General features: G+C 59.4%; 82 protein-coding genes, 1 tRNA gene and 7 pseudogenes. 41 read left to right on the forward strand and 49 right to left on the reverse strand.

Annotated features, from left to right (window positions below; translation table 11 throughout):
- Positions 1-312 precede the first annotated feature (312 nt).
- From JFT44_RS21580 to JFT44_RS21615, 8 genes are all read right to left on the reverse strand, one after another.
- Complete coding sequence (locus JFT44_RS21580; protein WP_057959835.1) at positions 313-1,953, reverse strand: BatD family protein; 1,641 nt, start codon at positions 1,951-1,953, stop codon at positions 313-315.
- On the reverse strand, positions 1,950-3,686 hold the full coding sequence (locus tag JFT44_RS21585) for a tetratricopeptide repeat protein (RefSeq protein ID WP_057959834.1): 1,737 nt from the start codon (positions 3,684-3,686) through the stop codon (positions 1,950-1,952). Before JFT44_RS21585 ends, JFT44_RS21580 begins: the two co-directional genes overlap by 4 nt.
- On the reverse strand, positions 3,683-4,771 hold the full coding sequence (locus JFT44_RS21590) for a VWA domain-containing protein (protein WP_057959833.1): 1,089 nt from the start codon (positions 4,769-4,771) through the stop codon (positions 3,683-3,685). The genes JFT44_RS21585 and JFT44_RS21590 overlap by 4 nt, the downstream gene beginning before the upstream one ends.
- Positions 4,764-5,258: a DUF4381 domain-containing protein gene (locus tag JFT44_RS21595; RefSeq protein WP_057438644.1), complete on the reverse strand. Its 495-nt coding sequence runs from the start codon at positions 5,256-5,258 to the stop codon at positions 4,764-4,766. The genes JFT44_RS21590 and JFT44_RS21595 overlap by 8 nt, the downstream gene beginning before the upstream one ends.
- A complete protein-coding gene (locus JFT44_RS21600; RefSeq protein WP_057438643.1) occupies positions 5,255-6,187 on the reverse strand; it encodes a DUF58 domain-containing protein in 933 nt (310 codons plus the stop codon). Before JFT44_RS21600 ends, JFT44_RS21595 begins: the two co-directional genes overlap by 4 nt.
- A gap of 5 nt (positions 6,188-6,192) precedes the next feature.
- Positions 6,193-7,152: a MoxR family ATPase gene (locus JFT44_RS21605; RefSeq protein ID WP_057959832.1), complete on the reverse strand. Its 960-nt coding sequence runs from the start codon at positions 7,150-7,152 to the stop codon at positions 6,193-6,195.
- 187 nt (positions 7,153-7,339) lie between these two features.
- Positions 7,340-7,693 carry a hypothetical protein gene (locus tag JFT44_RS21610; RefSeq protein WP_057959831.1) on the reverse strand — a complete coding sequence of 118 codons (354 nt, stop codon included), beginning with the start codon at positions 7,691-7,693 and terminating at the stop codon, positions 7,340-7,342.
- A 94-nt stretch (positions 7,694-7,787) separates the two neighbouring features.
- Positions 7,788-9,392, reverse strand: a complete 1,605-nt coding sequence (locus tag JFT44_RS21615) for a dermonecrotic toxin domain-containing protein (RefSeq protein ID WP_130898231.1) — start codon at positions 9,390-9,392, stop codon at positions 7,788-7,790.
- Between the two features lie 527 nt (positions 9,393-9,919).
- Here JFT44_RS21615 and JFT44_RS21620 point away from each other — a divergent pair.
- Positions 9,920-14,779: an NAD-glutamate dehydrogenase gene (locus tag JFT44_RS21620; protein WP_057959829.1), complete on the forward strand. Its 4,860-nt coding sequence runs from the start codon at positions 9,920-9,922 to the stop codon at positions 14,777-14,779.
- Between the two features lie 1,441 nt (positions 14,780-16,220).
- Here JFT44_RS21620 and JFT44_RS21625 read toward each other — a convergent pair.
- From JFT44_RS21625 to JFT44_RS21635, 3 genes are all read right to left on the reverse strand, one after another.
- Positions 16,221-16,898, reverse strand: a complete 678-nt coding sequence (locus JFT44_RS21625) for a GntR family transcriptional regulator (RefSeq protein WP_128593614.1) — start codon at positions 16,896-16,898, stop codon at positions 16,221-16,223.
- A 15-nt stretch (positions 16,899-16,913) separates the two neighbouring features.
- Complete coding sequence (locus JFT44_RS21630) at positions 16,914-17,615, reverse strand: FadR/GntR family transcriptional regulator (RefSeq protein WP_057439669.1); 702 nt, start codon at positions 17,613-17,615, stop codon at positions 16,914-16,916.
- Positions 17,616-17,705: 90 nt separating this feature from the next.
- Positions 17,706-19,016, reverse strand: coding sequence for a C4-dicarboxylate transporter DctA (locus JFT44_RS21635; protein ID WP_057439668.1), 1,311 nt, complete (start codon positions 19,014-19,016; stop codon positions 17,706-17,708).
- Between the two features lie 232 nt (positions 19,017-19,248).
- Here JFT44_RS21635 and JFT44_RS21640 point away from each other — a divergent pair, with 232 nt between their 5' ends.
- Positions 19,249-19,878: a DNA-3-methyladenine glycosylase I gene (locus JFT44_RS21640; RefSeq protein ID WP_186625859.1), complete on the forward strand. Its 630-nt coding sequence runs from the start codon at positions 19,249-19,251 to the stop codon at positions 19,876-19,878.
- 29 nt (positions 19,879-19,907) lie between these two features.
- On the opposite strand, the gene JFT44_RS21645 is transcribed toward JFT44_RS21640, so the two are convergent.
- The 7 genes from JFT44_RS21645 to JFT44_RS21675 all read right to left on the reverse strand — a co-directional run bounded on the left by JFT44_RS21645 (position 19,908) and on the right by JFT44_RS21675 (position 26,115).
- On the reverse strand, positions 19,908-21,341 hold the full coding sequence (locus JFT44_RS21645; protein WP_115128028.1) for a PLP-dependent aminotransferase family protein: 1,434 nt from the start codon (positions 21,339-21,341) through the stop codon (positions 19,908-19,910).
- 165 nt (positions 21,342-21,506) lie between these two features.
- Positions 21,507-22,274 carry an SDR family oxidoreductase gene (locus tag JFT44_RS21650; protein ID WP_057439666.1) on the reverse strand — a complete coding sequence of 256 codons (768 nt, stop codon included), beginning with the start codon at positions 22,272-22,274 and terminating at the stop codon, positions 21,507-21,509.
- A 17-nt stretch (positions 22,275-22,291) separates the two neighbouring features.
- Positions 22,292-23,359: a phosphotransferase family protein gene (locus JFT44_RS21655; RefSeq protein WP_198831120.1), complete on the reverse strand. Its 1,068-nt coding sequence runs from the start codon at positions 23,357-23,359 to the stop codon at positions 22,292-22,294.
- Between the two features lie 129 nt (positions 23,360-23,488).
- Positions 23,489-24,442 carry a 2-hydroxyacid dehydrogenase gene (locus JFT44_RS21660; protein WP_057959824.1) on the reverse strand — a complete coding sequence of 318 codons (954 nt, stop codon included), beginning with the start codon at positions 24,440-24,442 and terminating at the stop codon, positions 23,489-23,491.
- Positions 24,443-24,598: 156 nt separating this feature from the next.
- Entirely contained in the window at positions 24,599-25,030 is a 432-nt protein-coding gene (locus JFT44_RS21665) for a hypothetical protein (protein WP_057959823.1), read from the reverse strand.
- A gap of 79 nt (positions 25,031-25,109) precedes the next feature.
- Positions 25,110-25,604 (reverse strand): DUF4822 domain-containing protein, encoded by a 495-nt coding sequence (locus tag JFT44_RS21670; RefSeq protein WP_057959822.1) that lies wholly within the window; start codon positions 25,602-25,604, stop codon positions 25,110-25,112.
- A 316-nt stretch (positions 25,605-25,920) separates the two neighbouring features.
- Complete coding sequence (locus JFT44_RS21675) at positions 25,921-26,115, reverse strand: hypothetical protein (RefSeq protein ID WP_057959821.1); 195 nt, start codon at positions 26,113-26,115, stop codon at positions 25,921-25,923.
- 237 nt (positions 26,116-26,352) lie between these two features.
- Here JFT44_RS21675 and JFT44_RS21680 point away from each other — a divergent pair, with 237 nt between their 5' ends.
- Positions 26,353-27,630, forward strand: a complete 1,278-nt coding sequence (locus JFT44_RS21680; protein WP_057439661.1) for an HAAAP family serine/threonine permease — start codon at positions 26,353-26,355, stop codon at positions 27,628-27,630.
- A 42-nt stretch (positions 27,631-27,672) separates the two neighbouring features.
- On the opposite strand, the gene JFT44_RS21685 is transcribed toward JFT44_RS21680, so the two are convergent.
- The 5 genes from JFT44_RS21685 to acnB form a co-directional block, all read right to left on the reverse strand.
- On the reverse strand, positions 27,673-28,251 hold the full coding sequence (locus JFT44_RS21685; RefSeq protein ID WP_057439660.1) for an acyl-homoserine-lactone synthase: 579 nt from the start codon (positions 28,249-28,251) through the stop codon (positions 27,673-27,675).
- A gap of 27 nt (positions 28,252-28,278) precedes the next feature.
- Complete coding sequence (locus JFT44_RS21690) at positions 28,279-29,004, reverse strand: autoinducer binding domain-containing protein (RefSeq protein ID WP_057959820.1); 726 nt, start codon at positions 29,002-29,004, stop codon at positions 28,279-28,281.
- A gap of 119 nt (positions 29,005-29,123) precedes the next feature.
- Positions 29,124-30,395 carry a glycosyltransferase gene (locus tag JFT44_RS21695; protein ID WP_198831121.1) on the reverse strand — a complete coding sequence of 424 codons (1,272 nt, stop codon included), beginning with the start codon at positions 30,393-30,395 and terminating at the stop codon, positions 29,124-29,126.
- Between the two features lie 25 nt (positions 30,396-30,420).
- On the reverse strand, positions 30,421-31,314 hold the full coding sequence (locus tag JFT44_RS21700) for an alpha/beta fold hydrolase (RefSeq protein WP_057439658.1): 894 nt from the start codon (positions 31,312-31,314) through the stop codon (positions 30,421-30,423).
- A gap of 315 nt (positions 31,315-31,629) precedes the next feature.
- On the reverse strand, positions 31,630-34,239 hold the full coding sequence (gene acnB / locus JFT44_RS21705) for a bifunctional aconitate hydratase 2/2-methylisocitrate dehydratase (protein ID WP_057439657.1): 2,610 nt from the start codon (positions 34,237-34,239) through the stop codon (positions 31,630-31,632).
- Positions 34,240-34,634: 395 nt separating this feature from the next.
- Between acnB and JFT44_RS21710 the strand changes: the two genes are divergently transcribed.
- On the forward strand, positions 34,635-35,105 hold the full coding sequence (locus tag JFT44_RS21710) for a DUF1289 domain-containing protein (RefSeq protein WP_057439656.1): 471 nt from the start codon (positions 34,635-34,637) through the stop codon (positions 35,103-35,105).
- Between the two features lie 250 nt (positions 35,106-35,355).
- Here the strand turns inward: JFT44_RS21710 and JFT44_RS21715 are convergent, their stop codons facing one another.
- Entirely contained in the window at positions 35,356-36,222 is an 867-nt protein-coding gene (locus JFT44_RS21715) for a universal stress protein (RefSeq protein WP_057439655.1), read from the reverse strand.
- A 157-nt stretch (positions 36,223-36,379) separates the two neighbouring features.
- On the opposite strand from JFT44_RS21715, the gene JFT44_RS21720 reads away from it, so the two are divergent.
- Entirely contained in the window at positions 36,380-36,982 is a 603-nt protein-coding gene (locus JFT44_RS21720) for a tRNA-(ms[2]io[6]A)-hydroxylase (RefSeq protein WP_057439654.1), read from the forward strand.
- Here the strand turns inward: JFT44_RS21720 and JFT44_RS21725 are convergent.
- Positions 36,938-38,137, reverse strand: a complete 1,200-nt coding sequence (locus tag JFT44_RS21725; protein WP_057439653.1) for an MFS transporter — start codon at positions 38,135-38,137, stop codon at positions 36,938-36,940. The two genes, JFT44_RS21720 and JFT44_RS21725, sit on opposite strands and share 45 nt — an antisense overlap.
- 157 nt (positions 38,138-38,294) lie before the next feature.
- Here JFT44_RS21725 and JFT44_RS21730 point away from each other — a divergent pair, with 157 nt between their 5' ends.
- Together JFT44_RS21730 and JFT44_RS21735 are read left to right on the forward strand one after the other, a co-directional pair.
- On the forward strand, positions 38,295-39,002 hold the full coding sequence (locus tag JFT44_RS21730; RefSeq protein WP_057439652.1) for a winged helix-turn-helix domain-containing protein: 708 nt from the start codon (positions 38,295-38,297) through the stop codon (positions 39,000-39,002).
- Positions 39,003-39,006: 4 nt separating this feature from the next.
- Positions 39,007-40,287, forward strand: coding sequence for an ATP-binding protein (locus JFT44_RS21735; protein WP_198831122.1), 1,281 nt, complete (start codon positions 39,007-39,009; stop codon positions 40,285-40,287).
- 577 nt (positions 40,288-40,864) lie between these two features.
- Here JFT44_RS21735 and JFT44_RS21740 read toward each other — a convergent pair.
- On the reverse strand, positions 40,865-41,656 hold the full coding sequence (locus JFT44_RS21740; RefSeq protein ID WP_057959828.1) for a MipA/OmpV family protein: 792 nt from the start codon (positions 41,654-41,656) through the stop codon (positions 40,865-40,867).
- A gap of 221 nt (positions 41,657-41,877) precedes the next feature.
- Here JFT44_RS21740 and nosR point away from each other — a divergent pair, with 221 nt between their 5' ends.
- The 6 genes from nosR to JFT44_RS21770 all read left to right on the forward strand — a co-directional run bounded on the left by nosR (position 41,878) and on the right by JFT44_RS21770 (position 49,725).
- Positions 41,878-44,058 (forward strand): transcriptional regulator NosR, encoded by a 2,181-nt coding sequence (gene nosR, locus JFT44_RS21745; protein WP_198831123.1) that lies wholly within the window; start codon positions 41,878-41,880, stop codon positions 44,056-44,058.
- Positions 44,059-44,096: 38 nt separating this feature from the next.
- Complete coding sequence (gene nosZ, locus JFT44_RS21750) at positions 44,097-46,019, forward strand: TAT-dependent nitrous-oxide reductase (protein WP_057439642.1); 1,923 nt, start codon at positions 44,097-44,099, stop codon at positions 46,017-46,019.
- Positions 46,020-46,209: 190 nt separating this feature from the next.
- Positions 46,210-47,457, forward strand: coding sequence for a nitrous oxide reductase family maturation protein NosD (locus tag JFT44_RS21755; RefSeq protein WP_198800164.1), 1,248 nt, complete (start codon positions 46,210-46,212; stop codon positions 47,455-47,457).
- Complete coding sequence (locus JFT44_RS21760; protein WP_057959827.1) at positions 47,457-48,368, forward strand: ABC transporter ATP-binding protein; 912 nt, start codon at positions 47,457-47,459, stop codon at positions 48,366-48,368. The genes JFT44_RS21755 and JFT44_RS21760 overlap by 1 nt, the downstream gene beginning before the upstream one ends.
- Entirely contained in the window at positions 48,365-49,195 is an 831-nt protein-coding gene (locus JFT44_RS21765; RefSeq protein ID WP_057439640.1) for an ABC transporter permease, read from the forward strand. Before JFT44_RS21760 ends, JFT44_RS21765 begins: the two co-directional genes overlap by 4 nt.
- On the forward strand, positions 49,192-49,725 hold the full coding sequence (locus tag JFT44_RS21770) for a nitrous oxide reductase accessory protein NosL (RefSeq protein ID WP_233098403.1): 534 nt from the start codon (positions 49,192-49,194) through the stop codon (positions 49,723-49,725). The genes JFT44_RS21765 and JFT44_RS21770 overlap by 4 nt, the downstream gene beginning before the upstream one ends.
- Before the next feature lie 206 nt (positions 49,726-49,931).
- On the opposite strand, the gene JFT44_RS21775 is transcribed toward JFT44_RS21770, so the two are convergent.
- Complete coding sequence (locus JFT44_RS21775) at positions 49,932-51,218, reverse strand: MFS transporter (RefSeq protein ID WP_169990501.1); 1,287 nt, start codon at positions 51,216-51,218, stop codon at positions 49,932-49,934.
- Between the two features lie 143 nt (positions 51,219-51,361).
- Between JFT44_RS21775 and ggt the strand changes: the two genes are divergently transcribed.
- A complete protein-coding gene (gene ggt, locus JFT44_RS21780) occupies positions 51,362-53,086 on the forward strand; it encodes a gamma-glutamyltransferase (protein WP_057959811.1) in 1,725 nt (574 codons plus the stop codon).
- 229 nt (positions 53,087-53,315) lie between these two features.
- Positions 53,316-53,389 (forward strand) — tRNA-Cys (locus tag JFT44_RS21785).
- 100 nt (positions 53,390-53,489) lie between these two features.
- Here JFT44_RS21785 and JFT44_RS21790 read toward each other — a convergent pair.
- A pseudogene (locus JFT44_RS21790) lies at positions 53,490-53,750 on the reverse strand (integrase); the annotation flags it as partial.
- A 337-nt stretch (positions 53,751-54,087) separates the two neighbouring features.
- Between JFT44_RS21790 and JFT44_RS21800 the strand changes: the two are divergent.
- Together JFT44_RS21800 and JFT44_RS21805 are read left to right on the forward strand one after the other, a co-directional pair.
- Positions 54,088-54,216 (forward strand): annotated as a pseudogene (locus tag JFT44_RS21800) (cell wall hydrolase); the annotation flags it as partial.
- Entirely contained in the window at positions 54,216-54,728 is a 513-nt protein-coding gene (locus JFT44_RS21805; RefSeq protein WP_198831124.1) for a lysis system i-spanin subunit Rz, read from the forward strand. The pseudogene JFT44_RS21800 and the gene JFT44_RS21805, both read left to right, overlap by 1 nt.
- Before the next feature lie 192 nt (positions 54,729-54,920).
- Here the strand turns inward: JFT44_RS21805 and JFT44_RS21810 are convergent, their stop codons facing one another.
- Both JFT44_RS21810 and JFT44_RS21815 read right to left on the reverse strand, forming a co-directional pair.
- The gene (locus JFT44_RS21810; protein ID WP_115128044.1) at positions 54,921-55,811 is read right to left on the reverse strand and encodes a tetratricopeptide repeat protein; all 891 of its coding nucleotides are present in this window, start codon (positions 55,809-55,811) and stop codon (positions 54,921-54,923) included.
- 57 nt (positions 55,812-55,868) lie between these two features.
- Entirely contained in the window at positions 55,869-56,309 is a 441-nt protein-coding gene (locus JFT44_RS21815; protein WP_120732757.1) for a hypothetical protein, read from the reverse strand.
- A 302-nt stretch (positions 56,310-56,611) separates the two neighbouring features.
- Between JFT44_RS21815 and JFT44_RS21820 the strand changes: the two genes are divergently transcribed.
- Complete coding sequence (locus JFT44_RS21820; RefSeq protein WP_115128046.1) at positions 56,612-56,881, forward strand: hypothetical protein; 270 nt, start codon at positions 56,612-56,614, stop codon at positions 56,879-56,881.
- Positions 56,882-56,999: 118 nt separating this feature from the next.
- Positions 57,000-58,373 carry a transposase gene (locus JFT44_RS21825; protein WP_198831125.1) on the forward strand — a complete coding sequence of 458 codons (1,374 nt, stop codon included), beginning with the start codon at positions 57,000-57,002 and terminating at the stop codon, positions 58,371-58,373.
- Between the two features lie 387 nt (positions 58,374-58,760).
- On the opposite strand, the gene JFT44_RS21830 is transcribed toward JFT44_RS21825, so the two are convergent.
- The 5 genes from JFT44_RS21830 to JFT44_RS21850 all read right to left on the reverse strand — a co-directional run bounded on the left by JFT44_RS21830 (position 58,761) and on the right by JFT44_RS21850 (position 65,568).
- Positions 58,761-61,286: a TonB-dependent receptor gene (locus JFT44_RS21830; RefSeq protein ID WP_057959806.1), complete on the reverse strand. Its 2,526-nt coding sequence runs from the start codon at positions 61,284-61,286 to the stop codon at positions 58,761-58,763.
- 100 nt (positions 61,287-61,386) lie between these two features.
- Positions 61,387-62,328: a FecR domain-containing protein gene (locus JFT44_RS21835; RefSeq protein WP_057442018.1), complete on the reverse strand. Its 942-nt coding sequence runs from the start codon at positions 62,326-62,328 to the stop codon at positions 61,387-61,389.
- Positions 62,325-62,810, reverse strand: a complete 486-nt coding sequence (locus JFT44_RS21840; protein ID WP_057959804.1) for a sigma-70 family RNA polymerase sigma factor — start codon at positions 62,808-62,810, stop codon at positions 62,325-62,327. The genes JFT44_RS21835 and JFT44_RS21840 overlap by 4 nt, the downstream gene beginning before the upstream one ends.
- A gap of 1,068 nt (positions 62,811-63,878) precedes the next feature.
- Complete coding sequence (locus tag JFT44_RS21845) at positions 63,879-64,715, reverse strand: MliC family protein (protein ID WP_198831126.1); 837 nt, start codon at positions 64,713-64,715, stop codon at positions 63,879-63,881.
- A 277-nt stretch (positions 64,716-64,992) separates the two neighbouring features.
- Positions 64,993-65,568, reverse strand: coding sequence for a hypothetical protein (locus tag JFT44_RS21850; protein WP_120732763.1), 576 nt, complete (start codon positions 65,566-65,568; stop codon positions 64,993-64,995).
- Between the two features lie 1,030 nt (positions 65,569-66,598).
- On the opposite strand from JFT44_RS21850, the gene JFT44_RS21855 reads away from it, so the two are divergent.
- From JFT44_RS21855 to JFT44_RS21885, 7 genes are all read left to right on the forward strand, one after another.
- On the forward strand, positions 66,599-67,738 hold the full coding sequence (locus JFT44_RS21855) for a transporter substrate-binding protein (protein WP_057959802.1): 1,140 nt from the start codon (positions 66,599-66,601) through the stop codon (positions 67,736-67,738).
- Entirely contained in the window at positions 67,735-68,328 is a 594-nt protein-coding gene (locus JFT44_RS21860; protein ID WP_057959801.1) for an ANTAR domain-containing response regulator, read from the forward strand. The genes JFT44_RS21855 and JFT44_RS21860 overlap by 4 nt, the downstream gene beginning before the upstream one ends.
- Positions 68,325-69,173 (forward strand): ABC transporter permease, encoded by an 849-nt coding sequence (locus JFT44_RS21865; protein WP_120732765.1) that lies wholly within the window; start codon positions 68,325-68,327, stop codon positions 69,171-69,173. Before JFT44_RS21860 ends, JFT44_RS21865 begins: the two co-directional genes overlap by 4 nt.
- Positions 69,174-70,100, forward strand: coding sequence for an ABC transporter permease (locus JFT44_RS21870; RefSeq protein WP_057959799.1), 927 nt, complete (start codon positions 69,174-69,176; stop codon positions 70,098-70,100).
- A gap of 29 nt (positions 70,101-70,129) precedes the next feature.
- Positions 70,130-71,749 (forward strand): ABC transporter substrate-binding protein, encoded by a 1,620-nt coding sequence (locus JFT44_RS21875; protein WP_057959798.1) that lies wholly within the window; start codon positions 70,130-70,132, stop codon positions 71,747-71,749.
- A gap of 75 nt (positions 71,750-71,824) precedes the next feature.
- Entirely contained in the window at positions 71,825-72,772 is a 948-nt protein-coding gene (locus tag JFT44_RS21880) for an acetamidase/formamidase family protein (RefSeq protein WP_057959797.1), read from the forward strand.
- A gap of 55 nt (positions 72,773-72,827) precedes the next feature.
- Positions 72,828-74,573: an ABC transporter ATP-binding protein gene (locus JFT44_RS21885; protein ID WP_057959796.1), complete on the forward strand. Its 1,746-nt coding sequence runs from the start codon at positions 72,828-72,830 to the stop codon at positions 74,571-74,573.
- 406 nt (positions 74,574-74,979) lie between these two features.
- On the opposite strand, the gene JFT44_RS21890 is transcribed toward JFT44_RS21885, so the two are convergent.
- Positions 74,980-76,974 carry a methyl-accepting chemotaxis protein gene (locus JFT44_RS21890; RefSeq protein ID WP_057959795.1) on the reverse strand — a complete coding sequence of 665 codons (1,995 nt, stop codon included), beginning with the start codon at positions 76,972-76,974 and terminating at the stop codon, positions 74,980-74,982.
- A 406-nt stretch (positions 76,975-77,380) separates the two neighbouring features.
- Between JFT44_RS21890 and JFT44_RS21895 the strand changes: the two genes are divergently transcribed.
- Both JFT44_RS21895 and JFT44_RS28755 read left to right on the forward strand, forming a co-directional pair.
- Positions 77,381-77,851: a hypothetical protein gene (locus JFT44_RS21895; protein ID WP_178118172.1), complete on the forward strand. Its 471-nt coding sequence runs from the start codon at positions 77,381-77,383 to the stop codon at positions 77,849-77,851.
- Between the two features lie 270 nt (positions 77,852-78,121).
- Positions 78,122-78,431 (forward strand): annotated as a pseudogene (locus JFT44_RS28755) (transposase); the annotation flags it as partial.
- Here the strand turns inward: JFT44_RS28755 and JFT44_RS21900 are convergent.
- The 5 genes and pseudogenes from JFT44_RS21900 to JFT44_RS21920 form a co-directional block, all read right to left on the reverse strand.
- Positions 78,391-78,921: a hypothetical protein gene (locus tag JFT44_RS21900; protein ID WP_057959793.1), complete on the reverse strand. Its 531-nt coding sequence runs from the start codon at positions 78,919-78,921 to the stop codon at positions 78,391-78,393. The pseudogene JFT44_RS28755 and the gene JFT44_RS21900 overlap by 41 nt on opposite strands.
- 50 nt (positions 78,922-78,971) lie before the next feature.
- Positions 78,972-79,175, reverse strand: a pseudogene (locus JFT44_RS21905) (chlorhexidine efflux transporter); the annotation flags it as partial.
- Between the two features lie 106 nt (positions 79,176-79,281).
- Entirely contained in the window at positions 79,282-80,367 is a 1,086-nt protein-coding gene (locus tag JFT44_RS21910; protein WP_198831127.1) for an FAD-binding oxidoreductase, read from the reverse strand.
- A 128-nt stretch (positions 80,368-80,495) separates the two neighbouring features.
- Entirely contained in the window at positions 80,496-81,365 is an 870-nt protein-coding gene (locus tag JFT44_RS21915; protein ID WP_057959791.1) for a GyrI-like domain-containing protein, read from the reverse strand.
- A gap of 161 nt (positions 81,366-81,526) precedes the next feature.
- Positions 81,527-82,486, reverse strand: coding sequence for a GlxA family transcriptional regulator (locus JFT44_RS21920; protein ID WP_198831128.1), 960 nt, complete (start codon positions 82,484-82,486; stop codon positions 81,527-81,529).
- A gap of 96 nt (positions 82,487-82,582) precedes the next feature.
- Here JFT44_RS21920 and JFT44_RS21925 point away from each other — a divergent pair, with 96 nt between their 5' ends.
- Positions 82,583-83,038: a tautomerase family protein gene (locus JFT44_RS21925; RefSeq protein ID WP_198831129.1), complete on the forward strand. Its 456-nt coding sequence runs from the start codon at positions 82,583-82,585 to the stop codon at positions 83,036-83,038.
- Positions 83,039-83,360: 322 nt separating this feature from the next.
- Positions 83,361-84,941: a sensor domain-containing diguanylate cyclase gene (locus tag JFT44_RS21930; RefSeq protein ID WP_198831130.1), complete on the forward strand. Its 1,581-nt coding sequence runs from the start codon at positions 83,361-83,363 to the stop codon at positions 84,939-84,941.
- Positions 84,942-85,028: 87 nt separating this feature from the next.
- On the opposite strand, the gene JFT44_RS21935 is transcribed toward JFT44_RS21930, so the two are convergent.
- The 3 genes from JFT44_RS21935 to JFT44_RS21945 are packed head-to-tail and all read right to left on the reverse strand — an operon-like array spanning position 85,029 to position 87,182.
- Positions 85,029-85,649: a LysE family translocator gene (locus JFT44_RS21935; protein ID WP_198831131.1), complete on the reverse strand. Its 621-nt coding sequence runs from the start codon at positions 85,647-85,649 to the stop codon at positions 85,029-85,031.
- 52 nt (positions 85,650-85,701) lie between these two features.
- Entirely contained in the window at positions 85,702-86,229 is a 528-nt protein-coding gene (locus tag JFT44_RS21940) for an AAA family ATPase (RefSeq protein ID WP_169961147.1), read from the reverse strand.
- A 35-nt stretch (positions 86,230-86,264) separates the two neighbouring features.
- Complete coding sequence (locus tag JFT44_RS21945; RefSeq protein WP_198831132.1) at positions 86,265-87,182, reverse strand: LysR family transcriptional regulator; 918 nt, start codon at positions 87,180-87,182, stop codon at positions 86,265-86,267.
- A gap of 66 nt (positions 87,183-87,248) precedes the next feature.
- On the opposite strand from JFT44_RS21945, the gene JFT44_RS21950 reads away from it, so the two are divergent.
- The 3 genes from JFT44_RS21950 to JFT44_RS21960 all read left to right on the forward strand — a co-directional run bounded on the left by JFT44_RS21950 (position 87,249) and on the right by JFT44_RS21960 (position 89,956).
- Positions 87,249-87,866, forward strand: coding sequence for a LysE family translocator (locus tag JFT44_RS21950; RefSeq protein ID WP_057445077.1), 618 nt, complete (start codon positions 87,249-87,251; stop codon positions 87,864-87,866).
- Between the two features lie 165 nt (positions 87,867-88,031).
- Positions 88,032-88,694 (forward strand): TIGR02466 family protein, encoded by a 663-nt coding sequence (locus JFT44_RS21955; RefSeq protein ID WP_198831137.1) that lies wholly within the window; start codon positions 88,032-88,034, stop codon positions 88,692-88,694.
- A 161-nt stretch (positions 88,695-88,855) separates the two neighbouring features.
- Positions 88,856-89,956 (forward strand): alkene reductase, encoded by a 1,101-nt coding sequence (locus JFT44_RS21960; protein WP_057441981.1) that lies wholly within the window; start codon positions 88,856-88,858, stop codon positions 89,954-89,956.
- Between the two features lie 41 nt (positions 89,957-89,997).
- Here JFT44_RS21960 and JFT44_RS21965 read toward each other — a convergent pair whose 3' ends face one another.
- Both JFT44_RS21965 and JFT44_RS21970 read right to left on the reverse strand, forming a co-directional pair.
- On the reverse strand, positions 89,998-90,882 hold the full coding sequence (locus JFT44_RS21965; protein ID WP_057441979.1) for a LysR family transcriptional regulator: 885 nt from the start codon (positions 90,880-90,882) through the stop codon (positions 89,998-90,000).
- A gap of 95 nt (positions 90,883-90,977) precedes the next feature.
- A complete protein-coding gene (locus JFT44_RS21970; protein ID WP_198831133.1) occupies positions 90,978-92,042 on the reverse strand; it encodes an SDR family oxidoreductase in 1,065 nt (354 codons plus the stop codon).
- A gap of 73 nt (positions 92,043-92,115) precedes the next feature.
- Between JFT44_RS21970 and JFT44_RS21975 the strand changes: the two genes are divergently transcribed.
- Positions 92,116-92,511 carry a MerR family transcriptional regulator gene (locus JFT44_RS21975; protein ID WP_057441976.1) on the forward strand — a complete coding sequence of 132 codons (396 nt, stop codon included), beginning with the start codon at positions 92,116-92,118 and terminating at the stop codon, positions 92,509-92,511.
- A gap of 201 nt (positions 92,512-92,712) precedes the next feature.
- Entirely contained in the window at positions 92,713-93,321 is a 609-nt protein-coding gene (locus tag JFT44_RS21980) for a LysE family translocator (protein ID WP_198831134.1), read from the forward strand.
- A 27-nt stretch (positions 93,322-93,348) separates the two neighbouring features.
- On the opposite strand, the gene JFT44_RS28760 is transcribed toward JFT44_RS21980, so the two are convergent.
- Together JFT44_RS28760 and JFT44_RS21990 are read right to left on the reverse strand one after the other, a co-directional pair.
- The gene (locus tag JFT44_RS28760; protein WP_233098404.1) at positions 93,349-93,948 is read right to left on the reverse strand and encodes a hypothetical protein; all 600 of its coding nucleotides are present in this window, start codon (positions 93,946-93,948) and stop codon (positions 93,349-93,351) included.
- Positions 93,935-94,078 carry a hypothetical protein gene (locus JFT44_RS21990; protein ID WP_162947681.1) on the reverse strand — a complete coding sequence of 48 codons (144 nt, stop codon included), beginning with the start codon at positions 94,076-94,078 and terminating at the stop codon, positions 93,935-93,937. Before JFT44_RS21990 ends, JFT44_RS28760 begins: the two co-directional genes overlap by 14 nt.
- Positions 94,079-94,249: 171 nt before the next feature.
- On the opposite strand from JFT44_RS21990, the gene JFT44_RS21995 reads away from it, so the two are divergent.
- From JFT44_RS21995 to JFT44_RS22005, 3 genes are all read left to right on the forward strand, one after another.
- Positions 94,250-94,924, forward strand: a complete 675-nt coding sequence (locus JFT44_RS21995) for a response regulator transcription factor (RefSeq protein ID WP_057441969.1) — start codon at positions 94,250-94,252, stop codon at positions 94,922-94,924.
- The gene (locus JFT44_RS22000; RefSeq protein WP_057441967.1) at positions 94,917-96,236 is read left to right on the forward strand and encodes a HAMP domain-containing sensor histidine kinase; all 1,320 of its coding nucleotides are present in this window, start codon (positions 94,917-94,919) and stop codon (positions 96,234-96,236) included. The genes JFT44_RS21995 and JFT44_RS22000 overlap by 8 nt, the downstream gene beginning before the upstream one ends.
- A gap of 117 nt (positions 96,237-96,353) precedes the next feature.
- Complete coding sequence (locus JFT44_RS22005) at positions 96,354-96,500, forward strand: hypothetical protein (protein ID WP_186625849.1); 147 nt, start codon at positions 96,354-96,356, stop codon at positions 96,498-96,500.
- Between the two features lie 43 nt (positions 96,501-96,543).
- On the opposite strand, the gene JFT44_RS22010 is transcribed toward JFT44_RS22005, so the two are convergent.
- A complete protein-coding gene (locus JFT44_RS22010) occupies positions 96,544-97,155 on the reverse strand; it encodes a hypothetical protein (RefSeq protein WP_128593602.1) in 612 nt (203 codons plus the stop codon).
- 176 nt (positions 97,156-97,331) lie between these two features.
- Between JFT44_RS22010 and JFT44_RS22015 the strand changes: the two are divergent.
- The 3 pseudogenes from JFT44_RS22015 to JFT44_RS28765 form a co-directional block, all read left to right on the forward strand.
- A pseudogene (locus JFT44_RS22015) lies at positions 97,332-97,544 on the forward strand (DUF4113 domain-containing protein); the annotation flags it as partial.
- A 396-nt stretch (positions 97,545-97,940) separates the two neighbouring features.
- Positions 97,941-98,063, forward strand: a pseudogene (locus JFT44_RS22020) (type VI secretion system contractile sheath small subunit); the annotation flags it as partial.
- A 140-nt stretch (positions 98,064-98,203) separates the two neighbouring features.
- Positions 98,204-98,341, forward strand: a pseudogene (locus JFT44_RS28765) (hypothetical protein); the annotation flags it as partial.
- Positions 98,342-98,391: the final 50 nt, after the last annotated feature.

Here is a 98,391-nt window from a genome sequence, read left to right on the forward strand (position 1 = left end):
GTAACCCGGCAGGACGCCGGGTTAGCCGCGCTGGGCCATGGATGGCCCATCGCGGCGGCCCCCCAAATCAATGTCGGATGACGGGCACACCGAGCCTAGGCGAGGTGCCGAGTGGTGGGGCAAGAGCGCTTTGCTTACTTTGGCGCTCTTCCAAAGTGAGCCGCCGTAAGGGCGGAACCAATAGCCGCCGTGACCGCAGCAACGGATATGTACACAACCCCGCCATCACCAACAAGCCAGCTCCCACAGCAGTCCACGCATGCCCCAACGAATATGCCTGCGCCGAGCCCAATGTCGCTACAGCATGGGCAGTTACTTGGGATACAGCGGCGGCAAGCTGGTGCTGTCGGCCACCGGCGCCTGTTCGCGCTCGGCCATGGGAATGGCCTTGATCGCCCGCCACAGCTCCTCACCCTGCCAATACTGGCCGGTTTCGCTGTAGAGCGCGCCGTTCAGCCCATCCAGGGCATCGGACAAGGGCACAAACCGCGCCGCCATGTCCGCCAGGGTTTCCGGTTGTTGGCGTGCCCAGGCATCCAGCGCCTGGCGTGTGGCCTGGGGGTCATTGGCCTGGCTCGCACGCTTGAGGTCGTCGAGCAAGGTGCGGGGGCTGGGCCCGGTTTGTGCGGCGCGCTGGATTGCCGGGCGGGAGCGGGCCCGCCACCACAGGCCGAAGCCGAGCAGGGTGGTGCCGGCGAGGAGCAGGCTGGTAAGTTGCCAGATCCACAGGCGGCCATCGTCCGGTGCGGTGATTACGGTGGGGGTGGCCGGGGTGTCGACCACCAGGCTCGGGTTGACCGCCACTTGCAGGGTGCGGGCCGGCAGGCTGGTGCGTTCCAGATGGTCTTCATGGGTGTTCCACCACACCACCTCCACCGCCGGCAGCTCCAGGGCGCCGGCGCGGTTGGGCACCAGGGCCTCGCGGTCTTCGCGGCTGCCGATCACCCCGCGCTCGCTGCTCTGGTTGCTCAACACCGGCTGGTCGGGGTAACGCCGCAGGCCGGCGATTTCGGTGCTCGGCAGCGCCGGTAACTGGGCACTGGCCAAGCCTTCGGCCTTGAGGGTGAGGATGCGGGTCAGGGAGTCGCCGACCTGCACGTTCGTAGGTTCCGGGTTCCAGCTTTCACCCAGGCTCAGGCTGCGCGCCGGCAGCCAGGGGGCGTCTGCGGGGTACAGGGCCGGCTTGGGCTTGACCGTCAGGGGGATTTCGGTGGAATTGACATGCAACAGCTTGCCGGGCCTGGGTGCCTGGGGCGTGGTGCCCTGGGCCGGGCGCGGTTCGACTTGGGTGGCACTGAATATTTGCGCCGGGATCAGCAGTTGCCCGCTGTGTTGCGGGTAGATCCCATAGCGCATTTCGATCACGCCGTGGCGCACGCCGTTGATGACTTTTTCATAGGTGCGCGAATCGCCCACCTGCTCGACCCGCGCGTCAGACAACTGCAACGGCGTCAGGCTGCTGTCGTCATACAGCGCCACCGAGTGGTAGATGCGCACCGTCAGCAGGGCCTGGGCCTGCACATAGACGCTGCCCTCATCGAGGCTGGCTTCGATGAATACCGGTTCCAGTTGATTATCACTGTCCTGGCCCAGGGTTTCGTCCACTTGCAGGCTGATCGCCTGGGTCTTGAGTTCGCCCAGTTGCAGCGGCGGGATCACCACGGTGCCGGTGGTCTTGGGCTGCAAGGTGATGATCCAGCGAGTGGTGGCGTGGTTGCTGCCGTCAAGGGTGGTGAGTTGGTTGATCTGGCGGGTGCCACGCACGTCGAACAGCGGGTCCAGGGGCGCTAGGTCCGGCTTGCCGAACTGGGTGACGTCGTTGGACTCGATTGTCAGCTCCACCGTTTCCCCGGAATTGACGCGGCTGCGGTCGATACTGGCGGCCAGGTCGGCCGCCTGGGCGTGACCGGCCCACAGCGCTAGCAATAAGACAAAGGGGGTGCAGCGGCTCATCGAGTCTTGTCCTGATGTTGTTGCTGTTCGTACCAGAATTTGCGTCGCAACAACTCGCCGGGGTTGTCCGGGATCTGTCGCAGCCACTGTTCCAGGGCCTGGCGGTGCTCCTCGTCGAGGTTGCTCTCGGTGGGGCGCAAGGGCGGCGTCGTGGTTTGTTCGTCGCCCAGTTCGCTGCCGGGTACTTCGTTGTTGCCGGCAACGGGCGGGGTGCCGGTTTGTGTGTCAGCCGTGCCTGCCTGGCCCGCGCCCTGGGGCGATTGCTCGCCGCCGTTGGCCTGCTGGCCGCTGTCGCCCGGTTGTGCAGTTTGGCCGGGTTGGGTGGATTCGTCATCCTCGTTTTTTTCCGGTGCGGGCGGCTCAGGTTCCGGTTCTTCCAGCAGCAGGCTCTCGACAAGGGCTTTGTTTTTCAGGGCGGGCTGCAAGTCCGGCTGGGCTTCCAGGGCTTGCTCATAGGCGTCTATCGCGGCTTCCAGCTCACCGGTGCGGGCCAGGGCATTGCCACGATTGTAGTGGGAATAGGCATCACTGCCTTCGGCAAAACGTCGGGCCGCCTCCGCATAGTTGCCCGCCTCGTACAGGGCGACACCCTGCCATTGCGGGTTTTCAAAGTGTTCGGCGGCTTCGGCCGGGCGTTTGTGCTTGAGCAGGTACTGGCCCTGTTGATCGGGGCGCAGCCACAGGTCGTCAAAGCTGAACGCGTAGCTCGGCTGCGGCGCGGCCAGGAGCAGCAACGGCAGGCAGAACAGCCAGCCACGGCGCCCGGCGCAGGCGGCAAGCAGCAGCAAGGGCAGCAATAGCCAGTAACCCTGGTCGGCCCAGGTGTCCAGTTGCAGGCGCTGACCGTCGTCGCGCAGGTTTTGCGGGCCGTCCAGCAGGCCCAGGCCGCGCAGGTCCTTGTCGTCCAGGCGGGCCTGGCGATAGCGGCCACCCATTTCGCTGGCAAAGGCCTTGAGCGTCGGGCTGTCCAGGCGCGGGATCAGGATCGCGCCTTGTTCGTCCTTGAGGAACTCGCCACTTTCCTGGGTCACTGGCGTGCCTTCACGGCTGCCGATGCCGAGGATCGACAGGCTCGGCGCCTGGCCTTGCAGCAGCAGGCGAATGCCCTGGCGTTCCTGCTTGGACAGCGACGAGCCAATCAACAACAGGCGACCCTGGCCCAGGCCGCCGTGCTTGAGCAGGCCCAGGGCTTTTTCCACTGCCAGGTCGGCACGATGGCCGGCCTCGGGCATGATCGACGGGCGCAGGGCTTCCAGCAGGTTGCGGCTGGTGGCCAGGTCGTCGGACAGCGGCACCAGCGTGTGGGCGCTGCCGGCATACACGACGATGGCGGTCTGCGCATCGCTGCGCGCCTGCAGCAGATCCACCAGCTTGCGCCGCGCCTGCTCCAGGCGGTTGGGCGGGCTGTCGGTGGCAAGCATCTCCGGCGTCAGCTCCAGCAGCACCACCAGCGGGTCGGCGGGCTTCTGGCTGATCTGTTCGACCCGTTGCCAGCCGGGGCCGAGCAAGGCCAGCACCGCCAGCAGCCAGGCCAGGCCCAGCAACAGCCATGGCGACTTGCTTTCCCGGCCATTGCCGCCACTGAGCAGGGCGGCGTGGAAGGCCGGCGGCAGGATCATCTGCCAGCGCCCGGCGCGTTTTTGCCGATGCCACAGTTGCCACAGCAACCAGCCGAGGACGGGCAGCAGCAACAGCCACCAGGGGCGGAACCAGTGCGGCCATAAAGCGATCATCGACGCCTCCGCAAGCGCAGGCGTTTAAGGCGTTGCCGCCATTGCGGGTGCTGTTGCAGGAAATGGCCCTTGGTCGAGAGTTTATTGAGCAGCCGTTGCAGGGCGTTGTCCGGCCAGCGTTCCTGGATCACCAGCAGCAGGCTGAGAAACAGCGCCAGGGCCAGCGGCCCGCTATACAGCGCCTGGGTCGGGCGGGCCTGGGTTGGTTGTTGCGCCACCGGCTCCAGCTGGTCGAGGGTTTGTTTGATCGCTTGCAACTCGGCGCCGTCATGGGCGCGGAAATACTGCCCGCCGGTGGTCTGGGCGATGGCCTTGAGCGCCGGCTCGTCGAGGTCCAGGCTGGGGTTGAGGCCGAGCATGCCCAGGCTGCCGGTCTGTTCGGGGCTGGCGCCAATGCCGATGGGGTAGATTTTCACGCCTTCTTCGGCGGCCAGGCGGGCGGCGGTCAATGGGTCGATTTCGCCGCCATTGTTGGCCCCGTCGGTGACCAGGATCAGCACCCGGCTTTGTGCCGGGCGTTGCCGCAGGCGCTTGAGGGCCAGGCCAATGGCGTCGCCAATCGCGGTGTTTTTCCCGGCGATGCCGATGCGTGCCTCATCCAGCCAAGTGCGCACGGTGCGCCGGTCGAAGGTCAGCGGTGCCTGCAGGTAGGCCTGGCTGCCAAACAGGATCAGGCCAACACGGTCGCCCTCGCGGCTTTCGAGAAAGTCGCCAAGCAGGTGCTTGACCAGGTTCAGGCGGCTGACGTCTTCGTCCTGCCATTGCATATCGGGGAAGTCCATGGAGCCGGACACGTCCACCGCCACCAACAGGTCGCGGCCGCTGGCGGCAATCGGCAACGGTTCGCCAAGCCATTCCGGGCGGGCGGCGGCGGTCAGCAGCAACAACCACAGCACCACGAACGGCGCTTGTTGGCGCCAGCCCGGCAGGTTGATGCGCGCGCGGCGCCGGGCCAGCCCTTCGAGGTCGCCCAGAAAGCTGACTTTCAAGGCCGGCTCGCCGCTGTCGGCCACCGGCAGGATCAGCCGCATCAGCCAGGGCAGGGGCAGCAGGGCAAAGACCCACGGCCAGGCGAACTCAAACATGTTTGCGAATCCAGGTGTCGACCGCTTGCGTCAGGCCGGCGATGGCCTTGTCGTCGAGCTTGCATTCGGGTTTGTAGGCGCCCTCGACGAGGACCATCCAGCGCGTGAGGCCGGCGGCGGGGCAGCGGTTGTCGAGAAAGGCCAGCCATTTGCGCCCGTTGAGGGTGTGGCTCTGGCTGTAGGGGTAGTCGTTGCGGCACAGGCGCTTGAGCAGGCCGTTGAGCTGCTGCAGCCAGGCGCCGGCCGGTGCGCCGTCGTAGGGCTTGGGCATCAGCGCCAGTTCCGCGAGGGCGGCAATACGCAGCGGGTCCAGGGGCTGTTCGGCCCGGGCCAGGGGGCGTTTGCTCGGCAGGAAGCGCCGCAGCCGCCACAAGCCCCAGCCCGCCAGGGGGATCAGCGCCAGCAACAGCCACCAGCCCGGCGCCGGCGGCCAGAAACCAATGGCCGGTGGGGCGATCAGCGGTTGCAACTGGTCCAGGCTGCTCATGGCTTTTTCACCGGGCGTTGCGGGTTGAGGTATTCGCGCAGTTGCTCGACCATTTCGCTCTGGGTGCTCAATGGCATCAGCAGTACCCGCAGTTTTTGCGCGAGCAATTCCCAGCGGGCGATGCGTGCTTCGGCCTGGGCCTTGTAGGCCTGGCGCAGCTCGAAGTTCAAGGTGTCGATTTCCAATTGCGCGCCGCGCTCGGCGAAACGCAGCAGCCCGGCGGCGGGCAGTGCGTGGTCCAGCGGGTCTGAGACCGGCAGCAGCAACAGGTCGCAATGGCGCGACAACAGGCTCAGTTGCTGCTCGGCGCCCTCGGTCAGGGCGCGCTCGTCACAAATCACAATCACCAGGCTGCCGGGGCGCAGCACTTCGCGACCACGGCGCAGGGCCATGCCCAGGGCGTCGGCTTCGGGGCGGCTCTCGGTGTTGAGGCTCTGGTTGACCCGTACCAGGCGGTTGAGCAGTTGCAGCAGGCTTTGCTTGCTGCGCCGGGGCTTGATTTCGTAGTGCTCGTTATCGCCGAACACCAGGCCGCCGACCCGGTCGTTGTGGCCCAGCGCGGCCCAGCCGATGAGGCTGGCGGCCTGGGCGGCGAGGACCGACTTGAACATCAGCCCGGAGCCGAAAAACAGCCGGCAGCTTTGCTCCACCATGATAAAGATCGGCCGTTCGCGCTCTTCGTGGAACAGCTTGGTGTGGGGCTCCTGGGTGCGGGCGGTGACGCGCCAGTCGATGGTGCGCACATCGTCGCCGGCCTGGTACACCCGCACCTGATCGAAGTCCACACCGCGCCCGCGCAGTTTGGAGTGGTGCAGGCCGATCAACGGGCTGCGCTGGCTGGGCGTGGAAAACAGCTGTACTTCGCGCACGCGATGGCGCATCTCGATCAATTCGCTGAGGCTGACATGGATCCCGTCGCCGGCATTCATGGAGATCAAGCGACGGCTACGACGTCGAGAATACGCTGCACCACGCGGTCCTGGTCGATGCCGGCCGCTTCGGCCTCGAACGACAGAATGATGCGGTGGCGCAGTACATCGAACAGCACCGCCTGGATATCTTCCGGGCTGACAAAGTCACGCCCGGCCAGCCAGGCGTGGGCGCGGGCGCAGCGGTCAAGGGCAATCGAGCCTCGGGGGCTGGCGCCATAGGCAATCCACTCGGCCATTTCCGCGTCGAACTTGGCCGGGGTGCGCGTGGCCATGACCAGTTGTACCAGGTATTCCTCCACGGCGTCGGCCATGTACAGGCCGAGGATTTCCTTGCGCGCGGCGAAAATCGCCTGCTGGCTGACCCGCCGCTCGGGCTTTGTCTCGCCATTCAGCGCTTCGCCACGGGCCTGTTGCAGGATGCGCCGCTCCACGGCGGCATCGGGGAAGCCGATCTTGACGTGCATCAGGAAGCGGTCGAGCTGGGCTTCGGGCAGGGGATAGGTGCCTTCCTGCTCGATGGGGTTCTGCGTGGCCATTACCAAAAACAGCGGCGACAGCTCGTAGGTGCTGCGCCCGACGCTGACCTGGCGCTCGGCCATGGCTTCGAGCAGGGCCGACTGGACCTTGGCCGGAGCACGATTGATCTCGTCCGCCAGCACCAGGTTGTGGAAGATCGGCCCTTGCTGGAACACGAAACTGCCGGTTTCCGGACGATAGATCTCGGTGCCGGTGATGTCGGCGGGCAACAGGTCGGGGGTGAACTGGATACGATGGAACTGTGCTTCGATCCCTTCGGCAAGCTCCTTGATGGCCTTGGTCTTGGCCAGGCCGGGAGCGCCCTCTACCAGCATATGGCCGTCGGCGAGCAGGGCAATGAGCAAACGCTCGATGAGTTTTTCCTGGCCGAGAATCTGCGTAGAAAGAAAGGTTCGCAGCGCGAGCAGCGCTTCACGATGTTCCATCAAGGACGGTTCCTGGAAAGATGAGCCTGGGGATTGGGAAAAATGCCAAGGCCTGGGGGGCCTACTTTAATGCATTGGAGGGGCTGGCGACTAATGAACCAGGGGGTATTTTTTTGCGATCTGTAGGAAAGGTCTGAGGTTTTTGGCGTTTATAAGGGTCTCATCGCGGCGATTTAGCAGGTGCCCATCAAGGCGTGCGGATGTAAGTGCCAGTGCCCTTGAGAATGTTCTGCAGGGTTTCTTCTACCTCGGCCAGGTCCGCCTCAGCGGTACCGTGATTGATCTGCAGGTGGTCGCTGCCGCCCAATGCGTCCTTGTCCGCCGCACCGATTTCCACCAGGAGGGTGGTCGCGCTCAGGGTGATCTTCAAGCCTTCCAGGGTCGAAGGCTCGTAGTCCCAGGTCAGTTCAACCTCGTCCTCATCTGGATAACGCGACAGCATGAACATCTCGCCATGGGTACCGTGGCAGCAGAGCATGGCCATGTTGTCTTCTTCGTCGTCGCAGGGGGTGGCGAGCAGGTGGGTGGTGGTCAGTTGCATGTAGAGTCCTGTCTGGAAAGGCGGCTTCAAGGCCGGCAGGCCTTGATTCTGCCATTGCATCGGGCTTTGTGTCGGCTTTTGTATCAAGCGGGCATCAGGTTTTGGAGGCCCAGGCACTGATTGCGCTGCTTAACGGTTTAAAGGCATTCCCCAAACCACTGGTGAACACAGGAAGAAGGGTTTTCACGGAACCTTCGCCAATGAGCTTGTCTGCCCCAGGGCGCCTGTGGATATAGCTGTCTATGCCAATGCCGAGTTGCGCGGTGCCCACCGCTGTGCTTGTGGCCGTCAGGGCAATGCCCAGCGGCGGGAAAGCGATTCCGAGTGGGGCTAAAAGAAGTAGCCCATATTTTGCCCAGTTCAAGTACTTGAACGCAGTCTTTGCGTTGACGTCGCGATTGAGGACGAATTGAAAACGAGTGGCGCTTTTCAGGTCTACCTCGGTGCGATGCTGGAGTTCCTCGAATGGACCTCCCTGGACAACCTGGCCATTGAATAGGCCACCCTCGTCAAAATAACCGAGCTTTTCTTGCGTGGAGGCAGGAAGGTCACCGTTAAGTACATTGCGGGTGTTGTCTACGAGTGCATCAATGCCTTTAGACAGGAATTCATTACCGAGGTCTTCGGGGCGGAAGTAAAGTTTGAAACTCTCGACGAATTGCGGATCTTTCATTTGCTCGGCCAGCCATTTATTCATTTCTTTCTTGGAGTCGAAGCCTTTCAACGGAGACGCCTGGCCAGGTAGATACAACAAGACCCGGCCCGTGGTCTTATCCTGGGTGTAAAAAGCGCGCATGGGGAAACCTTTGAACGTGAGGAATTTGGTTTCCAGATTCGGGTCAGCCTTGTAGGGCTGTGTCAGGTCATTTTGATTAAGGGATAGGTAACTTTTGTCGGCCGGCATGCCCGTGACACCCATGGCAATCTGGCGATCGTTTTCGGTAAGAGACTTGTCATGGTGTTGAACGTGTGACGCTTTCAAAAACGCACCTCTCGCCGCTTCGGAGTAGGCATGGCGGGAGTTGCCGTTCCAGTAATTGTTAAGGTACTGGTCATAAGGGGATTTATAACTGTTATCCCATACCATCTGTTTGAACTCAGTTGCCGGGATATCGACTCTGTTGCTCGCATCATAGGTATTCGCAGACCCCTGCTGCGGCTCCGTGTAAATCCCTTGAAAGTGGCTGGTGAACCCCGTCTCATTTGGGCGCGGGAACCTACCAAAGGCGTCAGGCTTATCTGTATGTTTTGAACTTTTCCTTATTTCAAAAGGGCCGTCCTCTTTTGAACGTATCGCCCCGTGGAAGTCAGGCTCTTCCTGCTGGTTGAGCCTCGCTGCCTGAGTCAGGGATATTTTTTGAACAATGACCCCGCTGTAAGGTGGGGTATTGGTGCGGTGATCATACTGAATGCTCACTAAGTAGGTGTTATCGGGGTCAATATCTTTACCGAACTTTTCCTTTATCTGACGCTTTACTTCCATGGATGTAATTTCATCTGCCGTCTTGGGCTGCTTGTACTGGCTGATGAGTTGTTCGACGGCCTTGTTGCTGGATAGGGGCGCTTTGAAATAGGGCACCGGAAAGTGCGGCGTGGAGGCAACGGGGGCATTGTCCGAACTTGATCGTGCAGTGGGCTGGAAGAAAGAGCCACGGTTCCCACCGGGTGGGACGTTAAGGGCGGAAGAGTGTACGTTCAATTGAGCCTCGTTGAGTGGTAATAGGGCCTTTATGGGCATGACTGCCTACGCACACTAAGTGACTGAATTTTGAAATACGGTTCCTGCGTGGAGCTGGGAATTAGATTGTACGAGTGTATGAATATTTACCTGTCAGCACTCTCGCCGTGCCTGCATGGCCGCCCACTTTCAATCGCTAGCCACCCCTTGACTGGCGGGATGGGTTGCTCTTGGTGCAACCGCCCATTGCCGGGTGTTGACCGAATATGTCGCAGTGCAGTAAGCAGCCTGCTCGCCGCACTCGTTAAGCTGCGCAACGGGTGTACCTTTTACGTGACTCTGGCCTGCCCGTCGTGTCGTCATCCGCCGGTGGTGCATCCAGTGGACGTCGAATGTGACCTCAGGGTCTTGTCCAGCTTCACCCACCTGTCACCCTGATTCGTCTATGGTGCTTATCATCAGCACCTGCGAACAGACATGACGGCCTCCCCATCAGGGGACAACACGCGACGCTTCCATCAATAACAAGCCCAAGCGGAGTACCACAGATGGCGTTCTTCACCGCAGCCAGCAAAGCCGACTTCCAGCATCAACTGCAAGCGGCACTGGCGCAGCACATCAGTGAACAGGCACTGCCACAAGTGGCGCTGTTCGCTGAACAATTCTTCGGCATCATTTCCCTGGACGAGCTGACCCAGCGTCGCATGTCCGACCTGGCCGGTTGCACCCTGTCTGCCTGGCGCCTGCTTGAGCGCTTTGATCATACCCAGCCGCAAGTGCGGGTCTACAACCCCGACTACGAACGCCACGGCTGGCAGTCGACCCACACTGCGGTCGAGGTCTTGCACCATGACCTGCCGTTCCTCGTGGATTCGGTGCGCACTGAGCTGAACCGTCGCGGCTACAGCATCCATACCCTGCAAACCACCGTACTCAGCGTGCGCCGTGGCAAGAAGGGCGAGTTGCTGGAAATCCTGCCCAAGGGCACCCAGGGCGAAGACGTCCTGCAAGAATCCCTGATGTACCTGGAGATCGACCGCTGCGCCAACGCCGCCGAGCTGAACGTCCTGAGCAAGGAACTTGAGCAGGTATTGGGCGAAGTGCGGGTGGCCGTGGCTGATTTCGAGCCGATGAAAGCCAAGGTCCAGGAGCTGCTGGACAGCATCGACAACAGCCCGTTGACCATCGACGGTGAAGAAAAGGCCGAGATCAAGAGTTTCCTGGAATGGCTGGTGGGCAACCACTTCACCTTCCTCGGCTATGAAGAATTTGTGGTACGTGACGAGAAGGACGGCGGTCATCTGGAATATGACGCCAACTCCTTCCTCGGCCTGACCAAACTGCTGCGCGCCGGCCTCACCGCTGAAGACCTGCGCATCGAAGATTACGCCGTGGCCTACCTGCGCGAGCCGACCGTGTTGTCGTTCGCCAAGGCCGCGCACCCAAGCCGTGTACACCGTCCGGCTTACCCTGACTACGTGTCGATCCGCCAGATTGATGCTGACGGCAAGGTCGTCAAGGAATGCCGCTTCATGGGCCTCTACACCTCCTCGGTGTACGGCGAAAGCGTGCGGGTGATTCCTTATATCCGCCGCAAGGTCGCGGAAATCGAGCGCCGCTCGGGCTTCCAGGCCAAGGCGCACCTGGGCAAGGAGCTGGCCCAGGTGGTTGAAGTGCTGCCCCGCGACGACCTGTTCCAGACCCCGGTGGACGAGCTGTTCAGCACCGTGATGTCGATCGTGCAGATCCAGGAACGCAACAAGATCCGCGTGTTCCTGCGCAAAGACCCGTACGGCCGTTTCTGCTACTGCCTGGCCTACGTGCCGCGCGATATCTACTCCACCGAAGTGCGCCAGAAGATCCAGCAAGTGCTGATGGATCGCCTGAAAGCCTCGGACTGCGAATTCTGGACGTTTTTCTCCGAGTCCGTACTGGCCCGTGTCCAGCTGATTCTGCGGGTCGATCCGAAGAACCGCCTGGATATCGACCCGCTGCTCCTGGAAAAAGAAGTGGTGCAGGCCTGCCGCAGCTGGCAGGACGACTACGCGAGCCTGGTGGTCGAGAGCTTCGGCGAAGCCCACGGCACCAACGTGCTGGCGGATTTCCCGAAAGGCTTCCCGGCAGGCTACCGCGAGCGCTTTGCCGCGCACTCGGCCGTGGTCGACATGCAGCACCTGTTGAACCTGACCGAAGCCAAGCCACTGGTGATGAGCTTCTACCAGCCTTTGGGCCACGTGACCGGCCAGCAGGAATTGCACTGCAAGCTGTACCACGCTGACACTCCGCTGGCGTTGTCGGATGTACTGCCGATCCTCGAGAACCTCGGCCTGCGCGTGCTCGGTGAGTTCCCGTACCGCCTGCGCCACGCCAATGGCCGCGAGTTCTGGATCCATGACTTTGCGTTCACCGCCGCCGAAGGCCTGAACCTCGATATCCAGCAGCTCAACGACACCCTGCAGGATGCGTTCGTGCACATCGTCAATGGCGATGCCGAGAACGATGCATTCAACCGCCTGGTACTGACTGCCGGCTTGCCATGGCGTGACGTGGCGCTGCTGCGTGCTTATGCCCGTTACCTGAAGCAGATCCGCCTGGGCTTCGACCTGGGTTACATCGCCAGCACCCTGAACAACCACACCGACATCGCCCGCGAGTTGACCCGGTTGTTCAAGACGCGCTTCTACCTGGCGCGCAAGCTGACTGCCGACGACCTGGAAGACAAGCAGCAGCGCCTGGAGCAAGCGATCCTCAACGCCCTGGACGATGTGCAGGTGCTTAATGAAGACCGGATCCTGCGGCGCTACCTGGACCTGATCAAGGCCACCCTGCGCACCAACTTCTACCAGGCGGATGCCAACGGCCAGAACAAGTCGTACTTCAGCTTCAAGTTCAACCCCCACGCTATTCCCGAGTTGCCCAAGCCAGTGCCGAAGTTTGAAATCTTCGTCTACTCGCCGCGGGTCGAAGGCGTGCACCTGCGCTTTGGTAACGTTGCCCGTGGCGGCCTGCGCTGGTCCGACCGTGAAGAAGACTTCCGCACCGAAGTGCTGGGCCTGGTAAAAGCCCAGCAGGTGAAGAACTCGGTGATCGTGCCGGTCGGCGCCAAGGGCGGCTTCCTGCCGCGTCGCCTGCCATTGGGCGGCAGCCGGGACGAGATCGCGGCCGAGGGCATCGCCTGCTACCGCATCTTCATTTCCGGTCTGTTGGACATTACCGACAACCTGAAAGACGGTGCCCTGGTGCCGCCGTTGAACGTGGTCCGCCACGACAACGACGACCCGTACCTGGTAGTGGCGGCCGACAAAGGCACCGCGACCTTCTCCGATATCGCCAACGGCATCGCCATCGACTACGGCTTCTGGCTGGGCGATGCGTTTGCCTCTGGTGGTTCGGCCGGTTACGACCACAAGAAAATGGGCATCACCGCCAAGGGCGCGTGGGTCGGTGTGCAGCGTCACTTCCGTGAGCGCGGCATCAATGTGCAGAAAGACAGCATTACCGTGGTCGGCGTCGGCGACATGGCCGGTGACGTGTTCGGCAACGGCTTGTTGATGTCCGACAAGCTGCAACTGGTCGCGGCCTTCAACCACCTGCACATCTTTATTGATCCAAACCCGAACCCGGAAACCAGCTTCATCGAGCGCCAGCGTATGTTCGAGCTGCCGCGTTCGGCCTGGTCGGACTACGACACCAGCATCATGTCCGAAGGCGGCGGGATCTTCTCGCGCAGCGCCAAAAGCATTGCCATCTCGCCCCAGATGAAAGAACGCTTCGACATCCAGGCCGACAAGCTGACCCCGACCGAGCTGCTGAACGCCTTGCTCAAGGCGCCGGTGGACCTGTTGTGGAACGGCGGTATCGGCACCTACGTCAAGGCCAGCACCGAAAGCCACGCCGATGTCGGCGACAAGGCCAACGACGCGCTGCGCGTCAACGGCAACGAGCTGCGCTGCAAAGTAGTGGGCGAGGGCGGTAACCTGGGCATGACCCAGCTGGGTCGCGTGGAATTCGGCCTCAATGGCGGCGGTTCCAACACCGACTTTATCGACAACGCCGGTGGTGTGGACTGCTCCGACCACGAAGTGAACATCAAGATCCTGCTCAACGAAGTGGTGCAGGCTGGCGACATGACCGACAAGCAACGCAACCAGTTGCTGGCGAGCATGACCGACGAAGTCGGCAGCCTGGTGTTGGGCAACAACTACAAGCAGACCCAGGCCCTGTCCCTGGCGGCGCGCAAAGCCTACGAGCGTGCGGCCGAGTACAAGCGTCTGATGAGCGACCTGGAAGGCCGCGGCAAGCTGGACCGCGCCATCGAGTACCTGCCGACCGAGGAGCAGCTCGTCGAGCGCGCCGCGAGCGGCAAGGGCCTGACCCGTCCGGAACTGTCGGTGCTGATTTCCTACAGTAAGATCGACCTCAAGGAAGCGCTGCTCAAGTCCCTGGTACCGGATGACGACTACCTGACCCGCGACATGGAGACCGCGTTCCCGCCGAGCCTGGTGGCCAAGTTCGGCGAGGCCATGCGTCGCCACCGCCTCAAGCGCGAGATCGTCAGCACCCAGATCGCCAACGACCTGGTCAACCACATGGGCATCACCTTCGTGCAACGCCTCAAAGAGTCGACCGGCATGAGCCCGGCGAACGTGGCGGGCGCCTATGTGATCGTGCGCGACATCTTCCACCTCCCGCACTGGTTCCGTCAGATCGAAGCCCTGGATCACCAGGTCTCGGCTGAAGTGCAACTGGCGCTGATGGACGAACTGATGCGCCTGGGCCGTCGGGCTACCCGTTGGTTCCTGCGCAGCCGTCGCAACGAGCAGGATGCCGCGCGTGATGTGGCGCACTTCGGTCCGCACCTGGCGGCGTTGGGCCTCAAGCTCGACGAACTGCTGGAAGGCCCGACCCGCGAAGGCTGGCAGAACCGTTACCAGGCCTATGTCGAAGCCGGTGTGCCTGAGCTGTTGGCGCGCATGGTTGCTGGCACCACGCACCTGTACACCTTGTTGCCGATCATCGAGGCTGCTGACGTTACCGGTCAGAGCGCTGCCGATGTGGCCAAGGCCTACTTCGCCGTGGGCAGCGCCCTGGACTTGCCGTGGTACCTGCAGCAGATCAGCGATCTGCCGGTGGGCAACAACTGGCAGGCCCAGGCCCGCGAAGCCTTCCGCGATGACGTGGACTGGCAGCAACGGGCGATCACCATCAAGGTTCTGCAAATGGCCGATGCGCCAGAAGACATGGAAGCCCGCGTGGCCCTGTGGCTTGAGCAGAACGCGAGCATGGTCGAACGCTGGCGCGCGATGATGGTGGAAATCCGGGCTGCGGTCGGCACGGACTACGCCATGTACGCGGTGGCCAACCGGGAACTGCTGGACCTGGCCATGAGTGGTCAAGCGGTGCTGTAATCGGCTGCTAGCGCGTTAAAACAAAGCCCCGTCTCGCGAGAGACGGGGCTTTTTGTTTTCACTCGATTCAATGTGGGGTGTATGCAAAATTTGCTGCCCCTGGTGCCCCTTGTGGGAGCGGGCTTGCCCGCGATAGCGGCAGTCCAGTCACTGTCGCTGGCGGCTGACCCACCGCCATCGCAGGCAAGCCAGCTCCCACATTTGATTTGTGGTGGTACCAACATTCTCTGCCCCGCGCAGATCCCCTGTGGGAGCGGGCTTGCTCGCGAAAGCGGCAGTCCAGTCACTGTTTCTGGCGGCTGACCCACCGCCATCGCAGGCAAGCCAGCTCCCACATTTGATTTGTGGTGGTACCAACATTCTCTGACCCGCGCAGATCCCCTGTGGGAGCGGGCTTGCTCGCGATAGCGACAGTCCAGTCACTGTTTCTGGCGGCTGACCCACCGCCATCGCAGGCAAGCCAGCTCCCACATTTGATTTGTGGTGGTGCCAACATTCTCTGCCTCGCGCAGATCCCCTGTGGGAGCGGGCTTGCCCGCGATAGCGGCAGTCCAGTCACTACTTCTGGCAACTGACCCACCGCCATCGTAGGCAAGCCAGTTCCCACATTTGATTTGTGGTGGTACCAACATTCTCTGCCCCGCGCAGATCCCCTGTGGGAGCGGGCTTGCTCGCGAAAGCGGCAGTCCAGTCACTGTTTCTGGCAACTGATCTACCGCAATCGCAGGCAAGCCAGCTCCCACATTTGATTTGTGGTGGGGCCAAAATTCTCTGCCCCGCGCAGATCCCCTGTGGGAGCGGGCTTGCTCGCGAAAGCGGCAGTCCAGTCACTGTTTCTGGCGGCTGATCCACCGCCATCGCAGGCAAGCCAGCTCCCACATTTGATTTGTGGTGGTACCAACATTCTCTGCCCCGCGCAGATCCCCTGTGGGAGCGGGCTTGCCCGCGATAGCGGCAGTCCAGTCACTGTTGCTGGCGGCTGACTCACCGCCATCGCAGGCAAGCCAGCTACTACATTTGATTTGTGGTGGTACCAACATTCTCTGCCCCGCGCAGATCCCCTGTGGGAGCGGGCTTGCTCGCGAAAGCGGCAGTCCAGTCACTGTTTCTGGCGGCTGATACACCGCCATCGCAGGCAAGCCAGCTCCCACATTTGATTTGTGGTGGTACCAAAATTCTCTGCCCCGCGCAGATCCCCTGTGGGAGCGGGCTTGCTCGCGAAAGCGGCAGTCCAGTCACTGTTTCTGGCAACTGATCTACCGCCATCGCAGGCAAGCCAGCTCCCACATTTGATTTGTGGTGGTACCAACATTCTCTGCGCCGCGCAGATCCCCTGTGGGAGCGGGCTTGCCCGCGATAGAGGCAGTCCAGTCACTGTTGCTGGCAGCTGACCCACCGCCATCGCAAGCAAGCCAGCTCCCACAGTTGAATCTCCATTGGCTTACGAGAGTTGTGCTTGCAGATGATCCAGATGTTGGGTCATCAGGCTTACGGCCGTGCCCCCATCCCTGCGCTCCAGTGCCTCGATCATCGCCGACTGCTCACGCCAGGTCCCGGCGAACGCTCCCTGTTGCGCAATGACCAGCGAGGTCAACGGCACCAGGCTATTGAGAAACTGCGCCAGTGGCCGATTCCCCGCAATGCTCGCCAGCAATAGGTGAAACTCGCCACACAGGCGGATGGCCGGGCCTTGCTGGCCCTGTTCGACGCACGCCCGTTGGCGCGCCACCAGTTCGCGCAAGCGCCGCATCTGGCCGGGGCTGGCCTGTGCGCACGCCAATTGCACCACAGTCACTTCCATCAAGCGCCGCGCCTCGAGAATGTGTTGCACCTGCTGCGCATCGGGCGCCGCCACCTGGGCACGCAGGTTGGGGCGCAGGATGATCACTTGCTGCTCGGCCAGGCGCGCCAGGACCCGGCGCAGTACGCTGCGGCTGACGCCAAATTGTTCGGCCAGGCCTTCTTCGGTAAAGCGGCTGGTGGGCACGATGCGCTGTTCGAGGATGGCATCGAACAGCCGTGGGTAGAGGTCATCCACCGAGGGCCGTTTACCGGGCACCAGGCGCATGGGGGGCGGGGCGGTGACAACGTTAGTGCGTTGCAGGGCATGAGCGCTCATGGCCAGCCTCCAAAGTCAGTTGCCGAGATGGTCGTCGGGAATGTTCAGGGCGGTCCCCATGCGCTGGCCTTCGTTGAGGATATGGCGGCGCATTTCGGCGCTGGCCTGGGCGCTGTTCTTGCTGCGGATCGCGCGCACCACCGCTTCGTTTTCCTGCAGGCGCTCGGCCAGGTGTTCGGGGGAGTTGCGCAACACCTGGGCGCTTTGCTTGAGGGCGTTGCTAGTCTGCTGCACCACGTTCTGGAAGATCGGGTTGGAGGTCAGGGCGAACAGTTCTTCGTGGAAGGCGATGTAGGCGTTCATCCCCGCTTCACTGTCGTTGGCGTCCAGGGCTTCGCGCATGTCCATCAGGGTCAGGCGCAGTTGCCCGATTTCCTTGCTGGTGATGGACTGGGCCACCAGGCCGACGATAAACGGCTCCAGGGTGTAGCGCAGTTGCAGGATGTCGGCGAGGCTGGCGTCGGCCACGGCATCATGGGCTTGGGGCTCGTTGACGCTGGTTTCCAGCACGACCACGCCTTTGCCGGGCATCGAGCGCACCAGGCCGAGGGTTTCCAGGACGATCACGGCTTCGCGCAGGCTCGGGCGGCTGATGCCCAATTGTTCGGCCAGTTCGCGCTGGCCGGGGAGCATTTCGCCACGCCGCCATTGGCCTCGGGCCAGGGCGGCGCGTAGTTTTTCTACGACTGAATTGACGACGGTTGAGGTGCTGATCACGCCGGGCTCCTTATGTTGCAAACACAAACGGTAAAAATGGCGACGATTAACGGTGGGAGCGAGCAAGCCCGCTCCCACACTCGATCTGCGCTAGAACTCCTGGTGAGCCGGCAACACCGGCTTCTTGGCCTGGAACGCATACCCTTGCTGCCCCTCCAGCACCTTGTTGGCCCGTTGCAGATCAATGTCCTTTTCCCAGCGGGCAATGGCCACGGTGGCCACGCAGTTGCCGATCAGGTTGGTCAGTGCACGGCCAATCCCCATAAACCAGTCCACGGCCAACACCAGCACCAGGCCCACCACCGGGATGGCGGGAATGGCGGTGAGGGTCGCGGCCAGAATCACCAGGGCCGAGCCCGGTATGCCGTGGGCACCCTTGGAGGTGATCAGCGACACCAGCAGGATGGTCAGCAGATCGGTCATCGACAACGGCGTACCGGTGGCGTTGGCGATAAACACAATGGCCAGGGTCAGGTAGATCGAGAAACCATCGAGGTTGAACGAGTAACCGGTGGGGATCACCAGGCCGACGGTGGAACTGCCGATGCCCAGGTGCTCCAGTTTACGCATGATCTGTGGCAACACTGCATCGGATGACGCGGTGCCCATCACGATCAGCAGCTCTTCGCGCAGGTATTTGAGCAGCGGCAGCATGCGCAGGCCCGACAGGCGCATCACCGCGCCCAGGATCAGCGCGACAAACGCGATGCAGGTCAGGTAGAACAGACCCACCAGGCTGCCCAGGTGCTGTAGCGAATCCAGGCCATAGGTGCTGGTGGTAAAGGCGATGGCACCGAATACGCCGATGGGCGCCAGGCGCACGATCATGCCCATGATGCGGAAGATCACATGGCTCAGTTCGTTGATCAGTCGTGAAATGCCCGACGCCGCTTCCCCTACCAGGTTCAGCGCACTGCCGAACAGCACCGAGAACAACAGCACTTGCAGTACGTTGTTGTCGGCAAAGGCGCCGATCACCGAGTTGGGGATCAGGTCCATCAGGAACTGACTAGTGCCCTTGATATGTTGGCCACGATCCGCCAATTCATTGAGGCCGGCGGAAGACAGCTGTTCCAGATGGATATTGGCCCCGCTACCGATCCCGGTACTGAAGGCCAGCACCAGGCCCAGTACCAGGGCGATGGTGGTGAGGATTTCGAAATAGATCACCGACTTGAGGCCGATGCGCCCGACTTTTTTCAGGTCGCCAGCACCGGAAATGCCGCTGACCACCACGCAGAACACGATCAGGCCGATCAGCATCTTGATCAGCTTGATAAAGCCGTCACCCAGGGGTTTGAGTTGTGAGGAGAATTCGGGAAGGGCCAAGCCGCACGCGATGCCGAGCATCAGGCCTATGACGACTTGCAGGAAAATCGAACGCGAGCACCATCTGAGCATGGGAAGGATCTCTATTCGGTGCCCTGGTGGGTCCAGGGCTTAATTGTTGTGGTCTTACCGGTAAGTCCAGTGCGCGGCCAGTCTACGCTCGGTTTTTTGCAAACTACAAGGGGGGGAGGGGCTGTTTAGCTTGTCCGGTCTTACCAGTTGCTCGGTAACCGTGATGCTTGAGCGGTTGGCGGTCTGGAAAATTTTTCGCTTATCATCCCCGGCTTGGCTGCTGAGGTGATGCATGGACAAGCCTGGACTGACAACCGATGAAACGGGACTGACCCGTTGTACATGGCGAACGGCCGCTGCCGAGTACCCCGATTACCACGATCACGAATGGGGTGTACCGGTTGCCGATGATAGGGCGCTGTACGAGAAAATCTGCCTGGAAGGCTTCCAGGCCGGCATGGCGTGGATCACCATCCTGCGCAAGCGCGAGCATTTTCGCCGGGCGTTCGAGGGTTTTGATTTTCGCCGGGTGGCGCAGTACACCGAGCAGGATATCCAGCGCTTGATGGCCGACCCCGGCATTGTGCGTAACCGGGCGAAAATCCTCTCGACCCTCAACAATGCGCGCAGGGCCTGTGAACTGGTGGATGAATACGGCTCGCTGGCGGCCTGGTTGTGGGCATTCGAGCCGGCGGCCGACGAGCGCCCGGCGGTGGTGGACATGGCTTATTGGACGGGCAACTCGACGTCACCGGCGTCGGTACGCTTGTCCAAGGCCTTGAAGAAGCGCGGCTGGACATTCGTCGGGCCGACGACGATGTATGCATTCATGCAGGCGATGGGGATGGTCAATGACCACCTGGAAGGCTGCGCCTGTCGGCAGCCGATTGAAGACCTGCGCCGCCAGTTCAGGCGCCCCTGAGTCCTGAACTGGCAGGGCCTCCTTACTCCTCAGCCAATCTGCAACAGGATATCGCGCACCTTGTCCAGGGACGGGTCGATATCCAGGGTCTCGATGGCGCCGAAGCCGAAGATCAAGCCACTACGCACCGGCGCCTGATGGAAAAACACGTCCAGTGGATACAGGCCGACTTCCACCTGGCGCGCCCGTTCGATCAGCAGGGGGATGTTCACGGGCACTTTGCACAGCGCGGCCAAGTGGAACCCGGCCACGCTGGGCACGGCTTCGAACCAGGGCGACAGGTCGCCGGCCAGGCGGCTGAGGATGCGTTCGCGGCGGGTGGTGTAGACCGCATGACAACGCCGAATGTGCTTGAGCAAATAGCCTTCGCTGATGAACTTGGCCAGGGCCCATTGCGGCAGTGTCGAGCTGTGCTGGTCGCTCAGTTGCTTGGCCTTGAGTACCGCGCCGCGGATGGCCGGTGGCAGCACCGTGTAGCCCAGGCGCAGCTCTGGGAGCAGGGTCTTGGAGAAGGTTCCGACATAGGCGACGATGCCTCGTGTATCCATGCTTTGCAGGGCGTCAGTGGGGCGGCCTTCGTAGCGGAACTCACTGTCGTAGTCGTCCTCGATGACAATTGCGCCCAGCGCCAGCGCCCGTTCCAGCAGCGCTTCGCGGCGCGGCAGGCTCATGGGGATACCCAATGGAAACTGGTGGGACGGGGTGACGTAGATCAGTCGGGTGCCTTCGGGAATCAACTCGACCTGGATCCCTTGCGCGTCCAGCGGCACGCCGGCCACCGTGGCGCCCATGGCTTCGAAAAGCAGGCGCGCCGGGGCGTAGCCGGGGTCTTCCATGGCGACGATGCTGCCCGGTTCCAGCACCACGCGGGCGATCAGGTCCAGTGCCTGCTGGGCACCGTTGCACACCACAATGTCGTCGTCGCGGCAGTTGACCCCACGGGAAAAGGCGATATGCCCGGCAATCGCATTGCGCAAGGCCGGCAAGCCCTCGGGCTGGCCGTAGAAACCACTGTTTTTGGCAATGCGGCGCAGAGCGTCCTGGGTGCAACGTCGCCATTCGTCCTGGGGGAACAGGCTGCGGGTGGTGGCGCCACCGATGAACTCGCAGCGCAACGTGCTTTCGCGTGTCGGATGGCGCATGGGCGAGGGCAGGGCCTGCCACTTGGCCAGGTTGGCGGCGCAGGCCAGGTCGGCCGCACTTTGCAGGCCCTTTGGCCGCAGCGTATGGGGGGTGACGAAGGTGCCACGGCCGATCTTGCCGATCAGCAGGCCTTCGTAGGTCAGGGTGGTGTAGGTGTCGGACACGGTCTTGCGCGACACCCCCAACTGCTCGGCCAGCAAGCGGCTGGGGGGCAACTGCGCGCCAGCGGCCAGGCGTCCTGATTCAATCGCGTCGCGCAGTTGCTGGTAAAGCTGTTCGGCCAGGTCCTTGCGGCCCTGGATGACGACGTGCAGTTCCATGTTTCATTCCGAGGCGGCCAATTCTGCCAAGGTTACTCGTATGTACAGGCCGCGCCGATCAAAAATGTGGGAACGGGCTTGCTCGCGAAAGCAGTGGGTCAGTCAACATCAATGTTTGCTGGGCCGACGTCTTCGCGAGCAAGCCCGCTCCCACACAAGCGTGGGTCAGGAGAGGAAGCCACCGTCCACATTCAGCGAAACGCCCGTGGTGTAGGTCGAGGCATCGCTGGCCAGGTACAGCACCGCGCCGGCCATTTCGCTGGGGTCGGCCACGCGCTTGAGTGGGATCTGGGCCAGGGCCATGTTCAGGATCGACTCGTTTTTCACCAGGGCCGAGGCAAACTTGGTGTCGGTCAGGCCCGGCAGCAGGGCGTTGCAGCGGATGCCGAACGGCGCACATTCCTTGGCAAACACCTTGGTCATATTGATCACTGCGGCCTTGGTCACCGAGTAGATGCCCTGGAAGTGCCCCGGGGAAATGCCGTTGATCGAGGCCACGTTGATGATGCTGCCGCCACCGTTGTCACGCATCAGCTTGCCGGCTTCCACTGACATGAAGAAGTAGCCACGGATGTTCACGTCGACGGTTTTCTGGAACGCGCCGAGGTCGGTGTCCAGCACGTTGCAGAACTGGGGGTTGGTCGCGGCGTTGTTGACCAGGATGTCCAGGCGCCCGAACTGCTGGCGAATGCCGGCAAACACCTCGCTGATCTGCTCCATCTCGCCGATGTGGCAGGCAATGGCCGTGGCCTTGCCGCCGGCGGCGATGATTGCATCGGCCACGTGCTGGCAGCCGTCGATCTTGCGGCTCGAGACAATCACGTGGGCACCTTGCTGGGCCAGCAGCTTGGCGATGGCCTCACCAATGCCACGGCTGGCCCCGGAAACAAACGCGATCTTGCCATCGAGGTCGAACAGATGAGTCTTGGACATGGTGGTTCCTTGTCGGGTCAGAGGGTGGATTTGTGGATGACGTTCAGGCTCATCTGTTCCAGCAGCGTGTTCATGTGGATGAACTGCGTGAAACGTTTGTCCTGGGTCTGGCCATGGAAGAAGCGGTAGTAGATCTGCTGCACGATGCCGGCCAGACGGAACAGGCCGTAGGTGTAGTAGAAGTCGAAATTGTCGATCTGGATGCCGGAGCGCTCGGCGTAGTAATCGACAAACTGGCGGCGGGTCAGCATGCCGGGGGCGTTGCTCGGTTGGCGGCGCATCAGTTGCACGGGCGCCGGGTCGGCGGCTTCGATCCAGTAGGCGAGGCTGTTGCCCAGGTCCATCAGCGGGTCGCCCAGGGTGGTCAGCTCCCAATCCAGCACGCCAATGATTTGCATCGGGTTGTTGGGGTCGAGGATCACATTGTCGAAGCGATAGTCGTTGTGCACGATGCTCGAGGTCGGATGATCGGCGGGCATCTTGTCGTTGAGCCAGGCACGCACGGCTTCCCATTTCGGGGCGTCGGGGGTCAGGGCTTTTTCGTAGCGCTCGCTCCAGCCGCGAATCTGGCGTTGCACATAACCTTCAGGCTTGCCCAGGTCGGCCAGGCCGCACGCGCTGTAGTCGACCTGGTGCAGTTCGACGAACTTGTCGATAAAGCTCTTGCACAAGGCTTCGGTGCGCGCCGCGTCCAGGCCCAGCTCCGGCGGCAGGTCCGAGCGCAGGATGATGCCCTTGACCCGTTCCATCACGTAAAACTCGGCGCCGATCACCGATTCGTCGGTGCAGTGCACGTAGGCTTTGGGGCAATAGGGGAAGCCATCCTTGAGCTGGTTGAGGATGCGGAACTCACGGCCCATGTCATGGGCCGACTTGGCCTTGTGGCCAAACGGCGGGCGGCGCAGGACGAATTCCTGTTCGGGGTATTCCAGCAGGTAGGTCAGGTTGGAGGCGCCGCCTGGAAACTGGCTGATTCTGGCGCTGCCACTCAGGCCTGGGATATGGGCCTTGAGGTAGGGGTCGATGAGGCTGGCATCCAGTTCTTCGCCTGGGCGAATCTGGGTGGATTGGTCATTGAGCGCCATGCTTATCCCTTTTGCTTATTCTTGAGGCCTTGGACTATTGGCTAATCTAATGCGCACAGCCAACCTGCCACAAGGCTGTGGTGGCTTAATAGGCTAGCGTGTTGGACGACAATCAGCGTGCCTGATCGGTCATTTTTCGGGCGGGGGCAAGGCAACCGGTGTGAGTACCGGGCGCCCGGCGAAGTGTTCCACGAGGTTTTCGGCGACCCTTTGCACGGTGTCATGGGCCGCTTCGGGCGACAGGCCGGCGACATGGGAGGTGAGCACCGTATTGCCCAGGCGCTTGAGGGCGTCGGGCACCTGGGGCTCGTCGTCGAACACATCCAGGGCCGCGCCGCCGATACGGCGTTGCTCAAGGGCGGCCACCAGGTCGGCGGTCACCACCACGCTGCCGCGGCCGATGTTCACCAGGTAGCCGTGGGGTCCCAAGGCGTCCAGGGCCTGGCGGTCGATCAGGTGGTACGTGCCGACGCCGCCGGGGGTGGCCAGCACCAGGAAGTCCGAGTTACGCGCCAGTTCCACGGCGCTGGCGCAGTAGGTGTAGTCCACGTCATCGCGGGGCTGGCGGTTGTGATAACTGACTTCCATGCCAAACCCGAGGGCGGCGCGCCTGGCGATCTCCAGGCCTACCGCGCCGAGGCCGAGGATGCCCAGCTGTTTGCCGGCGAGGGACGGGCGCATCACCTTGGGCCATTCGCCACGTCGCACGGCCGCGTCTGTCTGGGGAATGCCGCGTACCAGCGCCAGCAACAAGGCCATGGCGTGGTCGGCCACTGAGGGCGCGTTTACCCCGGCACCGTTGGTGACCACAATCTTGCGATTGCTCGCCGCCTGCAGGTCGACATGCTCATAGCCGGCACCGATCACGCAGATGATTTCCAGCAGTGGCAGGGCGGCGATCTCCTCGGCATACAACCCCAGTGGACCACGGGTCAGCACGGCACGGATCTGCCCGCCATGGGTCTTGATCGCCTGGGCGCGTTCTGCGGGGGTTGGCGCCAGAATCACATGAAAGTCGTTGCTCTCGATGATGGGCAGGTATTCATTGATGGTTTCAACCAGGACCAGAACAGTGGCGGGCATGGGGCAGCTCTTGTTGTGGGGTTTGATCTCTGGAGTATGCGGTATTTTTTGTAGTACGAATGCCCGCAGATGAAAGATGCTTCCTCGATGGGAGGCCTTGGCATGGGGATGCCAGCGTCGGCGCAGGCTGCAGACGCTGGGCATTCGTGGGGGGCGTTACTGGGTTTGTCTTACCTTGTTCTGTTCTGCCTGGGCGATTTCCCGGAAATCATAGGTGGGGAAAAACTCGGTCCGGTAGGTGCCCCATGCAGCATTTTCCAGTGCCAGATTGACCGCTGACAACCGAGAGGCGGGTAGGCGCAGGACGATGACTTGGCCGATTCCCATGGTGATGTTCCAACTGACGACTTCTACTCCCTCCGGTGGAAATACTTTGTAGAAATCCTGCTTGGCGAGTTGCGCCCTTAGTTCGCTTAATGGGCGGGATTGATCATGTTTGAGAAATACCGTCAACATAATTGCATTTTCGGGTGTGGCGTGCGGTATTTTTGCTGTCGCGGGGGCTGAGGGTTGCGCATTGGCGCCGCTGGAAAGAAGGGCGGACAACCATACGGTGGATATTAATAACGACTTGAGTTGAGTTTTCATAAGAGGCGTCTTTTTATTGTTTTATGGATTTTTGAAGTAAGTAGTCAAAGCCTGATGGTATCTGGCAGGTCAAGAATACTCAGTGGGAGGTGGAGGTTTTGATCGGCCCGTTGTAAGGCGCATGGACCACGTAGATACGAACTTTCTCGTTGGTCTCGACCATGTCCCGGGGCACTTCCCGCGAATAGGTGAACTCTTGGTTGTTGAGGACCTCAAGCCGCCTGACCACTGTTCTGGCAGGGCCCTTGTCTGGTACCAGGATATGGGTGGTTTTGTCGCCTGTGACCAGAAAGTAACCGCCACCGCCATTGTCATACTTTGACAGCCCGGTGTCGGCATAGAAAAACTCATAGCGATTACGCTCGGGGTCCCACATGGAGATGCCAACCACGCCCGGATACTTGTCCTTGACGTCAATTTGCGGGGCGCCTTCTATATAGACTTTGGTGGTCAGCCACTGGGGCGAAGAAGCGAGTGCGCGGATGTCGGAGTTTGTCGATTGTGCCTGGCTGGAAAGTGGAGCGAGCAGTCCAGCGAGAAGTAGACCTGTAAAAACGGCATGGCATTTTCGCATTGGATAATTCCTACATGGGGCGTGGGTTTTTATTCTTGTATTTGGTTGGGTATTGCTTGGGCCCGGCAGTGACGGAATATAAATGTGCTGGCAGGTGCTATCAATGCCTGGGTATATGTTTGTAACAAATCCATGGGCAATCATTTAAAAAATATTCAAATGCTCGCTGTGAAGTAGGGGGATTCCTACAAATAAGCTGGTGAGATATAGATTGCGATAAGTATATAAATTCTATGTTTAAAGGGGCGGCTATCTATAGGGTTGTTGCCTGATTAAACGCATTTGCGCCACCCCCATTCCTCAGTTTCGCCAATCTTTAGCCGATTCGCGGGGTGGGTATCAGTGTGTTGCGAGGCTTGGGCGCGGCGGCGTATTCAATGCCGTTGAATGTGAAGGTGTCAGACTGTTGTTGCTTGGGCTTGTCTTGGGTAGCGATTTGATCGGCGATGTGGGTCGATACGCTATCGACCAACTGGCCAGCGTTGAAAATGTTCAGGCTTGAAGTCGTCATGCTTGAATCTCCAGGTTTTGTAGTAGAGCTTGCACTGAGTGGGCGATGGGGGCGTAACGTTCCTGATTCCAACAATTTGTGGTCAATCGACTGGCTCTGCTCCGTACAACCATTCCTCAGCTAAGTCTTTGCTTATTCAAGTGAATCCCGGACAATCGCGCCCCTGTTACGGTCGTGGCGCTGCCTGTCAGGTTTTTCTGACTCGCCGCGATCGTATGAAAGTGGAGAACCGAGCGGATGAATGATCAGGCCAATAGCGTCGATGAACGCTACGCAACGACACCTGTAACCCTCACGGGCTGGAGCCGCCAGGACACGACCTGGATGCTTGGCCTGTTCGGCACGGCGATTGGCGCCGGCACCTTGTTTCTGCCCATCAACGCAGGCCTGGGCGGCTTCTGGCCGTTGCTGATCCTCGCGCTGTTGGCGTTCCCCATGACCTACTACGCACACCGTGGCCTGACCCGCTTTGTGCTGTCGGGGCGTGCGGGCTCGGACATTACTGAGGTGGTTGAAGAGCATTTCGGCATCAAGGCCGGTGCTTTGATCACCTTGCTGTACTTCTTTGCGATCTTCCCGATCCTGCTGATCTACAGCGTGGCGCTGACCAACACCGTCGCAAGCTTTATGTCGCACCAACTGCACATCGAGCCACCGCCACGGGCGCTGCTGTCGTTTGTGCTGATCCTGGGCCTGCTGGCCGTGGTGCGTTGCGGCGAGCAGGTGATCGTCAAGGCCATGAGCCTGATGGTCTATCCGTTTATTGTTGCCTTGCTGTTTCTGGCGGTGTACCTGGTTCCGCACTGGAATGGCGGCATCCTCAGCACGGCCAGCACCGTTCCGGCACCGTCGGCGCTGCTGCACACCCTGTGGCTGGCGATTCCGGTGATGGTGTTCTCGTTCAACCACTCGCCGATCATCTCGGCCTTCGCCGTTGACCAGAAACGCCAGTACGGCGCCCACGCCGAAGAGCGCAGCTCGCAAATCCTGTCCCGTGCCCACTTGTTGATGGTGGCGATGGTGATGTTCTTCGTGTTCAGCTGTGTGCTGACCCTGTCACCGGCCCAGCTGGCCGAAGCCAAGGCGCAGAACCTGTCGATCCTGTCTTACCTGGCCAACCACTTCGATAACCCGACCATCGCCTTTGCCGCGCCATTGATTGCGTTTGTGGCGATTGCCAAGTCCTTCCTGGGCCACTACATCGGCGCCAGCGAAGGCCTCAAGGGCCTGATCGTCAAGAGCGGCCGCCGCCCGGGCGCCAAGGCCCTGGACCGCATGACTGCTGGCTTTATGCTGGTGGTGTGCTGGATCATCGCCACCCTGAACCCGAGCATCCTGGGGATGATCGAGACCCTGGGTGGGCCGATCATTGCTTCGATCCTGTTCCTGATGCCGATGTACGCGATCCGCAAGGTGCCGGCCATGGCAAAGTACCGTGGGCAGATGTCCAATGTGTTCGTGACCCTGGTCGGCCTGGTCGCCATCTCCTCGCTGATTTACTCGCTGATCCCTTGATGTGATCAGCGCCGGCGACCTCGGCGTTACTCATATCTCTAGCTAGGCAACGGCCGAATCAGCGTGCAGCGCGATTCGGCCGTTTTTCTGCCAGGCCGGAAAACTCAGTGCTACCACATGGTCGTTGTTCACGCGTTGCGGGGCGCCGAGGCGACTCAATTGCACGCCATTTTTCAGGAAATAACGCTCCAGCGCTGGAGTGGTCACTGCCACCACCTGATTAGCGCCGTGGCTCCAGGCATGGTGCAGGCTGTTCCACCAGACGCGCATCGGTAGGGTTCCTTTCTCCAGGGCGCGGGCGGCAAAACGCGACACTTCCCAGGTGTCACGGCTGCGCGGGCTTGGCTGGTCGCACAGAAACCCGAAGACTTCCGACAGTAGATAAGGTTGGGTGGTCGGCAACAGCCGTGCGCAACCGCAGACCTGGCCTTTTGTGTCCAGGGCGAGGATATGGCGCGTGTCGGCCTGGTCGAACTGATCGAATTCGCGTTGGGGCCGGGCGTGGGTGGAGTCCAGCTGCCAACCCAGTTGCTCGATGAACACTTCGTGTCGATAGCGGCCCAGGTCGTCCTCAAGGGCTGCAGACAGTTCATGGTGATGGCGGGTGATGATGCTGATCATTGGATGTCCTTATCGTGATCGTCGGGCCTAGATCAGGCCCAGTGCGGCGGCATAGGCAGCCGCCAGTGTCTTGTTGGCTGCGCCGAATTTCTTCTGGATGGTCTTGAGGTGAAAGTTCACCGTGTTGATGGAGATGGTCAGGATCAGCGCGATCTCGCCTGAACTCTTGCCGTCGGCGGTCCATTGCAAAATTTCCCGCTCACGCAGGCTGAGGCAGACCGACGGGTGGGCGCGTTCGTTATGGCCCAGATCTGTCAGGCGCAGCGTCACCTGTTCGAGGATGCAGCGCAGGCGCAATTGAATTTCGTCGCTTTCAGCCCGCGAAATAGGATCCTGGCGCCGGGCCACGGACAGTACCCGCAGCGAATGATCGTGGCTGCGAATCGGCAGCGTGGCGCCGATGCACAGACCCCAGTCCCGAGCTTCCAGCCATAGCTTGCGGCTGTTTTCAAACAGTGCGTCGTTCCACAGCACCATCTCGGTGGAACGCAAGCCACTGAGGATCGACGGATCGACAGCCGCGTAGTTTTGCTCCTGGTAATGTTCCAGCCACCTTTCGGGGTAAGAGCCGTGAATCTCGGTTTTTGGTCGGGTAAAAGGGGTCAGGTGGCGTACGGCATAGGCGTAATACTCGAACCCCAATTGCAACACTTCCCGCTCCAGCAGCGCGAACACTTGTGCTCCTCCCTGTTGCTTGAGCATCTCTATCCGCAAGCGATTCCACCAGCGGATGAGGTCGTTTTCCTTCTCCATGGACAGTCGCCTCGATTCCTGGAACCTTTGGCAATCTAGCCCACGTGATCTTTCTGTCAAACTTTTCCGGTGCTTTGCCGACGGCTCTGGCACGGCACTTTTGCCCAAGAGGCCGGTGTTTATGACGCTTGGCGCAGGCGAGGTATTGAATGGTGCGCGTGGCACTGTTCAATGGCCTTGACCGCTGTTTCACAGGCCGCCGCATCGGCGGGCATCAGGCTGCTCGCCCGAGCACAGGCCTGTTGCAACCGGGTGTCGTGTAGCAGCGCTGTGATCGCCCCTTGCAGGTCTTGTCTGTCCAAGGGCAGGGCAAGACGCATCCCGCACCCCATGCGCACCAGTCGTTCGGCGTTATCGAACTGGTCATGGGCGATCGGCAGGACAATCTGTGGGATGCCGGCAGCCAGCGCCAGGCTCATGGCGCCAATGCCGCCGGGGTGGACCAGCCCGGCTGCGCGGGGCAGCAGCGAACTCATCGGCAAAAACGGACGTTGCATCACCGTGGGCGGCAAATCGCTGGTCACCGGCCGATCACCGGTCAGAAAAATACCGCGTGCGCCGACCCTGTGCAGCGCTTCCAGGGCGAAGTGATAAAACTGCTGGTCAAAGTGCTCAGTGGAGCCTTGGGTGAAAACCACAGGGGGCGGTCCGGCATCGAGGAAAGCCCGGGTCTGTTCATCGAGCCCCAGGGTGCCACCGTCGAACAGTGGGAAGCCGGCCATGTGCAGGGGTTGCGGCCAGTCTTGCTGGACGGGGGCGAACCATTCGGGGAACAGGCAAATCACGCCTTGGGGGGCATGCATCCATTGGCTGAAGATGTTCTTCACCGCGCCCGGCAATCCGTGTTTGCGGCGCAGGGCATTGATTTGTGGGGCACAGGTCCGGTCCAGGCTCAGGTATTCGATCCCGCGCCAGAGCAATTTGCGCACCGTCAAGGGCAGGCGACGTGACACATTGAAAGTGGGGTGTACAGGCGGTAAATGTGCCGACAGTAGGGTTGAAGGGGACACTTGGACCGAGAGGTAAGGAAAACCGTATTTTTCATGGGCAATACGTGCACCCAGGGCCCACAGCGAGCCGACCACTACCCTATCGTCAGTGTTATGCGCGGTTACATAATCGTAGACCGGCTCTAATAGGCCTGCGATGGCTTGCCACAACACGCTGAAGGAAGTCTTCGGATCCCACAGGCGGGGATCGCCCATGGTGGCGTTGTAGGTCGCCTCATCGCATAACGGCACGAAGTCCAGGCCCCGGGCCTCGATGGTGTGTTGAAACGCCGGCATGCTGCACAAGGTCACCTGATGACCGCGCAGGGTCAGTGCTGCGCCCAGGCCGATAAAGGGAAAAACGTCACCGGCCGAACCGATGGCAATCATGATTACTCTCATCATCCACATCCTTGTTCAAAAGTGCTCAGGCGAAGCTCAACTGCGCTCGGTGAGGAGGCGACATGCAAAACGCCTCTGGCCGGGCGTCGCGATGCGTCAGCAAATGGCCGAGCAACGCGCGGTGCACGCCGTTGGCCGCAGCCCTGGATTCCAGATCCAGAAAGTGCCCGCTGCTCTCGGCCGTGGAGAAGCTGCAGTCGCGGATGTACTGCTTGAAGCGCTGCACGTCCATGGCGCTGGTGTATTCGTCCCAGGCACCGTTCAAAAAGTGCACGTGGCTGTCGATGTTCGAAAGCTGGGGCAGGTAAGCCCCTTCATTGAGCTTGAGGGCCTGGTCGATATGGAATCGCGCCTGATGCTGCTCGGCGTTGATCAACTGCGCCATGTGCTGTTGATTGGCACTCTTGAGGCGGGGCGGCAGGTGCTTGCCCAGCGTCTGGTTGAGCAAGTGCCCGATGCCTGCGTTGTCATCCCGAGCCATGAGTGCCTGGGCGCCGCTGACGTAGTCGAGCATCGGGCCATTGAGGCCGGGAGCGAATGACATCACCACCGAGCTTTCGACGTTGTCCGGCTTCTGGGCGAGGGCCAGCAAGGTCGACAGGCCGCCCCAGGATGCGGAAACCAGATGGTGAATATTGAAGCCTTCGATCAAGGCCAGCAGGATCTGGACTTCATCGTCCTTGGTCACCAGGCACCGATTCGGGTTGTGAGCCCGGGAGTTTCCGGCGAATGGCAAGTCAAACAGCACCACGTTGAAGTGTTCGGCCAGGCACTTGCTGGTACGGGCAAAGGCCGAGGTTGTGGCCATGGCGCCATTGACCAGCAGCACATTCTTTTTATCGGGGGCATCGCCGATTTGTTCCACCGACACCGCATAGTCCTTGAAGACGTTCTTGATCACATATTGATTGCGCCACATAACACACCTCCATTAAGCACTTAAAAACGGGTGAGAGCGCCCCTGCCACCGGGTACGGGCATCGACGACGAGGCTTGGCTGTTTTTATTAGAAGTCGTACGGCATACAGCGCGAGTACATCCAAAGCAGGCGGATCCCATGACGCGGGCATCAGGGTGTAGAGAGTTTCGGCCTTCAAGGCGCGGCGGGACAACTACCTGATCTGGTAGGTCGTTGGAGAAAGGCCGTCGACAGCCAGTGCCCGGCAGGTTTTTCCAGGCATAAAAAAACGCCGCGTATCTTGCGATACGCGGCGTTCTTCACATCAACACACCGTTAGGCTTGAACCACCGGAATGTTGGCGCTTGCTGCGATTTTACGGAACTCGGCGATCTGGTCGAAGTTCAGGTAGCGGTAGACGTCACTGGCCATGGTGTCCAGTTTCGCTGCGTAGCCCATGTACTCTTCGACGGTCGGCAGGCGACCCAGGGTGGAGGCGACTGCCGCCAGCTCGGCCGATGCCAGGTAGACGTTCGCGCCATCACCCAGACGGTTCGGGAAGTTACGGGTCGACGTCGACACTACGGTCGAATTCGGCTCAACACGTGCCTGGTTACCCATGCACAGCGAGCAGCCCGGCATTTCCATGCGCGCGCCAGCCTTGCCGTAGATGCCGTAGTAGCCTTCTTCGGTCAGTTGGTGAGCGTCCATCTTGGTCGGCGGCGACAGCCACAGACGGGTTGGCAGCTGACCCTTGACCTGTTCCAGCAACTTGCCGGCAGCGCGGAAGTGACCGATGTTGGTCATGCACGAACCGATAAACACTTCGTCGATCTTCTCGCCAGCGACGCTGGACAGCAGACGGGCGTCGTCCGGGTCGTTTGGCGCGCAGAGGATTGGCTCGTTGATTTCGGCCAGGTCGATCTCGATGACTTCGGCGTATTCGGCGTCGGCATCGGCTTCCATCAGCTCAGGGTTGGCAACCCAGGCTTCCATCGCTTGGGCACGACGTTCCAGGGTACGCGCATCACCGTAGCCTTCACCGATCATCCAGCGCAGCAGGGTGATGTTGGAGTTCAGGTACTCGGTGACGGAGTCTTTCGACAGCTTGATGGTGCAACCGGCAGCCGAACGTTCGGCCGAGGCGTCGGACAGCTCGAAAGCCTGCTCCAGCGTCAGGTCGTTCAGGCCTTCGATTTCCAGGATGCGGCCGGAGAAGGCGTTTTTCTTGCCTTTCTTCTCAACGGTCAGCAGGCCGGACTGGATTGCGTAGTAAGGAATGGCATGAACCAGGTCACGCAGGGTGATGCCAGGTTTCATCTTGCCTTTGAAACGCACCAGGATCGACTCAGGCATGTCCAGTGGCATTACGCCAGTGGCTGCGGCGAACGCTACCAGGCCAGAACCGGCCGGGAACGAAATGCCCATCGGGAAACGGGTGTGGGAGTCACCACCGGTACCCACGGTGTCCGGCAGCAGCATGCGGTTCAGCCAGCTGTGGATGATGCCGTCGCCTGGACGCAGCGATACACCGCCACGGGTCATGATGAAGTCAGGCAGGGTGTGGTGGGTGGTCACGTCGATCGGCTTTGGATAGGCCGCGGTGTGGCAGAAGGACTGCATCACCAGATCGGTGGAGAAGCCCAGGCACGCCAGGTCTTTCAGTTCGTCACGGGTCATTGGACCGGTGGTGTCCTGGGAACCCACGGTGGTCATCTTCGGTTCGCAGTAGGTACCTGGACGAACGCCTTTGCCTTCCGGCAGGCCGCAGGCCTTGCCGACCATTTTCTGGGCCAGGGTGAAACCCTTGCCAGTGTCGACCGGTGCTTCAGGCAGCTTAAACAGGTCGGTAGGGCCAAGACCCAGCTCAGCGCGAGCCTTGTCGGTCAGGCCACGGCCGATGATCAGCGGGATACGGCCGCCGGCACGGACTTCGTCCAACAGGACCGGGGTCTTCATTTCGAAGGTGGTCAGGACTTCGTCGGTGCCGTGTTTGCAGACTTTGCCAGCATGCGGGTACAGGTCGATCACGTCGCCCATGTGCATGTTGGTGACGTCGAATTCGATTGGCAGTGCGCCAGCATCTTCCATGGTGTTGTAGAAGATGGGAGCGATCTTGCTGCCGAAGCAGAAACCACCAGCGCGCTTGTTAGGCACGTACGGGACGTCGTCGCCGAAGAACCACAGCACCGAGTTGGTTGCCGACTTACGGGACGAACCGGTACCGACCACGTCACCGACGTAAGCGATCGGGAAGCCCTGGCCGCGCATTTCTTCGATCTGCTTCATCGGGCCGGTCTTGCCTTGCTCGTCCGGCACGATGCCTTCACGGGCCATTTTCAGCATGGCCAGGGCGTGCAGCGGGATGTCAGGACGGGACCAGGCATCGGGAGCAGGGGACAGGTCGTCGGTGTTGGTTTCGCCGGTGACCTTGAACACGCGCAGGCTGATCTTGTCGGCCAGGGTCGGGCGGTTCTTGAACCACTCGCCGTCGGCCCAGGACTGGATCACTTCCTTGGCGTGCGTGTTGCCGTTCTTGGCTTTTTCCGCGACGTCGTGGAATGCATCGAACATCAGCAGGGTGTGCTTGAGCTGGGCAGCAGCAACGGCGGCCAGTTCAGCGTCGTCCAGCAGCTCGACCAGGGTCACGATGTTGTAGCCGCCTTGCATGGTGCCAAGCAGTTCAACCGCGCGCTTTTTGTCGATCAGGGGGGAAGACACTTCGCCCTTGGCCAGGGCAGACAGGAAACCGGCCTTGACGTAGGCAGCTTCGTCAACGCCTGGTGGAATGCGGTTGGTGATCAGGTCAACGAGAAACTCTTCTTCGCCAGCCGGGGGATTTTTCAGCAGCTCGACCAGGCCTGCGGTTTGTTCGGCGTTTAGCGGCTGGGGAACGATACCCAGGGCTGCACGCTCTTCGATATGTTTGCGGTAGGCTTCAAGCACAGTTATTACCCTCATCAGTGGTCCCACGGGACGCTCATCCAGACATGCACGGCACGCATGCGCTCGGGGGCTTTTTGGGCCGTAGAGCCAGCGCTGCCGGCATTTCTCACAGAAGCTGCTTTCAAAGTTTTACGCCTGCAGAACGGAGCTGATGAGGGTTGGTGCTGGTCATTTGGAGGGTAAATAACCAGCGCCAACACCGTTCTGAAGGAACGACTGTGCTCGTGACGCTTTGAAAACAGCTTCCAACGGATTATTTGGCGCCTTACAAGGCCGGATGATTCTACGGCAAAAAATTTCTAAAGGTAAGTTGCCGCAGCAAGTTTGCAGGGTGATGAACCTTAGACAAAGGGCTAACATGGGCCACTGTTTCGCTGATTTGTGCGTTGTCACCCATGCCCAACCAAACCATCAAGACCCCCTGCATCGGCCTGTGCTCCACGGTTTACGGCGATCTCGTGTGCCGCGGCTGCAAGCGTTTCCACCACGAAGTGATCCAGTGGAACGGCTATGGCGAGGAAGAAAAACGCGCAGTTTGGCTGCGGCTTGAGCAACTGCTGGTGCAGGTCATGGCGGGCAAGCTGGAAGTATTCGACCCCAAACGGCTGCGCTGGCAACTCGAACAGCGAAAAATCCGCTTTGTGCCGCACCAGTCGGAATACTGCTGGGCCTACCAGTTGATCGCCCGTGGCGCGCGGGTGATCAACAACCTGGAAGCCTATGGCATGGTGCTGATGCCGGAGTTTCGCGACTGGAACCTGCCGGAACTGCGTGATGCCATTGACCGGGAGTTTTTTATCCTGTCCGAGGCGCATTACCAGCGCTATATCGCCCCTGGCTTCCTCAAGGATGCACTAGGTCACTGACTGTCGCCGATCAACATGTGGGAGCGGGCTTGCCCGCGATGGCGGCGTGTCAGTCAGGCATCTATCAACTGACCCACCGCTATCGCAGGTAAGCCAGCTCCCACTTTTGTTCTGGGGTGTGGCCAAAATATCCTGCCTTGCCAAGATCCCTTGTGGGAGCGGGCTTGCCCGCGATAGCGCCAGTTCAGTCAGGGATGTATCAACTGACTCACCGCTATCGCGAGCAAGCCCGCTCGCACATGTCTGATCTTCACTGTGCCTTGCTGGCCAGTTCCTCCAGGTGGTCGATGATGCTCTGGGGCTTGAGCACCAGCACATCGCTCTCCAGCGCATCCAGCACCACTTCCGCCGTATTGCCGATCAGCGCCCCGGAAATCCCGGTGCGTGCCACGGTGCCAATGATCGTGACGGCCGCCCTCAACTTATAGGCGGTATGGGGGATCAGCACATCCGCCGGGCCTTCTTCGATATGCAGGCGGCTGTCGTCAATGTCGAATTCGGCCTGGAACGCCTTGCACTGCTCGCGATAGCGCGCCTCGATGGTTTCCTTGAGCTGGAACACCGGATCGGCTGCCGACAGCATGGGCGAGGGATGGGCGCTGATGACATGCAACTGGCCCTTGGCCAGGCTGGCGATGTCAAAGCCATGGTCGATGATGGCCGCGTGCAGGTCTTTATGCTCGTTATCCAGGTTGCCCACGTCGATGGCCGCCAGGATCACCCCGTCGGTCCATGGGGTCGCGGTCTTGACCAACAGCACAGCGGCCGGGCACAAGCGCAGCAGTTTCCAGTCCGCCGGCGTCAGCAGGGCCTTTTTCAGCGGGCTGTCGGGGTAGTGCTGCTTGATCACCAGTGCGCAACCTTCGGCCTGCTGCACACCGATGATGGTTTCGTGCAGGTTGTTGTTCCAGGCCAGTTCGGTTGTGACGTTGTAGCCATCGGCCGACAATTGCTCTTTGAGCAAGGCCAATAGCGCCGAATGCTCATGCTTTTTGTCGCACACCAGCAGATGCAAATGAGCGCCTGTCACCCCAGCGATCAGCTTGGCGCGCTTGAGGGCCAGGCTTTCCGAGTGTTCGGGCTCAATGATCACCAGGATTTTGCCAATTTCGTTCATGAGCGAGATCTCCAAGGGTGGGAAGGGCAAGGCTTCGAACAACTATAGTTGTTGCCCGCCGTACAGCATGTTGATGCACATCAAGCCCCGTGACTGGTGGTCTGCGGCGGGGTCGGTATAATCGGCGGCCTTTTGTGACCCTTTGCCCGTGAGCCCGATGAACCTGCCCGAAATCCATGACTTCCTCGGTTGCCGCACCCCCGATGCCTGGGTCCAGGCCGCACTGGCCGACCAGGAAACCCTGCTGATCGACCACAAAAACTGCGAATTCAAGGCCGCCAGCACGGCCTTGAGCCTGATTGCCAAGTACCACTCCCATGTCGACCTGATCAACATGATGTCGCGCCTGGCCCGCGAAGAGCTGGTGCACCATGAGCAAGTCATGCGCCTGATGAAAAAACGCAAGATCGAGCTGCGCCAGCTGCATGCCAGCCGCTATGCCTCGGGTTTGCGCAAGGTGGTACGCAGCCACGAACCGGTGAAGCTGGTGGACACCCTGGTGGTCGGGGCGTTTATCGAAGCGCGCAGTTGCGAGCGTTTCGAAGCACTGGTGCCGCATTTGGACGAAGAACTCGGCAAGTTCTACTTTGGCCTGCTGAAAAGCGAGGCACGGCATTTCCAGGGCTATCTGAAGCTGGCCTATCAATACGGTGATGCCAAGGATGTTGCCCAGGTCATCGAGCGGGTGAGGGCGGCCGAGCAGGAATTGATCGAATCACCCGATATCGAGTTCCGCTTTCACAGTGGCGTGCCAGCCTGAGGCCACGGCCACGCCGATCAGCGCGGTGATCCCGGTCAGCAGCAGGATCACCGTTTGCGTGCCAAAAGGTGCCGCCAGCACGGCAATTGCCAGGCCCGCCAATGGCTGCGCGAGGTTATTGAACAAGGTGATCACGCCCACCGTCTTGCCGAAATCCTGCACGGGAATGACCCGCTGACGGGTGCTGCGCATGTACACGTTGAACATCTTGTCGAAACCGGTGACCAGCAGAAAGCCCAGGGTGTACAGCCAGAGGTTGGGACTGATCGCCATGATCAATGCCCCAAGCGCAATCACCGAATACGACAGCCCGCCCAGCACTTTCAACGCCAGGCTCGAGCGCGCCAGGTAAAACAGGATGACGATGGTCACCACCGCGCCGGCGGCCTGCAGCAGTGCATAGGCATCCTTGTCGGCCGCGTAGAGGCCGGTCACCATGGCGGCGGAGGTGGCCAGCGTCACGCCAATAATCAAATTCACGCCGACTGCCAGGGCGATAATGCGCTTGAGCTCCGCCAGGTTACGGATATGCCCGAGCGCGATGCGTAGCGGTTGCAGCCAGATATCCCGGTGTTGCGCGTGGTTTTCGAGATTCACCGTGGTAGTGCGCTGCCAAACCAGCATTGCCAGGTCTGCCAGCACAAACAGCCCGGCAATCCCCAGCACCACCCAATGCCAGGCCCACACCTCCAGCATCAGCGCAGCAATCAGTGGCCCTAGCACCAGGCCGCTCTGGTCGGCGATTTGCGAGTAGGAGAGGGTCTTGGCGTAGGTGTAATGCTTGAAAATATGCGGCATGACGACTTCTCGCGCCATGATGCCCTGGGTCGTCAGCACTCCACACAGCGCCGACAGGATCACCAGCCAATGGATGCCGCCGAACATCGCGTACAGCGCCACGGCCACCAGGCATGCCAGCGCCCGGTAGGCCTGGCTGATATGCAGGATGCGCACGGGCGAAAACTTGTCGCACAATGCCCCGCACACCGGGAACGCCAGGTATCGCGGCAGCGACTCGATAAAGAACGCCAGCCCGGCCCACGCTACGCTGTTGGTGGTCTGAAATACGATCAGCGGCACGATAAACAGCAGAATCTGGTCCGCCAGCCGGGACAGGAACAGCGAAACAAAGAACGCCAGGTAATCCTTGCGCATACAACTCCCTGTGGGTGGCGTTAAACATTGCAGGCTAATTGTTAAAAACTCTTAAAAACATGAAGCTTCGTCAGCCGCTGCTGGCCAGGCGCTTTTGCCGGACAGCTTGCCACCTATAATGCTCGCTCTTCAATCCGCTTTTGCACACTGAGAACGTATGGAAAACCTGGGTCTGGGCAAGGTCCTACTCGTTGAGGACGATGAGAAGCTGGCAGGGCTGATCGCGCATTTTCTGTCACAGCATGGCTTTGAAGTGCGCGTGGTGCACCGGGGCGATGAGGCGTTGGCGGTGTTCCTGGCGTTCAAACCGAAGATCGTCGTGCTCGACCTGATGCTGCCGGGCCAGAGCGGCCTGCATGTGTGTCGCGAGATCCGCAATGTGTCCGACACCCCCATCGTGATCCTCACCGCCAAGGAAGACGACCTGGACCATATCCTCGGCCTGGAATCCGGCGCCGATGACTATGTGATCAAACCGATCAAGCCGCCGGTGTTGCTGGCACGCCTGCGCGCCTTGCAGCGCCGCCATCTGCCCGAGCCGACGGTGCGTGGTTCCCTGGCGTTCGGCCAACTGGCGATTGACCGCAGTTGTCGGGGGGTAAGCCTGGGTGACGAGAAGATCGACCTGACCACCATGGAGTTCGAGCTGCTGTGGCTGCTGGCCAGCAGCGCGGGCAAGATCCTCTCGCGGGACGATATCCTCAACCGCATGCGCGGGATCGCCTTCGATGGGCTCAACCGCAGTGTCGATGTGTATATCAGCAAGCTGCGCAACAAGCTCAATGACAACCCCCGCGAGCCGGTGTGCATCAAGACCATCTGGGGCAAGGGCTACCTGTTCAACCCGTTTGCCTGGGAGGCCTAGCCCGATGCTGCGCCTGTTTCTGCGTCTGTACATCATCCTGGCCCTGGGCCTGGCCGGGGCAATCTGGCTGGTGAACTACACCTTCGACGAATTGCTGCCCGAAGCCAACGAAACCTACAACCGCGAAGCCATGCGCGGCCCGGCCTACGGCCTGGTGGAGCAGTTGCGCCCGCTGCCGGCTGGCGTGGCCCGCGAGGCACGCCTGGCCGAGCTGCAGCAGCACTATGGCCTGCGCCTGGCCTTGATTGCCCGGGACGCTGCGGCACTCACCTCCCGCGAGCAACAATTGCTGACTGACGGCAAGCTGGTGGTGCGCGGCGACTTTATGGAGTTCATCACCGAAATCGACGGTGGCGCGCAGCTGCTTCAGATCAAGCTGCCGGTGGAGCCGCGCTGGCTGTACCTGTGGGCCTATAGCTTGTTGGGCCTGTGCCTGGCGATTGTCCTGTATTTCTGGGTACGCCCGCACTGGCGCGACCTGGAGCATATCCGCCTGGCGGCCCAGCGATTTGGTGACAATGACCTGGGCTCGCGCATCCTCCTGCCACGGCGCTCGAGCGTGCGCGAGTTGGCCGGGCACTTCAACCAGATGGCCGAGCGCATCGAACACCTGATCGCCAATCAGCGCGAGCTGACCAATGCGGTGTCCCATGAACTGCGCACGCCGATTGCGCGCTTGTCGTTTGAACTCGACCAACTCAAACAGGAGGCCGATCCGCGCCAGAGCCGCGCGTTGATCGGCGATATGTACGCCGACCTAGGCGAACTGGAGGACATGGTTTCCGAACTGTTGACCTACGCCAGCCTTGAACGTGGCGCGACACAGGTCACCCGCGAGAACATCGAGGCCCACAGCTGGCTCGACAGTGTGATCGGCAGTGTGGCCCTGGAAGCCGAGGCCGAAGGCGTGCAACTGTCCCTGGGTGCCTGTGAAGTCGACTTCATCCAGATCGAACCGCGGTTTATGGCACGCGCGGTGATCAACCTGCTGCGCAATGCCATTCGTTACGCCGAGCATCGGGTCGAGGTGTCGCTGGTCAAGTTCGGCAGTGGTTATGAAGTACGCGTCTGCGACGACGGTCCCGGCGTACCCGAGGACGGCCGGGAGAAAATCTTCCAACCCTTTATGCGCCTGGACGCCAGCCGCGACCGCCGCACCGGCGGCTTTGGCCTGGGCCTGGCGCTGGTGCAGCGGGTCAGCCAGTGGCATGGCGGGCAGGTGCAGGTGCTGGACTCGCAGTGGGGCGGGGCGTCGTTCCGGATGACTTGGGCGTACGCCGACTAACCTTTTGCAAACTCATAAAGGTTGTAAATGTGGGGGCTGGCGGGTGTGGAAGCTGGCTAGTCGGGTCGCCGCCTCGCTGCGATGGTCGTAAACGATGACGTTGGGTACCTGACACTCTGTGGCGATCTATTGGGCCGCCATCGCAGGCAAGCCAGCTCCCACAGGGGAATGCAGCTTCGCGCTCTGGCTTTGCTGTTGCTCTGCTTTTGATCTTGATCTCAGGCGCCCCGTTAAACCACGATGGCCGCAGGCAGGTATTGCGCAGTGGGCACCCCGGCATGGATGCCGGGTAGCCGCGACACGGCCATGGATGGCCGATCGCGGCGGGCCCACGGAGCAATGCCTGACTGCGGGCATGCCGAGCCTAGGCGAGGCACCGAGTGGTGGGGCAAAAGCGTTTTGCTTACTTTGGCGCTTCTCCAAAGTGAGCCGCCGTAAGGGCGGAACCAATAGCCGCCGTGACCGCAGCAACGGATATGTACACCCCCCCCCCCCAACAACCCAAAAAGAGCGAATGACCATCGCAGTAATGGAGCGACCGGCAAGCCAGCCCCCCCTGTCTGATCGGGTTTGCAAATCAAAAGCTGTAGTTCAGCACACCCATCACGGAGGTTTGCATCCGGCGTTCCACAATCGGGCTTTTGCCGGCATCCCCCGACAAATACTGCACATCCAGCAAGGTAGAGAAGGTTGTGTGGTCGCCCAGCGGCACGCTCCAATCGAGGTTCAAGCCCCGGCTGACCATCCCACCCTTGGCGTCATACGCGCGAAAGCGGCTGTGCTGGGCCTGGCCGGGGGTGACGCCGTACCAGGTGCGCACATAGTTGCCATCGCCAAAGAGGCTATTGAGGCTGGCGTCCACGGTGCCGTAGTCACCGTCATACAGGTTGGTGCCAATGCTCAGCTCCAGGGAGGTAAACGCCTTGCCGCTGTCTTTTTTATCGTCTTGCTCCAGCGCATGTTCCAGGGTCGCGCCCAGCACGGCCGTGCCCAAGGTGTAGCTGGCACTCACACCGAACTGCGGTCGCGACTTGATTTGGCCCATGCCCTTGAGCCGGTCGGAGCCCAGGCTGGTGCTTTTCTTCTGGTCCTTGCGCGCAGTGCTGGCGCCGACATAGGCACTGAAACTGAGGTTGTCATCCTCATAACCCCAGCCCAGCCCCTTGTTGGTATCGAGAAAAATCCCCCACGGGCTGACGACGTTTGCGCCCAGCAATGGCGCGGTCATACGCTCATTGCTGCCGCTGTAACGCGGCAGGTTGGCCGCCCCGGCTTGCAGGCTGTATTGCCAGTCGGCGGCGGCTGACAGTTGGGTGCAGGTGATCAGGCACACAGAAGTGGCAGCGAGGTAAATCGTTTTTGAACGCATGATGGCCTTCGTCATTCCAAGGAAGGCTCAAATCCTAGGGACGGCGTGGGCAGGGGTCTTTGACAGCTTTGTCGGGAAACTGTCAAAGACTGTTAAGTGGGGGCGCAACGCCCAGCGCCCAAACGCCGCACCGCCCCCAGACTTGATTTCAATCAAGGGCTCACTGGCCAGCTGCCACCTACCATCGACTTCATATTCCGGCCGTTGAAGTCAGTGAGCCCATGAACCGCACCAAGCCCTCGGCCCTCGCTACCCTGGCCGCAAGTCCCGTCACCTGGTTGGTTGTCCTGGTGCTGCTGTTCAGCCTGGCCGGCCCGGCCCAGGCCAAGTCCTACGGCGCGATTGAACAACAGCGCATCGACAAGATTTTCCCGCAGACCGACGCCATTTCCGCCGCCGAAGGCAAGTTCAAGGTGCGCACGCTGTCGGCCAACGGCGCGGTCATCGGCTATGTGTTCCAGAGCCTGGACGTGGTGGACATCCCGGCGTATTCCGGCAAACCGATCAACACCCAGGTGATCCTCGACCCGGCCGGGGTGATCCGTGATGCCTATGTGTTGGAGCACCACGAGCCGATTCTGTTGATCGGCATTCCCGAGGCCAAGCTGCATGACTTCACCGCCCGCTATAGCGGGATCAACGTCAAGCAACGGGTGGTGGTGGGGCACTCCAGCGACAGCCAGGCGGTGACTGTGGATGCGGTGGCCGGCGCTACTGTCACGGCCATGGTGGTCAATGAGGTGATCATGCGCGCCGCCCACGAGGTGGCGGTGTCGCTCAAGCTGATCGAGGACAAGGCCAGTACCGCGCAGAAAGTCGCGTTGGTGCGCGCTGACCTGTTCGAGCCGGCCAACTGGGCGCAGTTGACCGGCAACGGCGCGGTGCGCCGCCTGCACCTGACGCGCGGGCAAGTGGACGCGGCCTTCAAGGGTACCGAGGCCGAAGGCGTGGAAGTGGCGGCGCCGGGGCAGGCCGACGAGACCTTTATTGACCTGTATGTGGCCGATCTCAACGCGCCGACCATCGGCCGCAACCTGTTGGGCGATGCGCAATACCGGGTGCTGATGCAGGGCCTCAAGCCCGGCGAGCAGGCCATTGCGGTGCTGGGGCGTGGGTTGTTTTCGTTCAAGGGGTCGGGCTACGTGCGCGGCGGGATTTTTGATCGGGTGCAATTGCGCCAGTTCGGCAATGTCATCAGCTTCCGCGATATGGACCACCAGCGCCTGTATGACGTGTTCGCCGAGGGCATGCCCGAGTTCGACGAGATGTCGGTGTTTATCGTGCGCCCCCAGGCCGGGTTCGACCCTGGCTCGGCCTGGACCCTGGAACTGCTGGTACGGCGCCAGACCGGCCCGGTCAGCGGCACCTTCAGCAGTTTTGAGTTGCCCTACCAGATGCCCGAGGCGTATCTGGAGCGCCCGTTGCCGACTGCCGCCGAGCAGGCTGCCATCGACGAAGCGAATCGGCCGATGTGGCTGACGATCTGGTACCAGAAACACGTGCAGATCCTGATCCTGGGCGCAGCCCTGGTACTGCTGACGGTGATTCTGTTTTTGCAGGACAGCCTGGCCCGGCGTCCGCGCCTGTTGCATTGGGTACGCCGTGGCTACCTGCTGTTTACCGTGGTGTTTATCGGCTGGTACGCCCTGGGGCAGCTGTCGGTGGTCAATGTGCTGACCTTTGTGCATGCGCTGTTCCAGCAGTTCCGCTGGGAGCTGTTCCTCACCGACCCGCTGATCTTCATGCTCTGGGTATTCACCGCCGCCAGCATCCTGCTGTGGGGCCGAGGTGTGTTCTGCGGCTGGTTGTGCCCGTTCGGGGCGCTGCAGGAGCTGATCAATGAGGCGGCGCGCAGGCTCAAAGTGCGCCAGTTCGAGCTGCCGTTTGCCGTGCATGAGCGGCTGTGGGCGATCAAGTATTTGATCCTGCTGGGGCTGTTTGGCTTGTCGCTGGAGTCGATGGCCACCGCCGAGCGGTTTGCCGAAGTGGAGCCGTTCAAGACCGCCATCACCCTGCATTTCGACCGCCAGTGGTGGTTCGTGCTGTACGCGGTGGCGCTGCTGGTGATCAACCTGTTCACGCGCAAAGTCTACTGCCGCTACATCTGCCCGCTGGGCGCCGCGCTGGCGATCCCCAGCAAGTTCAGGCTGTTCGACTGGCTCAAACGGCGCAAAGAGTGTGGCGATCCGTGCCAGTTGTGCGCCAAGGAATGCGAAATCCAGGCGATTCACCCTGACGGCCATATCAACGCCAATGAATGCCACTACTGCCTGGATTGCCAGATGACTTGGCACAACGACCACAAATGCCCGCCACTGATCAACAAGCGCAAGAAACGCAACAAGGCCGCACCAGCCACTGGGCAATTGATCCCGGTGGTGCAGGTGGCGGTGCCTGAATGACGGCCTTGGGCACTCACTTTTCCCATCTGGAGCACATCATGAACGACAGCGAATCGAAAAAAGCCGGGGCCACCCCGGAACCTGAAGGCATGAGCCGGCGTGGCTTCCTGGGCACCGGCGCAGTCACCGGCGCGGTGCTGGCAGGGGCCTCGGCCCTCGGTGGTACGGTGTTTACCCGCGAGTCCTTTGCGGCGGCGGCCAAAGAAGCCAAGTCGAAGATCCATGTGGGCCCAGGGGAGCTGGATCAGTACTACGGTTTCTGGAGCGGCGGCCACCAGGGTGAGGTGCGGGTACTCGGTGTGCCGTCGATGCGTGAACTGATGCGTATCCCGGTGTTCAACGTCGATTCCGCCACCGGCTGGGGCCTGACCAACGAGAGCAAGCGCATCCTGGGCGAGGGCGCCAAGTACCAGAACGGCGATTGCCATCACCCGCACCTGTCCACCACCGATGGCCGCTACGACGGCAAATACCTGTTCATCAACGACAAGGCCAACACCCGCGTGGCGCGGATCCGCCTGGACATCATGAAGTGCGACAAGATCGTCACCGTGCCCAACGCCCAGGCGATCCACGGCCTGCGCCTGCAAAAGGTGCCGTACACCAAGTACGTGTTCTGCAACGCCGAGTTCATCATCCCGCACCCCAATGACGGCCACACCTTCGACCTGCAGGACAAGAACAGCTTCACCATGTTCAACGCGATCGACGCCGAGAAGATGGAAATGGCCTTCCAGGTCATCGTTGACGGCAACCTCGACAACGCCGACATGGACTACACCGGCAAATACGCGGCGGCCACCTGCTACAACTCGGAGAAAGCCTCCGACCTGGGCGGCATGATGCGCAACGAGCGCGACTGGGTGGTGGTGTTCAACATCCCGCGCATCGAGGCGGCTATCAAGGCCGGCAAGTTCATCAACCTCGACGGCGTCAAGGTGCCGGTGGTGGACGGGCGCAAGGGCGATGATGGCAAGGACAGCGAATTCACCCGCTATATCCCGGTGCCGAAGAACCCCCACGGCTGCAACACCTCGCCGGACGGCAAGTACTTTATCGCCAACGGCAAGCTGTCGCCGACCTGCACCATCATTGCCATCGACAAGCTCGACGACCTGTTCAGCGACAAGATCAAAGACCCGCGCGGCGTGGTGGTCGGCGAGCCGGAACTGGGCCTGGGCCCGCTGCACACCACTTACGATGGCCGGGGCTTTGCCTACACCACGCTGTTTATCGACAGCCAGGTGGTCAAGTGGAACATCGCCGAAGCCATCCGCGCCTACGGCGGCGAGAAGGTCAACTACATCAAGCAGAAGCTCGATGTGCACTACCAACCCGGCCACAACCATGCCTCGCTCACCGAGACCCGGGATGCCGACGGCCAATGGCTGGTGGTCCTGAGCAAATTCTCCAAGGACCGCTTCCTGCCGACCGGCCCGCTGCACCCGGAAAACGACCAGTTGATCGACATCTCGGGCGATGAAATGAAACTGGTCCACGACGGCCCGACCTTCGCCGAACCCCATGACTGTGTGATGGCGCGGCGCGACCAGATCAAGACCAAGAAAATCTGGGAACGCAACGACCCCTTCTTCGCCGAAACCGTGGCCATTGCGGCCAAGGACGGGATCAAGCTGGAGACCGATAACAAGGTGATCCGCGACGGCAAGAAAGTGCGGGTGTACATGACGTCCATGGCGCCGACCTATGGCCTGACGGAGTTCACCGTCAAGCATGGCGATGAGGTCACTGTGACCATCACCAACATCGACCAGATCGAGGACGTGACCCACGGCTTTGTCATGACCAACCATGGCGTGAGCATGGAAATCAGCCCGCAGCAGACCTCTTCCATCACCTTCATTGCCGATAAACCGGGGCTGCATTGGTACTACTGCAGCTGGTTCTGCCATGCGCTGCATATGGAGATGGTGGGGCGGATGTTGGTCGAGCGCACTTAACGGCGAGCACCAACCAATGTGGGAGCGGGCTTGCCCGCGATAGCGGCGGTTCAGCCACTGTTTTTGGTGGCTGGTACACCGCCATCGCAGGCAAGCCAGCTCTCACACAAGATCTGTGTCGCTCCACAGATTGGGCTTTGATCAAAAGGAAGACTCCGTGGCTCGACCCCGCACGTTATGGACTGGGTGTGTGTGGCTGCTATTTTCGGCCGCCGCCGGCGCTGCTGTACTGCCCATTACCGACCTGCCTTTGGTCGCCGCAGGCCCGCAGCACTGGCGCCTGCCTGCCGGTGACTACCAGGGCTCCTTCAGCATCGACCAACCCCTGCAACTGACCTGCGAACCCGGTGCGGTGATCCACAGCCAGGGCCTGGGCAATGGCTTGCTGATCAACGCTGCCGACGTCACCGTCGAGGGCTGTACCTTCCTCGACTGGGGCCATGACCTTACCGCGATGAACGCCGCCATCTTCATCCAGCCCAAGGCCCACGGCACCCTGATCAAGAACAACCGCCTGCGCGGCCAGGGTTTTGGCGTGTGGGTCGATGGCACGGCGGATGTGAGCGTGATCGACAACCAGATCCAGGGCGACCCGACCATGCGCTCCCAGGACCGGGGCAATGGCATCCACCTGTACGCAGTCAAAGGCGCGCGGGTGATCGGCAACCAGGTGCGCGATGCCCGCGATGGCATCTACATCGACACCTCCAACGGCAACCTGCTGCAAGGCAACACCCTGGAAGACCTGCGCTACGGCATCCACTACATGTTCGCCAACGACAACCAGGTGCTCGGCAATATTACTCGCCGCACCCGCACCGGCTATGCGCTGATGCAAAGCCGCAAGCTGACGGTAATCGGCAATCGCTCCGAGGAGGATCAGAACTACGGGATCCTGATGAACTACATCACCTATTCCACCTTGCGCGACAACGTGGTCAACGACGTGCGCGACGGCACCACCGGCGACACCATGATCACCGGGGCCGAAGGCAAGGCGCTGTTTATCTACAACTCGCTGTTCAACAGCATCGAACACAACCACTTCGGGCACAGCGCGGTGGGCATTCACCTCACGGCCGGCTCCGAAGACAACCGGATTGCCAACAATGCCTTTGTCGGCAACCAGCGCCAGGTCAAGTACGTGGCCACCCGCTTGCAGGAATGGTCGGCAGATGGCCGCGGCAATTACTGGAGCGACTACCTGGGCTGGGACCGCAATAACGACGGCCTCGGGGATGTGGCCTACGAGCCCAACGATAACGTCGACCGCCTGCTGTGGTTGTATCCCCAGGTGCGCCTGTTGATGAACAGCCCCGGCATCGAGTTGCTGCGCTGGGTGCAGCGGGCGTTTCCGGTGATCAAGTCGCCGGGGGTGATGGACAGCCATCCGCTGATGCAAGACCCCACGCTTTCCCTGCTCAAGGAGCCTGCATGATGCCCGTTGTCGAAATCGAAGGCGTGACCCAGCGTTATGGGCACGCCACTGTGCTGCACGACTTGAGCCTGAGCCTGGCGCCCGGGGAAGTGCTGGGCCTGTTCGGCCATAACGGCGCGGGCAAGACCACCAGCATGAAACTGATCCTCGGCTTGTTGCAGGCAAGCAGTGGTCAGGTGCGGGTGTTCGGTCGCGCGCCCAGCGACCCTCATGTGCGGCAGATGCTCGGCTACTTGCCGGAAAACGTCACGTTCTACCCGCAACTCAGCGGCCTGGAAACCTTGCAGCATTTCGCCCGGCTCAAGGGCGCGCCGATGAGCCAGGTCCAGACCCTGCTCGAAGACGTCGGCCTGACGGTGGCGGCACGGCGGCGGGTCAAGACCTATTCCAAGGGCATGCGCCAGCGCCTCGGCCTGGCCCAGGCCCTGCTTGGCGAGCCGCGCCTGCTGCTGCTCGACGAGCCCACCGTGGGCCTCGACCCGATTGCCACCCAGGACCTGTATCGCTTGCTCGACCGCCTGCGCGGGCAGGGCACCAGCATCATTCTCTGCTCCCATGTGTTGCCCGGTGTGGAGGCCCATATCAACCGCGCCGCCATCTTGACCCAGGGCCGTCTGCTGGCCCTCGGCACCCTGGCGGCGTTGCGCGAAGAGGCCGGGCTGCCCACCCTGATCCGCAGCAGCGGCCTGCAACGTGCGGCGCACTTGCAAAAACGCTGGAGCGAGGCTGGCCACGTGACCCAGCGCTGGGGCGCGGAAGGGCTGCAAGTGGCGGCGTTGAATGGCAATAAATTGGACCTGCTGCGCCAGTTGCTCGACCAGGACAGCCCCAGCGATGTGGAAATTGTCGTGCCGTCCCTGGAAGACCTGTATCGCCATTACATGGACAGCCCTGTGGAGCGTACCCAATGACGCCAATCTGGAACATGGCCCGCAAAGAATTCAGCGATGGCCTGCGCAACCGTTGGTTATTGGCCATCAGCCTGCTGTTTGCGGTGCTGGCCATCGGCATTGCCTGGCTCGGGGCCGCGGCGTCCGGGCAACTGGGCTTTACCTCGATCCCGGCGACCATCGCCAGCCTGGCCAGCCTGGCGACCTTCCTGATGCCGTTGATTGCGCTGCTGCTGGCCTATGACGCGATTGTCGGCGAGGACGAAAGCGGCACCTTGCTGCTATTGCTCACCTATCCCCTGGGGCGCGGGCAGATCCTGCTCGGCAAGTTTGTCGGGCACGGGTTGATCCTGGCGCTGGCGACCTTTATCGGATTCGGCTGCGCCATGCTCGCCATCGCGCTGCTGGTGGATGACGTCGAGTTCAGCCTACTGCTCTGGGCCTTTGGCCGCTTCATGCTGACCTCGACGTTGCTTGGCTGGGGCTTTTTGGGGCTGGCGTATGTGTTGAGCAGCGTCTCGGCGGAGAAATCCACGGCGGCCGGCTTGGCCCTGGGGGTGTGGTTCTTTTTTGTGTTGGTCTTCGACCTGGCGTTGCTGGCGCTGCTGGTGCTCAGCGAAGGCCAGTTCAGCCCGACGCTGCTGCCCTGGCTGTTGCTGTTCAACCCGGCGGATGTGTACCGCCTGATCAACCTGTCGGGTTTCGATGCCGGCCCCGCGTCCATGGGCGTGATGGCCCTGGGCGCAGACCTGGCGGTGCCGGAGGCGGCGTTGTGGCTGTGCTTGGCCGCGTGGGTCGCCGGGCCATTGGCCTGGGCCTACTGGCTGTTCGGCCGGCGCGCGGCATGAATTTTTTATCGGTGGAGCATGTAAACATGAAGATGGGGTTGGTTTTACTGTTGAGCCTGCTGTTGGTCGGTTGTGACAAACCGGTGGCGGCGGGGGTAGGTGACGGGCCGGTGGCGTTCCATCCGGCTGATGAGTGCCATGTGTGTGGCATGGTGATCAGCGAGTTCCCGGGGCCCAAGGGCGAGGTGGTGGAGCAGGGCGCGGCGAAGAAGTTTTGCTCTACGGCAGAAATGCTCGGCTGGTGGTTGCAGCCGGAAAACCATCATGCCCAGTCCAAGCTGTATGTGCATGACATGGGGCGCAGCCATTGGGATACCCCGGACGATGCCCATCTGATCGACGCCAAGACCGCCTACTACGTGCTCGGCACCGGGCTCAAGGGCGCCATGGGCGTGGTGCTGGCCTCGTTTGCCGAGCAGGCGGTGGCGCAGAAAATCGCGGCCGATACCGGCGGGCGGGTGCTGCGTTTCGAGGAGATTGACCTGGCTCTGTTGCAGCAGCCGAATGGCATGGGCCATAGCGGTCATTGAGCCCCCCTGTGGGAGCGGGCTTGCCCTAACGCCGATCAGTTAAGCGAACGCAATGCTCAAAGCAGTGAAGATCAAATGTGGGAGCGGGCTTGTCGGATCGCCGCATCGCCGCGAAGACGTCGGCCCAGCAAGCATTGATGTTGACTGACCCACTGCTTTCGCGAGCAAGCCCGCTCCCACAGGGGTGTATAGCTTCGTGCTCGCTCCTAGCGGTTGACCAATTTCGCCGGCAACGCAATCACCAACAAACAACTGAGCAGCAAGCTGGCGGCAAAGAACCACATGGCCCCGGCGCTGCTGCCGGTGATATCTATCGCCAGGCCCATCAACGAGTTACTGACCAGCCCGGCGATATTCGCCAGGGAGCAGGCCAGGGCAAAGCCGGTGGCCGCCGCGGTGCCGGTGAGGAAGGTCGCCGGCAGGCTGAAAAACACCGGTACGGCGCCGAGGATTGCTGCCGAGGCCACGGCAAACAGGGCCACGGTGGCGACCACGTTATGGGTGAAGAACGTGCTGCCGGCCATGGCCACGGCGCCCACCACAAACGGCACGATAATGTGCCAACGGCGCTCGCGGTGTTTGTCGGAGCTGGCGCCGATCAGCAGCATGCCGGCCAGCGCGGCCACACTGGGCAGGGCGGTGAGCAGGCCGATATGGAAGGTGTCGCTGATCCCCGCGTTGCGGATCAGGGTCGGCATCCAGAAACCCATGGCGTAGGCACTGAGCAGGATCGAAAAGTCGATCCCGCCAAGCATCCACACCTTGAGGTTGAAGAACCCTTCGCGAAAACGCCGTGGGCTTTGACTGGCCTGGCTGTCATCGGCCTGCAACTGCTGTTGCAGCAGGGTCTTTTCGGCGGCTGACAACCATTTGGCCTGGTGATAGGTATTGGGCAACACCCAGAACGCCAATACCCCCAACAGCACGCTGGGCAAGGCTTCAAGCAGGAACAGCCACTGCCAGCCGCGCAGGCCACCGATCTGGTCGAAGTGGCCCATGATCCAGCCGGACAACGGCCCGCCAATCACACTGGACAGCGGCAGGCCGATCATGAACAGCGCAATCACCCGGCCCCGGCGATGGGTGGGGAACCAGGTGGTCAGGTAATACAACACCCCCGGCAGGAACCCGGCTTCGGCGACGCCCAGCAAAAACCGCAGCACATAGAACTGCGTGGTGGAGGTGACCAGCAACGTGCAAGCCGACAGCAGGCCCCAGGTGATCATGATGCGCGCAATCCAGATCCGCGCGCCGACGCGCTCCAGGATCAGGTTGCTGGGTACTTCAAACAGGATATAGCCGACAAAAAACAGGCCGGCGCCCAGGCCGAACGCGGTTTCGCTGAACTGCAGCTGGTCTTGCATCTGCAACTTGGCAAAACCGATGTTGATGCGGTCCAGGTAGGCAGCCAGGTAGCAGAAGCACAGGAACGGGATCAGCTTCCAGGTGATCTTGTGGTACAGCGCGTGAATCGGGTCGGCGACCGTGGGCATCGGTGTGTCTCAGGGCAATGAGGAGGGCGGGGCGAATATAGCATTCCGTCACCGACACGCTCTGTCTGAAACGCGCCACCTGACTGGGGTTGCCGTGCGAAAGAAGCTACGTTTAATGCTTCTAATAAACAGAGTATCCACGGATGAACTACCAACCCCTTACCCGAACCTTGATAGCGACGGCCCTGGTCCTGACATTCAGTGGCGTGCAGGCCGCCTCCCAGGCCCCGGTGGCCGGCGAAAACGGCATGGTGGTGACGGCCCAGCATCTGGCCACCCATGTGGGGGTGGACGTGCTGAAGGCTGGCGGTAACGCCGTGGACGCGGCAGTGGCGGTGGGGTACGCCCTGGCGGTGGTCTACCCGGCTGCGGGCAACCTCGGCGGCGGTGGTTTCATGACCGTGCAACTGGCGGACGGGCGCAAGACCTTCCTCGACTTCCGTGAAAAAGCGCCGCTGGCGGCCACTGCCGACATGTACCTGGACAAGGACGGCAATGTCGTCCCCGGCCTCAGCGCCAAGGGCCACCTGGCGGTCGGCGTGCCCGGCACAGTCTCCGGGATGGAACTGGCCCTGAGCAAATACGGCACCCTCAAACGTGCCCAAGTGATCGCACCGGCGATCAAGCTCGCGGAAGACGGCTTTGCCCTCGACCAGGGCGATATCGACATGCTGCACAGCGCCACCGAAGAGTTCAAAAAAGACCAGGACCTGCGTGGCATCTTTCTCAATAAAGGCGAGCCGCTGCAGGTCGGGCAGAAGCTGGTGCAAAAAGACCTGGCCCGGACCCTGCGGGAAATTTCCGCCAAGGGCACCGATGGCTTCTACAAAGGTTGGGTGGCCAAGGCCATCGTCGATTCCAGCCAGGCCGGCAAGGGCATCATCGCCCAAGCCGACCTGGACAAATACCAGACCCGCGAACTGGCACCCATCGAGTGCGACTACCGTGGCTACCACGTGGTCTCGGCACCACCACCGAGCTCGGGCGGCCTGGTGATCTGCCAGATCATGAATATCCTCGAAGGCTACCCCATGGCCGAACTGGGCTACGGCTCGGCCCAAGGCACCCATTACCAGATCGAAGCCATGCGCCACGCCTACGTCGACCGCAACAGCTACCTGGGCGACCCCGACTTCGTGCAGAACCCGGTGGAACACCTGTTGGACAAGGACTACGCGGCCAAACTGCGCGCCGCCATCGACCCGCAAAAAGCCGGCGACTCCATGGCCATCAAACCCGGCGTTGCGCCCCATGAAGGCAGCAACACCACCCATTACTCCATCGTCGACAAATGGGGCAACGCGGTATCGGTGACCTACACCCTCAACGACTGGTTCGGCGCCGGCGTCATGGCCAGCAAGACCGGGGTCATCCTCAACGACGAAATGGACGACTTCACCGTCAAAGTCGGCGTGCCCAATATGTACGGGCTGGTCCAGGGCGAAGCCAACGCCATCGCCCCGGGCAAGGCACCCCTGTCGTCCATGAGCCCGACCATCGTGACCAAGGACGGCAAGGCCGTGATGGTCATCGGCACACCGGGCGGCAGTCGCATCATCACCGCCACCTTGCTGACCATCCTCAACGTCATCGACTACAAGATGAACATCCAGGAAGCCGTCAACGCCCCACGTTTCCACCAACAATGGATGCCCGACACCACCAACCTCGAAACCTTCGCCCTGAGCCCCGACACCCAGAAAATCCTCGAAAGCTGGGGCCATAAATTCGCCGGCCCCCAAGACGCCAACCACCTGGCCGCCATCCTCGTCGGCGCCCCGTCCCTGGACGGCAAGCCCGTGGGCAACAACCGCTTCTACGGCGCCAACGACCCACGGCGCAATACCGGACTGTCCCTGGGCTACTAAGCCCAGGCAGAGCAGGGGCCAACCGCCCCTGTTCTGCTCCACGGAAGAATATTTTTTGAAATCAAGGGCTTGCCAGCCCCGGCAAATCAGTACATAATTGCCGCCATCGAACGCACTGAAGCATAAAAAACTTCAATGTTTTCAATGAGATAGAGTAGAGGCAAGCTTCACATAGCCCACTCAAGTTTATATGCGGTGAATGTCAGTGGTTTGGGCATTGATCGTTTGAGGCCGAGTAGCAAAATGGTTATGCAGCGGATTGCAAATCCGCCTACGCCGGTTCGATTCCGACCTCGGCCTCCACTCTTAGAAGCCCCGTAGATTAACGTCTACGGGGTTTTTTATTGCCTGTAGGAAAGTGCTGGAGTTCCGAAACTTTAGAGAGTGGAGTTCCGAAACTATCTCATTTTGAAGGCTGCGCGACCGCACCGATGCGCCTGTAAACGCGCTTGGTGATCTCCTGCTCCGAGTGCCCGAGCAGGAGGCTGGCGTCTGCGATATCAGTAATTTCGGATGCCGCCTTCGGTCGGATATCCTTGAACTGAAACTGTTGGATCCTCTCCGCGTCATCAACTCGTCCCTCACTGGCGGCCAAGGAGCGAGCAGCTTCTCGGGCGTCGTCCCACCTGTTACGCAGCATTTGTTGAGACACGCGCATCCCCGTTCTTGCTGCGCTGGGCAGCAGAAGGTGGTTTAGGATTTGGAGGGGAGCCACTCGGTATCGTATTCGAACTGGGTAACTCGCATTGATCTCGATGCTTGGCAGTTCGCGGCGGAACGTCTCGGTGCCGTAGGGCTTCTTCACGTAGCCCGCTGCCTCTTCCATGAATTTCGGTTTGAAGATGCGCAGCAGGTGGTCGGCTGCTTTTTCGTACTGATCCTCTGGGTAGTTGCCCACGCATACGCTGCCACGACAGACTCGCCAAACCTCGCGTTTTGGCGTTGCCTCGGCAGCCTTGATCTTTTCGTCCATGGCGTCCGGAGCGAAGCGGAGCTGATCAATACCGGATCCAACCGGCGGGGCCACGCACTACTACGCAACCACGATGCCCAAGGCTCCTGCCTGGGCGGCGAAGGCCAAGCAGACGTTGCGCTTCGGGCATCACGTTTTTTTCAAGGATGTGCCGTGATGACGCCCGTGCAGAAGCTGGCCGGGCTGATGGTGCTGATGGCCAGCGCCGCCGGCTCCGCCTGGCAGGTGCAGGAATGGCGCACGGGCAAGAGGTTGTCCGAGCAGGTCGGCCTGCGCCAGGGCGAGCTGGCTGCCGTCAGCGCGGCCGCCGCCAAGCAGGTGAGCGTTGAGCAGGGCGGGCGCCTGGCCCTGGAGCAGACGCTGGCCACATCCGATCAGCAACACACCCGAGAACTTTCCGATGCTCAACGCAACCAGGCTCTCCTGCGTGACCGCCTTGCTACTGCTGATGTGCGGCTGTCAGTCCTTCTCGAGGCCACGGATTCAGCCAGTGGCTTCAACGTGCCTGCCACCACCGGCGGCGTCGGCGTGGTTCATGCAGCCCGTCGAGCCCAACTTGCCCCAGCGCATGCTCAACGAATTATCGCCATTACCGACAGCGGCGATCAAGGATTGATCGCGCGGCGAGCCTGTCAGGCCTACGCAAAAGAAGTCTCTACAGCGAAGTAAAAGGAGCGGCCGGGCATTATGCGTCAACATCCACCCCGGCCCCCTTTCCCGCAGAACGCCTTTTCCAGCTTCATGCACAAGCGAGCGACATCAACCTAAAGACAAAAGAAGGCGGGTTCATTTAAGCGACAGCGGACTTAAGAAACAAATAAATCCGTCTCCTTTTCGGTCTAGGCAAACGGCGCTAGCGCTTCAATTCAAGCCGACTTTGATGGACCGCTCGGAAGACCAGGAGTCCTGGCCTGCTTGCAATGTTGGTTCGGCAGGAATGCGGTATTTACCGAATGCCTTGACGACGGCCTGGTCTACGTCGGCGTTGCCCGAGCTTTCTATCAATGCGATTTTCGGCACATTTGAACCCGGCTTGCCTTGCACTTGCAGCGTCACCGGTTTGCTGGCGCTGCCGCGTTTGAATTGCTTGTTCAAGGCAATCTCGATGTCCAATGTCGTACGGTTTAGACTCTTGCGGCTGGTATCGCTCCAGACGTCGTTGTAGCGCTGTGTCTGTGCAGCCGTCAGCACCAACCCTTGAGAGCGGATCCGCTGAATGCCCTTCCAGGCAACATCGCCGGAATGTTGGCTGGCTTCCACGTAATACATCATTGCCCCGAACAAATCCTGCGGGCCACCGCGGCCTTCCTCCATCAATCTGGCCAATGCGAGTTTACTTTTATCGCTGTCGCTGTTGGTCAGCGCCAACTGATAAAGCCGTCGCGCTTCCACGTCGTTGCGTGCTTGCCCATGCCCCTCTTCGGCCATGCGCGCCAGTCTCTCGTTACCGACGCCATCTACGGCAGCGACGGATTCATAGAGCGATTTGGCCCTGCCAAAATCTTGTGGCAGACCGCCACGGCCGGATTCGTACAAACCGCCGAGCGCGATCTTACAACGCACATTGCCGTCATCGCTGGCTTTACGAATGTATTGAACATCTTCTGCAGTGGGGCTTTTTACGCCCTCAAAAAGTATGCATTGGACTTTGGCCAGAGTTTGTTCAAAGGAGCTTGGCGGCCTGGAGGTTTGGCACCCTGCGATGTGGCCCGTGATTGCCAGTACAACAATTGCCTTTTTCATGTGATGCATGCGTGGAATCCTGCGTTGGAGTAAAGCGGCGGCGGAGTACTCAGTTGGAACAACTGGCTAGGCTTTGGCGGCTCGTCTACCAAAGTGAAACTCACGCTCATGATGGTACAAGAGCATCCACGCCTCTGACTCTGGAAACACGACCAGATCGTCTGAAGCCGGATAGCAGAACTCCGGCCAGTATGAAATGAACACTCCCCAGGTTGTACGCAGCGCGGTCTCTGAATCCCAAGAAAGCGATACTGGCTGCTCTAAATGTGGCTGATGTTGCTTCAGCCAATTGGAACCGGCCTCCGATGCGGCCTCTTCGGCGCTGACCATTTCAGGACGTAGCTCGGTGCTCAGGCCGTGATTACCCATGAACCCTTGCGCCCGCTTATACAACGCCTTCGCCTCATCGGAGGTCACTGAGTGCATTTGCGCGAGGACTTTATTTGGCAACACGGCATACGCTGGATCGGTCCAGCGCCACGCCAATTTATGATCTTGGATGCGCATAGTCTCAACACCTAACTAGAAGTGGGCGATACAAATGATAAATTTTTTACGCCACCTGTGTCGCAGGCCGTCCCTCGTCGTATGTAATCCACGAGTCTTGAGCCGAGTGCCAGTAGCTCAACACGGGCAAAGGAGAAAAGTGACAAGTTCTACATTAAGGATACGAATTTGTGGGCATCAGGTCTTTAATCGGTTAATAGTTAAGCATTCCCGTTCATTAGCGTCCGCTTTTGACTGACCAAGAGTTTATGTAACCTCACGAATCCGCTAGCACTCTCGCTTTTAGAATCCGGGATCACTTTATGCAGACTGACCAGACCAAGCTACTCGCGCTCGCACTGCTTGAGATCAGGACATTGCTTGCCGATTACCTGGGCAGAGATGTAGATGCTCCTATGAGTGTCCGTGTCGCGGCACATATGGCCTATGCGCTCCACAATGAGGCGGAGGCTGCATACAACAACGCAGATTTTCAGATCGCCAAGGCAAGCTTTAAAATCGCTGCAATCGATCAGATTCTTGGTGTCACTGACGGTGCCGCATTGTTGAGCAGGTTTAACGTCGAGGCCTAAGTCATTCCGGAGAGCGCGCAACTTAGATGACCGCTTCTGGCCGATTCTGTTGAAAAAGTAGCTCCCCTGGCTGGCCTCCGGCAAAATCTCCGCATTGGCCAGCAGGGAAGCACGCAACATGATGGGACAGTTATCGAGTGGGCAGGAGCGGCTGTTTTACTCGTTCAACCTTGAAGATCACATCCCAGCCACTCACCTTCTACGCAACATTGATCGGTGTCTTGATCTGAGCGACCTGCGCCATTACCTCGCCGATTTCTATAGCCCGATTGGGCGTCCGTCGATTGATCCTGAACTGATGATCCGCATGCTGATCGTCGGCTACTGCTATGGCATCCGCTCCGAACGGCGGTTGTGCGAAGAGGCCCATTTGAACCTGGCGTATCGCTGGTTCTGCCGGTTGAGCCTTGAAGATGAAGTACCCAATCACTCGACGTTTTCCAAAAATCGACACGGCCGTTTTCGGGACAGTGATCTGTTTCGCTGGTTGTTCAATGAAGTGCTGCGTCGCTGCATGGACGCCGGTCTGGTCAAGGGCGAAGGCTTTGCAGTGGACGCCAGCATTATCAAAGCAGATGCGAGTCGGCAGCGCGGCGTACCGGGAGATGAACAGGTCAACTGGAGCGATCCATCTCTGAGCACCCGCGCCGTGCGTGAGTACCTTGAGGCACTCGATGAAGAGGCTCTGGCCGAAACGCTACCGAAGCGCCTGTCGCTGACTGATCCTAAAGCCCGCTGGACCGCTGCTCCAGGAGGCCCAGCTTTCTACGCTTACTCCACGAATTATCTGATCGATACAGAGTACGGCGTGATCATGGATGTGGAACCCACACCGGCTCATCGAACCGCAGAAGTCGAGAGTACCAAGACGATGATTGATCGGGTCGAAACGCAGTTCGACATCAAGCCGGAACGCCTCATTGGCGACACCGCTTACGGTACAGCGCCGATGCTGGCCTGGATGGTGGAGGAAAAGGACATCGAGCCGCATGTGCCGGTATGGGACAAAACCGAGCGCAAGAACGACAGTTTCTCGAGCAACGATTTCCACTGGCATGAAGAGACTGAGGAATACTGCTGCCCGGCCGGCAACCCATTACGCAGCGAATGGCGAGCCTTCAAGAATGAGCGTTCACATGTCACCAAAGCCAACACCATCATCTTCCGATCCCGGCAGACCGACTGCGCTACGTGTCCGATGAAAGCCAAGTGCTGCCCGAACACTTCGTTCCGCAAGATCGCTCGCAGCGTCCATGAAGCCGCTCGCGATGTGGCTCGGCGCATTGCAGCAACGCCGGCATATCAGCGCTCTCGCCACGAACGTAAAAAAGTCGAAATGTTGTTTGCCCACCTCAAGCGCATCCTGAAATTGGATCGCCTGAGACTACGTGGCATGAGTGGTGCGACGGATGAATTCACGCTGGCCGCTGCGGTGCAGAACCTGCGACGGCTGGCCAAATTTTCATCTCAAGGGCCACCAGTCACGGGATAGGTGCGCCTGCACCAAGCAAAAAACCTCAAATTAACCCAATAACAGAGCAGCAAAGGTCACCGAAGGGCCGAAAAACCACTCAATGTGGTGAGTAGGTTCTCCGGTGGTGGTCGTGCCTGAGTTCAGGCGATCTGAAAATCCGACTTTTTCAACAGAATCGGCCAAAAGCCGCCGATCGGGTCAGGCGGCTTATGACCCGCTTCCGTCATTCAGAACAGGCTAATTGGCAAAAGTCAGACAATTGAACGCGTCGATGAAATAAGGGGCGATTCAAAAGTGTTTTCGGCGTGGCCTCAAGCGCTTGAGCTAAATTTTCCCAGGCCTGAACGTACTCGTCGTACCCCCGGCGCCTTGGCCCAGGGGGTAAGCGTACTACCGAGAAACCGCCTAGAAGCTGTATTTCACATTGAACATCACGTTGCGCGGCGCCCCCCAGAACACTGTGCCGTAATTGCCAATACCACTGTAGTAGTGCTTGTCGAACAGATTGTTGACGTTGAGAGTCGCCTTCAGGTCGCGGGTGACATCATAGCCGCCAACCAGCCCCACCAGTGCGTAAGACTTCTGCTCGAATTTGGCGGTGGGGTCTTTGATCTCGTACCAATCCTCGTCGCTTGGCTTAAAGAACGTCGAACTCTGCCAGTAGGCATTGCCGCCCACGGTGAATTTGTGCCAATCGCCCTGCAAGCGGTAGTTGGTTGCCATCTTGAGCAGGTGCTGCGGCTGGTTGGTGGCCACGCGCCGGTCATCCGCGTTATGGGACTCGGCAAAGGTGTAGCCTGCCATCACCTGCAGGTCATTCATCAGTTCGCCGTTCACCTCCAGCTCGACGCCGCGAGTCGTGACGCCTTTCTCTGCTCGATAGGCACTGCTACCGCTCGGTGTGCTACCGCCGGTGGGTACGGCGAAGTTGTCCTGCTTGAGCTCGAACAGCGCCATGCTGGCATTTAGGCGGTTGTCGAAGTAGGCGCCCTTGATGCCGACCTCATAACTTTCGCCGGAGAGTGGGTCGATAGGTTTACCGTCCGGGCCGAGGCTGTAGGCCTGCGGTTTGAAGATGTCGGTGTAGCTAGCGTAGGCCGTGTGGTAGGCGTCCAGATCGTAGGTGATACCGGCATAAGGCACGATTTCGCTGGAGTTGGTGGCGCTGGCCGGAAGGCGGCGACCGATGGCGTTGATCGTGTCGATGTCCCATTTGTAGTCGACGATACGGGCGCCCAGGATCACTGCCAGCGCGTCGGTCGGTTTAAGGATGGTGGCCGCGAACCCGACTTTCTGCCGTGCTTCGATATTGAAGGTCGACCACCATTCGAAGTCCCTCGGTGTATCGCCATAGCCATCCCATTGGAATACATCGTTGATGATGCCATTGGTAACCCCGTCGTGGCGCTTGGACGTGGATTCGGTATGGGCGATGCTGTAGCCGAATACGGCTTCGTGCATGCGACCACCCAGCGAAAACGGGCCGCGGGCATACAGGTCCAGGCCTTTTTCCTTGCTGGTAGTGTTGAACTTGCTCGCGGTGCCGCTGTTGTTCACATAGCCGCTGGCGCGGTCGACGTTGCCGGCGATGAAGCCGTGGGAGATGCTTGCGTCGGCCTGAATGGCCTCACTGCTGATGCCCGAGATCAGCTCCCTCGAACGGTAGTCGCGGCTGCTGGCGACCCCCTTGAGGACCCAGTCGTTGTCGAAGCTGTGGGCCAACTCCACGAAAGTGCGCTGGGTTTCCTGATTGCGCCAGGTCCAGCGATCGGCAGCGTTGGTGTCACGATCGAACTTGGCCCTGCGGCCATCCATAAAGAACGCGGGCAGGGCACCGGTGGTGCTGCCGTTGTCATAGTTTTTCTGTACGTCATGGCCGAGTGTGAGCAGGGTTTTCTCGCTCAAGTCGGCTTCCAGCACACCGTAGAAGGTATTTTGTTCGCCGGTCAGGTAATCGACATAACTGCGCTGCGACTGCGTACCCGCGACCATGCGGCCACGGATATTGCCGCTGTCGGTCAACGGCCCGGCGAAGTCAAAATCGGCCTGGTATTTATCCCAGGAGCCTGCGCCGACACTGATATGGCCCTGCGCCTCGGCAGTCGGGCGCTTGCGCACCAGGTTGATGACCCCCGAAGGATTGCCGGAGCCGTTGACCAGGCCGGTCGCACCCTTGAGCACTTCGACTCGGTCATAGATCAGGCTGTTGCCGATACTGTAGTTGTCGCGCAATGAGCCGCCGTCCGAGGACAGGCTGGGCACGCCATCGAACTGGAAGTTATCCAGCTTGAAACCGCGCGAATAGAAAGTGAAGGCCTCGGAGCTTTCCTGGTTGACGGTGATGCCAGGGGTTTGCTTCAGGACATCGGAAACACTTTGCAGGTTCTGGTCGTCCATCTGCTGGCGTGTCACTACGCTGATTGACTGTGGAGTCTTGCGCAGGCTCAGGTCCAGGCGTGTGGCGGCGGCAGTTGCGCCGGTGGTGTAGGAACCACTGCCTTCTGTGGTGACGCTCAAGCTTTGGCCGGTGATGCTGGTTGCATCCAGTTGCAGCGCTGAACCGGCCTGCGCCTGAGGCGCAAGCACCCAATTGTTACCCACCAGCAGAGCTTCCAGCCCGCTACCAGCCAGCAGTTGGGCAAACCCCTGCTCGGTGCTGAAGCGACCTTTTAGCCCGCGACTCTGTTGTCCCTGGGTCAGCGTCGCATCAAACGACAGCAGCACCCCGGCCTCGCGGGCGAAGCGGTTCAAGGTTGCTACCAACGGCCCCGGGGGAATGTCGTAAACGCGGCTGACCTGTTCGGCATGGGCCTGGGCATCCGTTGACAGCAGCGGGGCCAGCATCCCGACCTGCAGCGCTATGGCGCTGCCAAGCAGCAGGGGGGTGAGGTGTTTTCGGCGCGCGTGTGGGTAGATTGTCGCTCTAGACATGACAGCTCCTTAAAATGCCTGTTTGGGCGGTTTTCAGAAGAGCTCGTACGAGAGTGGCCAATCCGACAATGCAACTGAGAATTTTTTTCATTCGTTTTGTTTAAGCGGCCGGGGTGAGCCTGACCCAATAGCGCGTCCAGGTATTGACCTTCAGCTTTAGCGCCCCGGCGATTGCCACCAGTGCGCGGTCGGTGTCATCCAACGGGTACACCCCGGCGAGACGCAGCTGCGCCACATCGTCACTACAGCTCAACACGCCCGGGCGGTAACGCTGGAGTTCGGCCAGAGCGCGGCGCAGCGGCCAGCCGTCCAACACCAACTGACCTTCGCGCCACTCAGTGCTAGCAAGGTCAGCCGCACGGGGCTCGGATAGCGGCCCGCTGTTGAAGGTCAGGGCCATGCCAGCATCGACCCGCACTTCGTGTTCGCTTGCGGCGTTGTGCACCGCGACAGCGTGTTCGATGACGATCAGCTCTGTGCGGTCTGCATGCAGGCGCACGTTGAAGCGGGTACCGAGGGCGCGCATTCGGCCATGCACCGTGTGCACGCGCAACGGGCGTGGGTCGCTAGCGGTGTAAACGGCAATCTCTCCCTCGACCAGTTCTATCAGCCGCTGGTCTGCGCTGTAGCGGATATCGACGGCAGAATCTGTATTGAGCGTCAGCCGCGTACCGTCCTCCAAGGTCAGGCTGCGGCGTTCGCCCTTGACGGTGCGCACGTCGGCCAACCAAACCGGCGAGTGGCGATAACCCGTCCAGACAGCCCCTGAAACGCCAAGACCCAGCACCAGGCCCTTGAGTAGCGTACGCCGCCCCAGTTCCCCATGGCCTGCGACAAGGGTGTGCCGTGCCAGCGGACCGGGAACACCGGCAAGATCTGCTTGCAACCGCTCAAGGCGCTCCCACGCCCAACCGTGCAACGGCGACTGATCGAGCCAGACCTGCCACTGCCTGCGGTTATCCGCACAGTCACGCGCCGCGTGGAGGCGCGCATGCCATTGCGCCGCCTCGCGCAGGGCTTTGCGTTGATCGGAAGGATTCATAGTTGCGCATCGAAAGCGAACAGCAGGCACCGCTCTGTCGCCTTGGCCATGTACTTGGTCACCGAGCTGACGGACACCCCGAGGCGCTGCGCGACCTCAGGGTAGCTCAGGCCATCGAGCTGTACGTACAGGAAGGTATCTCGCACTTTCTGGCCCAGGCCGTCGAGCATGGCATCCAGTTGCATCAGGGTTTCCAGCATCAGTAGGCGCTGTTCGGGGGAGCACTCCTCGAGGAGCGGCTGGCTGCCCAGAAACTCAAGGTAGGCCTGCTCCAGGTTGCGTCGGCGCAATTGGTCGATCATCACCCTTCGGGCCACCGTGGCCAGGAAGCTGCGCGGCTCTCTCAATGGCTGGCGCAGTGCGCTGCTGATCAGGCGCAAGAACGTGTCCTGGGTGATATCCGCCGCACGATCTGCATCACCTAGGCGCCGACGAATCCAGCCCTGAAGCCATTGGCTATGGTCGCGATAGAGCGCATGCATATCATCCTGGGGGGAGGATTCGGGCGACTGAGGGTAGGACACCTAGATCTTCCTAGTTACAAGATGCGGATAAGAATTGATCTTAATTATAAGCAGGCGAGGAAGGTTTGCAATGCAGTAGAAGGTGCCGATTTAAGTACGCGGATAGGTGGCGGACGCTGCCATGCCCTCGGTATTGCTTCATCGTCCTGCATAGGGAAGGGGGCCCGCATCGTTTCTGCTCTGGCTCGGTTAGGTACTGGGTGACGCCATCCACGCCTGAAAGAGTGTGTAGTGGTCTTATGAATCCGATCAGCACCATGGCCGCCAGTCAGGCTCACCCAAGCTCTTCGACCTGGGTCCAGTGATCCTCCGTCTGCGCCTCCTTCTGTTTCAGGCGATCTGGGCGACGGTGCACCAGGTAAGGGAGCAGGTCTGAGTTCGGCATCGGTGTTCCTCCTTGGAGTGAACAGCGTAGCAGTTGGGTTGCTTGGTGGTGGGTTGTGTTCGGTCGGCAGGACGCTAGGGGAGGGGCAAATCAGTTCCCAAATAAAGAAGATAGACCGCATTCTACGCGGTCTCCAGAGGGGATTTTTTGTGCTGGTTTCGGAAGTAAATATCTCTACAGGTCACAGCCCGCTTACGTTTCCAGATCGGATTGCAAATCGGCCTACGCCGGTTCGATTCCGACCTCGGTCTCCATTCTTGAAAGCCCCGTAGATTAACGTCTACGGGGTTTTTTATTGTCTGCCATTTGGTCATCGCTTCCGCAATTTTTCGGATCGCTTTCGCAACCCTGCCGTCTTTCGAGAAATTTAAGACGCCGTTATCGCTATGCCTCTCCTAGATTGGACATGGGGTTGTGCTCGAGACTAAGGAGACTAAACATCCACTAACCGCCAAAAACGGACACCAAGGGCGTCTACGAAGCCCGGGGCGGCTCAGTCTTCGAACCGGTGCGTAACCGTCATCGCGAGTCCATATGCGTTTTTACACACTCTGGACCGTTTGAATCCGTTCACGAACGCCGCCTCCAGCCACTTGCTAGCCTTCGCCAAAATGCAATTACCCAGCTGACTGGGTCGTTGCTCAAAGCTTTCTTTTGCAATGTGATTCGGGCACCTCGTATCCCCAAGTGATTATAGTTTCGGCCTGATGTTCCCAAAGTGTTTCATTGCGTCCAAGGTACTTTACGCCACTGTCACTTGGCTGCTGGTACATGAGCGATACGCTGTCGCCACGCTCGGCGATTAATGTCGGTGGATCGGTTTTAAAGAACATGACAGCAACCTCGCTGTCAGGGTTGCCTTTGCATTCGTAATAGACAGGCCCGGTTCCCGGTACCAATCGGTACCGTGCTTGCAACTCGGCGATGCGGCGCTGGTACTCCATGCGCACGCATGCACCGACGTCATCACTCTTCCAGCAGTCGTCGCGACCCTTTATCCATCCACGTTGTTCTGCTTTAAGCTGGGGTGGGTGCTCGTTTCCGGCCTTGATTCTCGCGCTGGCAAATACTTCCGACAGATTGCGATCGAGCGCGGATAACACCTTGTCCTCACATATCATCGCTTCGATAGCACCAGGCTTCACCTTGGCGCAATCGTAAGAAGGGCCAAGTGTCACATTGACTATCGACGATTTCCCCGTACTGCCCCCGGTCGCCTGCTTCCCATTGATATGCTGATCAATGTATTGGCACCACTGATCGGAACTTCGTTCAGGGACATCTGCCCCATCGCGAACCCCTAATTTGAATTCGATCACCGATTTCCATTCATCGGAGCCTACATCCGGCCCATGCCCTTGTCCGTCAGTTGTATGCAGTATCTTATCGATCGATTGATACCATGGGTAAGTGCACACCGATTGAGCCTGAGCAACGCCTGCGGCGCCAACCAACAACAAAACCAGATATTTGCTCATGCGTGCTCCCTTTTGATTTAAGCAGTTGCCAGGCACCGACCTAAGCCTGATTCATGCCTCCAACGTTCGGGTAATCATATCCGATTTAATTGAAGTCCTAGGGCCGTTCTTGGCCGGCATGTCCTGCCGTGAAGGGTCGATAGCCGCCTTTGTAGAGCAGCTGCTTTGGGCCGTTTGCAGTCTCTCGCTAAGGGCAACATTCAGTCGGAAGCTGTCCTCTGCCACGTAGCTTCCGATCACCGACCAACTCAGTTTGTGACGGTGATCGTCGCAATCGTTATTCCTTCTCCAGCTCTGCAATACCTTTCAGCGGGTAGATCACTTCATGGGTATCCAGATTTCGAATCTCGGATTCGATAGTAATGGTCGAGACCTGACGCCCAGGAGGCCCATTGATGTCGTCGCGAGTGGTGAAGTCCACGACATATCGCTGGCCTGCACGGAACTCCACATCGCGCGCACCGAAGCCGCACTTCGCGCCACCGGTACCCAAGGCATTCATCGAGACCCAACACCAGCTCAACGAGTGCTTGCCCGGGGTCAAGCGCAGTGCCTGCTTGCCGGAAACGTCGAGGATCGAGCGTCGCCCGGCGCCCTCTAGCAGTTGGTCGTCCACATGCGTGGCCAGCAACAGTCGATGGAATTTTATTCCCAGTCCGCGAAAGCGGGTGGTGGCGAAATACACCACCGGCGCATTGGCCGTGTTATTGGACAGGTCATATGGCGTCATCAAGTCCGGCACCCAATCGCCTTGGTAATCCTTGTAGTGGTAGTTGGAACAAGCGGTTGTAAGACAGGTAATCAGCAGAACAGCCGGGAGTTTGAGATACGACAGAAATGACGACGAGCACATTATTCTTCCTTGTTTAACGAGTTGATTAGGATAGCGCATCGCGATGCCAGCAAGTACTTGAGCGGATTAGCAAACTCATCGCCCATCAGCTTCGAGCCAGCGAAGGCACAGGCGCACTTTTATGGCAGCCTGCTTTTGGCCGATATTATTGAAAAAGTCGGATGTGGTTTTCACGGCAGAAAAGCACGCGCATGAGATTTAAACCCGGCGTCGCCGCACAGGTATTTGGGCTTGGGCTTTACATAACCGTGTACAAAAAACGTGCTTTTAGCTAGCGGTTTTCTGGTGATTTGGGAAAACAGACGTGTTCAACAGCGTCGGCCTTAGGTCTTCGCGTCAACCTCACTGACTGGATTTAGCACTATCGATTCGTCGACCCGCTCAATGCTCAAAGAATCACCGAGACCGACATTCACTGCTTTGAGGACATCCGGAGGAACATCGATGATGGCGTCAGCGCTCGCATCTTGAAAGCCCTGTAGATCAACGGTCCACGGGTTTTTTATTGCCTAAGATTTGACGATCGCTTCCGTAACTGACTTTGCTAACCCTAGCTTGAAGCGTTAATTTTTAGTGTTCTTCGTCTTAGATGGAACCCACACCCGATTGATACAAGGGCGGTTCGCTTCTGCTACGCCGCGCGTACTACATCAGCGTGCCCTTTATTACGTTGCGTCACACCGGCTATTGAGGTTTGTCAGTTTCCAAGGTCGGCGACCTGGGAATTTACGTTACACACCCATTCATAAAGCGGGCAGTGTTCCCGTCAAAAACCTCACATTTGATGTGCACCTCTTAGGTGCAAAATACAGTGCTACGGCTCAGACCGGTGCGCTGGCTGTCATGAGCATTGCGGATAAGGCCGATTTTCAGCAAAAAACCAATTTGGCACACTTTTTCCATAGAGAAATAAACGAGTAAGCCAGGCCCCGGCCTTTAAGTCTTGCCTACATCATGCGCCCAAGCGCCAGGTAATGAAGCCTGATCGACCAGTCCACTGGTCTATCAGGTTTTTTTTTGGAGTGAATAAATGCGCCACACAATCGATGTCGGACTCTTGCTCTCTATCGATGGGACTTACCAGTGCATAGGCCGGAATGCTCTGGCAGGGGCCACACACGCACTGCAGGAAATCAATGCCAATCCCGATTACCCATTTACCTTACAAGTTACCCATATCAATCCGCAGGGCTTCTTGCACAGTTACAGCGAAGGCGCTGTTCAATTGATGCAGGCCGGGGTTCGGCATATTTTTGGTGCGACGACCTCGGCCAGCCGCAAGGAAATCATTCCGGACCTCGAGCAGAACGGGAGCCTGTTGTGGTACGCCTGTCCGTATGAAGGTTTTGAAAGCAGTGAGAACGTCCTTTATCTGGGCGGGTGTCCGAATCAGACGTTGATCCCGTTGTTGCGGTATGCCTTGCAGGCGTTTGGTTCTTGCGCTGCGTTGATCGGTTCGAATTACATCTGGGGTTGGGAAAGTAACCGCGTCGCACGGGAAGTGCTCGATGTCGCAGGCGGCACTGTGCTTCTGGAAAAGTACGTGCATTTGGGCACGACTCGCTTCAGTGAGCTTATCCAGACCCTGATAACTGAAAAACCGGCGTTTGTGCTCAATAATCTAGTCGGTGAGTCCTCCTACGTCTTCTTGCAGCAATTGGACGCGGCGTGTCTTGCCGTCGGCTTGAATCTACCGGTGTTGAGCTGCAACCTGACGGAAGCCGAGCTGCCTGAAGTCGGCGTCATGCGGAGCCTGCGCCTGTTGTCGTGCGGCCCATTTTTTGAGGATGTAGACCGGGCTTTCAGCCAGCAGCAACGCCGCCAACATGGACTGTACCCGTTGTCGCATTTTTACACCGGGATGTACGTCGCCTTGCACTTGTTTGCAAAGGCCTTGGACCAGTGTGGCAGCGACGATCCCGAGCTCATTTGCAACTACCTCTACGAACACCCCCAGCACAGTGTGCTCGGCACGTTAAACATTTCTGCGCACAACAATCACTGCAGCCAGCCTTGCCATATCGCCGAATTGCGCGAAGGGCGCTTTGTCGTACTGCACAGTGAAGCGCAATCGTTGCCAGCCGATCCTTACCTGACTGCCACTGACCTGAGTGAATTCCAACGCCTGCGCACGATTGCGCCAGCGCCCCGCCTGAGGATCGTCAAATGAGCCTGCTCAAACGCCCGGACTTCGAAAGTGGTCGGTTGCTGTTGGTTGACTGCGAACCGCGTACGTTGGCCAGTCTGCAGAAAAGCCTGCAACGCCTGGGCATCACGCCGCAGGCGCTGTTTGAAGACGCGCTGGATTCGCTTGAAGGCTGCTTTGCCGCCGTGGTCGATCTGGAGCACTTCGCCAGTCCCGCCACCCTGCAACGGCTTAATAGCACCGGTGTGCCAATCGTGGCGTTGACGCCCCACGAAACCCTGTCGCAGATCCAGCGCGCCATCGAACTGGGGGCGACCGCCTTGTTGAACAAACCGATTACCCAGGGCTCTGTCTACACCACGCTGATGATGGCGATCAGTTTGCGTGAGCGATTGGACAGTGATGCGCGAACCCTCGAAGCGCTGCGCCAGCGCCTCGATGCGCGACCTCTGCTGGCCCAGGCATTGGCGCGGTTGATGGTTGAGCACAAGATTGACGAGCGCGAGGCTTATGAGCGCCTGCGCAGCCTGTCGATGCACCTTAATCGCAGCCTGGATGACCTGTGTGCGGACATGGCCGCCGATTATCTTCAGCAAGGCGGGGCGTGCCAATGAAAGTGTTGCGCGCCTTGATTCGCCGGCCCGCGGTGGCGTTGTCGTTGTTGTACATCGTCATCGTGGTGCTGTTGGCGCTGTTTGCACCGTGGATGAGCCCTCACGATCCGTCCGAACAATTTGTCGAAGGCCTGTCAATGGAGGGCGCGCCGCTACCGCCAGATATGCCGTATTGGCTGGGCACTGACCTGCTGGGTCGCGACTTGCTGTCGCGCCTGATCTACGGCGCACGTACCTCACTGTTCATCGGCCTGCTTGCCAACGGCCTGGCCGTGCTGATCGGCACCTTGGTGGGCTTGAGCGCAGGTTTTCTGCGGGGCTGGATCGGCAGCACGCTGATGCGCTTTACCGACTTGATGATGGCGTTCCCGGCGCTGCTGTTGGCGATTGCGTTGTCGGCGATTTTCCAACCCAGCGTGTGGATCGTTGCGTTGGTCATCGCCATGGTCAACTGGGTGCAGATTGCCCGGGTGATCTACTCCGAGACCATCGCCTTGAGTGCCCGTGACTTCGTGGCGGTGGAGAGGACCTTGGGCGCGAGCTCGCTGCGCATCCTGTTTTCGCACCTGCTGCCCCATTTGCTGCCGACGATTCTGGTATGGGCGACCCTGGGTATTTCGACCACGGTGCTGCTCGAAGCCACCCTGTCGTACCTGGGAGTGGGGGTCCAGCCGCCAACGCCAAGTTGGGGCAACATCATTTTTGAAAGCCAGACCTATTTCACCTCCGCGCCATGGTTGGTGTTCTTCCCCGGTATCGCGATTGTCCTGCTGTCGCTGGCTTTCAACCTGGTCGGTGATGCCCTGCGCGATGAACTCGATCCTACCCTGCAAGGGAGAAGCTGAATGTTCGCCTTCATCACTCGTCGCATCGGCTATTCGTTGCTGATTTTGCTCGGCGTGACCTTCATCACCTATCTGTTGCTGTTCATGCTGCCTGCCGACCCTGCGCGCCAGATTGCCGGGCGCAGTGCCACACCGGAAGTGGTGGCGGGGATTCGTACGCAGTTGGGCCTGGATTTGCCGTTCTATCGGCAGTACGCCAACTACCTGGGCAACCTGGTGCAAGGTGATCTGGGGCGCTCCTATATCCAGCGCAGCCCGGTGACCGAGTTGATCGGCTCGCGCCTGCGGCCATCGCTTGAGTTGATGGCTGCCGGTATTGGTTTCGAATTGCTGATCGGCATCAGCCTGGGTGTGATCGCGGCGTTGCGGCGCGACAGTTGGGCCGACAAGGCGCTTATGGCGCTCTCGTTCATCGGCGTGTCAGCCCCGCAATTCATCGCTGCGATGCTCTTCCTGTACTTCTTCGCCGTAAAACTGGGCTGGTTTCCACTAGGGGGCTATGGCGGGTTCGAGCATCTGCTGCTGCCGGCGCTGACCCTGGGGATTCTCGGCAGCGGCTGGTATTCGCGCATGGTGCGCTCCTCGATGATCGAGGTGTTGCATCAGGACTTCATTCGCACCGCCCGGGCCAAGGGCCTGAGCCGGGTGCGCGTGGTTCTGCGGCATGTACTCCCCAACGCCATTGTGCCGGTGATCCCGATGATCGGCATCGATATCGGCATCTTCATGGGTGGGCTGGTGGTGGTCGAGTCGGTCTTTGGCTGGCCGGGAATCGGCCAGTTGACGTGGCAAGCCATTCAGCAGGTGGACATTCCGGTGATTGTCGGCGTGACCACGGTTTCAGCGGTCGCCATCGTGCTGGGCAATCTGGTCGCAGACCTGGTGATCCCATGGGTCGATCCGCGCATCGACATCCAAAAACACTAAAAAACACATCATAGGTAAGGGGCTGGAGCATGAATCGCAAAGCATTATCCTTGGCCATCGCGGCTGCATTGTTCGCCGGGAATCTTCTGGCCGATGACTTCGATCCAAACGCAAAAGACGGTGGCGCCGCAGTCATTACCTATCAGAACGACGTGGCCACACTTGACCCCGCCATTGGCTACGACTGGCAGAACTGGTCGATGATCAAAAGCCTGTTCGATAGCCTGATGGACTACAAGCCCGGAACCACGGAGCTGGTCAAGGACCTGGCATCGGACTACACCATCTCCGATGACGGCACGGTCTACACCTTCACCTTGCGTAAAGGCGTGAAGTTCCAGAACGGTCGCGAGCTCAAGGCCAGCGACGTCAAGTACTCCCTGGAGCGCACCGTCAACCCGAAAACCCAGAGCCCGGGCGCCGGCTTCTTCAGCCCGATCGTGGGCTATGACGAAATGAGCACCCAAAAGGCCGAACACTTGTCGGGCATTGAAGTGGTGGACGACTACACCGTCAAGATCACCCTCAAGGAGGCGAGTGCGACGTTCCTGCATGTGATGGCGATCAACTTCTCCTCTGTGGTGCCCAAGGAAGAAGTCGAGAAGTGGGGCGCCGATTTCGGCAAGCATCCGGTCGGTACGGGTGCCTACAGCCTGGAGCAGTGGAAGCTTGGACAACAGATTGTCTTCAAGAAAAACCCCAACTATTTCAAGGCTGGCCTGCCGCACCTGGACAGCATCACCTTTGAAGTGGGCCAGGACCCGATGGTCGCCCTGCTGCGCTTGCAAAAGGGTGAAGTCGACATCGCCGGTGACGGTGTGCCGCCCGCCAAGTTCCTGGAATTCAAGAACGATCCAAAGTTCAAGCACCTGGTGGTGACCGGTGACCAGTTGCAAACCGGCTACCTGACCCTGAAAACCACGATGCCGCCGTTCGACAACCTCAAGGTACGCCAGGCAGTGAACATGGCGATCAGCAAGGATCGTATCGTGCGCATCATCAATGGTCGTGCGGTCCCGGCCAACCAGCCGCTGCCGCCGGCCATGCCGGGCTACGACAAGGACTATAAAGGCTATGCCTACGACGTCGAGGCGGCGAAAAAACTGCTGGCAGACGCCGGTTTCGCCAAGGGCTTTGACACCGAACTGTACGTGATGAACACCGATCCGCAACCGCGTATCGCCCAAGCCATCCAGCAAGACCTGGCCAAGGTCGGTATCCGGGCGCAGATCAAATCCCTGGCACAAGCCAACGTGATTGCAGCCGGCAGTTCCAAGGATCAGGCACCGATGGTGTGGTCAGGTGGCATGGCCTGGATTGCCGACTTCCCGGACCCGTCGAACTTCTACGGGCCGATCCTGGGCTGCGGCGGTGCGATTGACGGCGGCTGGAACTGGGCACTGTATTGCAACAAGACGCTGGATGCACTGGCGGCCAAAGCCGACAGCATGGCCAAGCCGGAGCAACAAGCCGAGCGCATCGCGCTGTGGAAGAAAATCTTCATCGACGTGATGGCTGACGCGCCGTGGGTGCCAATCTTCAACGAGCAGCGCTTCACCGTGCGTTCTGCGCGCATGGGCGGCTCCGATTCGCTGTACGTCGACCCGGTTCACGTGCCGGTCAACTACGACTACATCTACCTCAAGTAACGCGCGGTCGACCTGACGATCAGCCTTTGCCACGCCTGCCAAAAGGCGTGGCCTTCAACGCGGAGACCTTCCCTTATGTGCCAGAACTGCCTGGTCAAGACCATTCATAGTGTCAACAGCCATTTTGGCTGGGACAACCGCTTCGAACCAACCGCACGGGTAACGCCGGGCTCTATGCTTGAATTCTGCTGCCTTGATTCGTCCAACGGGTTCTTTACGCCCAACTCGGTGGTGAGTGACGTGGGCAAGGTACCGTTCGACAAAATCAACCCGGTTACCGGGCCTATTTTCGTCGAAGGGGCTGAACCAGGAGATGTGCTCAAAATTACCCTCGACAGTTTCAAGCCCAGCGGCTTTGGCTGGACGGCGAATATTCCGGGCTTCGGCCTGCTGGCCGACCAGTTCAAGGACCCGGCCCTGGCCCTGTGGCATTACGACAAGGTCAACCTGGCCCCTGCGGCGTTCAGTGATTTTGCCCGTGTGCCGCTCAAACCTTTCGCTGGCACCATCGGCCTGGCCCCAGCGCAGGCGGGGTTACATTCGGTGGTTCCACCACGCCGGGTCGGCGGCAATCTGGACATCCGGGACCTGTCCGCTGGCACCACGTTGTACTTGCCGGTGGAGGTCAGTGGCGCATTGCTGTCGATCGGTGATACCCACGCGGCACAAGGTGATGGAGAGGTGTGTGGCACCGCGATTGAAAGCGCCATGGACGTGGTGGTGAAAATCGACCTGATCAAGGATACCCCGCTGGCAACCCCGCGCTTCAGCACACCTGGCCCGGTCACACGCCACCTCGATTCTGCCGGCTACGAAGCGTTCACCGGGATCGGCCCGGACCTGATGCAAGCGGCGCGTCAAGCCGTGAGCAATACCATCGACTGGCTGTGCCGTGAACACGCTATGCCGGCAGAGCAGGCCTATATGTTGTGTTCGGTATGCGGCGATCTGCGTATCAGTGAAGTTGTCGACCTGCCCAACTGGGTGGTGTCGTTCTACTTCCCGAAAGTCGTGTTTGCCTGATGCGTTTTCATTGCGAGCGGCTTGATGTATGCCGCTTCAATCGCGAGGAGCTTTGATGAGTAACGGGATCTCCAAGCCGATTCTGTCGGTGCAGCATTTATCCATTGATGTCGGCCTGGGGGCCACGCCCCGGCGGGTGGTCGATAACCTTAATTTCGACCTGTATCCGGGACAGACGCTGTGTATCGCCGGAGAGTCCGGTAGCGGAAAATCACTGTCGTCGTTGGCGATCATGGGGCTGTTGCCTAAGGCCGTGCGGGTGGCGGAGGGTGCTATCAGGTTTGCCGAGCGCAACCTGATCGGGATGCCTGAGCGCGAACTTCAGCAGTTGCGTGGCAAAGAGATTGGCATGATTTTCCAGGAACCGATGACCTCGCTGAATCCGCTGATGACCGTTGGTCAGCAGTTGGAGGAAACGCTGCTGCGCCACGAACCGCTGGGGCGTCAGGCCCTACGCCTGCGAGTCAAGGAAATGCTGGCGTCGGTACGCATGCCGCAGGTCGAAAAACGTCTACAGCAGTACCCCCATGAACTCTCCGGTGGCATGCGCCAGCGTGTGATGATCGCGATGGCCATGCTTTGCCGGCCCAAGGTGTTGATTGCTGATGAACCGACCACAGCGCTCGACGTCACTATTCAGGCGCAGATTCTGGAATTGATGCGCGAGTTGCAGCAGGTGTACGGCACCAGCTTGCTGATGATCACTCACGACATGGGCGTGGTCGCGGAAATGGCCGACCAAGTGGTCGTCATGAATCATGGCCGTACCGAAGAACAGGCACCGGTGCGTCAACTGTTTACACAGCCGCAGGCAGACTACACGCGCAAATTGCTCGCAGCCGTTCCGGTGTTGGGCACCGTGGGTCAACCGGAGAACATCAGCCAGCAGCCGGTGATTTTGCAGGTTCGCGATTTGTCCGTACGTTTTCCCGTGCGTACCGGCTGGTTTGAGGAGAACCGGCAAGTGCATGCGGTCGAGGGCGTCAACTTCGAGTTGCGCCAGGGCGAAACGCTGGGGCTGGTGGGGGAGAGCGGTTGCGGCAAGTCCAGTACGGGCAAGGCCCTGATGAACATGCAGGCTTACCAGGGCAGCGTGAAGTTGTTCGGCAAAGAGCTCAACGGCCTGCAAGGCGCCGACCTTCATGCGGTGCGGCGGGATATCCAGATGGTGTTTCAGGACCCCTATGCGGCCTTGAACCCACGCAAGAACATCCTGGAACTGGTGGGCGAGCCTTTGTTGATTCACCACCAGTTGCCCCTGGCGCAACGCCAGGAACGGGTCGCTGAACTGCTTCGCCAAGTCGACATGCCAGTCGACACGATGTATCGCTACCCCCACCAGTTCTCCGGTGGCCAGCGCCAGCGCATCTGTATCGCACGGGCGCTGGCGCTCAACCCGAAAGTCATCATCGCCGACGAATCCGTTTCGGCCCTTGATGTTTCGGTTCAGGCTCAGGTGCTGGAATTGCTTGAGCATTTGCGTGAGGTGCATCGGCTCAGTTACTTGTTCATTTCCCATGACATGGCGGTGGTCGAGCGCATTTGTCATCGTGTGGCCGTCATGTACGGCGGTCAGATCGTCGAGATTGGCCGCCGCGATCAGGTCCTGGGCAACCCTCAACATCCTTACACCAAGCGCCTGCTCAGCGCCGTCCCAATGCCGGACGTTGACCGTAAGCGCGATTTCAAGGCGCTCTTGCATGAGTTCGAGCAACCAAGCCCGATCAAGTCAAAAGGCTTTGAAGCGCCGGCGCAGAAGTTTCAGGACTTGGGGAACGAGCATTGGGTAGCGGTAGGCTAACCAGCTGTAGGGAGAGGTGAGCAATAACGACCTGACAGCGGAGCAGAGGCAAACGATCTTTGCGTTATCGGCAGGAATGGCGCGCGCTGCTGTGGCGCACACCTCCGGCTTTGTGATGGGGGCGGTTGTTGCGCCCCGGCAGTTCTGGCCCCTCAGTGGATTCTGGTCTGGAATAAAAATCAGCCCTTCGATTTCCAGGTTCAATGACGAGGCTTGCATCGTTACGCGGTGTAGCTTGGGGAGCCCAAGCTCAAGCTCTCTGATCGCTTTAGTCGACTGACCGCTCCACATGGACAGAATGCCCAGCAGCATGCATGACACACCGCCTATGTGGCGAAATCTCGCACTGGGATCTGCCAGAATAGTCCCACTCCCGTGGTTTGCACGGGAGTGTTTCACTCATTTATCAGCGCACTTTGAAGCGGCTCATCAACGTAATCACCCGGCCATTGGCATCCAGCAGGCTTTGCGTATTGGTTTCAGTGGCATGGCCACTTTCCACCAGCTCTTCGACCATATGTCGGATCTGCACCATGCTGCGGTTGATCTCTTCGGTCACCGCACTTTGCTGCTCGGCCGCGGTGGCGATCTGGGTGCTGAGGTTGTTGATATGGCTGACAGAGCCGGCCATTTCGTCCAACCCAGTGTTGACGCGTGCCGTGGCATCCGCCGCTGACTGGCAGCTGGCCTGGGTGTTTTCCATTGCCGTCACCGACGAACTCACGCCAGTGGTCAGGCGCGCCAACATCTCGTTGATCTGCGAGGTGCTGGCCTGGGTGCGTGCGGCCAACGCCCGGACTTCGTCGGCGACCACCGCAAACCCACGGCCTTGTTCGCCAGCACGCGCCGCTTCAATGGCCGCGTTGAGTGCCAACAGGTTGGTCTGGCCGGCAATCGCGCCGATCACGCCGAGGGTTTCGGTGATACGTGCGGCGTCCTGGCGCATGTTTTCTACGGTGTGGGTGGCGCTGGCCACTTCGCCGATCAGCGCGCTGACGCTGGTCGAGGCTTCGCCCACCACCACGCGGGAGCGGTCGGCGTGTTCGTTGGCGCGCTGGGTGAACGAGGCGGTTTCAGCGGCGTTTTGCGCGACGGTGTCGGCGGTGGAGCTCATTTCGGTGATGGCCGTGACCGTCTGATCGGTTTCCGAGGCGTGCCGCACCAGAATCCGGTTGGTCTGCGCCGACGTCTGCTGCAATTGCTCAAGCCCCGAGGCCATGGCGCCCGTGGCCTGGGTCACTTCGCCGATCATGTTCTGCAGGTAGATGATAAAGCGGTTTACCGAGTGGCCGATGGCGCCCATTTCATCCTCAGCACGGATGGTGATGCGCTTGGTCAGGTCGGCATCTCCGGCAGACAGCGAGTCGATATTGGTGCGCAGCGACTTCATGCGTTGCACCAGATTGCGAATCGCATAGAACGCCAGCAGCACCAGCAGCAGTACCATCGGGATTTGCAGCAGCGCCAGGCTGCCGAGCACATCGTCACGCTGGGCGGTGATCAGCGAGGTGGGCAGGGCAGTGGCGAGGAACCACGGGGTGCCCTCGATTGGGCGCATGTAAAAGGTGCTGGCCACTCCCTGGTTGTCGAATTCACCGCGCTGCAGGGCCTGGTCGCGATGGGCAAGGGCCTTGCTGACCTGGGCGGCAAACGCCGAGGTGCCGGTCAGTTCGCTGATGTTCTTGAGCACCACCGGGCTACTGATGCGCGTGCTGTTGCTGATGATCTTGCCGTCGCCTTCGACGATCAGCATCTGGCCGCCGATGTCTTTTTCCTTGCTGGCCACCAGCTCATTGAAAAAGCCCAGGGTCACGTCGATGGTGGCGACGCCGTAGGCCGCGCCGTCCCGCTGGATGGCCATGGCGCAGTTGGTGCGCGGCTCCTGGCTGGCGTCGTCCTTGTAGGCGGCGGCCCAGGCGCATTGGCCACGGGGCGAGGCGAGGCCGCCTTTGTACCAGCTCTGGTCGTAATAATTGGGTGCGGCGTCGCTGTTCCAGAACGTATTCACCGCCAGCTTGCCCGAGGCATCGCGGTGCCAGAACGTGCTGTGCTTGTTGCGCCCCGGCGTGCGCTGGTTGGGCAGCGGCCAGATACCGCCGCCGAAGACTTTCAGCTCGCCATACTGATCCACCAGGCCGGGCAGCACCTTGTCGATGGCGTCACTGTCGAGCAGCGGGATGGTTTGGGTGATGCTGCGTTGCTGGGCTTGAACCTTGTTGAGTTCGCCCTGGATCTGCACAGCTACCTCGGCGATGCGGTTGAGCACCACCTGTTCTTCAGTGTGTTTTAACGTGGGGGCGACCAATTGGCCGATGCCGACGACGGTTAGTACCGATAACACCAGGACGAACAGCACCAGGAACAGGGTGTAGCGGGTCTGGATGGAGCGCAGTGTGGGCATGGAGGTCGTCCTTACGAAGCGTTTATTATCGACGCGGCTTTATTAGAGCTTCGTCGGGCTATCGGCTTGGCAAGGAAGAGCTTTAGGTACGACGGTGCTGAGTTAATCGGCTTGACCGTGACCTTGCGCGCATCAGCTGCGAGGTTACCCATTGGAGGGTGGCTTAATCGCCGGTTTTACCTCCGTGAAGGCCGAGCCTTGGGTGCGGTCGAAATGATCATTGGCACCTGTAAAAATGCAGTCCGTGGTCTTGTTTTTCCTGAGGGTGTCGTTAGCGTCGCTGGTACTGCGGAAGGCATGCTGTACCGCACGCGCACCCATGTGAAACGGCCAACTTATCCAAGATGCTTGTGTGGGTACATGCACGATACTTAATAACGTTGAGCATCATAAAGGGACGGTCGATATGAAGGGAAGTTTTACGTTAGGTCTATGGGTGGCATGTTTCGTGAGCAGTGTTACGGCGCAGGCAGATGAACTACCGCGTAGCGAGCAGATAAAAGCATTCCACGCTGCTGGATTTAACCAAGAGACGTCGGAGTGTGAAATTCAGGAAACTGGTAGCTACAGGCCGGTAACCATGGAATTGGTTGAGGACCTGAACGGTGACGGCCGACCGGATGCGTTGATTACCGAAGGCAGCACTTACTGTTATGGGCAAGCAGGTACTGGATTTTATCTGGTAAGTCAGCAGCCTGACGGCCACTGGAAACTCATGCTCAAAGAAAGCGGTGTCGCTGAGTTTCTCGCTAGCAAAGGCAGTAATGGTTGGCCTGATGTTGGGGTCGGTGGCCCGGGCTTGTGTTTTCCAGTGCTGCGTTACGACGGGCAAAGTTATCGAGTTCACCATAGTGTTGGTGAACGGTGTGCTGACTAGCCGTAAAAGTCCGATGGCCCAAAGGCCAAACGAAGGCCGGTCAGCCGAGGACTACGGTGGCTGCTTTTGAATCTGGCGCGCGGTGTTCCAGGTCGCTATCGGTGTTAAGCATAATGTCTGTGACGTTATGGTCGCTATGCCGTCGGAATCGAGGCATTTAGCGCTGGGATAATAGCGAAGTATCGGCGCTGAATTTAGCCATAACGTCCATTATGCGAGGCGCTTTTGCACCGAGAAACAGATGTCCTTCGCCGATGCCGAGTATGCCGGCAAACGTATGTGTGCGGCGATGCGGGTTGTACCGGTGAGGAGAAGCGTGCCGAGCATCAGAACCGCGCGATGATGTGGGCGATCGCCGCGCGTCCTAGCAGCTATAGAAGGCGCGGAAAAAAGAGCTTGATCGGGCTGTATGCGACGCAAGATTGAATACGCCAAAGCGTAGGTGCGGGCCAAGGTTGAACATGCCTTTCGTGTGATCAAGCGCCAGTTTGGCTACACGAAAGAACGCGTACGCTCGCGAACGTTTACAACCATAGGGGTCATGCAGCAACGTAGACAAGAACCGGCTGGAGGCAAGTGAGTGGCGGTGCCGAATCGAGCATGTCGGCAGGTTCACACCATGGATAGCTGCGACCTTGAAGCCAATCCATTATTTTCTGCATATGCTGGGAAGGGCACTCCAACATGTGTTCGATAGTAATGGACAGTTGCATGGCCAGGCCGCTTTGCGGTGAAAAGACCCAATGATATTCCCCACAGCCTACGCGCAACTCTCCAGTTGCTTTTGTTGACATGCCAACCAGCCATTTGCACCTATGAGCATGTGCTTCGGGCTTTGGAGGGGCACCGAAGCAGAATGTATAAACGTTCTCATATTGCAGGCTAAAGCTGCGTACCAGTACTTCAGCAATATCTTCGCGCCCCTGGACGTTGGGGGGAAATTGGATGGTGCTTGTCTGCACCAGCATGGTAAGAGTTGCGTCTGGACTGAAAGCATGCCGCAACAAGTCTGGCCGATTTCCGTCCTTGCCGAAGATGTAGTTCTCAATCGCTTTGGTGGCGTTTTTCATGCACAAATCCTAGTGCTGCTACAGGTGGGCCAATCGGGATTCCGGGAGGATTACGGGTTAACCGAAACCTGCTCCTTCGCGGACTCTGGTACATCAAACACCCTATCAAAGACCCACTGAAACGCCAGCGCGTAAAAGAAGAAGAACACGAACAGCCCCAGATCGGTGACCAGTGCAGCCCACCAGGAAATTTCCAGCCACCATGCCACCAGTGGCACCCACAGTAGAACTAGCCCACCCTCAAAACCCAGTGAACGCTGCGATCACCGGTCATGGGCTGCTGCTGGCAAACAATGTACTGGTAGCCGACAGCCTCAGGCATGGAAAGTTAGTGGCCATGGTGGTGTCAACCAGCACGGACTAAGGTTGAATGAACCTGTCAGGGCGGCAAGGGCCGAGGGCAGGGGCCACGGTGGCGTCCATTATCTCTTCGCTGGCCAGACGCCCTACTATCGGGGCAAGGATAACGCCAGGGTGCATTGTGCAAACATATACACCGCTGACTGAGGGCAAGTAACCGACAATGGGAATGCCATCAGCGGGAAATGGTCTTAGCCCGACACATGCCAATTCCGGCTCAATGGAATCAGCCCCATGAAGTTCGTCCCGGATGGCCTGGGCTGTTCGTAGCGCAATCGCTTCTGCCTGGTTTTCCAGGGCATCACCCAGATAATCCTCTGCGGCTAGCAACGTCCCATCCTCTTCTTGTCTGACTTCCATTGCGGGGCTGGAAATTATGGTCTGCACTAGGTTGGCGGGTGCCTTGTAACGAATAAAAATGGCTGGAGATTCTTCTATAGGAAGAGAAACGTTAAGCATGTCGGTGAGTTTCTTGGTACCAATCCCCGCTGCGATTACAACGATATCTGCGTCAATTATTCCCGCGGTGGTTTCGAGTCCTGTAACTCGAGTATTCAGCATTCTAAATCCGAGAACCCGTGTATGGGTTAATACATTGGCCCCATGCGCTTTGGCGCCTGCAATCAAGGCGTGGGTTGCTCGTACCGCATCCAAGGCACCCGCTTGGGTTTCGTATAAGGCCTGTTCAGGGGGATGCTTGAGATTGGGTTCAATATCGACAATCTGGGGGCGGGACACTAAATGTTCTGCAGTTGTATTGCCTGCCCTTTGCAGCGTTTCATCCAGGTTCGTGCCGTAAGTTAGGGCACCTGTCCATCGAACGTTCAGGTCGGGTAATTCCATGTCGAGTCGACGGAACTCATTGAGGACCAAGCCGCGCAGTTGCGCAATAGGGTCGAACCCGCTGTGAGAAACGTTGATCCATGCAAATGAGGTCCCCGTCACGCCGCACGCAATATCTCCGGCGTCTACCAACGTAACATCTGCACCTTTGCCTGCCAGGTGATAAGCCAGGGACGCGCCCACTATGCCCGCGCCTATGACGACGACTCGGCTTTGCTTGCGATCCTCCACATCAACCTCCATTTTGTCGATCTGATTGCGAGAGCGTTGGGGGATATGTGAGTGAAAAGGGGCAGATTTACCTTTAAAAATACATCTGCCCCGATTTTCGCTCGCTACCGCCAACTCAAGGTCGAAGGCAGCTTATTCCCCTACTGCAGTGGAACATAAATATCTGTTTGCCATTGATCCATCGGTGTCTGGGGGTAGGCGCTCAGGTAATTGAAGAACAGCGGCTGGTCACGAAGTTCTTCTCCACTGGTGGGAAGCCAGTCGCGGTAAATCGGATAGATCGTTTCGCCAATATGATCCGGTGAACCCGTATGGCGCACCACGACGCAGCGGCCGCCAGGAATGACGAGGGCGTGCACGCCAAACTCATTTGGCGCCACAGCCTCATGAATCTCGCCGCAGATCGCAAAGCGGAACGCTTGTGGAGGTGTCGTATCGGGGTTGTTATAGGGAATGCCAAAGGTGCGACTCGATGCCTGCGGCGACTGTCCGCTGTGCATACGCCACTCGATGAACTTGCGCACGCTCTCGCTGACGAGCCCCGCTGGCCCGCGGTGCTCAAGCGCTGCTACCTTGACCTCAGGGAAATCTACGATCCTTACTTGCATGATGATAGTCCTGGAAAAGTGAGGGATTGCGAACACCGTATTCCAGACTTGCCAGTTCGGTTCCTTGCTGAACGCACTCGGCGTCATACCGATCGCCCGCTTGAACGCCCTGCAGAATGCCTCGGGACTTTCAAAGCCGGCGTCGAGTGCGGCATCCAGTACCGAATGATCAGCGACGGCCGCCAGGCGATGTGCCGCACGGCGTAGGCGCATCAGTTGCACATATCGTGAGACCGGCACGCCAACGAACGCGGTGAACTGTCGGTGGAAGTGAAATGCCGAAAAGTTTGCTACACCGCTTAACGTCTTCACCGACAGGTCGCCTTCGAGATTGGCATCAATGTAGGCGAGCACGGCGTTGAAGCGTTGTGTGTAAGCAAAATGGGTCGGCATGTCAGACACTGGAAAAGCTCCCGGAAGTACGGTCGCCAGTAGAGTCCGCTATACCGACGTGAACGCGCCTAGCCGAGTTTGCTCAAGGGCGACGCCCTGAGAGGCTTGATGAAAGGGGAAAGGTTTATTTATTGAGTCTCCCTGAGAATAGATCTGTCCCGGCTTGGCAGTTAACGCAGTTGCCGTGGTGTTACGTTCAGCATTTTTTTTATCAGTCGTCGCAGGGAGGTGGCATCTCTGTATCCAACGTGTTCGGCAATGGTGTCGATCGAGTATTTACTGTTTGCCAGCAGTTCCCGTGCTTTATGGGCCTGGACACGCTGGATCAGCCGTAACGGGCTATATCCGGTGGCCTTGTGGACATGCCGAGACAGGGTCCGCTCTGACAATCCAAAGTCGGATGCGAGTGTACTGACGCTGATAATTGTCGGTAGCGAAGCTTCAATATGAGCCGTCAATTGTGCGATCAATTCGTTCCCCTGGGCCATCATTGCCGGAACCATAAACGGCGACTGCAGTTGCCGACCATCAATAAGTAGAACCTGAGCAACGTCATTCGCCAAAGCAGGGGAGAAATGGCTGCGCAGAAGATGCAGCATCAGATCGGTATGACCTAGCGCGGCGCCCGCCGTCATCAACGGCGGGTCGTGGATCACCATGCGTTCGGCATCTACCTGGCACTCCGGTGCCCGCTGCTGGAGTAAGGGAGCCAACCACCAAGAGGTGGTCACACAGTGTCCTGCCAGCAGGTTGGCAGCCTGTAGCACGAACACCGCAGAGCATGATGCGGCGACATGCCCCCCGGCCTGCACATGCGCGCGCAATGCCGTCGTCAGCAGCGCAATATCCGCCTGTTGCAATCGATGCTCAATCATGAGGGCGTCAGCCACCCCGATGCCGGGGATGATCCAGCAAGAACGGTCGTGCGGGCTGATCGCCAAGGGCTGAACCGCAATCTGCATACCGTGGCCGAGCGTCACGCAATCTGTGTTCAGCCCACAGACTTGCCAGCGAGGTACAGCGGTGCCCAAGCGCTGGGCGCGCAAGGCCGCCGTTGAGAGGATATCCAGAGTCAGTGCGACACTGGAGGCAAAGGCGCCGGCAGTTATCAGGATTGTGAAGTCGTTCATTGGCCGATTATGCACGAAAGATGTCAAATCGGTCGCTGGTTGCGGTGCTCGAGGGTTGGCTTAATAACGCCTCCATTTCATCGAGTGCTAACCCCTATGCCAAATATACTGATCAAGGTGCCTCAAGGTTCTTTTTCTCGCGAACAACGAGTACTGCTGTGCGAAGAGGTGACGAAAGTGGCCATCGAGGTCGAGCAAGTCGGCGACGATCCCCGTCAACAAAGTCTGTGCTGGGTGCTCATTGATGAAGTGGCCTCTGGCTACTGGACATGTGGTTCAGTGGATATCAGCGCTCACGCCATCCCCTGTATCGTGCAGGTCAGGGTCCCCGGGGGTGTGCTGAATGCGGCCATGCGAAGTGACTATGTGCAGCGTTTGCATCAAGCCGTCACCCGGTCGCAAGCAGCGGACGACCATCGAATCATCATGACCTCGATCATCCTTGATGAAGTCACAGATGGCTTCTGGGCAGCCAACGGAGCGATTTGGCATTTGGCCGATTTCATTCAAGCGGCTGGGTACCGGCATCTGCAGGGGCAGTTGGAGCAGTAAGCCTAACGGGGGCAGATTTATTTATCGTAGTGGGCTCTGCGAAAATAAATCTGTCCTGTTTTTTGTTCTCGTTAACAGTGTAGGCCGAGTCGCATCAGATGCCCCAATCGCGTGAGCCACGGTGCCTATTTGCTGGCCAGGCCTGTTCATCAGGGCCTGGCCGTTGGTGACAGGGGCTTATGCATGAGACACTAACCATTGACGTTGCCACCATTTAAGATCCTGCAGGTGTTGTCCAATAGCTAGAAGCACCCGGACGTGCATTCTCTACCCGATGGCTGAGACTTCAGCAAATTACACCTGCATATCCTTGGAACACCGAATGCCTTCTCAGCCGAAACCCAGACTGAACCTACGCATCGTACTGCTCACCTTTGCGCTGTTCAGTGCCGCAGTCACTCTTGCCAATACATTCTGGGTAATGTTCAAGATCCAAAAGCGAGAGCTCATTGAAAACGCGCTGGAAGGCAACCGAGCTTACGCTGCTCGTATCGCAGCAGCGGTAGAAGGGGTGTTGAGTTCTGATCTAGACCGCCTTGAATATGGCTCGGCCATCGTTTCAAAGAACTTCTCTGATCGCCAACTGTTGGCTGTCGAGGCTCGACGGCTGCTTGAGCAAGACAACAGCTTCAACTCAGTGCTGATTACCAACGCCGACGGCACTATCGTCGCATCTGCGCCAGAGCGGTTGCAGCTAAACGGCCAATCTCTTCAAAGCCGCGAACCGCTCGAGCGGCGTAAGCCACTGGTCAGTAATGCATTTCACTCTATCACTGGCAATCTGGTGGTTTTCGTATCCCAGCCGGTCTTCGATGCAAATGGGCAGTACCTCGGGCTGGTGGGCGGGGCTCTCAGGTTGGAGCAGCAGAATACGCTTCAAGCGCTGATGGATTTGAACCGTCGACAAAATGGGGCATATGTCTATCTCGTAGACAGTCAGCGGCGTGTGCTCTACCACCCTGACCCTCAACAAATCGGCAGGCTCATTGACCATGATCGGATTGTAGATGCTGCACTGAGTCAGGCTAATGGTTCACTCCAGGCGGTCGACCGGGATGGGAATGAAATGCTTGCGGGTTACGCGGGCATACCCAGCAGCCGTTGGGGCATTGTCTCGCAACAGCCAATGGGCGTTGTTCAGGAAACTTTGAGCGTTACCGCGCTGAAGGTGGCTAAAGGGATCGTGCCACTGGGCCTGCTGGGTTTGCTACTAATATGGTGGGCGGGGTCGAGAATCTCCAACCCGTTGTCCCGCTTGGCGGACAGCGCCGGACGCCTGGACGTGCCGGAAAGCTATGAGCGCATCAGCGCCATCCCTGTGGACTACCTGGAAAGCTGGCAGTTACGTCGGGCACTTTTGCTTAGCGTGAGCCTACTGCAGGAAAAAATCGGCAGGCTCAACCACCAGGCTCAAAGTGATCCACTCACCGGGCTGGCAAACCGTCGCGCAATGCAAGACGCGCTCACGGTGTGGTTGGAGTCGAAGAAGACGATTGCTGTGATTTCCGTGGACATTGATCATTTCAAACGAGTGAACGATACCTTTGGCCACGACGTAGGTGACGAGACGCTCAGATCGGTGGCAGACCTGATGAAACAGAACTCTCGGCCGACCGATCTGCTTTGCCGTGTAGGGGGGGAAGAGTTCGTTTTGCTGCTTCCCGATAGCTCAATCGCTGCCGCTGTAGACATCGCAGAGCGTTTGCGACTCTCGATCGCATCCACCGCCCTGGAGGCTGTTGGTCACATTACTGTTTCGCTGGGGGTTGCGCTCTGGCGATCCGGCGACTCGATGGATGATGTGTTCCATAAGGCAGATCAATTGCTGTACCGCGCCAAGCAACAGGGGCGTAACCAGGTTGTGGCAGAGCAAGAATCCATTGCCACCGGGCCAGCGTCCTGACACAGGCCTCGCCCTAGTGTGCTAAACACAATGCGTCCGGGGCACTGGTGCAGCTGCTTCGAAAATAAAACGCTCCTGTTTCTAGGATCAGGCACGCCGCGCCATCAATAGAGCCGAGGCAGCCGCAGACAACAAACCGGCACAGCAACGATTAAAAATCTTCTTGCCGCGAGGCTGCGTAAACCAGCGGCGCATATGCAGCCCGATATAGGCATAGGCGCCAATGGCGATCCACTCCAGTATCAGAAACAGCAACCCGAGCAATAGGAACTGAGCGCCAACGTCTGCCGTGGGGTCAACGAATTGAGGTAGGAACGCGGTAAAGATCAGGATGGCTTTGGGGTTGCCGGCAGCGACGAGGAACTCCTGCCTGGCCAGCCCCCACAACCCCGTCCCAGAGGCTTCTGATTCGGCTGCTGCTTGCGGTGCGGCGTTCCACAGCTGATACGCCAGGTAGAAAAGGTACGCCGCGCCGACTATTTTGATCCCGTAGAAGATCAGTTCTGACGTTTGCAACACCACCGCCAGGCCCGCCGAAGCAAGTGCGATCATGATGGCGAATGCCAGCAAGCGCCCCACGCCTGCGATGCAGGCTGTGCGATATCCGTAGCGCGTTGCATTGCTGATGGACAGCAGGTTGTTGGGCCCTGGCGCCATATTCAGTGCAAAGCAGGCGGGCAGGAATAATGCGAGTGTTGCAACGTCCATATGCCTCTCCAGACCATTTTGCATAAATCCTACATTTGCAGCCCTGTCGATGTCATTGCTCGCTAATCACACCTTCTCCCCTGGGCAGGAATTGGTTCGTGATCATCGACACCGCTTGCGCCGGTGAAGCCAGGGCAGTGTCTATGCAAAACGGGGCGGGGGCCCACGCTTCATATTCATGATTGAGCACCGACTGCCAGGTGGGTGGCGTCAGCCCCGGAATATCCACCCTCCGTGTTTCTACCCGTCGCTGATGTTCATTTTTATCAGAGCAAATCACTTGGATATTGACTAGCCGAACACCGGCCTTTGAGGCGGTTTCGCTCCAGGCTACTCGACTTTCGCTTACCGGGTTTACACAGTCGGCGATGACGGTGCGGCCTAGCAGGAGATTGCTCAGTGCAAGCTCATTAGCGACCACGTAACCACTGCGTCCCACGTCTTGGGCAAGCGCTCCGGAGTTTCGGATTGCTTGCTCAATGGTATCGATGCGCAGGTAGACGGCGCCTGTCGTCGCGGCGAGGTCCTTGGCGAGAGTGGTTTTTCCGGTGCCGGGAAGGCCGCTGAATACTATAAGCACTGTCTGTCCTTCGCTGGGTGAATGTTGCCTGGCATTTAGGATCGCTCCTGCAACCAGTTAAGTAACGCCATTTCCATGCTGCCTGGCTTGGGGGCTGCCGGCGATAGCAGGCAGTACCGCGAGCCATCTTCAACAAACCCCAATGGCGCGGCTAATACACCGCTTTCGATATCGTCGCGCACCAGGTGCCACGGACCAATGGCTACTCCAAGGCCTGCAACCGCTGCCTGGATGCTGAAGTAAAAGTGCTCAAAGGATTGCATTTCCATGGTCGGAGTGGGCAGGCCTTTTGCGTTGGCCCACTCTTGCCAAGCCGTAGGCCGGCTAGTCGTCTGTAGGCGCGGGGCCGAGGCGAGCAGGGATTTGCCGTTTTTACCAAACCACTCAGCTACTTTGTCCGGCCGGCATACAGGGCCGACCCTCTCTGGGAATAGTGTCTCGGCATGGTAGCCGGGAGGCCGTGGGAAATCGTCCCGCCGTATGGCCAGGTCGATGCCCTGGTTGAATGAGAAGGGGCCACCGCCGGCAACCAGGTGAATGTCCAGCCCTTGATGATGTGTTTGGAAGTCGCTCCAGCGAGGGATCAACCAACGCATCAGCAGCGTTGGCTCGCAGGATAAGACAAGCCGGCGCGCTCGACGGGCGTCGCTGCGTATCCCGCGCACGGCCTGGTTCATCAACCCGAGCCCTTCACTGACGGCTTTTGCCAGGCGTCTTCCGGGCTCCGTTAAAAACACCCTTCGGCTGCGTCGCTCGAACAGGTCAACGCCCAAATCCTCTTCCAGCAGGCGCACGGCGCGGCTAATGGCGCCGGGTGTCAGGTGCAGTTCGTCAGCCGCACGGGCGAAGTTTTCCAGGCGAGCAGCGGATTCGAAGCAGCGCAATGCAAGCAGGGAGGGCATGCGCGTCTCAGAAATCAGTGAGTTGTAGTCACTATTTTCTTCAGAAATCATCGTTATTACCCAAGCAGAGGATCTGCAAATATTGCCTTACACAACCAATAATTCAAAGGCTACAACATGGGCGAATGGATAGCAGTAATCACCATCACACTCCTTGCATGCATCAGTCCAGGGCCGGATTTCGCCATGGTGTCTCGTAACGGCTTGCTCCTGTCCCGGCGGGCAGGTGTGCTCACCGCTGTGGGAATCGGCCTGGGGGTGCTGGTTCATGTGGGCTACACGCTGCTCGGATTAGGGTTGGTGCTGCAACAGACTCCTTGGTTGTTCAATGCGTTGAAGCTGGCTGGAGCGGCATATCTGGTCTACTTGGGGATCAAGATGCTGCGTTCCCGGCCTGCGACTGAACAGCTGGACGCGCCACCTGCCGCGATGTCTGACCTGGAAGCGTTGCGTACCGGGTTTCTCACGAATGCGTTGAACCCCAAGACATCGATTTTTATCGTCAGTCTGTTTATGGGGGTAGTACGACCGGACACCGCGTTGACCGTGCAAATGGCCTATGGGCTATTTATCGCGGGGGCGCATGTGCTGTGGTTCAGCCTTATTGCGCTGTGCTTTTCCGCTGGGAGGGTGCGCGAAAAACTGATGGCTGCACGACAATGGATTGACCGGGCTTTTGGCGCCTTGCTGGTGAGCTTCGGGATACTGCTGGTAATCACTCAGTATTCAGCTTGAGTGTGTCGGTGGGGGTTTATATGGACTGAGGTTGAATTCGACTTTTCGGCAACTTGATAGGGTGTGGTTAACTAATGTCCAGTAAACTTTAACAAAGGTTTACAGCTGTTATTTAGTGGGTCGGGTAAAGTTTTTTGCAACTAGCGCAACTTGGTCAGCATCGCAATGCACTCGAGTAATAACCCGCTAAACCCTGAACTGATAAACATCAGACGGCTGTTTGCAACTCCCCTGGCCAGTCTCCAGTACCCCGATGCAGAAAAACTCAATACAGAGCTGAAAACCCTGATCACTTGTCGCATGGCGGACGATCTGGGCGCGCAGCATAGTAATGACGGCGGCTGGCAGTCGGCGAGCGACTTCCCGGAATGGGGCGGGCAGGCCTGCGATGCGTTGGTTGGCTTTGCCACCGAGTTCGCCACTCAACTGACGGCGGTGCATAGCGAGCAGTACGGCTTAACTGAGCCGAGTTTTGCATGGAAACTCAATGCCTGGGCAAACGTTAACCAGGCAGGGCACAGCAATGCGTTGCATGGCCACCCGGGGGCATTCTGGTCGGGGGTTTATTGGGTGGATGCCGGCGGGCGAGAGGAAGATCCGGCTGTTGGCGGTGACCTTGAGTTTATCGACCCCCGCGGGATGGTTGCATCGACCTACAATCCTGCGCTGCGCATGAGGGTGGAAGATTGTGTTACTGCTGGCTTTAGTACGACTTATGCCGCTACCAGTGGAACATTCATTATGTTTCCGTCGTGGCTGATGCATTCCGTAAGACGTTTTGAAGGGGCGCGTCCGCGCATTTCTATTGCCTTTAATTTTGGCGCTTGAGTTGCCGACCGTCTTTTGATCATGCGGGCTTTGCGTCTGCCTACCATCGCATTATCCGGATTAGCCGGAATATGTTTCCCGAACTGAGTCGATTATCAAGAAATCCCCTCGCAGATACGCTGTGGTCATTGGCACCACCGACTATCTACGAGGAGACACCGATGTCCACACTCTTTACCCCAGGCGTTGTTGGTCAACTGAGCACGCCCAACCGTGTCGTCATGGCGCCCATGACTCGCTCGCGCAGCACCCAGCCTGGCGATGTGCCGAACGCTATGAACGCGGTGTACTACGCGCAGCGGGCGTCGGCTGCGTTCATTGTGACTGAAGCCACGCAGATCTCGCCCCAGGGCAAGGGTTATTCATTCACCCCAGGGATTTACAGTGACGAACAGGTCGCCGGCTGGCGCCTGGTGACCGATGCGGTGCATGCCGCTGGCGGACGAATTTTCCTGCAGTTGTGGCATGTAGGGCGCATGTCGCACCCCGACTTCCACAATGGCGAATTACCGGTCGCGCCGTCTGCAATTGCGTTTGATGGCAGCATCTGGAAAGTGGATGCCGCGTCGGGTGTCGGCAGTATGGCCCCGTGCCCGACACCACGGGCACTGGAGCGCGCCGAAATCCACGCCATCGTCGACGATTATCGTAAGGCTGCGCGTAATGCCATGACGGCAGGTTTCGACGGTGTCGAAGTGCATGGGGCCAACGGCTACCTGATCGACCAGTTCCTGCGCACCACGTCGAACACGCGTACGGATGAGTACGGCGGATCGCGCGAGAACCGTCTGCGCTTTCTCAGGGAAGTCATGGATGCGGTAATTGATGAAGTGGGGGCCGATCGCACAGCGATCCGGGTTGCGCCGTTTCTTACGGCGCGTGGCATGGCTTGCCCGGACATTCTGCCGACGTTGCTGGAAGCGACCCGCTATTTGCAGGGCAAAAATATTGCGTATCTGCACCTGGTCGAAGCGGACTGGGATGATGCCCCCAAGTTTCCCGAAGACTTCCGCCAAGCCGTGCGCGAGCGCTTTCGTAATGCGATTGTGGTGGCCGGTAAGTACGACCTGGAGCTTGCTGAGTGGGTCCTGGAAAAAGGCTATGCAGACTTTATCGCCTTCGGACGCAAGTTTGTGGCCAACCCGGATCTGCCACTGCGGCTGGAGAAGGGTTACCCGTTAGCCGGTCTGGAAGGCGCTGAGTTGTTTGGCGGTACCGAACGTGGTTACTCGGACTTTGCCGCCTGGGCTCAGCAGGGCTGAAAGCGGTAGGTCAGATCCAAAAAAATCTCCTTGGGGCGCGCTCAGGTCGCCAGCTTCAAGGAGATTTCGTCCATCAGCAGTTTGACCCGGCGCGGCATCGCGTGGCCGGAAGGGTAGACAATCTGCAAGTCCACGCCCGGCAGGGAGTAGGTCTCCAATACCTCGACCAGTCGGCCTGCGTCCAAGTCATCACGCACATCGATGTAGGACTTGATACAGATGCCGTGGCCGGCCAGGCACCACTGGCGCACCTGATCGCCATCATTGGCAATACGCCTGCCCGACACCAGCACCTTGAACGTACGGCCAGCGGCGCGGAACTGCCATTCACGGTGGATGCTGCTGCCAAAGCGCATCAGGATGCACTGTTGCTGCGCCAGGTCCGATGGGTGTTGGGGCGTGCCATGGGCCTTGAGATAGGCGGGGGATGCACACACGACCCTACGGCCCTCGCTGAGTTTTCTGACACGCAGGGTGCTGTCGGACAGGGCGCCATATCGAATGGCGAAATCAATCCCTTGCCCCGCGAGATCCAGGTAGCCATCGGTCAGGTTCAGGTCGAGGCTGACGTTGGGATGCTCCTGCAGAAAATCATCGAGGATGGGCACGATGCGGTTGCGGCCCAGGTCGACGGGGGCGCTCAGGCGTATCAGCCCCGAGATTCGTTCGGTGCCCAATTTGATAGTGCTCTCGATGTCTTCAGCTTCTGCGAGCAGGCGCCGGGCGCCCTCCATCAGCATCCGCCCTTCGTCCGTCAGGCTGATTGAGCGGGTCGTACGGGTCAGTAGGGTCGCGCCGTAGTGCCTTTCCAAGGCCCCGAGCCGTTCCGACACAGACGTGGGCGAAAGCCCGACCTCGCGGCCTGCCGCCGACAATCCGCCTTTCTCGACAATCAACAAAAACAGCGCGAGGTTCTCGAAGAGCATTATCCGGATTTCCCTGAATATGATTGTGCTTTGGGCTGGATTCTACGCCAGCACTCAACAGTGCTCATGTCATTTGTTGGGGGGCAAAACCTCCTTCAGTTCAGAAGTCCATGCCTGACGAATCGCGCAGTTTTCTCCAGCGTTAATGCCAAATCAGCATGCTTGAGCTGATATCGGCTTTCCAGCTTGCGGCTATGAGTCATGTCGAATCGCTCGGTGCGGATGAAGTTCAGGGATTCCGGGCTAGTGCCAAAGTGCGTAGCCACGCCCGGTATTTTCAGCAGCCATCTGAGTGGGCCCAGTGGTAGGTGGCGGCGGGGAGTCTGCACTTCCAGGGTGCGGGCGATGTGTGTGACCAGTCCTTGCAGATTGGGGCTGAGCTCGTCCAGTGCCAGGGCCTGCTGATTTGCCATTGCCGGGTCGAATGCCGCCGCGACCATCAACGCCACCAGGTAATCGACACTGACCAATGGCAGCCAGTGGCGGGTTGATCCAGGAATCGCCGTCAACTTGCCCGTCGCCAGGTTGCGAATCAGCTCTGCTACCGGCTGACCAGCCAGGATATGCCCGCTCTCGCTATGCCCGCAGACCGTTGCCGGGTGCACGATGGTGTAGTCGGCCCGTTGCGCCTGCATGTAGCGAATGACCGCAAAATGCGCCTCCAGCTTACTTGCCTCGTACCCACCCACACGCCTGTACACGGCGGGCCAATCGGTGTGTTCGGGGCATTGCTGATCAATGCCAATGCTGGTCAAGTGCGCGGTGTTTTGCAGCATGTAGCCACCCACCATCAGCAGCCGACTGTGCTGGCTTGCGGATAACCGGGCAACCTCCAGAGCACCTTTGACGTTGACCGCGCGGGCTTGCTCCATAGACAGGCCCCAGGCGAACTGGGCGGCGACGTGGAATACCACGCGGGCTGAGGCAATACGCTGGCGGTCAGTCGCGCTCAGCCCCAGGTTCGGGTGATTGAGGTCGCCTTGAACGGCCTGAATGCGCGAGGGTTCTCCCCCCAGTAGACGCACCTGCTCCCTGAGCGATTCAAGGTTTGCGGCGTGGCGCATCAGCACCCATGCCTCGTGCCCTGTAGCGCTCAGGTGGGCCAGCAAATGCTGCCCGATAAATCCGCTGCCGCCGGTGACAAAACATTGAGTACTCATGGCGCATTCCTTGGTTGGATAAGGTGCGCAGGCTAAACTGTGGAGCTACCTCTACAGTCAAGGAAAATTTACCGTGAAAGTCGCAGAGCTTGAGCGTAGGAGCGGCCTTGGGCGCCATACCTTGCGGTATTACGAGGCGCTGGGGCTGATCACCGTGCAGCGGGGAGCCAATAACTACCGCGTTTACAGTGAGCAGACGGCACTGGACCTGGCGTTTATTCAGATGGCGCAGAAGATGGGGTTTTCCCTGGCTGAGGTCGGCGAAATCCTCGAAGCCAAGCGGCAAAGTACGATTGACTGTGCCCAGGGCGCTGCGTTGGTGGCCGACAAAATGGCTGAGATTCAACTCAAGATCGGTCATCTCAAAACGTTGCATGGCTTTCTTGACGCCGAGCGTCTGCGGCTTGAGGCCAGTGCCATCGCGCTGGGGCAGACCGTTACCTATCGTCAGGTGCCAATGCCGGTTTAAGCGTCAGTCCTTTCGCATCTGCGGTCGAGCTTCGGCGAAGCTGCAGTTGTGCGGGTGTGCAGCCGCCATCGCAGCCTCGCCGGGCCCGACAGCTCCCACCCTTGATGAATTGTATCTCTCGATCTGGGCCTAGCTGTACGGGGCGAGGCGCGGCAGAACCCTCTACTGTCAGGGCGACAATAATTCGCCGGATGACGCACCATGTTCATGTCCACCAGCTTGCTATCGGCCTTCGCGCTGTTTGCCTTCGTGTCTTCGATCACCCCTGGCCCCAATAACACCATGCTGTTGGCGTCGGGGGTGAACTTCGGTTTTCGCCGCTCGATTCCCCATGCCCTGGGGATCAGCGTGGGCTTTATGTTGTTGGTGATTTCGGTCGGCCTGGGCCTGGGGGAGGTGTTCAAGGCGTTGCCATGGGCGTACACCGCGTTGCGCTATATCGGGGCGGCTTACTTGCTGTACCTGGCGTGGAAGATAGCGACCTCCAGCGCAATGTCGGACGACACCGACGGCAAGCGCAAACCCATGACCTTTCTCGCCGCTGCGGTGTTCCAGTGGGTCAACCCCAAGGCCTGGGTCATGGCATTGGGCGCGATCACCACCTATACGCCGGCTGAAGGCTACTTCACTAATGTGCTGGTCATCGCCGTGGTGTTTGCCGTGGTCAACCTGCCGAGTGTGTGCGTGTGGGCGGGGTGTGGCACCGGCTTGCGCAATGTCCTGCGCGAGCCCCGCTGGTTGAAGCTGTTCAACAGGTCGATGGCGGGGCTGTTGGTGCTGTCGTTGTACCCGATGTTTTTTGCCGGCTAAAGAGTCCAGGCCTTTACGGGCCGGGGCTCAGACCGGTGAGATCGTGGCCAGCAGGCCAATGCCAACGGTCAGTGCCAGAAACCCTAAAAGAAAAAATGCCATCTTAGCCATGGGGCCTCCAAAAGGAAGAAGGGCGGCCGGGGAGTTCCTGCCGATGAGCCATTGTCCGGGTTGTGCACTGTTCGGTACAGATGCAGGTGTTAAAGAAAAAAGCATATCAGATGTGCCTGGCAGGCTGGCGTGCCGGGGTTTCGGCTGGGGCCTGGAGGTGCTGATCAGACTGTTGGAGGTCATTCTGCGCAGGCCTTCAACGGCAGGCAGGATGTATTTGAGCCATTGCTCGCGGGGTGTGCCTGGTACGTCCTGTGGCTGATCAGTGGTCGTCGATTCAAGGTCATCGGCGGGGTAGCAGTCATCACTGCTGCGCCTGCCGTCGGGGTACACAATAAACCCCCCACGTCCGTTGCCGCATTGGTGCAGATACACCGGCGACAGTTCTCGCTGCTTATCAATGCGCGCATTCAAATGAACGATGTAGCTACCCATCGCAATCGACACACCCACAATCAGCCCCAGGCATATCAGCACCTGCCAGCTGTAACTGGCGCCTGCGTTATCGGAACGCACTGGCGACACAGCACGCAGCTGCCTGCTCGAGATGCTCGCCCACCAGAAACCGGCTGCCGCCTCCCAGGTTGACCAATTGCCCGCGAGACGGCAGGACGCTGGCCATCAGGCCGAATAGAATCAAAGCCAACAGGACTCTTTTAACCATCGAGTAAAGGTTCATGACGGTGATGAGCTCGGGATAGGAAGAGCCCCAGCTTAGAGAGTGCCGGGTTAACGCGAGGTAAACATCCACGGGAAATCGCCCGACTTCCGTTATCCTTCAACCCTCTGCGCAACACCTGTCCGAGGGGACTTTTCCGTGCATATTCACCTGCTGCTGGTCGAGGACAACCTTGACCTGGCCACGACCATCATCGAGTACCTGGAAATCAGCGGCATGGTCTGCGACCACGTCACTAACGGCCAGGCCGGCCTTAACCTGGCACTCGACCAGCATTACGACGTGATTCTCCTGGACATCATGTTGCCGCGCCTGGACGGCCAGCAAGTGTGCGAACGGCTACGCCAGCAAGGCAGCCAGACGCCGATCCTGATGCTCACTTCACTGGACGCGCTCCCTGACAAACTCGCCAGCTTTGCGGCGGGGGCCGACGACTATCTGGTCAAACCCTTCGAGCTGGCCGAACTGGTCGCCAGGATTCGCGCCCTGAGCGTGCGCCGCAGTGGCCAGACCAGCCGCCTGCAGGTGGACGACCTAGTCATGGAGCTGACCACCCGCAAAGTCAGCCGCGCCGGGCAGGAGCTGCATTTGTCACCCATTTGCTGGACCCTGCTGGAGTACCTGATGCGCGCCAGCCCTGAACTCGTGCCCCGGGAGCGCCTGGAAACCACGATCTGGGGCGATGAACCACCGGACAGCAACACGCTTAAAGTCCACATGCACCGGCTGCGCAAGGCGGTAGACAAACCCTTTGACCGGCCGCTGATCCACACCCTGCCTGGGGTCGGTGTTCAGGTGAAGCCCCATGCGTAACCGCCTGAGTCTGAAGTGGGTGATCAGTGGCAGCTTCCTGTTCCTGATTGCTGTGGTGTTACTGATCTACAGCCAACTGCTGCCGGTATACACCGTGCGTGGCCTGCTCTACACCGCCAGTGCGATGATGGAAGAAGAGGCTCAGTATTTCGTCAGGCATTACAAGAAGGATCCGACCACGCCACCGCCGCGCAACTACTTCTTCGAGGCCGTCATCGGCAAGGAAGCCTTGCCGGCGAGCGTGCGCCAGTTGCTCGAGGCCCCGCCGAGCATGTCCTTCGGTGCCGTTCAGGTCTTCGGTGATACAGACTCCGATGATGACGATGCTGAGATCCGGGCAGTCCTCACCCAGCCCCTGGGTGACGGCAAGACCCTTTACATGTATGACATTGACCATGATCACGAGGAGGGCGGTGAGGTCGAGACGCCGCTGTCCGATGCCTACTTTGACCAGGTACTGCAGGGCGTCGTGTTTGTCAGCCTGGCGGTGTTCGTGCCGGCGCTGATTATCATCGCCCTGTTGGTCTGGTGGCTGGTGCGGCCGCTCGGACGCCTGGCCCAATGGTCCAGTACCCTGAACAACCCGGATGCCCGGGCCGGCGAGCGCCCGGATTTCAGCTTCAAGGAGTTCAATACCCTGGCCGATGCCCTGGCCCAGAGTGTTGAGCAAGTACAAGCTGCCAGCCAGCGTGAAGGCCGCCTGTTGCGCTACACCAGCCATGAACTGCGAACCCCATTGGCGGTGCTCAAGGCCAATATAGAACTGTTGACCCTGCAGGCCGGCGGTGTCTTGCCATCTTCCCTGCAGCGCATTGAGCGCTCGGTGTTGAACATGCAACTTATCGCCGAGACCTTGCTGTGGATGAGCCGCGAACGCCCCGAACCATTGCCTGAGGAAGATATAGACCTGAGCGCGTTGGTCGGCGAGCTGATTGACAAACATCGCTACCTGATCGGCAATCGGGATATCGAGCTGCTTGTCGACATCCACAGCGAACCCTGCCGACTCCCCCCCACCGCGTGCCGCATCGTGATCGGTAACTTCCTGCGCAACGCCCTGCAATACGCGGAAGAGGGCCAGGTAGAAATCAGCTTCAACTACCCGCGCCTGGTAATTGCCAACCACATCAGGGAGGCCAAGCCGAGGGAGGAGTCCAGCGATTACGGCTACGGCCTGGGGCTGCAGTTGATGCGTCAGTTATGTGCAAAATTGGGCTGGCAGATTGATGTAATTCTGGAGCAGCAGCGTTTTACCGTCGCTCTGGAGTTCACCAGCTTGCAGGGTGTTGGGGTGCCGGGGGGAAGAGGGTGAACAGTATTGGGTCGACAGGTGGCGTTTTGCGCAAACTGATTGTTGTACCCAAGCTCGGTTTTTCGTGCAGTTTTCCTGTCATTGCGGGTGATGGCAGGCCGGTCAAAGTCTCGGCCTTTGGAGCTGCGTTTCATCTGCAACCTGAACCTGCAGAACAAGGCTGATGCCTGCTCGCTGCTGCGTGACATCTCGGCGATCTACCGGGGCATGACTGACTGGGCCCAGGGCCAGTTGTTCACCCTGTCGGATAGGGGGAGGGGATAGTTTACAGCTCCCTAAAATATTAACCCCCTGCCTAAGAACACCATTAAATTTTTGTGCCTATTATGACTATGCCGTTATGAGTGCTGGTTTTGTAAACGCTTACCTGTCCAGTATTGTCGATAACGTTTGATCGGCATATTTTTATTTCTTTATTCAGTTCTGGCTCGAAGAATTCAATCCCACTACAGCTTCTTCTGCCGCCTGAGGTTTTTTTATAGGCAGTCGTGTAGCTGCTTTGAGTTCCAGTGGAAAGGTAGATTGAAAGTGAAAATGGAATGACTAATATAAGCATGCACACTATAAGTGCGGCTATTGGCGTGCAGATAATGATTTTTATGTTTTTGAGAGTGTTGCCTGGTGTGATGTTTGATTTAAATAATAACATGCCCAGCGAAGTTATGATTGCTAGTACTGATGAGGCGATAAGGTAGCTTTGTTGTAGATCTGGCTTGAAGAAGGTTCTGGAGTAAATATGGCTATGCCATGTAACAAGCAAGGAAGCAGAGAGCAGCGTTCCAAAAATCAAAGGCACCAGATAACGATACGAGTTCTTGTTCAAATTTGCTCCTTTGTCTTTATCTTGAGGTCGCCGATTGTAGGCAATATCAACGCCTACGACCAAGGATTGATCGCGCTGCGGGCGTGCCAGGCGCATGTCAGGGCTTCAGAGTCGGCCCTTTGTTCCTGACGTTGCCCACGGCCTGCTTACCCTGGCGCAACACCCTCTGCTCGGCACGCTTCTTGAGCGTGACCGGGTCTAGCCTTTCCCGTGCGCCGGATACCGAGAAAATCAAATGAGCCGGCACGAGGACAGCCTGCCTCAATGACTGAGGCCAGTACACCGAAGATTTGTTTGCAGTGTCGCAACCTGTAAACGTGTCCAGGGTGATGAGCGTGCTGGATCAGATTAATGGTTGTTGGGGCCGGGGCTCGTTGCGTTCAGCCAGAGTGCCGGCGAATCCTGACGGGGCGATGCGGCGGGAGCTTATGAGTCAGAGCTATACGACAAGACTTGATCAGCTTTGGTCGGTGTCTTGCAGGTAGTTGAAGGTATCCGATGATCAGTAATTGCCTGCCAGTCAGTAACTGTTACCTATGTGCGTGAACTGATTTGTAACCCATGTGGGTGAGTCATGCCCCTCCTACAAGTGCGGAGCGGGTTCCCGAATGTTAATCAGTTTATTTGTAGGATAATTCCTGATTTTTGTTCTGAATGATCCCTGGCGCGCTGTGAAGGCTAGTAATCACCATTTGAAATTATTCACCATGGTCTTGGCCGGGCAAAAGCGAGCAGCGTCTAAGCGCTTTATGCCCTCTTTAGGAATGGAACTTATGTGTTATGGCGGGTGTGCTATTTGACGCGTCGGCTATATGCGCTGGTTTCAGTATTGGTTTCGCTTCAGCACTTGCTGCTGCAAAAAAGCCTGGAGGGGAGGGGATATGGCTTCAAATAGTTTCCAAAATGAAGTGCCAAAGACTCGGATCAATATAACGCTAGACCTGCACACCGGTAGTGCTCAGAAGAAAGTCGAATTGCCACTGAAACTAATGGTCATGGGTGATTAATGGTGAGGAATAGCGAAAAGTTAATCCTCACAAAACCAACTTTGACAGCGTCCTCCGTGGTGCGTGCCCCGCAGCACATCCAGGCAATCAACGCCTCAGATGAGTCCGCCAAGCTGGTGGGCTTCGCTCCCGGCACCGCCAGCATGCCCGACGGCGAATACAAGCTGGGCAGCCACACCGTGTCCAAATGCCTGGGCGGCGTGCGCCTGGACCGCTCCCTGCACCTCACCGACGTAATGGTCGAAGGAGAAACCATTGACTTCAAAAATGCTTGAAGAGGCCCTGTCCTCCTGTGAGGCCGTCGCGGCCCAACTGCAATGCCTCG

Source organism: Pseudomonas sp. MF5691, assembly GCF_016405645.1.
GTDB lineage: Bacteria > Pseudomonadota > Gammaproteobacteria > Pseudomonadales > Pseudomonadaceae > Aquipseudomonas > Aquipseudomonas shahriarae.

Bases quoted from the DNA above. Each gene is read 5' to 3' on its own strand.
- JFT44_RS21605 (WP_057959832.1), bottom strand. From the start codon at position 7,152: ATGGAACATCGTGAAGCGCTGCTCGCGCTGCGAACCTTTCTTTCTACG.
- JFT44_RS21825 (WP_198831125.1), top strand. From the start codon at position 57,000: ATGATGGGACAGTTATCGAGTGGGCAGGAGCGGCTGTTTTACTCGTTC.
- JFT44_RS21895 (WP_178118172.1), top strand. From the start codon at position 77,381: ATGAAGGGAAGTTTTACGTTAGGTCTATGGGTGGCATGTTTCGTGAGC.
- JFT44_RS21845 (WP_198831126.1), bottom strand. From the start codon at position 64,715: ATGAGCAAATATCTGGTTTTGTTGTTGGTTGGCGCCGCAGGCGTTGCT.
- JFT44_RS21620 (WP_057959829.1), top strand. From the start codon at position 9,920: ATGGCGTTCTTCACCGCAGCCAGCAAAGCCGACTTCCAGCATCAACTG.
- JFT44_RS21580 (WP_057959835.1), bottom strand. From the start codon at position 1,953: ATGAGCCGCTGCACCCCCTTTGTCTTATTGCTAGCGCTGTGGGCCGGT.
- ggt (WP_057959811.1), top strand. From the start codon at position 51,362: ATGAACTACCAACCCCTTACCCGAACCTTGATAGCGACGGCCCTGGTC.
- JFT44_RS21655 (WP_198831120.1), bottom strand. From the start codon at position 23,359: ATGGCGCTCAATGACCAATCCACCCAGATTCGCCCAGGCGAAGAACTG.
- JFT44_RS21910 (WP_198831127.1), bottom strand. From the start codon at position 80,367: ATGGAGGTTGATGTGGAGGATCGCAAGCAAAGCCGAGTCGTCGTCATA.
- JFT44_RS21760 (WP_057959827.1), top strand. From the start codon at position 47,457: ATGCCCGTTGTCGAAATCGAAGGCGTGACCCAGCGTTATGGGCACGCC.
- JFT44_RS21930 (WP_198831130.1), top strand. From the start codon at position 83,361: ATGCCTTCTCAGCCGAAACCCAGACTGAACCTACGCATCGTACTGCTC.
- JFT44_RS21585 (WP_057959834.1), bottom strand. From the start codon at position 3,686: ATGATCGCTTTATGGCCGCACTGGTTCCGCCCCTGGTGGCTGTTGCTG.
- JFT44_RS21835 (WP_057442018.1), bottom strand. From the start codon at position 62,328: ATGAATCCTTCCGATCAACGCAAAGCCCTGCGCGAGGCGGCGCAATGG.
- JFT44_RS21590 (WP_057959833.1), bottom strand. From the start codon at position 4,771: ATGTTTGAGTTCGCCTGGCCGTGGGTCTTTGCCCTGCTGCCCCTGCCC.
- JFT44_RS21900 (WP_057959793.1), bottom strand. From the start codon at position 78,921: ATGAAAAACGCCACCAAAGCGATTGAGAACTACATCTTCGGCAAGGAC.
- JFT44_RS21635 (WP_057439668.1), bottom strand. From the start codon at position 19,016: ATGCTCAGATGGTGCTCGCGTTCGATTTTCCTGCAAGTCGTCATAGGC.
- JFT44_RS21710 (WP_057439656.1), top strand. From the start codon at position 34,635: ATGCCCAACCAAACCATCAAGACCCCCTGCATCGGCCTGTGCTCCACG.
- JFT44_RS21935 (WP_198831131.1), bottom strand. From the start codon at position 85,649: ATGGACGTTGCAACACTCGCATTATTCCTGCCCGCCTGCTTTGCACTG.
- JFT44_RS21670 (WP_057959822.1), bottom strand. From the start codon at position 25,604: ATGCGAAAATGCCATGCCGTTTTTACAGGTCTACTTCTCGCTGGACTG.
- JFT44_RS21685 (WP_057439660.1), bottom strand. From the start codon at position 28,251: ATGATCAGCATCATCACCCGCCATCACCATGAACTGTCTGCAGCCCTT.
- JFT44_RS21815 (WP_120732757.1), bottom strand. From the start codon at position 56,309: ATGCGCATCCAAGATCATAAATTGGCGTGGCGCTGGACCGATCCAGCG.
- JFT44_RS22000 (WP_057441967.1), top strand. From the start codon at position 94,917: ATGCGTAACCGCCTGAGTCTGAAGTGGGTGATCAGTGGCAGCTTCCTG.
- JFT44_RS21925 (WP_198831129.1), top strand. From the start codon at position 82,583: ATGCCAAATATACTGATCAAGGTGCCTCAAGGTTCTTTTTCTCGCGAA.
- JFT44_RS21725 (WP_057439653.1), bottom strand. From the start codon at position 38,137: ATGCGCAAGGATTACCTGGCGTTCTTTGTTTCGCTGTTCCTGTCCCGG.
- JFT44_RS21700 (WP_057439658.1), bottom strand. From the start codon at position 31,314: ATGTGGCGCAATCAATATGTGATCAAGAACGTCTTCAAGGACTATGCG.
- JFT44_RS21675 (WP_057959821.1), bottom strand. From the start codon at position 26,115: ATGACGACTTCAAGCCTGAACATTTTCAACGCTGGCCAGTTGGTCGAT.
- JFT44_RS21640 (WP_186625859.1), top strand. From the start codon at position 19,249: ATGGACAAGCCTGGACTGACAACCGATGAAACGGGACTGACCCGTTGT.
- JFT44_RS21730 (WP_057439652.1), top strand. From the start codon at position 38,295: ATGGAAAACCTGGGTCTGGGCAAGGTCCTACTCGTTGAGGACGATGAG.
- JFT44_RS21715 (WP_057439655.1), bottom strand. From the start codon at position 36,222: ATGAACGAAATTGGCAAAATCCTGGTGATCATTGAGCCCGAACACTCG.
- JFT44_RS21865 (WP_120732765.1), top strand. From the start codon at position 68,325: ATGAAAGTGTTGCGCGCCTTGATTCGCCGGCCCGCGGTGGCGTTGTCG.
- JFT44_RS21870 (WP_057959799.1), top strand. From the start codon at position 69,174: ATGTTCGCCTTCATCACTCGTCGCATCGGCTATTCGTTGCTGATTTTG.
- JFT44_RS21690 (WP_057959820.1), bottom strand. From the start codon at position 29,004: ATGGAGAAGGAAAACGACCTCATCCGCTGGTGGAATCGCTTGCGGATA.
- JFT44_RS21875 (WP_057959798.1), top strand. From the start codon at position 70,130: ATGAATCGCAAAGCATTATCCTTGGCCATCGCGGCTGCATTGTTCGCC.
- JFT44_RS21955 (WP_198831137.1), top strand. From the start codon at position 88,032: ATGCACTCGAGTAATAACCCGCTAAACCCTGAACTGATAAACATCAGA.
- JFT44_RS21965 (WP_057441979.1), bottom strand. From the start codon at position 90,882: ATGCTCTTCGAGAACCTCGCGCTGTTTTTGTTGATTGTCGAGAAAGGC.
- nosZ (WP_057439642.1), top strand. From the start codon at position 44,097: ATGAACGACAGCGAATCGAAAAAAGCCGGGGCCACCCCGGAACCTGAA.
- JFT44_RS21600 (WP_057438643.1), bottom strand. From the start codon at position 6,187: ATGAATGCCGGCGACGGGATCCATGTCAGCCTCAGCGAATTGATCGAG.
- JFT44_RS21660 (WP_057959824.1), bottom strand. From the start codon at position 24,442: ATGCCCGCCACTGTTCTGGTCCTGGTTGAAACCATCAATGAATACCTG.
- JFT44_RS21880 (WP_057959797.1), top strand. From the start codon at position 71,825: ATGTGCCAGAACTGCCTGGTCAAGACCATTCATAGTGTCAACAGCCAT.
- JFT44_RS21970 (WP_198831133.1), bottom strand. From the start codon at position 92,042: ATGAGTACTCAATGTTTTGTCACCGGCGGCAGCGGATTTATCGGGCAG.
- JFT44_RS21805 (WP_198831124.1), top strand. From the start codon at position 54,216: ATGACGCCCGTGCAGAAGCTGGCCGGGCTGATGGTGCTGATGGCCAGC.
- JFT44_RS21855 (WP_057959802.1), top strand. From the start codon at position 66,599: ATGCGCCACACAATCGATGTCGGACTCTTGCTCTCTATCGATGGGACT.
- JFT44_RS21775 (WP_169990501.1), bottom strand. From the start codon at position 51,218: ATGCCCACGGTCGCCGACCCGATTCACGCGCTGTACCACAAGATCACC.
- JFT44_RS21765 (WP_057439640.1), top strand. From the start codon at position 48,365: ATGACGCCAATCTGGAACATGGCCCGCAAAGAATTCAGCGATGGCCTG.
- JFT44_RS21645 (WP_115128028.1), bottom strand. From the start codon at position 21,341: ATGGAACTGCACGTCGTCATCCAGGGCCGCAAGGACCTGGCCGAACAG.
- JFT44_RS21735 (WP_198831122.1), top strand. From the start codon at position 39,007: ATGCTGCGCCTGTTTCTGCGTCTGTACATCATCCTGGCCCTGGGCCTG.
- JFT44_RS21920 (WP_198831128.1), bottom strand. From the start codon at position 82,486: ATGAACGACTTCACAATCCTGATAACTGCCGGCGCCTTTGCCTCCAGT.
- JFT44_RS21695 (WP_198831121.1), bottom strand. From the start codon at position 30,395: ATGAGAGTAATCATGATTGCCATCGGTTCGGCCGGTGACGTTTTTCCC.
- JFT44_RS21850 (WP_120732763.1), bottom strand. From the start codon at position 65,568: ATGTGCTCGTCGTCATTTCTGTCGTATCTCAAACTCCCGGCTGTTCTG.
- JFT44_RS21650 (WP_057439666.1), bottom strand. From the start codon at position 22,274: ATGTCCAAGACTCATCTGTTCGACCTCGATGGCAAGATCGCGTTTGTT.
- JFT44_RS21595 (WP_057438644.1), bottom strand. From the start codon at position 5,258: ATGAGCAGCCTGGACCAGTTGCAACCGCTGATCGCCCCACCGGCCATT.
- JFT44_RS21610 (WP_057959831.1), bottom strand. From the start codon at position 7,693: ATGCAACTGACCACCACCCACCTGCTCGCCACCCCCTGCGACGACGAA.
- nosR (WP_198831123.1), top strand. From the start codon at position 41,878: ATGAACCGCACCAAGCCCTCGGCCCTCGCTACCCTGGCCGCAAGTCCC.
- JFT44_RS21890 (WP_057959795.1), bottom strand. From the start codon at position 76,974: ATGCCCACACTGCGCTCCATCCAGACCCGCTACACCCTGTTCCTGGTG.
- JFT44_RS21980 (WP_198831134.1), top strand. From the start codon at position 92,713: ATGTTCATGTCCACCAGCTTGCTATCGGCCTTCGCGCTGTTTGCCTTC.
- JFT44_RS21820 (WP_115128046.1), top strand. From the start codon at position 56,612: ATGCAGACTGACCAGACCAAGCTACTCGCGCTCGCACTGCTTGAGATC.
- JFT44_RS21960 (WP_057441981.1), top strand. From the start codon at position 88,856: ATGTCCACACTCTTTACCCCAGGCGTTGTTGGTCAACTGAGCACGCCC.
- JFT44_RS21770 (WP_233098403.1), top strand. From the start codon at position 49,192: ATGAATTTTTTATCGGTGGAGCATGTAAACATGAAGATGGGGTTGGTT.
- JFT44_RS21885 (WP_057959796.1), top strand. From the start codon at position 72,828: ATGAGTAACGGGATCTCCAAGCCGATTCTGTCGGTGCAGCATTTATCC.
- JFT44_RS21840 (WP_057959804.1), bottom strand. From the start codon at position 62,810: ATGCATGCGCTCTATCGCGACCATAGCCAATGGCTTCAGGGCTGGATT.
- JFT44_RS22010 (WP_128593602.1), bottom strand. From the start codon at position 97,155: ATGCGCCTGGCACGCCCGCAGCGCGATCAATCCTTGGTCGTAGGCGTT.
- JFT44_RS21740 (WP_057959828.1), bottom strand. From the start codon at position 41,656: ATGCGTTCAAAAACGATTTACCTCGCTGCCACTTCTGTGTGCCTGATC.
- JFT44_RS21810 (WP_115128044.1), bottom strand. From the start codon at position 55,811: ATGCATCACATGAAAAAGGCAATTGTTGTACTGGCAATCACGGGCCAC.
- JFT44_RS21950 (WP_057445077.1), top strand. From the start codon at position 87,249: ATGGGCGAATGGATAGCAGTAATCACCATCACACTCCTTGCATGCATC.
- JFT44_RS21625 (WP_128593614.1), bottom strand. From the start codon at position 16,898: ATGAGCGCTCATGCCCTGCAACGCACTAACGTTGTCACCGCCCCGCCC.
- JFT44_RS21680 (WP_057439661.1), top strand. From the start codon at position 26,353: ATGAATGATCAGGCCAATAGCGTCGATGAACGCTACGCAACGACACCT.
- JFT44_RS21665 (WP_057959823.1), bottom strand. From the start codon at position 25,030: ATGAAAACTCAACTCAAGTCGTTATTAATATCCACCGTATGGTTGTCC.
- JFT44_RS21860 (WP_057959801.1), top strand. From the start codon at position 67,735: ATGAGCCTGCTCAAACGCCCGGACTTCGAAAGTGGTCGGTTGCTGTTG.
- JFT44_RS21945 (WP_198831132.1), bottom strand. From the start codon at position 87,182: ATGATTTCTGAAGAAAATAGTGACTACAACTCACTGATTTCTGAGACG.
- JFT44_RS21720 (WP_057439654.1), top strand. From the start codon at position 36,380: ATGAACCTGCCCGAAATCCATGACTTCCTCGGTTGCCGCACCCCCGAT.
- JFT44_RS21830 (WP_057959806.1), bottom strand. From the start codon at position 61,286: ATGTCTAGAGCGACAATCTACCCACACGCGCGCCGAAAACACCTCACC.